We start from the raw sequence: 113,596 nt of genomic DNA, 5'->3' as shown, positions 1-113,596 counted from the left end.
CCGCTACTTGCTGGGCTTGCCGTCCTTGGCCGCCTCCGCCGGCGCGTCGTCGACCTTACCGTTGTTCGCGACGCACTTTTGGAAGTATGCGCGCTGATCCTTGGCCGTTCCCTTGGCACTCCCGGCCGCCGGATTGCCGATTTGCCTGGGCGGAAACGCCTTGGCCACCGCCGCTTCGCATGCGCGCGCCACTTCGGCAGTGATGGCCGACGCCGTCGCCGGCGCAGCCAACGTCAACACGCATGCCAATCCAACCAACCTTCGCATATTCCTGACCGGCACCTTGCTGCTCCCTCGAAGCGTGAATGCTTGCCGGGACCATAGCAAAAAGGATCGACGCGCCAAACGGCAAAGCGGCGCCGAATTGTCACGCGGTCTGCCCTGTGTGTGGCAGGGCTATCGCATAGGACTCTCGGCAACGGCCTGAGCGCACGCCTCGTCCTTCGAGCCGCAGACCGCGCTGTCCTCAATACTAGCTGTTGAGCTGCGGCGGCTTGAAATTCGGAAAACGCGTGAGCATTGCGGTCTTGACGAACTTCAAGTGAGCAATGGTGCTTGCCAGCTCCTTGAGCCGCCGCTGGCCATTGGAGATGTCCGCCGCGAAGAGATCCTGGTGATGGTTGTCGAGCGCCTCTCGCTCGAGATACTCATCGGTGCCATTTCCGAAGGTGACGGATGCACGCGCCAGCGCGTCATCGACACGTCGACTGAGCCCGACCTGCTCCCTCTCCGCATCTCGTAGCGCGGTGTCAATGGCGACCATGACGGCGTCGACCCTCGCGCGGTCCGTCTCCGCATCACGCTCGGCGGAGCGGGCTTTGAAGCCCTTGTCCTCACGGCGGGAGCCGAGGAGGTTGTGTGCGCGTGCTCTCAGGAACAGCTGAAACATGTGGGCCATCCCCATTTTCGAGATCTAAGCCGCTACCATCGGTCAGGCATAGTTAACAAAGCCTAAATCCTGCGTCCGCCCCGCCTGGCTTTGTGCGATCCAGGCCCGCCAGGCTCCTTCGTGCTTGGAATAGAGTTCGAGCCACCGAATGTCGTCAACCGAGGCCGCTCCCGTGCCTGCGCGGGTTTCGGCCACGATTTGCACCGTCTCCTTCGGTGCAAGGTCCAGCGCCTCGAATTCCGCCGTCTCCTCCAGCGAAAGGCCTATCAGAACACGATGCCCTTGCGCGTCAACAAAATATCTGCGCGGGGCATTCTGCCGTTGATCAATCATTTGAATGACCCTCGCTCATGATCCAAGGACCTGGAAGATCTCTCAGATGCCGGCCATAGCTACAAACAAACGCAATCAAAATAAGAGCGCAAGTCGTCGCGCCCAGCAACGCAATCAGCCACGTCATCTACGCCTACCCGCGCGCGCCCTCCGGAAACAGAGGGCCCGAACTCGCAATGAACTGATCCGTCTTAGGTTGCCTTTCCTGGGCCCTCAAGGACGGCGACAGATTAACCTAACCGCACATGGTTATTTCGACTTCGCCACGACCATGGGGCAGCACGCGTGCGGCCCCGCGGTTACGATGGCCGCTGGGTACGACCGGCTTCCATCGAGGCAGGGGTATAGGGTGCATAAAGACGATATCGTGCCGATCGCTTCCGCGAGCGCCACGCTCGTACGGCATAGCCGCAGCCAAAACCCGCTGCGAAAATCGAAATCAAAACCAAAGCAGCTAACATTGGAATATTCCCACGTTTGCCGGAACGTTCCTCCCGCGCTCATTTTCATCTTTTCGTTGTGTCGACTTCAAGATCGTCGCCGCTGAAACTTTTGTCAGACGAAGATGAAGTTTGTGCAACGTGATGCTCGAAGATTGATCGGCACGCGAGGGCACGGAGCGCGGAGAAGAGACTCCAGTTCTTTTTACCAGAACTCGCCACGCCGACACCATGAACCCTCGTTCATCGTGGCGCTTCAGACGTCGACTGGCACGGATGAGACCGCTGTCGGAGGGCGCGCATCGGATTCGCCAGCGAAACACCGTGGTTATACGGAGCGCCGCGCATCGATTTCATCGCGGTAAGGTTGAGCAGTTAGCTTAATCCGCGTTGTTTGTTGCGAAGTCTCACCGATCGCATATCCATCTCGCACCGGGCTCCCCCAAGCCCGGCCCCACCCAAGCAAAGCCGTCGAGCGAACATGGGTCGCTTGGCGGCTTTGTCGTTGTGTCGACAAGAGGATGATTTCGGTTATGGCGCGCAAGCCCTGGTCGTTCAAAGAAGACCGCCGGCTCATGGAGCTGGCCAAGTCTTCGGCTTCGCTGGAAGAGGCGGCGAAAGTTCTCGGACGCTCGCCTGATGCGATCAAGCGCATGGCCTTGCGGCTTGGTCTTTCGCTGAAGCCGAAGACGGGCAAAAAGAGCTAGCCTCGGAAAGGCGACGGTGCTCGCCTTGAGCTCCGCAGCACGACCTCCCGCGCTGCGTGAAGACGACCGACCTCACTGATGGGGCCAGCAGGTCGCTGCAAAAGACTCAGAGGTCACGCCTCCGCAGATGCGGGCGTCAGCCTACAGTCTTTCGAGACAGAGTAATCATGACTTGGTCTCGCCGGGACGGAACCAGACCTACGTTCGGGTGTTAGTTCGAATCTCACAGCGAGGTCTGGCAGTGCTCCACTTTGCCATTTCCGCGGTTTTGGTTTGGCTGGCGATCAACATCGCCTTCGTGGTGCTTCGGCTGCGGGCCGCCGGTGATCCCGCAGCGCCCCGCACCGACAGGTCAGGCAGAGCTTATCCAGAGGCCGTCTCCCCGCGCCCCCGATGAGCGCGACCAAGCCTGACCTAGTTGCGCGTCTTCTTCTGGGACCCCATCCCAGGGCTCGTTCCATAGTTGGGTGTCCCCGTCCCCTTGAAAGCTCCGCCCATGCTGTCCGAACCGGAATTCGTCGCCGTGCCGCTGCGGGAGGTGGGCTGAGTGCCCGATGGCTGGTCTTTGGTTCCCTGCGCCCAGGCCGCGGAACTTCCGACGACGAACGACAGGAGGAGGAGGCTTAACGTCCTGATCATACTGCTCAACTTTCCATGCTCGGGCCGCACGACATCAGTCAGCCAACCCCTCGGTAGCCCTTCCGGACCGTCCGCCCGTTAAACCCTATCTTAGCCCCCGCTGGCTACAATCAATTCCCAAAATCAGTTCCAAGATCAGTCACCAAGCCTCTCCTGAATTTCGCCTGGACCGGATGAGATTGCAGCGGCCGAACCTCTCGTTTGCGGCGCTCGTTGTTGCGAGCACGATGGCGTTCGGGCTGGCGGGCCATTTTGCGGCAGACGGCGTCATTCGCCACCAGCAGGCGCACCAACTGAACGAGCTGACCGAGGTCGTTCTGCGCCGCTCCGAATTTGCGGTCGATTTCGCCGCGGCCAGCCTCGATGAACTCACCAAGCGTGATCTTGCCAGCTGCGCGCCGGCAGCGCTGCAAGCCATCCGGCTCCACGTCTATCAGCGCTCGGCGATCAAGGACGTCCGTCTCGTCAACCCGGACGGATCGGTGATCTGCTCGGCCTATTCCGAGACGCTCGAGTTCGACAAGGGATGGGCGGATCGGCGCGACATGCTGCCCTCACACGACAAGAGGCTCTCGCTGTTCCGCGTGGAGCAGTTCGGCGGCGACGCGTTGGGCGTGCTCAAGGACGTCAATCGCAGCTCCGCGCTGGTCGCCATCGTCGGCATCAACGCTGGCCTGTTCGATCTCATGCCCGCCGAGTTGCGCGCGCACAGCGAGGTGATCCTCGCCTTGAGCAATGGCGAGAAGCTCGGCGAATTCCGGCTCGATGCCGACAGGCCCCTGCCAGGGCCGATCAGCTTCGACAGGCATTCCACGCGCTTCCCGCTTCACGCCACGATACGGCTCGAGCACGCCGTGCTTTCGAGCTGGAACAGCGAGGCGTATTGGCCGGCGCTCGCAGTGGCCCTTGGGCTTGGTGCACTGTTCGGCATCCTGCTGGCACGCAGCCGCCGGATGGAAGGGCCGGTCGCCGATCTCGATCGCGGCCTCGCGGGCGGCGAATTCAAGCCCTACTACCAACCCATCTTCGAGCTCAGGACCGGCCAGATCACGGGCTGCGAGATTCTGGCGCGCTGGGTTCGTCGGGACGGCTCGGTGGTGCCGCCGATGAACTTCATTCCGCTCGCCGAATCCAGCGGACGCATCCAGGTGATGACCTGGCAGATCCTGAAATCGGCGCTCGCCGACTTGCAGGGCGTGCTGAAGGCGGACAAGACCTTCAAGATGTCCGTGAATGTCGTGCCCAAACACCTGCTGAGTGCCGGCTTCGTCGAGACGCTCCGTCGCACGGTCCTGGCGGCGAGAATCTCCGCACGCCAGATCGTGGTCGAGGTCACCGAACGCGACGAACTCGACGATCTCGCGCACGCCGCGACCGTCGTGGCCGAGCTGCGCGACCATGGCTTCCGCGTCGCGATCGACGACGTCGGCGTGGGTCACAGCGGCCTGTCGCGGCTGAAGGGGCTCGGCGCCAACACGATCAAGATCGACAAGTTCTTCGTCGACACCATCACCGTGGATGCATCGACCACGACGATCGTCGAGATGTTGGTCGCGCTGGCCAAGGACTTCCGCATGACGGTCGTCGCGGAAGGAATCGAGACCGAGGAGCAGCGCCGCGCCCTGATCGCCTCCGGCGTCGAGGAAGGACAGGGCTATCTCGTCGCCGCACCGCTGCCCTTTGCGAAATTCAGCGAGCTGGTCGATTCACGCCGCCACTCCGCATCCGCAGCGCCGGCCGGCGGCGTCCTGGTGGCCTGACCATCTTCGCCGGACTGCCTCCGGGCCGGCGATGGCGGGCAGGTTTTGGGCGGCCCGCGCCCTCGGAAGAACGACGAGGCGCTTTAACGATGTTCTCGTCTTTCGAAGCGGAATGGCCCTCGAGCGGCTATGGTAGGCCATGCGTCGAAATCACCTCATCGCAGCCGCGGGAATCTGCCTTGCCCTCATCGCCTATGCCACCTTGGCAAGGCTGGCGGGACGGCCGGCGCTGATGGGTCATCACGAGGCCTACTGGATCGTCGTCATCGAGCGCTTCAGCGCCTATGGCCTGTTGGGCTTCCTGCTCGCCTTCCTGTTGCCCGGCCGGCTCGCTTTGGCCTGCTCGCTCGTCATCGCAGTCGCGATGGGGCTGGAAGTCCTGCAAACGCTGACCCCCGATCGTGATCCGGGTTTCCTGGACGTGCTGCAAAAGGCGGCAGGAGGCACCGTCGGTGTCATCCTCGCCCAGACGATCCTGGCGTTCTTGCCTCGGCCGCCAGCCTGAGGCCCACGGCGCTGACAAATTCTTCAGCGCCACGGCGACATTCCCCTACTTCATCATCTGCCCGCGCAATTCGCCGCCTGGGTTCGCGGCCGTATGAATGTTCGCGTACCATTTGCCGGCCAATAGATCCGCCGCCTGGGCATCCGTGAGCGTGGCGCTGCCCTGGATAGGACTCTGGACCGTCTTGAAGGGCAAAGCGATGCCGGCGTTCTTGCCCGCATCACTGGGGCCATGAAAATGCGCCCCCATCGCCGGACCAGTCAGATTGGCAAACGTAATCGTATAGGTCAGGACTTTGGTCTGGGTGTCGAACGCGGCCTCCGCCTTGCCCGAACCGGACGAGCCGTTCGGAGGCACTTCATTGCTGCCCTTGAGGTCGGCCTGCAGCTTGACGACCTCCGCACGTGACGGCGCGATTGTGACGATCAGCAGCCCACCAAGCATCACCGTTCCCAATAGCGTCACGCCGACCCGATACTTGGCTTTCCTCATGGCATTCTCCTACGGGCTCTACGACCCGATGCGGTTGAAACCCCGGCCCCGGCTTGAAATTCCGGCGACGAGTCTATGCCTGATTCGCGAAAAGCTGGCGGGGATCCACCGGTGGCGCGTGGAACGATCTGCGGGGTCTGACGCCAAGCGAGCTAGGCTGCCCCGCGCTCGCGGAACCCGGTCGGGGCCAGGAGTTCGGCCATCTGCCTGTGCGTGCTCTGGAGCGCCTCGATGGCGCCGTCGAGATCGAAATCCGCTTCGCGGATTGAGGCGAAGAACTTGGCCGTCAGCGCCAGGTCAAGCTTGACGCGCGTTGTGCCGTCGCGGCTCTTGCGACGGTCGAGCGACAGATGGATGGCCCGCATTCTGGCTTCTGTCGGCGTACAGCCGCTGAGTGTCGCCAGTTCGTCGTATGTCATCCAGATCTGAGGCATGGTCTCGTCCGTCCTTTATTGCCGCCTCATCCTAGCTTTCCGCGCCTGAATGCACCGTTGCCGCGGCGCAGTCCAAGCCCGTTTCGCTGCGATAGCGTCAACGCAAGACTAAGATGCGGGAGGCCTGGAAGGCGCAGGAAATTGGCGCGGCCGCGAACGGCTGTCGAGACCCTTGGGCAATTTGTCATTGAGCTTCACGACGGCGCCTCGCGCCTCCACAACCGGCGCATCTTCCTGGCTGTAGATCAGCGTCACCTCGAACATCACGTCGGGCGCTTCCCTGGCCGTTCCGGAGCAGGTCGCCATCGCACCGCTGCACACGCCGGCGAGGCTGACTTCGACCTCGTCCAGACCGAACACGGTCGGCGGCCCCTCGGCATAGCGCCGCGTGGTCAGGACGGCCGTGAAGCGCTGATCGTCATCGAACCGATACGAGCCGCCATAGGTGAAGAAGCTGTCGCTGCCGGAGATCCGTCCGTCCGTCAGATGCACGATACCCGTGCCCTGGCCGCGCGGGGTCCTGAACCAGGCCGCGTATTTGCCGTCTCGCATCATGGAAATGTCCGCCGTAAAATTCACTGGTATTTGCAACTAACTCTGGGGCGCGACAATGACCGACGCGGCGAGTATTCCGCGACGGTTAACGCCCTGCAAAGCCGACCCGTCAAATTGCCGCCGCAGCACGTGGCGACGCAATCAAAACAATTCTATGCCGTCATCCGCAGTCTCGACCGCCTCGACCCGGCGCGTGGCGGCGATCGATGCCAGTCCGAGCGCTTGCAGGAACTCGCGATGAACGTCCCGCTCACGCTCCATCGTGTAGCGCGCGAAGAGATCGTCGAGGATCGCCTGATCCTGCAGCTCCGGCTGTAGCCGCTGCACGCCCGCGCTCGCAGTCTCGAGCCGCGTGGCGACCGCAGGCAAGGCTGCGGAGCTTTCGCCGAGCCTGGTCATCTGACCCTGGGCCGAATTCATCAGCCGCTCGAATTCCGCGCCTTCGTCGACGAGCCGGCTCATCAGCTTGCCGAGCCGTTCGTTGCCCGCCTCGACCTCGCGCAGCGCCTGAAGGATTTGCGGCTCGAGCTTGGCAAGCTGGGTGGGATCACCCTGCACGCGGAGCTCCTTCAGCTCATTGGCCGAGCGCTCGATCCCGTCGAGCACGGGCCTCAGGCGCACGGCCCCCGCGGAGACCTGGTCGGCGGTCGCCTTGAGCTCGTTGGCGATGACGACGAAGGCACTGCCGCGGCTGCCGAGATGGCTCGCCTTGAGGCCGGCATTCATTCCGATCAGCGTGATGTCGACAGTCGCTTCGGCAAGCCCGGCGATCGCCTGGCGAAATTTCGTCAGCGTGTCCTCGACGATCGCGAGCGCCTCGTCGACCGAGCGGCCGGCACTCTCGCAGGTGGCGATCAGGGTCGATGCGTGCGCCAGCGTCTGCTTGATGCGCGTCAGGAACGACGACGAGCCGCCCTCCTCGCCGCCGAACAGCGTGCGGCCGTGGCCGACGACGCTGCCAGCATCGTGCAGGATGGCCGTCAGTGCGCCGACGATCTGGCCGACGTCGCCGCCGAACTCGCGCTGGGCATCCCTGAGCTGGGCCGCCTGCAACCGGCATATTGCACCCACGCCGTCATCGCTTGGCACCGTTTCAGGAACGAGGCTCGGCGCTGATTCCGACACAAGGCCGAGGCCGTGGGACACGTGCTCGAGACGCTGACGCGTGCTGTCGCCCGCCTGCAGCGAGACGATCGCGCTGCCGACCGCCTCGGCGATCTTCCTGGTGCTGGCACTGGCGCGATCGGCCAGATGGCTGCTCTTGCTGCGCTGGTCACGTATTCCGGAATAGGCCGCGCCGAGCTCGGCGCTCTCCGACATCAGTTGGGCCCGGTACCGGCTCTCGAACTCCTTCTGCCGGCCGGAGGCGGTGGCAACCGCCTCGGACAGGCGCTGCTGGTCCCGCGCGCAGCCTTCGATCGAGCGCTGCACGGCCCTGCCGAGATCGTAGGCTTCCTGGGTGAAGGCGAGAAAGCCCTCGCGGTCGCCGTCGAGCGAGGCCGCCTCGATCCGCGCGCTACGCGCGATGATGGTGATCATCTGGATGTGCTTGAACAGCGGCTTGAGTAGCGAGGACGCCTCCGCCGTGCTCTTGCCGATCGTCTCCAGCAGGGCGCTCTCCGCCGGCAGCGCCTGCGCCAGCTCGCTGAGCCTCGCGGCGATCTCCTGCAGCGCCGTTGCCGCACCCTCGATCTCGGCGCCGGAGAGCTCACCCGAGAGCGTAGCTAAGCCCTGGTTCAGCTCCTTGAAGATGAGGTGGCCGCGTCCGAGCTCGTGACCGACGCGCGCGAAGACGTCCTCGATGCGCGAGGAGACGTCCTCGATCGCGGTGGTTGCCTCGGTGAGCGTGTTGGCCGGAACGGGCGACATGGCCATCAACCCGCCACCGCGGCGTGCCCGGCCTGATACCAGAGCATGATCTCGCGCGGGATGTGATGCAGCGAAACGACCTTCTCGACACCGCCATGGGCGATGGCTTCCTTGGGCATGCCGAACACCACGCAGCTCTCTTCGTCCTGCGCCCGCGTCGAGGCGCCGAGCTTGCGCATCTCCAGCATTCCGCGCGCGCCGTCGTCGCCCATGCCGGTCATGATGACGCCGAGCGCGTTGGCGCCGGCGTGCTGGGCCGCCGAGCGGAACAACACGTCGACCGAGGGGCGATGCCGCGACACCGGCGGGCCGTCCTTGATCGCGATCTGGTAGCGCAGGCCGATGCGCTGGAGCAGCATGTGGCGGGCGCCGGGCGCGATATAGGCGCAGCCCGGCAGCACCGGCTCGCCGTCCTCGGCCTCCTTGACCCTGATCTGGCAGACGCCGTCGAGACGCTTGGCAAAGGCCGCGGTGAAGCCTGCCGGCATATGCTGGACGATGACGATCGGCGGACAGTGCGGCGGCAGCATCTCGAGGACGTCGTTGAGCGCCTCGGTCCCGCCGGTCGATGCTCCGATGCAGACGATGCGCTCCGTCGTCGGCCGGACCCTGCCCTGCACCGGCGGCGGGATGATGGCGTCGGCGGTCAGCTTCTTCTCGATGGCCCGGCGTTCCGCACGCGGCCGCACCCGCGCGCGCGCAGCCGACTTCACCGCCTCGCGCAGCCGCGTCGAGCATTCGAGCAACGCCAGGCGCGTGTCGATCTTCGGCTTCGGCACGATATCGACCGCGCCCGCCTCGAACGCCTCGAACATCACGTTCGAGCCCTCTTCGGTCAGCGAGGAGCAGATGATCACCGGGATCGGGCGTTGCGCCATGATCTTGCGCAGGAACGTCATGCCGTCCATGCGCGGCATTTCCAGGTCGAGGATCATGACGTCGGGAATCTCGTCCTGGAGACGCTTCGCCGCCACGAACGGATCGGAGGCCGTTGCCATCACCTCGATATCGGGGTCCTCGTTGAGGATCGTCTGCAGGATTTGGCGCACCGACGCCGAATCGTCCACGATCAGCACGCGAACCTTCTCCCTCGGCATCTTGGTTTCGCTCCGGCTAGACCTGGAAAATGGTTGGCTGAACCTGCTTCAGCCCGGGCACGGCACTGTGAATCATCGATTCCGAATGTCCGACCAGCAAATAGCCGCCCGGACGCAAATGGCTGCACAATTGCTCGACCACCTTGCGCTGGGTCTCGCGTTCGAAATAGATCAGGACGTTGCGGCAGAAGATGATGTCGACGTCACGATCGACCGGATAGGACTTGTCCATGAGGTTCATCCTCATGAAATGTGTCGCGCCCCGCAGCTCGGGTACGACCCGCACCTCACCGCGCGACTTGTCCCGCGACGTCGAAAAATATCGTTTCACGAATTGCTCCGGCACCGGGCCGAGCACGTCGCGGGTGTATATCGCCGTCTTGGCGAGGCGCAGCACCGCGGTCGAGATGTCGGTCCCGAGAATGCGGTACTGGAAGCGCGAGCCGTTCCGCGTCATGTCGTCCAGCACCATCGCGGTGGTGTAGGCCTCCATGCCCGTGGAGCTCGCCGAGCTCCAGATCTTCAGGTTCGCGTTCTTGCGTCCATGCGACTTGAGCAGGCCGGGAATCGCGACGTCGCGCATGAAGGTGAAGTGCTGCGGCTCGCGGAAGAAGTCGGTCTTGTTGGTCGTCACCACATCGATGAGATGGGTGAGCTCGGTATCGAAATGATCGGCCTCAAACAGGGTCTCGACATATTCGTTGAGACCGGTGAAGTTGAGCGCGCGGACGCGCTTGTGCAGCCGCCCCTCCAACATCAGCCGCTTGCCCTGCGGCAGCTTGATGCCGACCTGGCCCTCGATCAGTTCGGCAATGGTGCGGAAGTGGCGGTCCGACAGATGCACGGCCGTATCCTGTACGGCGGGCATCATGGCCACCGGCCCCGGTCCGCGACGGCCACCTGCACTGAATGTCGGGCCGTACGGGCCATCTCGAATCCTACGCGTTTAAACAACCGCTGAAAGAAGACCGGTCCACCGTCCCAGGGCAGACCGGCCCGCAAAAGTCCTAGCGCTGGAAATCGGCGTCCCGATCATCCTCGCCGTCATGCATGTCGAACGCAAAGCCGCCGCCACCGGCAACCTTCACGGCGCGCGCCGGCCGGGCCTGCACGACCTTTTTCGCCGGACGCTCGGCAGCCGCCATGGTGGCCGCCTTGGCGCGCAATTGGCTCACCGCCCGGTCGATCGGCGCCGGCGTCTGGCTCTTGGCGCCATGCTCGATGCGGAAATAGGCGATGGTGGACTGAAGCTGTTCGGCCTGCGAAGCGAGCTCCTCCGAGGTCGAGGACACCTGCTCGGAGGCGCTGGCGTTCTGCTGACCGACCTTGTCGAGCTGCTGGATCGCCTGGTTGATCTGGGCCGAGCCGACGTCCTGCTCGCGGCAGGCCGCGGTGATCTCCTCGACCAGCTCGGCGGTCTTCTTAATGTCAGGGACCAGCTTGGAGAGCATCGCGCCGGCCTCCTGTGCCACCTTGACGGTGTCGGCCGAGAGCGTGCCGATCTCGGCCGCGGCGGCCTGGCTGCGCTCGGCGAGCTTGCGCACCTCGGAGGCGACCACCGCAAAGCCCTTGCCATGCTCGCCGGCGCGCGCGGCCTCGACCGCGGCGTTGAGCGCGAGCAGATCGGTCTGGCGTGCGATCTCCTGCACGATCGTGATCTTCTCGGCGATGGTCTGCATCGCGTTGACGGCGCGGCCGACCGCGGCACCGCTGGCTTCGGCGTCCTTGGCCGACTGCGCGGCGATCTTCTCGGTCTGATTGGCGTTATCGGCATTCTGCTTCACGTTGGAGGCCATCTCCTCCATCGAGGAGGAGGCTTCCTCCGCGGACGAAGCCTGCTCGGTCGCGCCCTGCGAGAGCTGCTCGGCGCTGGCCGAGAGCTCCTGGCTGCCGGCGGAGACGTTCTGCGCCGCGGTCAGAGCTTCAGACACGATCTGGCGAAGCTTCTCCACCATGCGCTCGAGCGCGAGGCCCAGCGTGTCCTTGTCCGACAGCGGCTTGGCTTCGATCGTGAGGTTGCCCTGCGCGATCTCGTTGGCGACGGCCGCGGTGGCGTTCAGATTGGCGGTCATCGCGTTCAGAGATTTCACGAGATCGCCGATCTCGTCGTTGCTGGAAGCATCGATCTTGTGGCTGAGATCGCCGATCGCGACGGCATCCGCCAGCCCGACCGCCTTGGCGAGGGACCGGCTGATATTGATCGAGATCCAGACTGCGCCAATCGCGGCAACGATGAGCGAGACGATGACGAGGACGATCAGAACCAACTGGGCGCGACGGCTGTCTTCGTTGGACTGCACGGCCTGCTCGGCCATCTGCCTCTTCGTATTGGCGACATAGGCTCCCATCGCCTCGGTCGCATCTGCAACTACCTTGCGCCCGTCACCCATCGAGCGCTCGGTTGCCTTGGTCTTATCGGTCTTTGCCAGCCTGATCGTCTCTTCCTGATAGACGTTCATTCTGGCGTAGGCGCTGGCGAAGTTGTCGAGCAGCTTCTTGCCGCCTTCGCTGGCCATCGCATAGACCTCGTCCCTGATCTTCGTGGCCTCGTCGCGGAGCTTGGCCGCGTTCACCGCGAATTCCTCGGCCTCGCTTGCCGTTCCCAGAATTGCGTTCTTTTCCGCCCTGACCTGCTGCCAGATGATCTTTTCGACCTCGGCTGCTTTTTCCATCCGCTTGGCGCGAAGCACCATGGAATCTGCGGTCGCGGCCATGTCGGACAACTTCATGTAGCTCACTGCGCCTGCTATCATGAACAGAAGAATGACGACGCCAAACGCGCTGGCGAGCTTGGCTTTGACGGTGAATCTCATTTTCAGTCTCGTTGGTTCGAATTGGGGGGCTTACGCGTGACCACGCTTCACTCTTGCAAACTCAGGCGGCGCGAGGCGCATCTGTAGCCGTGTCGCGGCCTTCCGGAACTTCGTCATTGGCCATCAGCTTGGCGAGATCGAAGATCACGACGAACTTCTCTCCCTTGCGGCCGATGCCGGCGGCATAGTCCGATTGCCATTTCCCGCCGACCTCTGGCACGGGCTCGATCGCCTGTTCGTCGATGTCGGTGACCTCGAACACGCAGTCGGCGACGAAGCCGACGCCGACGAGGCGGTCCTTCATCGGCACGTCGAGGATGATGATGCGGGTCGCTTCGGTGGCCGCCACGCTGGGCAGGCCGAGCTTGTTCCTGAGATCGACGATCGGATAGCCGCTGCCGCGCACGTCGATCATGCCGAGCAGGAAGTTCGGCGCATGCGGAAGCCGCGAGATCGGCCGCATGTCGAGAATTTCCCGGACGTTGCGGATGCTGATGCCGAACGTCTCGCCGGCGAGCCCGAGCGTCAGATATTGCGAGGTTGCGGCCATGATGCAGTCCAGGATTCCGAAGGTTGGAAATGGGTACGGTCCGGCACAAGGCCGGACCGGTTGATCAGCGTTGGAACTCGGCGTCGCGGTCGTCTTCGCCGTCATTCATGTCGAAGGCGAAGCCACCGCCACCGGCGACCTTCATCGCACGTGCCGGCTTGCGGACAGGCACCGGCTTCTTCATGCCGCGATCGGCGGCCGCCATGTGCGCAGCCTTGGCCCGGAGCTGACCGACGGCGCGGTCGATCGGCTCGGCCGCGGCCTTCTCCTTGCGCGTGGCGTGCTCGATCCGGAAGAACGAGATGGTGGACTGCAGCTGCTCGGCTTGCGAGGCGAGCTCTTCCGAGGTCGAGGACACCTGCTCGGAGGCGCTGGCGTTCTGCTGGCCGACCTTGTCGAGCTGCTGGATCGCCTGGTTGATCTGGGCCGAGCCGACGTCCTGCTCACGGCAGGCCGCGGTGATCTCCTGCACCAGCTCGGCGGTCTTCTTGATGTCGGGCACGAGCTTGGACAGCATCTGGCCAGCTTCCTGGGCGACCTTCACGCTCTCCGTGGACAGCGTCCCGATGTCGGCCGCGGCGGCCTGGCTGCGCTCGGCAAGCTTACGCACTTCGGAGGCGACCACCGCAAAGCCCTTGCCGTGCTCGCCTGCGCGCGCGGCTTCCACGGCCGCGTTGAGCGCAAGCAGGTCGGTCTGGCGTGCGATCTCCTGCACGATCGTGATCTTCTCGGCGATGGTCTGCATCGCCTCGACGGCGCGGCCCACGGCGACACCGCTGGCTTCGGCATCCTTGGCCGACTGCCCCGCAATCTTCTCGGTCTGGTTGGCGTTGTCGGCATTCTGCTTCACGTTCGAGGCCATCTCCTCCATCGAGGAGGAAGCTTCCTCGGCCGACGAAGCCTGCTCGGTCGCGCCTTGCGAGAGCTGCTCGGCGCTGGCGGACAGCTCCTGGCTTCCGGCGGAGACGTTCTGCGCCGCAGTGATCGCCTCGGCGACGATCTGCCGGAGCTTTTCGACCATCCCATTCAGCGACCTGACGAGATCTCCAATCTCGTCGTTGCTCGCCGAGGGAATGGTCTGGCTGAGATCACCCTCCGCGACCGCACCTGCAAGGCCAACGGCCCTTCCGAGCGAACGGCTGATCGAGATGGAAATCCAGAGCGCAGCCCCGATCGCAACCGCCAGCGAGATGCCGATCAGCGTCATCAACAGGAACTGGGCCTGGTGCCCCTCTGCCTTGGACTGGACGGCCTGCTCGGCCATCTGCTTCTTCGTATTGGCAACATAGGCGCCCATGGATTCCATCGCGTCTGCGATGACCTTGCGACCGTCGCCCATCGAGCGCTCCATGGCCTTCGTCTTGTCGGTCTTCGCCAGCCGGATCGTCTCTTCCTGGTAGGTATTCATCTTCGCGTATGTGGCTGCGAAGCTGTCGAGCAGCTTCCTGCCGCCCTCGCTCGCCAGCGCGTAGACCTCATCCCTGGTCTTCATCGCTTCCTCGCGAAGCCTGGCGGCATCGGCGGCAAACTGTTCGGCTTGAGCCTCCGTACCGAGCACCGAGTTCTTCTCGGCGCGCAGCTGAAGCAGGATGTCCTTTTCGATCTGCGTCGCCTTTTCCATGCGGTTTGCGCGCAGAACCATGCTGTCAGCGGTCGCCATCATGTCGCCGAGCTTCATGTAAGCCACGCCGCCCGCGATCCCGGACAGAACGATGATCACGCCGAACGCACTGGCAAGCTTTGCCTTGACGGTAAATCTCATTTCCAGCCCCTACCCCGGTCTCGCCCGAGACCTCATCTCAATTTAGAATGCGTTCCATGTTCGGAACGATGACGAACTCTTCACGCCACTTGGCAATGAAGCGAATGAACTCCGGCTTCCAGTGCATGCCGACGCGCGGCGTTTGCTGCACGTCGGTCTGGGAGATCTCCGTGACCTCGTAGACCTTGTCGGCGGTGACGCCGACCAGAACCGGCTCGCCGTCGAGCTCGAGCTCGATCACCACGATGCGCGTATCGGCCGAATCATCGAGCTGCGGCATGCCGAAGCGGATGCGCAGGTCGGCGAGCGGAATGACGTTGCCGCGCACGTTGATCACGCTGGGAACGAAGGCGCGCGCGCCTGCCACCTTGGTGACGGGGACGGGATCGATGATCTCGCGCACGAGGCCGGCGTCGAGCGCAAACTTCTCCTCGCCAAGGCCGATCATCACGACCTGCATCGCGTCAGCCTGCCGTTCGCCAGCCAAACCCTCGTTCATCACGCCGCCTCGCTGATATGCTGCTTCTCGACCTTCGACTGCGCCAACGCGACGAGCTGCGCGACGTCGAGGATCAATGCCGCCGTACCGTCGCCCAGGATGGTCGCGCCGGAGAACATCGTGACATCCGAATGCAGCTTTGAGAGCGACTTGATCACGGTCTGGTGGTTGCCGATGATCTGGTCAGCGACGAGGCCGACGTGAGTCTCGCCGGTCGAGATGATGATCGTCTTCTGATGACGGTCGGGCGTGCCCGATGCGGTCATGATCTCGCGCAACCGGAGGAAGGGCACGAGATTGCCGCGCACGTTGAGGAAATTGCGGCCGCGCGAGCGTTCGTCCTCGGCGGTCAGCTCGATGCATTCCTCGACCGCAGACAGCGGAATGATGTAGCGGCCTTCGCCGACGCGGATCAGAAGACCTTCGATGATCGCCAGCGTCAGCGGCAGGCGCAGCGTCACCGTGGTGCCCTGGCCCGGTCGGGTCGACAGGTCGATCGAGCCACGCATGTTCTCGATGGTACGCTTGACCACGTCCATGCCGACGCCGCGGCCTGACAGCGCCGAGATGGTCTGCGCAGTCGAGAAGCCGGGATGGAACAGGAACTGATGGATTTCATGGTCGGTGAGCACGGCGCCGGCAGCGATCAGCCCCTGCTCTTCCGCTTTCGCACGGATGCGCGCGGTGTTGAGGCCGCCGCCATTGTCCTTCACGGTGACGAGCACCTGCGCTCCGGAATGGACGGCCGCGAGCTCGATCCGGCCCTGCTCGGTCTTGCCGTTGGCGGCGCGCGTGGCGGTATCTTCGATGCCGTGGTCGACGGCATTGCGGATCAGATGCACCAGCGGATCTGCCAGGCACTCGATCATGGTCTTGTCGAGCTCGGTATCTTCGCCCGAGGTGACGAATTCGACGGGCTTGGACAGATCGCGCGACAGATCATGCACGAGGCGGCGGAAACGGCCGAACAGCGAGCCGATCGGCACCATGCGCGCACCCATCGTGGTATCGCGCAACGAGGAGGCCAGGCGCTCGATCTCCTCGGCGATCATCTTGATCGAGAGGTCAGAGCCGGAAGCGGCGAGCTGGGTCAGCCGCGCCTGGGCGATGACGAGTTCGCCAACGCGGTCCATCAGCTCGTCGAGACGCTCGGCCTGGACGCGAACGGTGGCGATGCCGCGATCGTCGCGTTTGGCCTCGAGCTTCGGTTCAGGCTTTGATTCCGATTTCGGCTCCGCTTTTGCGACGGGCTGCTCGGCGACGGGCGCGGCAGCAGCCTCGACCAGCGGCGCAGGCATTTCGACTACCGGGGCCAGCTCCTCGTCGAGCAGCTGGAACAGCGGTGCCGGCGCAGGCGCTTCGACCTGCTCCAGGGGCGACAGCGTCAGCTTCATCTCGTCCTGGACGAACATGAAGACGTCGTCGATCGCATCCTTGTCGCAGGCCGCGTGCAACTTGACGTCCCACTTCAGATAGCAGTCTTCCGGCTCCATCTCGTCGAGGAACGGGACGCCGTCGGTGACAGGCACGACGAAGCAGGGCCCGAGCTTGCAGAGATCTTCCAGCAGGTCGAGCGGATTCGAGCCGTTGCGCAGGATATGGGTTTCGAATTCCAGATAGAGGTGCCAGCCGGCCTGCTTGCTCCCGGCGGGAGCCAGCGGCGGGGCTTCGGCGATCTCCGCGACCGCTGCAACGGGCTGGTCGGCCGAGACGAAGCGCTTGAGGTCGTCGAGGATGGCCTCGCCGATGATGTCGTCGGTCGACTGGGGATCTTCGATCAACGCGCGGATGTAGTCCTTGGCGGCGAGCGCGACCGAGATCAGCTCCTGGGTCGGCTTGATCTCGCCCTTGCGGACGCGGTCGAAGGCGGTCTCGAATTCGTGGGTGAAGGAGGCGACCTTGTCGAAGCCGAACATGGCGCCCGAGCCCTTGATCGTATGCAGGGCGCGGAAGGCGGAATCGACCAGTTCGCGGTCGTCGGGACGCTGGCCGAGATCGAGCAGGGCCCCTTCAAGAACTTCGAAGAGCTCGCTGGCTTCCTGACGAAAGACCTCGGTCGGGTCCATTGCGCTCATGCGCGCACCAGCTTGCCGACCACGGCGAGCAACTGCTCAGGCTTGAACGGTTTGGTGATCCAGCCGGTGGCGCCGGCGCTCTTGGCTTCCTGCTTCACCGTGTCGTTGGATTCGGTCGTCAGGAACACGATGGGCATGCCGACCGCGCTCGGCAGCTTGCGCAGCGCCCGGATCAGCTCCAGCCCGTTCATGACGGGCATGTTGAGGTCGGTGATCACGAGATCGAGCTTGCCGGCCTGTGCCTTGGCGAGCCCTTGCGCACCGTCGCCGGCCTCGATCACGCTGTGACCGGCCGGCTCGAGCACCACCTTGATCATTTGCCGAATGCTGGGGGAATCGTCGACGGTCAGAATCGTGGCCATTAGGTGCCATCTTTCTTTTGCGGGAAATGCTGATCGATCATCGCCTCGCTGGTGAAGCCGGCGCGGCGAAGGGTGCTGCGAAGAGACTGTGAGAAGGAGGTCAGCACCACCGGGCGGCCCTGGGCCTGGCCCGTCTTGGCTGTCGACAGCAGAAGCTGGATCGAGGTCACATCGGCCTTGTCGACGCTCGAACAGTCGATCTCGAGCCGCTCCTGGCGGCCGAACGCCTCGCGAATGAGCTCATAGACATTGCGAATGGCCGCAATGCTGCAATCGGCGGGCAACCGCAACGACCACTTCGGCTCCGTGGGATTGAGCGCCATCGCTGCCCCGCCTTTGCTAAAATTCCACTACTCGTTTGACGCGAATCCGGTGAGCAAACCCCTAACGCGGGTATCCGTACAACTACGGGTCACATTTTTGCGGAATTCGCGCAGCTGCATGCAGACGTGTACAGCCTGCTGAAATCCTTCATGCACGGCGCGCATATCCGCGGCACGGGTGCTCCCGTACGGCGCATTTGCTTCGCGTTAAATTCGCTCGGGTTATGGCTTGGGTTCGTGTCTTTGCCAGCGAAGAGAGCCCCGGCCGCCGATGCTGACCCAAGCGCTTCTGGTTGACGACAGCCGTTCCGTCCTCAACTTCCTGAAACGTCACATCGAGGCCGAAGGCCTGGTCGAGGCCACCACCTTCCTCGATCCCGTGGAAGCTCTGACTTGCGCGCGCGAACGCGGCTTCGATCTCGTGCTGGTCGACTACGAGATGCCGCACATGGACGGCATCAGCTTCATCCGCACCTTCCGTGCCCTGCCCGGCTGTGCCGACATCCCGATCGCGATGATCACGTCGCGACAGACCGATGACGTCAAGATGGAAGCGCTGCAGGCCGGTGCGACCGATTTCCTGCCCAAGCAGCCGCAGAGCGTCGAGATGACGGTGCGCCTGCGGAATTTGATTCAGCTTGGTGCAGCCGTACGCAAGCTCAACGACCGTGCCGCGCATCTGGCCAGCGAAGTCGCGGCCGCGACACGAAAGCTCGGCGAACGCGAGGAGGAGATCATCCTGCGGCTCGCGCTCGCGGTCGAATACCGTGACAACGACACCGGCGAGCACACACTGCGGGTTGCCAAATACAGCCGCATCATCGCCGAGCAGCTCGGACTGCCGCCCCGACTTTGCCGCGACATTTATCTGGCCGCGCCCCTGCATGACGTCGGCAAGGTCGCCATTCCCGACAACATTCTGCTCAAGCCCGGCAGGCTGACCGACGACGAGATGGCGGTGATCCGCACCCATGCAACCATCGGCGAGCGGATCCTGGCGGACTCCGGTTGCGAGCTGATCCAGCTCGGTGCGCAAATTGCCGCAGGCCATCACGAACGCTGGGACGGTGCGGGCTATCCAAACGGTCTGAAGGCAGACGAGATTCCGGTCGCCGCGCGCGTGGTCGCGGTCGCCGACGTCTTCGACGCGCTGACGACACGACGACCATATAAAGAGCCGATGCCGATCGAGGTGGCCCGCGGCTATTTGGTCGAGAACAAGGGCCGGCAGTTCGATCCAGCCTGCGTCGAGGCCTTCTTGTCGCGCTGGGACGAGGTGGTCGAGATCGCCGGTGAGCGGGCGACGCCGTTTCACAAGGCCGAGGCTCCGTTCACTCCGATCATGGCGTCTCCGGCCGAGGGCCGTTCGCCTGAGGCTGTCGCGGCCACCTGATTTCGCCGTCCGGCCAACAGCTTGGCACCCTCCTTTGTCGGCGATGGCCGGCTTGAACCACTTCCTGCTAGAGTACACCAAAAATCAAAGAGTGATTCTGGTCACACTTGCCTGGGCGCCCCGATGCTAACAATTGCGCCGGGACGGGGACCAGCAAAGTATCGGTCGAATTGAATGAGAATGGTCATGAGAAGCCTGATCGGCGCTGTTGTCGGCGCGTTCTGTACTGCGGCCCCTGCCTTGGCAGAGACGCCGGCTGCGATCGTCGAGGATGTGCAAGGCAAGGTCGATGGCGTCGAGTTCATGGACTATGTCGCCGCGGGCAAGATCATCAAGCTCGGGCCCAAGGCCAGCATTACGCTCAGCTATCTCAAATCCTGCCTGCGCGAGACCATCAGCGAGGGCGTCGTGCTGGTCGGCGCCGAGCAGAGCACCGTGCAGCTCGGCGATGTGCAGCGCGCCAAGGTGCCCTGTGACACCAAGGCGGCGCAGCTCTCCGAACGCGAGGCGAACCAGAGTGCGGCGACCACGTTCCGGACCATGCGGTCCGACGCCAAGAGCGCTCCGTCCAAGCTGCCGACGATCTACGGCGTCGCGCCCCTGATTCAGGCCAAGAGCGGCAGCACGCTGGTGATCGAGCGCACCGACGGCAAGGAACCCACGATCAGCGTGCCACTCAAGAACGACATCATGATCCGCGGCAAATTCTATGACTTTGCCAAGGCCGGGAAATCGCTGACCCCGGGCGGCAGCTATCTCGCGAGCCTCGGGGCCAAGCGTTACACCTTCCAGGTCGATGCCAGCGCTACCTCGGCGCCGACCCCGATCATCGGCCGCCTGCTGCGGCTTGAATAAGCAGCCTGCGACCGGGCGATGCGGCGGATCGGGGGACGGGACATCGTTGCGGCGACCCTGATTGCGCTCCTCACGGGCGCGATCTTCACGTCGCCGCCGCTTCAGACCCTGCAAGGCCTTTCGCTCGACATCCTCACGGCGATGCGCGGGAGGCTTCTCGGCGACAGCCGCAACACCGCGACATCGCCGGTCGTCGTCGTGGCGATCGACAGTGAAACCTACGACACACCACCGTTCAAGGGATCGCCGACGCAGACCTGGACGCGCGAGATCGGCCGGGTGCTCGGCAGCGTCACCGAGGGCGGCGCCAAGGTGATCGGCTTCGACGTCATCTTTCCGAGCTCGATCGAGCAATCGGAGATTCCTTTTGGCGACACCGCCGTTGGCGGCCGCATGAAAGGATTCGACCGGGATTATCTGATCGCGCTGCGGCAAATCTCCGACAGCGGCAAATTGGTGCTCGGCGAAATCCTGAGCAATGACCATCCGGAAGTGCCCTATCGCGCCCAGCAAGTCGCCGTGCGCAACACCGTGCGGGCGCTCAATGTCCACACCGACCACGACGACGTCATCCGACGAATGCCGCTGAGCTTTGCCATCGAGGGGCGGCCGGTCCCCGCGATGGCGGTCGAGCTCACTGCGCGCGCGACGGGCGCAAAGCCCGAGATTGCGTCCTCTGGCGCGACCGAATTGTCCGGCTACGCGATCCCGAGTGCCGTGCCGAACACAATGACGCTCAACTTCCGAGGGCTGGGACGCGATATCCCGACCTTCTCCTTCGTCGATCTGCGCGCCTGCGTCGAAAAGGGTGACCGCGACTTTTTTCGCCGCGCTTTCGACGGCAAGGTCGTTCTGCTTGGTACGGTCCTGAATTTCGAGGACCGCAAGCTCACCTCGATGCGCCTGTCCGGCGGGTATGACGGCACGCCGGCGGCACGATGTGCCCTGCCCGCGCCGGCAAGCACTGTGCAAAAGTCCCGCAGCGACGTCGCCGGTGTGTTCGTGCACGCCACCGCGGTCCGAAATCTGATCGAGCGCGATGCCGTGACCGAGCTCGGCTTCCCGATGCGGACCATTCTCACGATCGCGTTCGCGGCGATCATCGCCTGCGCGGCCTGCCTGCTCGCACCGGGTGGCGCGCTGATGGCCTGGTTCGGCCTCACGGTCGCCTACGCAGCCGTGGCCGTCAGCGCATTCGTCCATGCCTTGGCGCTGCCGCTGACGGAGCCGGCACTCGCCAGCCTTGCCGCGCTCGCGATCATGATCGGCTACCGATTCATGCTGGCCGATCGCGACGAGCGCTTCCTGCGCAAGAGCTTTGCCTTCTACCTCGCGCCCGAGGTCATCGAGACCATGGTCACCTCCGGCAAGATGCCGGCGCTCGGCGGCGAGATGCGCAACGTCACCATGTTCTTCTCCGACCTCAGCGGCTTCTCGTCCATTGCCGAGACCATGACACCCGGCGAGCTGGTGACGCTGATGAACGAATATCTGTCCGCCATGACGGATATCATCGAAGGCCATGGCGGTTACGTCGACAAATATATCGGCGATTCCATCGTCGCGATGTTCGGTGCACCGGCCGACGATCCCGCACACGCCGCCAACGCCGTCCGCGCCGCGCTGAAGTGCCATGAGAAGCTTGCGGAGCTCAATGCCGGCAATCCCGCCTTCGCCGGTCACGGCCTGTCGCATCGCATCGGGCTCAACAGCGGCGAAGCCGTGGTCGGCAATATCGGCTCGCGCCGCCGCTTCAACTACACCGTAATGAGCGACACCGTGAACGTCGCCTCGCGGCTCGAGGGCGCCAACAAATACTACGGCACCGCGATCATGGCCTCGGAGACGACGATGACGCAGAGCGGCGACGCCTTTGCCTGGCGCGAGCTGGATGCGATCAGGGTGCTGGGGCGCGGCGAAGCCATCAAGGTGTTCGAGCCGCTGGCGGAGAAGGGCGCGGAGAGTGCTGAACAGGCGAAGGTGGCCGCAGCTTATGCGGAAGGACTGGCGTGCTGGCGGGCAAGGGAGTTTGCGAAAGCGGCTGATGCGTTCCGAAAGACGGCAGAGACGGATCCGGCGTCGGCGTTGTTCGCCAAGCGCGCAAGAGCGCTTGCGGCAAATCCACCAACGTCGGATTGGGCGCCGGTCAATATCCTGGAAGGGAAATAGCGATGGCTCACCCTTCCCAGGAGGGAGGGTGAGAGTCGCGACTGCCTAAAACGGCAGCCCCACGTAGTTCTCCGCAAGCAGGCGCTGCGCCGTCTCGGACGAGAGCAGATAGTCGAGCTCCGTCTTCTGAAGCCGATCCTCGTATTCGAGCCGGTCGGGGAAGCGATGCAGCAGCATCGTCATCCACCAGGAAAAGCGCTGCGCCTTCCAGATCCGCGCGAGTGCCTTGGCGGAATAGCCTGCAAGGCCGGAATCATCACCGCTCTGATAATGCGCGAGCAAGGCGTGGTAGAGATAATAGATGTCGGACGCGGCGCTGTTGAGCCCGCGCGCGCCCGTGGGCGGCACGATGTGAGCGGCATCGCCGGCGAGGAACAGCCGGCCATAGCTCATCGGCTCGGCGACGAAGCTGCGCAGGGGCGCGATGCTCTTCTCGATCGACGGCCCGGTGATCAGGTTGCCGGCGACCTCGTCTGGCAGGCGGCGCTTCAGCTCGGCCCAGAACGCATCGTCGCTCCAATCCTCGACCTTGTCGGTCAGCGGCACCTGGATGTAGTAGCGGCTCAGCACCTGCGAGCGCAGCGAACAGAGCGCAAAGCCGCGCTCGTGCTTCACATAGATCAGCTCGGGTGACACCGGCTTGGTGCGCGACAGTACCCCCAGCCAGCCGAACGGATAGACCTTCTCATATTCGCGCAGCACGTCCTTCGGGATCGACTTGCGGCTGACGCCGTGAAAACCGTCGGCGCCGACTATGTAGTCGCAATCGACACGGAGGGTCTCGCCGTTCGCTCGATAGGTCACGTAGGGCCGGTCCGACGTCAGATCATGCGGCGTCACGTCCTGCGCATTGTGCACGACCTTGCCGCCGAGGCGGTCCCGCGCCTCATAGAGATCGCGCGTCAGCTCGGTCTGGCCGTAGACCAGCACCGAACTGCCGCCGGAATGCTTGTGCAGATCGATCTTGGACAGCGCGCCGTCATGGGCGATCTCGAAACCGGTGTGGATCTCGCCCTCGCGGTCCATCCGCTCGCCGCACTGCGCCTCGCGCATCAACTCGGCGAAGCCATGCTCGAGCACGCCGGCGCGGATGCGGGCGAGCACATGGTCGCGGCTGTATTTCTCCAGCACGACCGCGTCGATGCCCTTCAGGTGCAGCAGCTGGGACAACAACAGCCCGGACGGCCCGCCGCCGATGATACAGACCTGAACCTTCATTTTCGCGTCCTCCCGTCGGCACTTTTTTGCAGATTTGGCGGCACAGACCGATGGAGGGTTTCGCCATTGTCTTGTACTATTCGAACATGAGAAGCGCGCTCCCTGCCCCGGCAATCCGGGTCTACAATTTGTTCGGCGAGTCCGGCGATCTGCCTGATGTCGTGCATTGCGAGACCATTGCGTCCCGCTCGGTGCTGCACGACTGGACCCTGGCCGTGCACCGCCATGCCCGGTTGCACCAAGTGCTGCTGATCGAGCGCGGCGGCGGCGAGGCAACGCTTGACGGGCGCGCGGTGCAGCTGAAGCCGATGCAGATCGTCAACGTGCCGGTCGGTCACGTCCACGGCTTTCGCTTCGTGCCGGATACGCAAGGGTGGGTGCTGACCATCGCCGCGGAAATTCTGGATGAGGCGCTGCTTGCCGCCGAGGGCCTGCGCGGTGCGCTGGCCCGCTCAGCCGTGGTACGCGGAACGCCGCAGATTCGCACCACCATGAAACAGATCTTCGCCGAACATGCCGCGCGCGATTTCGGCCGCGCGCATGTGCTGCGGGCGTTGTCGTCGGCCATGATCGGGCTGGTGGCCCGCGCGCTCACGAGCGAGAGCGGCGGCAACGGCACGATCGAATCCAGCCTGTTCCGCCGCTTCGAGGCGCTGCTGGAGCAGCATCACCTGGAACGCTGGAGCGTCGCGGACTATGCCGAGGCGCTGGCGGTGACGCCGACACATCTCAACCGGATCACGCGGGCGGCGACCGGGGATACCGCCTCGCACCTCATCCTCAACCGGCTGATCCGCGAAGCGCGGCGCAACCTCGTCTATACCAATTTGCCGATCTCGACGATTGCCTATGCGCTCGGCTTCGAGGATCCCGCCTATTTCAGCCGGGTCTATGCCGCGGCCACGGGAGTGTCACCGCGCGCCTTTCGCACCCAGTTGCATGGCGATGAAGGTTGACGCGTCGGACGAAAGACCGAGCGCACCCATGGTTAAAGGCGACATTGCCGCAATGGCCTTTGTTGCCGGCGCAGCCACTTACCTTCGTATATCGGGCCCTATCCTTTGCATAGAAGCCCCTTACCTCAGTACAATTGAGCAGGGCCTGCTCGCGCCTTAGCGTGGCTGCATTCGGCGCCCTGGCGCTGGTGGCATGGAACCTCCCTTACCTTGGCGCAAGACGGCCACCCCTGTCCGGTCGTCTGCGCCGTTTTTTCAGCAAGCCATCGGCGCCTTCAGTATTTTCCGGCCGACATACCGTACCCTGACAGCTGATCGGCCAGCTTTCGTGTGGAACTGGAGATTTGAGCACAATGTCTTCGATCGAGAAGATCGCACTCTTTATCGATGGCTCCAATCTCCATGCCACCTCCAAGGCGCTCGGCTTCGACATCGATTACAGGCGTCTGCTCGGCGAATTCCAAAGCCGGGGCGTGCTGTTGCGGGCCTTCTACTACACGACCCTCATCGAGAATCAGGAGTATTCGTCGATCCGCCCGTTGATCGATTGGCTCGACTATAACGGATATACCGTCGTCACCAAGCTTACGAAGGAGTTCGTCGACGCCACCACGGGCCGCCGCAAGGTGAAGGGCAGCATGGATGTCGATCTCGCCGTAAGTGCGATGGAGCTCGCCAAGCACGTCGATCAGATCGTGCTGTTCTCGGGCGACGGGGATTTTCGTTCGCTGGTGGAAGCCCTGCAACGCCGCGGCGTCCGCGTGACGGTCGTCTCCACACTCTCCACTCAGCCACCCATGGTCGCCGACGACCTGCGCCGGCAGGCCGATGTATTCATTGACCTGGCAGAACTGAGACAAAAAGTGGGGCGCGATCCGGTCGACCGGCCGGGATCGCGCGAAATGCGTCAGTCGCCGCAATTCCTCGCCCGCGGAGCGATCAATCGCGGCGATCCGGTGGAGTGATCCTGCCGGACGGCGGCCGGATCCTCACACGTCGAAGAACACCGTCTCCTCCGGCCCCTGCAGATTGATCGTGAAGGAATACACGACCTTGCCGGCGCGCTCGCTGCGCCTTGCGATCAGCGTCGAACGTCGGGCCGGCTGTTCGATCAGGTTGAGCACGGGGTCGGCGGCGTTGGCGGCCTCTTCATCCGAGAAATAAAGCCGCGTGTTGAGACCGATGTTGATGCCGCGCGCGACGATCCAGACATTGATGTGCGGCGCACATGTCCGGCCCGCCTTGTCGAGGATCGCGCCCGGCTTGATGGTCTCGAAGGTGACGAGAGCGCTCTCGAAGTCGGAGCCGGCGCGGCCCCAGCCGCGAAACTCCTGCTCCAGCGCGCCGGCCGAACGATCGGCCGGATGGTTGTAGCGGCCGCTCGCATTGGCTTGCCAGATCTCCAGCAGCACGTCGCGCAGCGGCGTGCCGGCGCCGTCGAGTACCTTGCCTTCCAGCGTGATGCGCTCGCCCTCCGTATTCGGCGTTGTCAGGACATTCGAGAAGTTCTTCTCGAAGATATCGAAGCCGGCCATCGCCGGGATCAAGCCGATATGGACGTAGGGCCCGGCCGTCTGCGAGGCGGTTTCCTTGAGATAGTTGAGCGGCTGCGGCATGGCTCAGTTCCCCGCGGTGCGGTTTTCAAAATAGGTGGAGCGCTGTCCGCGCAGGACGATGTCGAAGCGGTAGGCCAGCGAGTCGAACGGCGTCGAAGCGTTGAGGTCGAGCGGCGCCACGAGGCGGTCGAGCGCATCCTTGTCCGGAATCGTCGTCAGGATCGGACAAACCGGGATCAGGGGATCGCCCTCGAAATACATCTGCGTGATCAGCCGCTGCGCAAAGCCCGAACCGAACACCGAGAAATGGATGTGGGCGGGACGCCAGCTGTTGACGTAGTTTCGCCAGGGATAAGGACCCGGCTTCACGGTGCGGAAATAATAGTAACCGGTGTCGTCGGTGAGCGCGCGGCCGCAGCCGCCGAAATTCGGGTCGACCGGCGCCAGATAGGTGTCCTTCTTGTGCCGGTAGCGGCCGCCGGCATTGGCCTGCCAGAACTCGACCAGCGTGTTCGGAACGCCGCGGCCGGTCTCATCCAGCACGCGGCCGTGGACGATGATGCGCTCGCCGACGGGATCGCCGTCCTTGGCGTAGTTGCGGATCAGATCATTGTCGAGCGGACCGAGGTCGTTGTGGCCGAACACCGGCCCGGTAATCTCGGAGACCGAATTCTCCAGCGACAGCAGCGACTGGCGCGGCGAGCGCAGCACCGAGGATTTGTAACCGGGCGCATGCGCGGGCGGATGGATGGAGCGGTCGCGCTGGAAGAAGCCGCCATCGCCGAGCGGCGGCGTGAACGGATCGGGGCGGTTAAGGCGGGGATCCTGCAAGGCTGTCGCCTGGGCATTCATCGGCGTTATCTCTCCCTGTGGCGCCAGTCCGGGCGCGCGGCTTATTGAACGATAATGCGGCCACCCATTCTCAAGATAAATAGATCGATTATAATGAATTCCATGAAGGAAATCGATCATTTGGCCCTCGACGGCCACGCCCTCGAACTGTTCCTCGCCGTGCTGGAGGAAGGCTCGGTCACGGCGGCCGCCACGCGGCTCGGCCTGACGCAATCCGCGGTCAGCCACGCCCTGAACAAGCTGCGGCGGATCGCGGGCGATCCGCTGTTCGCCAAATCCGGCCGTGGCATCGTCGCAACTGCGCATGCGCAAGCGTTGGCCGCAAAGGCGCGCGCACTGATCGACGAGATGCGGAGCTTTGCCGGCGGCGTCAGCTTCGAGCCGCCGCGCGCGCAGCTTTCGCTGACGGTCGCCGCCAATGACTTCCAGCGCGACCTGCTGCTGCCCCGGTTCTTCGATCATGTCGCCGGCCAGGTGAAGAGCCTGAACCTGCGCGTGATCCCCTCGCAGTCGCCCTCGCCCGCGATGCTGCGCGAGAACCGCTGCGATCTCCTGATCACCCCGTTGCCGCCGTCCGGTATCGACATCGTGCAGAAGCGCCTGCTGAGGGATCATTACGTCTGTTACTTCGATGCCAAGGCACGTACCGCGCCGGCCAGCCGCAGCGCCTACCTCGCCGCGCGCCACATCACCGTCGTCTATACTGACAATGAGCGGCTCGATTTCGACCGCCGGCTGGCGGCCAACGGTCTTCACCGCGACATCGCGATCTCGGTGCCGAGCTTTTCCGGCGTGCCGTCTTTCCTGCGCGGCTCGCAGATGCTGGCGAGCATGCCGAGCCTGCTCGCATCCGGCGTGATGCGCGGTTTTGCGCAAACGCGGATTCCGCTGGCGTCCCGCACGCGGACGCTGGCCGAGCTGCCCATGTTCATGGTCTGGCACCAGCGCTATCAGAAAGATCCGGCTCATCGTTGGGTCAGGAGCCAGCTCGAGACGGTCGCAGCGACGGCCGCCAAGGCTTGATAAGACCTGGTCGCCGATACCGCCTTTCGGAAGACCACCCCTCGCCAAACCCACTGGTTGCGCGCGGGCCGCCGCGCTAAAATCCCCCCATGACAGTGACCGATATTGCGAGCCGGACCTACAATCACAGCTGGCGGCTGGACCCCATCATCCGCAGCCTGCTTGATACCGACTTCTACAAGCTATTGATGTTGCAAATGATTCGGGAAGACTACCCGGATCAGCAGGTGACCTTCTCGGTCATCAACCGCTCGCGCCATGTCCGGCTTGCCGAGATCATCGACGAGGGCGAGCTGCGCGCCCAGCTCGACCATGCCCGCACCATCCGCTTCACCAAGAAGGAGCTGATCTGGCTGGCTGGTAACACCTTCTACGGCAAGACCCACATGTTCTCGGCGGACTTCATCCGCTGGCTGGCCGAATTCCGCCTCCCCGAGTATGAGCTGCGCAAGGTCGAGGGCCAGTACGAATTGCATTTCCACGGACCGTGGACCCACACCACGATGTGGGAGATTCCGGCGCTCGCGATCCTCAACGAGCTGCGCTCGCGCGCGGCGACGAAGGGCCGCGGCCGCTTCGAGCTCGACGTGCTCTATGCCCGCGCCAAGGCCAAGCTGTGGACCAAGGTGGAGCGGCTGCGCAAGCTGGAGAATCTGCGCCTGTCCGACTTCGGCACACGTCGCCGTCACGGCTTCCTCTGGCAGCGCTGGTGCGTGGAGGCGGTGAAGGAAGGCCTCGGTCCGTCCTTCATCGGCACCTCCAATGTGCTGCTCGCGATGGATAATGATCTCGAAGCCATCGGCACCAACGCGCATGAGCTGCCGATGGTCGCCGCGGCACTTGCCAGGGACGACGAGGAGTTGCGCTGGGCGCCCTATCGCATTCTCGACCAGTGGCGCCAGACTTATGGCGGCAATTTGCTGATCGCGCTGCCCGACGCCTTCGGCACCAAGGCCTTCCTGCGCGATGCGCCGGAATGGGTCGCGGACTGGACCGGCTTCCGCCCCGACAGCGCGCCGCCGATCCAGGCCGGCGAGGAGATCGTCGCCTGGTGGGAAAAGAAGGGGCGCAATCCCAGGGACAAGCTGCTCGTCTTTTCGGATGCCATGGATGTCGGCTCGATCGAGGAGACCTATCACCACTTCGCCGGCCGGGTGCGGCTCTCCTTCGGCTGGGGCACCAACCTCACCAACGACTTCGTCGGCTGCCCGCCGGACGGCTCGTTCAATCTCGATCCGATCTCGCTGGTCTGCAAGGTGTCGTCGGTCGATGGCCATCCGGCCGTCAAGCTCTCCGACAATCCGGAGAAGGCGACCGGCATGCCCTCGGAGATCGAGCGTTATCTGCGCGTGTTCGGCGACGCCGGCCGCGTCCGCAAGCCGGTGCTGGTCTAACGGCGCCGACGAGACTCTCTCGATCGGGTAAACCGCGCACGACGAATGCGAGGCATTGGTTCGTCGATGCCGCGCCTTGTCCGATTTGCCGGCATTTGAAGCGATCTGCGCATATCAGCTTCACAGCGCTTTCACCCTGCGATGCAGTCTCCTCCGCCTTTCAGGCCGAGTTAAGCAACCATCTCCTCTACTTCGCGTTGTAGGCGCAGCGCTCCGCTGGGGGTCATTGCGCGATTTGGGGAACGCAGGGTGTTTCGCAGAACAGCGACGTCGACGAAGGGACACAGCTTCCTTCATGTCATCAAGCTCGTCTCGCCTTTCGTGACGGTCGTCGTGCTCCAGGCGGCGATCGCGGGATTCAGTCTCGAGGTGATGTCGTCGGTCCGCGCCTATGTCGCGGGCGAAGCGATGTGGTCGCGCTCGCAGAAGAACGCCGTCTATTTCCTCAATCTCTATTTGCATTCGGGCGATGCCGGCCAGTTCACGCAATACCAGGCCTCGCTTGCCGTTCCCATCGGCGACGAGTTCGCGCGCTGGGCGCTCGAGCGCGATCCGGTCGACGTCGAGACCGCTCGCATCGGCTTCCTGCAAGGCGGCAACCATCCCGATGACGTCCCGGGACTGATCTGGCTGTTTCGCTACTTCAACCGCGTCAGCTTCCTCCAGGAAGCGATCCGCGAGTGGGCCGCCACCGACCCGATGCTGCTCGAGCTCAGTGTCTTCGGCGAAGTCATCCGGTCCGAATTGGAGAACGGTCCCATTCAGGACACGAACCGCCTGCAATTCCTGTCGTCGCGGCTCTCCGAACTCAACACCCAGTTCACGGTGCATGCCAACCGGTTCTCCACTGTGCTCGGCGAAGGCTCCCGCGCCATCAAGCTGGCGCTGACCGGCATCAACATCGTCACCGCCGTGACGCTGATCCTGCTCCTGATCTGGCACACCAGGCGATTGGTGCTGCAGCGGCAGGCCTTCGAAGATGCCCTGCATGCCGAGAAGGAACGCCTGGCGTGGCAGGCATCGCACGACTGGCTGACCGGCCTGTCCAACCGCCGCGCCTTCGAGGCGCGCCTGCAAAGCGAACTGGACGTTGCCGCGGCGGGTTCGCTGGGCCTGATCCTGCTCGACCTCGACCAGTTCAAGAACGTCAACGACAGCTGCGGGCACCTTGCCGGCGACAGCCTGCTTTGCCAGGTCTCCCGCCTCCTGCAACAGGACCGGCATCCGCGTGACCTGGTGGCGCGGCTGGGCGGCGACGAATTCGGCCTGATCCTGCCGCAGTGCTCGCCTGCGAACGCGGTCGACATCGCCGAACGGCTGCGGCGATCGCTCGAGCTGTTCAACTTCGCCTGGGACGATCGCTACTTTGCGGTGACCGCCAGCATCGGCGTCACCTGCATCGCCGACGCCAACGCCACGCTCGAAGGCGCGATGCGGCGTGCGGATGCCGCCTGCTATCGCGCCAAGGAAAAGGGACGCAACCGCGTTCAGGTCGACGGCGGAAGACCTGATGTCGTCGTCGTTGCGGCCCGGCCGCGCGAGGCCGCGCGCGCCTGACGCTCTCCGCCGTCACCGCGGCGGCACGATCCCGAGACCCACCAGATGCGCATCGATGAATTGTTCGACCTGCTGACGCAGCATCTGCGGCGGCACGGCCACCATGCGCTCCTCGAGACCGAGCGAGATGATGCCATGCACGGCAGAAAACAAGGTGCGCGACAACAGCGCGATCTTCACGTCATCCGCATCCGGTAGCAGCCGCACCAGGGGCGGATGCATCAGCGCAAAAGCGTCCATCACCATCTGCAGGATGTCGTCGGGATAAGGACGGTCGTCCTCCATCCGATGCTCGAACAGCGAGCGCAGCAGATTGGCGTGCTCCGCGAAGAATTCGAGATAGGTCTCGGCAAGCCCGTAGAGCTGGCGAACGGGATCTTCGGCCGGAACCCCGCGAAGCCGGGCCGTGAGGGCCTGAACGGTCTCCCGATTGACGGTCAGGATCACCCCGTCGAAGTCGCCGAACTCGTTGTAGACGCTGCCAACGGAGCAGCCGGCGGCCTCGGCAACGTCCCGAACCTTCAACGATCTCAATCCCTTAGTCGCGATAATCCCCCGGGCAATCTCCAGGATCTGGAGCCGCCGCCGATTTTTTTTCTGATCCCGCAACGATTCATCTTGAACATTGTTCATTTTCGAGCTACTCATTTGAACATTGTTCAAATTAACCCGGAGACGACCAAAATGCAAACCCTCGCTGTTGATATCGCCGCCACCTTCGTCGACGACGCCACCGCCCTGGTGACCGGCCTTGGCCGCGCCCTGCTGCGGTTCGCCATGACGCCGATCGATCGCATCGCAAATGCCTGCGACATTGCCGGCGTGCTTGCCGAACGCCGCGCGACCTTCCGGATGTGGCAAGCGAGCCGCACGCGCGCCCGTCAAGAGGGCCGCCGATTCAGCCTGCTCCGCCGCCTCTCGCCCTTTCGTCACCTCGCCCATCTCACCTGAGGCGCACGCGACCTGCACAGGCGGGTCGGCTCGAATGCAAGAACTGGTTGCAAGGAAGGACTCACCATGTCCCGATGTTCGCGGCCGATCTCGCCAGACTTCAGTGACGCGGTTCAGCTTTTCCTCATCGCTCGGCGCATACCCGGTAAGGCGCGCCCAGATATTTTGCGAACCTAACGACACCGCTTGGAGACCAACAGGATCAGAGGGATCGAGGGGACAAGGCAGGCCGGCCATCTGCGCCCGCAATCGTTCGTCCCCTCCCCTTCCGGTCGTGACGCTTCAAAGACAACGTAACGAACCTCATTCTGCCTTTCCAAAACAGGACTAGTCATGATCAGGGAATTGATGTCGTCACGCCGCTTTGCCCCACTGTTCTGGGCGCAATTCTTCTCGGCGCTCAATGACAACGTGCTCAAGAACGCGCTCGTCATCATCCTGCTTTACAGTGCCGCAACCGGCCACGGCGATGCGCTGGTGACGGTGGCAGGCGCCGTCTTCATCTTCCCCTATTTCATCCTGTCCGGGCTCGGCGGCCAGCTCGCCGACAAATACGTCAAATCCGTCGTCGCAAGGCGGCTCAAGTTCGCCGAGATCTTCGCTGCTTGCTTTGCCGCGGCCGGCTTCTTCCTGCACTCGGTGCCGCTCCTGTTCGCAGCGCTCGCCCTGTTCGGCACCATCGCCGCGCTGTTCGGGCCCGTGAAATACGCCATGCTTCCGGATCAGCTCGAGCTCGGCGAGCTCGCGACCGGCAACGCGTTGGTCGAAGGCGCGACCTTCATGGCCATCCTGCTCGGCACCGTCGCGGGCGGCCAGTTCGTGGCGGGATCCGCGCATATGGGCTGGGTCGCATCGGCCGTGGTCGTGCTGGCCCTGCTGTCCTGGGCCTTCGCCTCCCGCATTCCGCAGACGACGCCGTCGGCGCCCGATCTGCCTGTCGACGCCAATCCCTGGACCTCGACGGTGAGCCTGCTGAAGACGCTGCACGCCGACCATCGGCTGTGGGACGGCACCGTGATCGTCTCCTGGTTCTGGCTGGTCGGCGCGATCGTGCTGTCGCTGCTGCCGGCGCTGGTCAAGGATGTCGTCGGCGGCACCGAGGGCGTGGTGACGCTGTGCCTTGCGATCTTCGCAATCGGCATCGCCATCGGCTCGCTGTTTGCCGCGAGCCTCAGCCACGTTCGCCCGAATCTCGCGCTGGTGCCGATCGGCGCCATCATCATGGGGTTTGCCGGCCTCGATCTCGCCTGGGCCATCGGCGTGACGGCCAAGGGCCAGAACATCACCGCGGCCGGTTTCGCGACCTCGTTCGCGGGCCTGCATATGCTCGTCGACTTCGTCGCCTTCGCATTCGGCGGCGGCTTGTTCGTCGTTCCCTCCTTTGCCGCGGTCCAGGCCTGGTCGGCACCGTCCGAGCGTGCCCGCATCATCGCCGCCGGCAACGTGCTGCAGGCCGCCTTCATGGTGGCCGGCTCGCTGTTTGTCGCGCTGCTGCAGACGGCCGGCCTTCACATCGGCTGGATCTTCTTCGGCCTCGGCGTCGCCAGCTTCGGCGCAGTGTGGTTCGTGCTGACGAAATGGGGCAAGGAAGGCGTGCGCGATTTCGGCGGACTGCTGTTCCGCGCACTGTTCCGCACCGAGGTTCGCGGCCTCGAGAATCTGCCTCCTCCGGGCACGCGCATGCTGATCGCGCCGAACCATGTCAGCCTGATCGATGGCCCGATGCTGCACGCCGTGCTGCCGATCGACGCGAGCTTCGCGGTCGATACCGGCATCGCCAAGGCCTGGTGGGCCAAGCCGTTCCTGCGCGTCGTCAAGCACTACACCATGGATCCGAGCAAGCCGCTGGCTGCGCGCGACCTGATCAAGCTGGTCGCCGCCGGCGAACCGGTGGTGATCTTTCCGGAAGGACGTATCACCGTCTCGGGCTCGCTGATGAAGGTCTATGACGGCACCGCGATGATCGCGGACAAGGCCGACGCGGTGGTCGTGCCCGTTCGCATCGAAGGCGCGCAGCGCTCGCATCTCAGCTACCTCAACTCCAGCCAGATCAAGCGCTCGTGGTTTCCGCGGGTGACGGTCACCATCCTGCCGCCCGTCAAGCTTCCGGTCGACCCGGCGCTGAAGGGCAAGGCCCGCCGCAATGCCGCCGGCGCCGCACTTCAGGACGTGATGATCGACGCGATGGTGAAAAACGCCATGCTCGATCACTCGCTGTTCGAGGCGCTCGGACACGCCTATCGCGATCGCGACACCGGCAAGGTCATCATCGAGGATGCGCTCGGTACCAAGCTGACCTATCGCAAGCTGATCCTCGGCGCGCAGGTTCTGAGTCGGAAGCTCGAGACCGGCAACGCCGTGGGCGAGAATGTCGGCGTGTTGCTGCCGAATTCGGCGGGCGTCGCCGTCGTCTTCATGGCGCTGCAGAACATCGGCCGGGTCCCGGCGATGCTCAACTTCTCTGCCGGCCCGGTCAACGTCCTCGCCGCCATGAAGGCCGCGCAGGTCAAGACCGTGCTGACATCGAAGGCCTTCATCGAGAAGGGCAAACTCGACAAGCTGATGACTGCGATCTCCGCAGAGGCGCGCGTGGTCTATCTCGAGGACGTCCGCGCCTCGATCGGGACGGCCGACAAGATCAGGGGCTTGCTCGCCGGCACGACGCCCCGCGTCGCCCGCCAGGCAACCGACCCAGCCGTCGTGCTGTTCACGTCAGGTTCGGAAGGCACACCCAAGGGCGTGGTGCTGTCCCATCGCAATATCCTTGCGAACGCGGCGCAGGCGCTGGCGCGAGTCGATGCCAACGCCAATGACAAGGTGTTCAACGTGCTGCCGGTATTCCATTCGTTCGGGCTGACCGGCGGGATGATGATGCCGCTGCTCGGGGGCATTCCGATCTACATGTACCCCTCGCCGCTGCACTACCGGATCGTGCCCGAGCTGATCTACCAGACCGGCGCCACGATCCTGTTCGGCACCGATACGTTCCTCACCGGCTATGCCCGCTCGGCGCATGCCTACGACTTCCGCACCCTGCGCCTCGTGATCGCCGGCGCCGAGGCGGTCAAGGACCGCACGCGGCAGGTGTTCATGGAGCGCTACGGCATCCGCATCCTCGAAGGCTACGGCGTCACCGAGACGGCGCCGGTGCTGGCGATGAACACGCCGATGGCCAACCGTCCCGGCACCGTCGGCCGCCTCTCACCGCTGATGGAAAGCCGCCTCGATCCGGTTCCCGGCATCGAGGAAGGTGGGCGGCTCTCGGTGCGCGGACCGAACGTGATGCTCGGATATTTGCGGGCCGAAAATCCCGGCGTGCTCGAAAAGCTTCCCGACGGCTGGCACGACACCGGCGACATCGTGGCAATCGACGCCGCCGGCTTCATCACCATAAAGGGCCGCGCCAAGCGCTTTGCCAAGATCGCGGGCGAAATGGTGTCGCTGTCCGCGGTCGAAACCATCGCCGCGACGTTGTGGCCGCAGGCCGCATCGGTCGCCGTCTCGATCCCCGATCCGCGCAAGGGCGAGCGCATCGTGCTGCTGACGACGGAGAAGAACGCCGAGCGCAGCGCGATGCAGGGCCAGGCCAAGAAGATCGGCGCGTCCGAGCTGACCGTTCCTGCGGCGATCATCATAGTCGACAAGGTGCCGCTGCTCGGCACCGGCAAGACCGACTACGTCACCGCAACGACGATGGCACGCGAGCAGGCGTCCGCGCCGGAGCGCGAGGTGGCGTAAGGCAGATGCACGAGGCGCCTCATTCAGGCGACGCGCGATGCCCAGGAGTGGTTCTGCTTCACGGCATCGCGCGAACCTCGGCATCCCTGACGAAGCTGGAACGGGCGCTCGGCGCGGCCAGCTTCGCAACGCTCAACATCGACTATCCCAGCCGCAGCAAGCCGATCGCCGCGCTTGCGGACGATATCCACCCGGCGATCATCCGTTTCGCCGAGCGCGACGCACCGCTGCATTTCGTCGCGCACTCGATGGGCGGGCTCGTCGCGCGCGCTTATATCGCGAAACACCGGCCGGCCCGGCTTGGCCGCGTCGTGATGCTGGGCACGCCGAACAGCGGCAGCGAGGTCGCCGATCTCCTGCGTGGATTTTTGCCCTATCGCAAATTCTACGGGCCAGCCGGGCTCGAGCTCACCACCGCGCCTGCGACCGCGCCGAATGCCCTCCCCGCCATCGACTATCCGGTCGGCGTGATCGCCGGAAGCCGCTTCATCGATCCCGTCGCCGGCCTCTTGGTTCTGCCGAAACCGAATGACGGACGGGTCTCGGTGCAAAGCGCGGGGCTGGCCGGCATGGCCGACCATATCGTCGTGAAGTCATCCCATACCGGGCTTCCGCGTCACGCCGCCGCAATCGAACAGACCATCGCCTTCCTGCGCGAGGGCCGCTTTCAACCGAGGTAATGGGTCACGCTGCAGTCCGCCGCTCCTGCGCATAGCGCACCAGCGCGGCGAAGCGATAGATGCCGTGCACGAACTTGCCATAGGGCATGGTGACGAACAGCGCGAACACCGCGCCGAGATGCAGCGCCAGCAGCGGCCCCATCGCGGCGGTCTCACGCAGGACCAGAAGCGCCATGCCGGTGAGGCCGGTCAGGAACAGCATGGCGATGAAGCCGACATCCATGCCGTAGCTGAACTCGTCGAGCAGCGCCGGATCGCGTCGCATCCTGGCCATGAACAGACCGACCGGACCAATGATCAGACCGATGCCGCCGAGCGTGCCCAGCACCACCGGCAGGTCCCACCACGGATACGGCGCCTCGCGGCCGAGCAGATAGTGATACAGCGTGGCAACCGAGGTGGCGGCGAAGCACAGCAGGAAGCCGTAGAACGTCAGGTGGTGATACAGCTTGCGCCGGTCGGTCGGCTTGTCGTCCTCGTTGTAGCAGCCGACACCGCCGCCATGGAGATAGCGCAGCTCGCCGGCATCGCGGATCGCCTGGAAGATCGAGCCCCCATCGGCGCGGCCGCCGATCGGTCCACCGATGTCGCGCCAGAAAGCGCGCACGCTCATCACGAGCGCGAGGATCGCATAGAGGAACGCGACGCTGAACAGCGCCGCCATCGCGTTGTGCGGCATCAGTTTGTAGAACGCGCCGGGGCCGGTGTGCACGCCGAACAGCACGCTGCGGTCGTTCAGGGCAGCGAAGCCGAGGATGAAGGCGGCCATGCTGAGCGCAGCGACGATGCTGATGACGAGGCCGTTGCGGGCAAAAGTGCCGGACAGCGCACCCGGCCAGGCATAGGTCGCATAGGACTCGGCGCGCGCGACCGCGAGCGTCTGGGGAACGTTGACGTTGAACTCGTGCGGCGGCGAGAACTGGCAATCGACGTAGCAGGCGCCGCAGGAATGGCAGAGATTGGCGAGATAGTTGAGGTCGCCGTCGGAGAAGGCGCGGCGCATTTCCATGGCGGGAAATACCGCGCACAGCCCCTCGCAGTAGCGGCAGGAATTGCAGACCGTCATCAGACGGTCGGCCTCGTCCAGGATTCTGGTTCCGTGCATGGCTTTACTTCGTCAGGCCCTTAGTCTCGAGCCATTTCTGGATCAGACCGGCGACCTCGAGGTTGTTCTTGTCCATCATCACCATATGCGAATTGCCCTTGATGCCGGCCTGCGGGAGATCGACGATGTCGACGCTGCCGCCGGCCGCCTTGATGGCGTCGGCAAAGGCGATGCCGTTGGCGCGGATCTTGGGCCAGCGCGAGTCGCGCTCGATATAGTCGCCATAGATGACGAGCGTCGGGATGTTCTTCAGCACATCCGCCTTGGCGGGATCGCCGATGCCGGCTGGCTCGATCGCGATCAGCGCCTTGACCTTGTCGGGCCGGGCTTGCGCCACCTTGAAGCCGAAGCTGCCGGCCTGGCTGTGGAACAGGATCACCGAGGGGCCGACGCGATCAATCTCTGCGATATAGGCAGCGACGATCGCATCATCCGTCGTGGTCCAGCGCGGCACGTTCTGTTTGACGAAATTCTCGTAGCCCTCGACGGGAAACTGGTTGCCCGGCAACAGCTTTCGCTTGGCGGGATCGGCATCGTAGGAGTTTGGCCCTTCGCCGATGCGGAAACGCTCGAAGGCATTGGCGGTGGTGAGGAAGACCGGCTCGCTCTTGAAGATGTCGGGGTATTGCGCCCAGCCAGCGCGCCCGCGCTCTACCGCGTCGGAATTATAGACCGACCATCCCTTGCGCAGAAAATAATTCAACCAGCCTTCGCGCCCGTCGGGCGTGGTCTCGTAGGTGACGCCGGTCAATCCGCCGCCATGCCACATCAGCAGCGGATAGGCGCCCTTCTCGTTGGCGGGAAGGAAATACTGCACGTACATCTGCTCGACCTGATACGTCCCGTTGGGATCGACCTTGGCCGGCACGCCGCCGGGCGTGAACACGACCTCCTTCACCGGCTTGCCGGAGATTTCGACGAGACGCCCGCCGACATGGAACGAACCCATGTCACGCAGGGTGATCGGCTCGGCGGCGTAGGCGTGGCTGACGGTCAACAGCGCCGTGATCGAAGCAATGGCAATGCGCGACATGGTTCCTCCCAGAGTTTCTTCTTTAGTTCTTCGCATGGCATGCCGCTTCCCGTCCCGCGATCCGTCCGAACACGCTGCCGATGGTCATGCCCATGCCGGCGGCATAACCCTTGCCGAGCACGTTGCCGGCCATGATCTCGCCGGCCGCGAACATGTTGCCTGAGGGCCTTCCGTCAGCCATCAGCATGCGCGCCTCCTTGTTCACGCGGGTGCCGAGATAGGTGAAGGTGATGCCGGGCCGCACCGGATAAGCGAGATAAGGCGGCGTCTCGATCTTGCGCGCCCAGTGCGTCTTGGGCGGCGTGATGCCCTCGGTCACACAGTCATCCAAGATCGTGTGGTCGAAAGTCCCGGGCCGCACCGCGGCGTTGAATTCGGTGATGGTCTTTTCCAGCGCGGCCGGGTCGAGCTCCAGCTTGCCGGCGAGTTCGGCGACGGTCTGTCCGGCGATCGGCGGAAACAGCGTCGGCATGAAGCTCGTGACCACGGTGGAGTCGAAGATGATGTAGGCGATCTGGTCGGGCTGCGCCGCGACCAGCCGGCCCCAGATCGCATAGCGCTTCGGCCAGATATCCTCGCCCTCGTCGTAAAAGCGTTGCGCGTGCTTGTTGACGACGATGCCGAACACCACGGAGTCATGACGCGTGATGATGCCGCCGTCGAATTTCGGCGCGCGGGCATCGATCGCGACCGCATGGCACTGGGTGGGATCACCGACCTCCTGCACACCCTTGTCGAGCAGCATCTTCAGGATCGAGCCGCGATTATAGGGCGTGCCGCGGATCAGGAAATTGTCGGCAGCCTCGCCCCAATATTGCTTCAGCCATTCGATGTTGGCCTCGAACCCGCCGGCCGCGGCGACCAGCGAGGTCGCGCGAATCTCGGTCTCGCCCCTGATCGGCCGTTTCAGGCGCGCGGCGAGGAACATGCCGTCCTCGATCACGAGGTCGGTGACCTCGGCGTCGTATTCGACGTCAACGCCGAGCCGCTCGGCAGTGAGATAGAGCGCATTCAGCATCGCGCGGCCGCCGCCGAGGAAGAAGGAATTGGTGCGGCCAAGGCTCAGCGTGCCGCCGAGCGAGGGCTGCCAGCGCACGCCCTGCTCCACGATCCAGTTCAGGATGTCCTTGGACTCGCGGATCATGTGGCGCGCGAGCACTTCATCCGTTTGCCCGCCGGTGACGCGCAACAGGTCTTCCCAGAATTCCTCTTCGGTATAGGGGCCGGTCAGGATTTCGGTTGCGGCATCATGGGCGCAACGCATGTTGCGGGTGTGGCGGGTGTTGCCGCCGCGATAGAATTTCGGCGCGCCTTCGAGCACCAGCACCGAGGCACCGCCGCGCCGTGCCGCGATCGCCGCGCACAGCGCCGCGTTGCCGCCGCCGATCACCAACACGTCGTATTTGCTGCCCATGCCGTCCGTCCGATGCGACGAAGTTGGAGACATTCTATCCGCCGGCGGCCCCGGTCAACCGCACCACCATTGCGTACTTTTGTATACAAAGATATACAAGTTCCGTGCAAGCGTCACCTCTGCATGGGCAGGATGCGCCTTGCTTCGAGGGAACATGGCGAGGCGGCCGGCAAAGACAGGCGGATCAATCGCGCGCGGCGGTGGCGTAGCGCTGGGCGAGGCCGTGTTCCGTTCGCTCTGCGAAGCGCTCCAGGCCGGCAACTACCGCGCCGGCGATCGCCTGCGCGAGGAAGAGGTCGCGCAGCGGCTCAAGGTCAGCCGCACCCCGGTGCGCGAAGCGCTCGGCCGGCTCGCCGCGCGCGGTTTCGTCGAGCCCGCCGGCGGCCGCGGGCTGATCGTACGCAATCTCGACATCTCCGAGGTGCTCGAGCTCTACGCCATGCGCGAGATCATGGAAGGCGCCGCGGCGCGCCTCGCCGCCGAACACGCTTCGGCGCCCGAGGTCGATGCGCTCCGGGATATCGAGCAGGCTTTTGTCGAAACTCCCGCGGCGGACGCGGCCGAGATGGCAAGGCTCAATCGCAGCTTCCACGAGGCCATCTGCCGGGCCGCGCGCAACCGCTATCTCGACAACGCTTCGCGGGAATTGCAGGACTGGATCGCCCTGCTCGGCCCGACCACCTTCACGGTATCGGGCCGCCCCTCAGCCAGCCATGGCGAGCACCAGGCGATGATCGACGCGATCGACGCGCGCGACGGCGACAAGGCCGAGCAGCTTGCGAGGGCGCATATCCGCGAGGCGCTACGCTGCCGGCTCAAGCTGCTGCAGAAGCAATAGACAAGCCGCTCACGCCAGCACGTCAGCCACGACCGCCTTCAAGACATCCCGCACATCGGCCGGCCTCAGCCGCACCTGCAACCCGCGTTGGCCGCCATTGAGATAGACCTGATCATGGGCGAGTGCGCTCTGCTCGATCACGGTGCGCACGGGCTTGCGCTGACCGAACGGGCTGATGCCGCCGACCTTGTAGCCGGTGACGCGCTCGGCCTCGGGAGGCTTCATCATCTGCGCCGACTTGCCGCTCGCGGCCGCTGCAAGCTTCTTCATCGAGACCTCCTGGTCGGACGGCACGATCACGCAGACCGGCTTGCCATCGACCAGCGCCATCAGCGTCTTGAGGACGCGCGCCGGGTCTTCGCCCAGCGCGGCCGCCGCCTGGAGCCCGATGCTCTCGGCATCAGGATCGTACTCGTAGGTGTGAACGGTGAAGGCAACACCGGCGGCTTCAAGCGCACGGGTGGCTGGGGTGGCTTTGGACATGGGCGATGTGTAGCACCGGTGCGGCGGAGAACGAAGTCGAACACCACGCTCTCAGCCGTCGTCCTGGCGAAAGCCAGGACCCATTATCCCAGGGAGGAATTTGGCGAAGATTAGTGGTGCGCGGTACTGCGACCGTCTGCAATCGATGGATCACGCGGTATGGGTCCTGGCTTTCGCCAGGACGACACCGAGGGTTTGGCAGCAACGCGCCGCCAAACGAATACCGAACCCTACTCCGCCGCGTCCCGCATTTCCACGCGTTCGGCTCTGGCCGCGCAGAACTTGAACTCCGGGATCTTGCCGAATGGATCGAGCGCCGGGTTGGTCAACAGGTTGGCCGCTGCTTCTGCGTAGCAGAACGGCATGAACACCATGTTCTCCGGCACGTCGCGGTCCGAGCGCACCTTGACCTCGACCGCGCCGCGGCGGGTCTCCAGGCGAATGAAATCGCCCGGCACCAGCTTCTTCTTGCGCATGTCCTTCGGCGACATGAACGCGACCGCCTCGGGCTCGATCTGGTCGAGCACCTGCGCGCGACGGGTCATCGAACCGGTGTGCCAGTGCTCCAGCACGCGGCCGGTCGACAGCACCATCGGATATTCTGCGTCGGGGATCTCGTCCGGCGGGATGACCTTGGCCGGCACGATCTTGCCGCGGCCGCTCGCGGTCGGGAATCCCGTGGTGAAGATGATCTCGTTGCCGGGCTTGTTGGGATCGTCGACCGGATAGGTCACCGCGCCTTCGCGGACCAGCCGCTCCCAGGTGATGTTCTTCAGCGAGGGCATCAGCTCTGCCATCTCGGTGAACACGTCGCCGGGGCCAGAATAATTCCATGGCAGGCCCATGCGCTTGCCGATCTCCTGGATGATCCAGAGATCCTGCCGTGCATCGCCGGGCGGCTTGATCACCTGGCGCGCGAGCTGCACGCGGCGATCGGTGTTGGTGAAGGAGCCGTCCTTCTCCGCGAACGCCGAAGCCGGCAGGATGACGTCGGCATGGAACGCGGTCTCGGTGACGAAGAGATCCTGCACCACGAGATGATCGAGCATGGCGAGTGCCTGGCGCGCATGCTGCAGATCCGGATCGGACATCGCGGGGTTCTCACCCTCGATATACATGCCCGTGATCTCGCCGGCGTGGATCGCATTCATGATCTCGACCACGGTCAGGCCGCGGACGGGATCGAGATCCTGCTGCCACAGCTTTTCGAAGCTGCCGCGCAGATCGTCGCGACCAACCGGCTGATAGTCCGGCAGGAACATCGGGATCAGGCCGGCGTCGGAGGCGCCCTGCACGTTGTTCTGGCCGCGCAGCGGATGCAGGCCGGTGCCGGGACGGCCGACCTGGCCGGTGATCAGCGCCAGCGCAATCAGGCAGCGCGCATTGTCGGTGCCGTGGACATGCTGGCTGATGCCCATGCCCCAGAAGATGATTGACGATTTTGCGCGGGCATAGGTTCGCGCGACCTCGCGCAAGGTTTGCGCCGGGATGCCGCAGATCGCTTCCATCTTCTCCGGCGTGAATTCCTTGATCTTCTCCTTGAGGTCCTCGAAGCCTTCGGTGTAGCCGGCGATGTACTGGTCGTCGGTCAGGCCTTCGGTGATGATCGTATTGATCATCGCGTTCAGCATGGCGACGTCGGAGCCGGGCTTGAACTGCAGATGCTTGGTCGCGTGGCGCGACAGCGTCTGCCGGCGGGGATCCATCACGAACAGCTTTGCGCCGTTCTGCTTGACCGCGTTCTTGATGAAGGTCGCGGCGACCGGATGGTTCACGGTCGGGTTGGCGCCGATCACGATGATCACCTCGGCATCCATCGCAGCCGAGAAAGGCGCCGACACCGCGCCCGAGCTCAGGCCTTCGAAGAGCGCCGCCACCGACGAGGCGTGGCACAGACGGGTGCAATGGTCGACGTTGTTGGAGCCGAAGCCGGTGCGCACCAGCTTCTGGAACAGATAGGCCTCTTCGTTCGAGCCCTTGGCCGAGCCGAAGCCCGCCAGCGCCTTCACGCCCTTCTCGTCGCGGATCTTGACGAGGCCCTTGGCGGCGATGTCGAGCGCTTCCTCCCAGCTCGCTTCACGGAAATGCGTGAAGGGATTGGCGGGATCGACCTGGTCGTTGGAATCCTTCTTCGCGTTCGGCAGCCGCACCAGCGGTTTGGTCAGGCGATGCGGGTGGTGGATGTAGTCGAAGCCGAAGCGGCCCTTCACACAAAGACGATTGCGATTGGCGGGGCCGTCGCGGCCCTCCGCGTAGATCACCTTCTCGTCCTTGACCTCGTAGGTCACCTGACAGCCGACGCCGCAGAACGGGCAGAGCGAATCCACCTTCTTGTCGGCGTAGGTGACACGGGTCTGCTTCTCGTCGAGCATCACGGCCGGCATCAACGCGCCGGTTGGGCAAGCCTGCACGCATTCGCCGCAGGCGACGCAGGTGGACTCGCCCATGGGATCGTCGAAGTCGAACACGATCTTCGAGCCATGGTTGCGATAGGCCATGCCGATGACGTCGTTGACCTGGACCTCGCGGCAGGCGCGCACGCACAAGCCGCACTGGATGCAGGCGTCGAGGTTGACGCGCATCGCCGGATGGCTGGCGTCGGTTGCCCAGCGCTCGGCGGCGGGGAAGCGGCTCTCTGTGACGCCTGTCGTCTCGGCCCAGTGCCAGAACTTCGAATCCGGATCGTGGCTGGTCTCGCGCGCCGGCTGGTCGGCGACGAGCAGCTCCATCACCATCTTCTGCGCCGACACCGCGCGCGCGGACTCCGACTTCACCTTCATGCCGACCGACGGCGTGCGCTTGCAGGATGCAGCGAGCACGCGCTCGCCCTCGATCTCGACCATACAGGCGCGGCAATTGCCGTCAGGCCGATAGTCGGGCGCGGGCGAGTAGCACAGATGCGGAATCTCGCGGCCCTGGCGTTTTGCGACTTGCCAGATTGTCTCGCCGGGATTGGCTTCGACCTGCTTGCCGTCGAGCTCGAAGGTAATCTTGGTCATTCGGCCGCTTCCTTGAACTCGTCAGGGAAATATTTGATCACGGTGGCCAGCGGATTCGATGCCGCCTGTCCAAGCCCGCAAATCGAGGCATCGCGCATCGCCTGGCTCAATTCTTCCAGAAGAGCGCGGTTCCACACCGGCTTCTGCATCAGCAGCGCCGCCTTCTGGGTTCCGACGCGGCACGGCGTGCACTGGCCGCAGCTCTCGTCCTCGAAGAACTTCATCAGGTTCAATGCCGCCGCACGCACGCTGTCCTTTTGCGACAGGATCACGATCGCGGCCGAGCCGATGAAGCAGCCGTATTTCTCAAGCGTGCCGAAATCGAGCGGGATGTCGTCCATCGACGCCGGCAGGATGCCGCCGGATGCGCCGCCCGGCAGGTAGGCGTAGAATTGATGGCCATCGGCCATGCCGCCGCAATATTCGTCGATCAACTCGCGCACGGTAATGCCCGCGGGCGCGAGCTTCATGCCGGGATTCTTGACGCGGCCCGAGACCGAGAAGCTGCGCAGGCCATGACGCTCGTGGCGGCCATTGCCCTTCCACCAATCAGCACCCTTCTCGACGATGTCGCGCACCCACCACAGCGTCTCGATGTTGTTGATCAGCGTCGGCAGGCCGAACAGGCCGACCTGGAACGGATAAGGCGGCTTGTGCCGGGGCAGGCCACGCTTGCCCTCGATGCTTTCGAGCAGCGACGATTCCTCGCCGCAGATATAGGCGCCGGCGCCGCGGCGCATGTGCAGCGTCGGGCCGCCCGGCGGGAGCTTTGCGATCTCGCGCTCCAGGATCTCGCGCGAGGCCGGATATTCGTCGCGCAGGTAGATGTAGACGTCGGAGGCCTGCACCACATGCGCGCCGATCAGCATGCCCTCGATGAAGCGATGCGGGTCGCTTTCGAGATAGACGCGATCCTTGAACGTGCCGGGCTCGCCCTCGTCGCCGTTGATCGCCATCAGCCGCGGACCGGGCTCGCCAAGCACGGCGCGCCATTTCCGTCCCGTCGGGAAGCCGGCGCCGCCAAGGCCGCGCAGCGAAGCATCGTCGAGCGATTTCAAAAGATTGTCGGTCGACAGTTCGCCCGAGCGCAGGCGGCCCAGCAGCTTGTAGCCGCCGCCCGCGACGTAGGCCTCGTAGCCGATATAGTTGGGCAGATGCGCGTGAGTGTCGCCGGCCTTCGCCGCCGCCATCACATTGGCGACGGTCGCATGATCGACGAAATTGTGCCCGACCTCGGCTGCCGGCGCAGTATCACAACGACCGACGCAGGGCGCGCGCACCACACGGATGCCAGGGCCGCTTGCGCTTTGCAGATCCTCGAGCAGCTTCTCACCGCCGAGCATCGCACAGGTCAGGGAGTCACAGACGCGGATCGTCAGCGGGGCGATATCCGGCTCGCCTTCCTTCACCACGTCGAAATGCGCGTAGAACGTCGCGGTCTCGAACACTTCGGCGAAGGCGAGCTTCATCTCGTCGGCGAGCGCAGCCAGATGCGCGGCCGAGATCTGATGATATCTGTCCTGGATCAGGTGCAGATATTCGATCAGGAGATCACGCCGCCACGGCCTGTCGCCGAGCAGCTGCTCGATCTCGTGCGCGGCGGTGGGATCGACCTGCCGCCCCTTGGGCGTGGCCTTGGCTCGCTTGCGTCCCTCACCGGGATGCTCGAACGGGCGGACCTTGTGCACGTCGTCGTGGCTCATCGATTCGTCTCGATCTCGTCTTTTAGAACGACTCCAGTTCTAGCTCCTGGCATGCCAGATGCCAAGCAAATTATCATGCTCACGGAAGCAGTTAAGCGCAGCCCAAGGGCAACCCTGGATCGCTGCCCGGACACGGCCTTGCGTTCGTCCAACGCGCCAATCGATAGAACGAAGCCTGAATTGGTCGGGAGATCAATAAAGGCTTCCTATGCTGCGATAGCGAAATCGTATCGATCTCCGCTCCGAGGCTGCAGGTGACCTCTCCGTGCCCCGATGCTGACGGGGTCAGCTCTTGCCCATGCACTCCTCGATATAGAACCAGCGATCGTCGCCCGCGAGGCCCTTGGCCTTCACGTCCTTGCGGCACTCCTTAAGCTTCGGCTTGTTGGCGATCCACTTGGCCTTCATGTCCTTGAGCTTCTGCGCGGTCAGCTTGATCTTGCCGGGCTTGGCCCCGGTCGAGGCGGGCGGCGTTGCGGCCGGTGCAGCGGCGGTCTGTGCGGATGCGGATTGCAGGGCGCCGGCAACGAGCAGCATGGCGGCGACACAAACGAGCTTACGAACCATCGAATTCCCCCAGGGGTGATCTTGAACTGTCGAAATGACCGGCGGGAGCGCGCGCATGGCGCGCTCCCGCTCGCGACGAATGGGCGATCAGAATATCTTGACCGCGCTCTCCAGCGTCTTCCAGACACCCCAAGCCAAGGGAACGCCGACGAAGGCCCAGAATAGCGCCGCCTTGGCGTCGAGCCCGCCAAATCCGATGCCGTAGGAGCCGTGCGGCCCCGCGGCAGCGGCGCTGGCGCTCGCCGCCTGCAACTTCGCGACGTCGGCCTCCTTCATGTGCCACTTCGAATCGACCGGCTTGACCAGATAGTTGCAGATCAGGCCCGCGATCAGCATCGCGCACAGGATGTACATGGTCGTGTTGTAGAGCTGGTCGCGCGGCACGCCGGCCGCGAGCTGGAACTCGCGGATGTAGTTCACGACCACCGGGCCGATGATGCCGGCCGTCGACCACGCCGTCAGCAGCCGGCCATGGATGGCGCCGACGAACTGGGTGCCGAACATGTCGGCGAGATAGGCCGGCACCGTGGCGAAGCCACCGCCATACATCGACAGGATGATGCCGAAGCCGAGCACGAACAGCAGCTTCGAGCCCATCGCCGCGAAGGTCGGCGCCAGTGCGTAGAGCACGATGCCGAGGATGAAGAAGGTGTAATAGGTGTTCTTGCGCCCGATCTTGTCAGACAGCGACGCCCAGAAGAAACGGCCGCCGATGTTGAACAGCGACAGCAATCCGGCGAAGCCGGCGGCGATCGCCGCGATCTGCGCCTTCTGCCCGGCATCGAGCGCGTTGAAACCGACGTCCGGCAGGCCGATCAGCTTGCCGCCGAAGATCTCCTGGAGCATCGGCGAGGCCATGCCGATCACGCCGATACCCGCCGACACATTGAGGCAGAGCACCCACCAGATCAGCCAGAACTGCGGGGTCTTGTGCGCGTCGTTGAGATGGACGTTGTTCTTCGAGATCATCGCGTTGGCCTTGACCGGCGGGGTCCAGCCCTCGGGCTGCCAGCCGGGCGGCGGCAGGCGATAGCGGAATGCGCCGATCATCATGAACACGAAGTAGATGACGCCCATCGCGACGAAGGTCTCCCAGACGCCGACCGAACTCGGGGTCTTGAAATAGTTCATCAGCAGGTTCGCCAGCGGCGCGCCGATCATGGCGCCGCCGCCGAAGCCCATGATGGCCATGCCGGTCGCCATGCCGCGGCGGTCCGGGAACCACTTCACCAGCGTCGACACCGGCGAGATGTAGCCAAGGCCGAGGCCGATGCCGCCGATCACGCCCGATCCCAGCCACAACAGCCACAACTGATGGGTGTAGACGCCGATCGCACCGAGGAAGAGTCCGCCGCACCAGCACAGCGCCGAGACGAAGCCGGCCTTGCGCGGACCCACTCGCTCCAGCCAGCCGCCCCACACCGCCGCGGCGATGCCGAGCAGCACGAAGAACAGCGTGTACATCCAGCCCATGCTGGCGACCTTCCAGTCGCAGCTGGTCGTGAACAGCTCCTGCAACAGCGAAATGTCGCCGCAGGTCTTCGGCGCGGTCACGCCGATCGCGCGCGACAGCGGCAGCCAGAACACCGAAAAGCCGTAGGCCATGCCGATGCAGAGATGAATGCACAGCGCCGCCGGCGGCACTAGCCAGCGATTGAAGCCGGCGGTCGCGATCGTGCGTTCACGATCGAGGAAGCCGGAAGCACCAACCGGTGCAAGAACTGTATCGGCAGTCGTCATAAGCATTCCCTCCCAAGCGCGGCCTTGCCGGCACATCGGTTTGAGACCTGTCGTTTGCGTGCTTGGCAGCCGCGCATGACAGGTCGGACTTCATTCATGCCGAAGTGGAATCGTCTGGTGCGCATCCGTCTTGTGCGCCGGGCAAGCAACTGATCGCGGGCGATGTCCCTTCGCCTCGCAAGCAGCGTTGCCGTGACGGCTATCGCGCCCTCGTCCCCCTCAACACCCTGTCTTTGAGAAAAGCAACGCGCGTGCCAGAAGTCGCATCGTGACGATTCAACGACTTCCCGCAGCGCAACGTGCCGCGCCGGACAGAATGTCCTGAATCCCTCGGACAAAATGTCCAATCAGGTCGCTTCGGGCAGCCACATCGTGAAGGTGCTTCCGGAACCGAGGTGGCTTTCGGCCGTGATCTGTCCGCCCTGGCGCTTGATCAGCGTCTGGCTGATGGAGAGGCCCAGTCCGGTGCCTTGCCGCCGTTTCGTGGTGTAGAAGGGGTCGAATATCTTTTCGATCACGTCTGCGCTCATGCCGATGCCGGTATCAGTGACCTCGATGGCGACGCCTTGATGGCCGTCGCGCTCGGCATCGAAGGAGCGGAGCGTCAGGGTTCCGCCGTCCGGCATGGCGTGGATCGCGTTGACGATGAGATTGACCAGGACCTGCTGCAGCTCGTTCCGGTTCATCAGCACGAGCCGGCCGGCGCGGTCGTCCCGGACCACGGCGATCTCGGTCTTGTTCAGAAGATGCTGTACCAGCGGCAGACAATCGGAGATGACGCTTGTCGGCGCATGGCGCTCGACATAGCCGGCATATTCCTCCGGCCTTGCAAACTGCAACAGCTTGGTCACGATCTGGCTGATGCGGTGAATCTGCTCGTCGAGCAGGCGAAACTCGACCTTCGCCTTGTCGGCATCGGCCCCGAACACGCTGCGGATGACGTCGAGATTGCCCTGCATCACCGCGATCGGATTGTTGATTTCGTGCGCAACGCCGGCGGTGATCTCGCCGATCGCAGCCAGCTTCTCGGACATGATGAGCTGCTTGGTGGTTGCCTCGAGCTTGAGATTGGCGTGCTCAAGGTCCCGGGTGCGCTCCAGCACGCGGACGTTCAGTTCCTCATTCCATTCCCGGAGCTGCCGGTCGCGTTCCTGGATCTGGTCGAGCAGGCTGTCGAGATGAACCGCGACGCGGCCGATCTCGTCACCCAACACCGGCATCTTGGTGCGGGCGGAGAGGTTCCCGCGCTCCACCTCGCCGATCGTCGCCGTGACGCGCTCCAGCGGCATGAAGATGGAGGTCGCCCAGCGCAGGAAGATCGGTACGGTCGCGGCGGTGATCGCGATGAACGCTGCGATGATGATCACCAACGTCTGGTATTTGGCTTCGCTGAACGGCTTCTCCAGAAAGCCGACATAGAGCATGCCGACCCGCTTGCCATAGCTGTCGACCAGCGGCTCGTAGGCGGAGATGTACCAGTCATTGACCACGAAAGCACTGTCGAGCCAGGTGTGCCCCTCGCCCAGCACGGCCGAGCGCACCGCCGCCGACACGCGCGTGCCGAGCGCGCGCCGTCCCTCGAACAGACGGACGTTGGTCGATATCCGCACGTCGTCCAGGAACAGCGTCGCGGTGCCCTGGCTGCCCTCCGGCAGGCTCGCTGCGCGGTAGACGAGATCGTTGATCGTGTCGATGAATTCGAGATTCTGGTTGAGCAGCGTGCCGCCGACCAGCGCAGCGGCGCCCCCGTCAGGCAGCATCGCCCGGCTCGCCGCGTGCACGACCATGCCGCGCGTCTCCATGCTGCGGTCGGTCGGCACCGCATTCGGGGTCGGCACGAGGTCCAATCGCGCGCGCTCGGCCAGGGCCGGCGAAATTGCGGCCAGCTCGTCATTGCCGAAAATATCGACGCCGGTCGCAGGGACCTGCCCCGACAGCGCCGACATGATGATCGGCCAGTCGCCTCTCGGTTGATGCTGCAGCGGGGGCGATGAGGCCAGAACGTCGCCGCGATCGTTGGTCAGGTACAGGAAATCGAGACCGATCTCCTTGCGGGTCTCGTCGAGCAGGTCCTGCAGCGAGCCGCGCGCATCCGGCGCCAGCACCTCCTGGAAGCGGGCCGACAGGCCGAGCGCCCGGATCTGGACGCCGGTCTTTTCCAGGATGCGGGCGAGATATTGATGGGCGATGGTGAGATCGCCGTTCACCTTGGAGATCAGGGCCGCGTCGAATTTCGCGTTCCAGCGGTAGATTGCAACGCCGAGCAGGAGCGGCAGGATGACCAGCATCGGCAGCAGAGCGATCGCGAGCAACCGGAAGCGGACGGAGCGTCCCCGCACGAGCTCACCGCTGCGGCGCGCACCATCAGACATCCCATAACGCGCATTTGCGGTCGATGGTCTTGCGCGAGATACCGAGGCGCCGAGCCGCCTCCTCGCGATTGCCATTGACCTCCTTCAGCACGCCGAGGATGTGACGTCGCTCGAGCTCGGCGAGACTGTCAGCGGGCGTCGACTGACCGTCGTTGCGGGGACCGGCGAAATCGTCGGGGAAGGCGCCGAGGATCAGCGTGCGCTCGATCAAATTGCGCAGCTCGCGCACATTGCCCGGCCAGTCATAGCTTGCGAGCGCCGCCCGCACCGAGGCGTCGATCGGCACCGGCGGCATGCCGAGCTGAGTCGACAGCTTGCTCATGAAGATGGCGGCAAGCTCCTGCACGTCATCGCCGCGATCCTTCAGGAGCGGCAGGTGGATCTGCATCACGTTGAGCCGGTAGAACAGATCGGCTCGGAAGCGGCCCTTCTCGACCTCTTTCTGAAGCTCGGCATTGGTTGCGAAGATGAAGCGCAGGTCGACTGGAACTTCACGCTCGGAGCCAACCGGACGGACGCGGCGGTCTTCGAGCACGCGAAGCAGCTTGCTCTGCATCGGCAGCGGCAGCTCCCCGATCTCGTCGAGGAACAGAGTGCCGCCATGCGCATACAGGAACAAGCCCTCACGCCCCGAATCGGCGCCGGTGAAGGCGCCCTTGATGTGCCCGAACAGCTCCGCCTCGATCATCTCGGGCGGAATCGCCGCGCAATTGACGGGCACGAAGGGCTTGTCGGCGCGATCGGACAGCGAGTGGATCGAGCGCGCTGCCACCTCCTTGCCGGTACCGGATGCGCCGGTGAGGAGAACCGAGGTCGGCAGGCGTGCGACGCGCGCGATGGTCTCGCGCACGCGCAGCGTCGCTGCCGATTGTCCGATCAGATTGTCGCGCAGAAAGGTGCGGTCGGACGAGGCACGCAGGGCATAGCGCAGGACATAGTTCTCGCGCTGGAGGCGGACACGGTCGAGGCATCGTGCCACCGCGTTGAGGATCTGGTTGGAGCGGAATGGCTTGAGCACGAAATCGGCCGCACCGGCGCGCAGGGCCTGGATCGCGGTGTCGAGGTCGGCATAAGCGGTGATCAGGATGGCGTCGGCGAAAAAGCCGACGGCGCGCTGCTCGGCGAGCCAATCGACGCCGTTCTTGCCTGGCATGATGTTGTCGAGAATGACGACGTCGTAGCGGTTGGAATCGAGCTTGCGCGAGGCCTGGTCGGTATCGGCCGCTTCGTCCACCAGCTTGCAGCGCGGCGCAAGCGTACGCACCAGGAAATTGCGCATGCCCGGCTCGTCGTCGACGATCAGGATCGAGGCCTGCGCCAGCGCGCCGAACTCCGGCCCTGCAGCCGTCTTGCCGGGCTTGACGGCAGGCTCGCGGCCCGCCGCGGGACCTGCGGCAGCGCTTGCCCTCGATGTTGAGAAAGTCATGCCCGACGTCTTTGAGAGTCTTGGGTTTGAGGGTCTTGGGATTGAGGGTCTTGGGTTTGAGAGACTTGGGTTTGAGAGTCTTGGGTTTGAGCTCATCCACGGCACCAATCGGCGCCTTTCGCATTGCAGCGAAGTTCCGGCCGTGTCCCGCGCAGGCCAACATAGTCAAACGTCGCCGCCGTGAATATTCGCCTTTCTACGGGGCGTCGCTCTTTTCGACCAGGAACACGATGCGCGCCTCGTTGCGCTCGGTGATCTCGACCTTGTCGCCGGTCTCGCGGATCAGGTTCGGAATGTCAATCACCGACAAGGGATCGGTGCAGTGGACCTCGAGCTGATCGCCCGGCTGTAACGGCTTCAACGCCTTGCGCGTCTTCAGGGCGGGCAGCGGACATTTCAGTCCGGTGAGATCGAGCGTCATTCTGGTCATGGGCGCAACATGGCGGGACCGATCGATGGCGTCAACGCAAGGCCGCTAGAGCAGATCGGCGTAGGACAAAAAGCCTACGTCCTGCCCCGGCTCGACGCCCGTGACGCTCTCACGGAGCTCGACGAGACCGTCGGTCTCGACCAGCGAGGACAACAGCCCGGCCCCTTCGCGCGGGAACTTCACCGCCTCCAGCGTGCCGTCCTGCGCCCGCCGCAAGGAGACGCGAACATATTCGCGCCGGCCCGCCTTCTTCTTGTAGGTGAAAGCCGCCCGCAAGGGGATCGGCAGAAGCGGCTCCGGCAGGCCACCGGCGAGCGCCAGCACCGTCGGTCGCACCACATGGACGAAGGTGACGAAGCTCGCGACGGGATTGCCGGGCAATCCGATCAGCGGCGTGCCGTCGATGATACCCATTGCCACGGGACGGCCAGGCTTGATCGCCATCCGCCACAGCACCAGCGAGCCGATGCTCTCGACCGCCGCCTTGACGTGGTCCTCCTCGCCGGTCGAGACGCCGCCGGTGGTGAGGATCAGGTCATGATCACCCGCCACCTGCTTCAAGCCATTACCGAGCGAAGTCCGCTCGTCGCGCAAGATGCCGAGATCGCTGACCTCGCAGCCGAGCCGGCGCAGCATCGCCATCAGCATGAAGCGGTTGGAATCGAACAATTGCGAGGCCGCGCGCGGCTCGCCGGGCGAGGCCAACTCGTCGCCGGTCGAGAACACCGCAACGCGAATGCGCCTGATGACGTCGAGACTGACAAGACCGAACGCGGCGGCGAGCGCGACATGCTGCGGCCGCAAGCGCTGGCCGGTGCGCAGCGCGATGTGCCCCTTCGGGATGTCCTCGCCGGCGGGGCGGACATTGGCGCCGGGCTTCAGCCCCGGCGGCAGCACGATCCTGCCGGAATCGTCGATGCGGACGTCCTCCTGCATGAAGACGGTTTCGGCATCCGGCGGCATCGGCGCGCCCGTGAAAATGCGCGCGGTATGGCCGGGCTTGATCGGCGCCTGTGCGAGGCCGCCGGCCTGGATGCGGCCGTCGAGCGGGAACGCCCGCTCCGCGCCTTCAGGAATGTCGCCGTTGCGCACGGCGTAGCCGTCGACGGCCGAGTTGGTGAAGGGCGGCAGCGGCAGGGGCGCTGCGACATCGCGCGCCAGCACACGCCCGTCTGCGTCGACCAGCGCCACCGTCTCCAGATCGGCGATCGCATTGACGCGCGTCGTGATCAGGCCAACGGCCTCGTCGACCGACATCATCGGGCCGCCGAAGGCAAAGCAATCGTCCGACAGTTGCGCCATGGTGCCTCGTCAGCGCATCGCAGCGCTTCTAGCGACCGCTTCCTCGACCGGCATCGCCGCGCGCAGCATCAATGCTGCGGCTGCCGCGATATCGTCGAGATGGACAGTCGGCAGCTTGGTGTCAATGGCGGTGTCGGCCGCGATCCCGGCAATCCCGGGATCGTCGGGAAACAGCAACGGCTTGCCGTTCGCCGCGCGATGCACCTCGATCTTGCGATGCGGCTCACGCTTGAAGCCCTCGACCACGACGAGATCGACCGCAGAAAGCTTGCCCAAGAGTTCCGGCAACCGCGGCTCCGCCGCTCCGCGCAGTTCGTGCATCAGGGCCCAGCGGTTTGACGACGCAACCAGCACCTCGGCCGCGCCTGCCTCGCGATGGCGCCAGGAATCCTTCCCGGGCACATCGACGTCGAACTGGTGATGCGCATGCTTGATGACCGAGACGCGCAGCCCTTGCGCGTTGAAATGCGGGATCAGCCGCGTCAACAGCGTGGTCTTGCCCGCACCGCTCCAGCCTGCAAGGCCGATGACTTTCATTCCAGCTCCGTCTCCACGAGCGACTTGGCTCCTGATGGAACCACTCTCTCCTCCGTCATTGCGAGCGCAGCGAAGCAATCCAGAAATGTATCCGCGGTGGCACTCTGGATTGCTTCGTCGCTTCGCTCCTCGCAATGACGAACGGAGGCATTTCGTTTTCCGTCAGCATGCTTATATCGGCTTGACCCGAATGTCATGCTAACCTCGCCGCCATGATGAAGATCGACAAAACCCCCGTGCCCCTGATCGTCCCTGACACGGCCGACCCGCGCCTGACCCAGAGCGTGACCGGGACCGACCAGACCGGCGCCAGGGTCGAGATCAAGGTGCCGATGGAGCGGCCGCTGACGCTCTACCTGAATTCCCAGGAGATCGTCACCATGATGACGATCGGCGATTACCCCGAATATCTGGCGCTCGGCTACCTGCTGAACCAGAACATGCTGAAATATAATGACGTGGTCACCGAGGTCGAATACGACGACGACCTCCAGGTGGTCGTGGTGCGCACCACGCACCACACCAATTTCGAGGCCAAGCTGAAGAAGCGCACGCAGACCTCGGGCTGTGCGCAGGGCACCGCCTTCGGCGACCTGCTCGAGGCGGTCGAGAGCGTCGCACTGCCGAAGGCCGAGCTGCGCACCTCCTGGCTTTACCAGATGACGCAGACCATCAACACCATGCCCTCGCTCTATCTCGAGGCCGGCGCGATCCACGGCTGTGTGCTGTGCAAGGAAGGCACCCCGCTCTGCTATACCGAGGACGTCGGCCGCCACAACGCTGTCGACAAGATCGCGGGCTGGATGTACCGGCACGGTGTCGATGCCGGCGACAAGATCCTCTACACCACGGGGCGGCTCACCTCGGAGATGGTGATCAAGACGGTCCGCATGGGCATTCCGATCCTGGTGTCGCGCTCCGGCTTCACCGCCTGGGGCGTCGATCTCGCAAGACAGGTCGGGCTGACGCTGGTCGGACGCACGCGCGGCAAGCGCTTCATCGTCCTCGCGGGCGAGGAACGCATCGTCTACGACCAGGACCTCGCTTACGTCGAGGAAGAGTCGGCGAAGCACAAGCGCAAGGGTGAAGCTGGTGACGACTGACATTCTGCCGACGCAAGGCGTGCTGCTCGCCGGCGGCCTAGCGCGGCGCATGGGCGGTGGCGACAAGCCGATGCGCACCATCGGCGGCCGCACCATCCTGGCGCGCGTGATCGCGCGCCTTTCGCCCCAGTGCAGCGGACTGATCCTCAACGCGAACGGCGATCCCGCGCGTTTCGCCGCGTTCGGCCTGCAAGTCGTCGCCGACGACGTGCCCGGCTTTCCCGGTCCGCTCGCCGGCATCCTCGCCGCGCTCGACTGGACTGCGGCGAACCGGCCGGGCATCGAATGGGTGCTCAGCGCCGCCGGCGACTGCCCGTTCCTGCCGCGCGATCTGGTCGCGCGCCTGCATGAAGCGCGAAAACGGGAGAACGCTCAGCTCGCGGTCGCGGCATCAGGCGAGCAGTCGCATCCCGTGATCGGCCTGTGGCGCGTCGGCTTGCGCGACGAACTCAGGCACGCCCTGGTCGTCGAGGATCTCCGCAAGATCGACCGCTGGACCGCGCGCTATCCGCTCACGACGGTGACGTGGCCAACCGAGCCGCTAGATCCGTTCTTCAACGCCAATACGGTCGAGGATATCGCCGAGGCCGAACGGCTGGCAGCGCTGGATGATGCATCCTGAGGCATTGCCTGTTCATGACCTTGAGCTCCTAGCTATGAACCGGACCTAAGAAGCGAACGACCAATGATCGGGACGTTACCCCGGATGAGCCATGGCCGACTCTCTCTTGGAAGTCATTTTCGATGTTGTCGATATCGCGTTCGATGTTTCGGACGCAATCGATCGCACGAAGCAGCTGAGCAAGGCTGACACCGTCGAAGTCCCGCCGGACCCAAAACCATTGCCGGCCGCCGCCCAGCGTGCGCTCGCCGAGGAACGGGAGCGCAAACGCGGTCGGTCCGATCAAGCCGCCAGCAGCACCGACCAGGCATCGTAGCTGCAGATTCAGCCGATATCAGTCCGCTCCTTCAGCCCGGATATTTGATGCGCGAGGTCTGCTGCGCCGTCGCTACGCAGGCCGGAATCCGGCGCGCTCCAGCGCGGCGCGGGCCTCGTTCGAGCCAAGCGCATCGAGAAACGCCTGCACCGCCGGCCGGTCTTTGCGCGCCGTGACCAGCGCGAAGTCATAGTGCTCTTCCGCGAACGGAATGAAACCGAGGCCGGCCGCTTGGGCGACCGGCGCAATGGTCATGCCCCAGTCGGCACGGTGCTGCGCAACAGCTGCCACGACTGCATTGTGCGACCGTGGCTGGTTCCAGTAGCCTTCCGGCCGCGCGCCACCGAGCAGCCGGTCGATCAGGATGCGCGTGCCGGCGCCCTGGTTACGGTTGACCATGATGCAGGCGGGATCAGCGAGAGCAGCGGCGACGGCCTCCTTCGCATCGAGGCCCTCGAAACGCCCGTCGTCCTTGCGGAAGACGATGCCCTGCATCCGCCGCCAGCCCGGCACGAGCTCGAGGCCCTCGACGAGATAGGGCGAATTGTAAGTCTCGCTCTTGTCATCGAACAGATGGATCGGCGCAAGATCACATTCGCCGCGCTTTGCGGCCGCGAGTCCGCCGAGGCTGCCGACGGCGATCGAGCGCACGGTCAGGCCGGCATGCGCGAGCTGGGCGGTGACGAGATCGAGGCCGGTGCAGTGGCTGCCGACGATGACGAGATCGGGCACGCGCACATGCGGCGTGAACAGCGTCACCTCGGCTTCGGTCCCGGCCGGCATCTGGTCGGCGAGCGCGTCGATGCGCAAAAAGCCGTCGGCCTGCGCAAAGGACGTGATTGCGCCAGACCCCTTGCCGGAGGGATAGGCAATCAGGCCGTCGCTGCCCTCGACCAGCGACACCATGACGAACTCGGTGCGGCCGAGCTCGGACGCAATGCGCACCGGGACGGTCGCATTCACCTTGGCATCCGAGCGCGGCGGCAAGCCGGCCAGCTTGCGCAGCACCGGCACGATCATGTCGTGGAAGGTAAACATCGCCGAGGTCGGAAAGCCCGGCAGGATCACCACCGGCTTGCCGTCGCACACCGCAAGACACAACGGCTTGCCAGGCTTGAGCGCAACGCCATGCGCGATGATGCCGGGCTGGCCGAGCCGGCCGATGATGCGATGGGAAAGGTCGCCTGCGCCTTTCGAGGTGCCGCCGGACAGCACCAGCATATCGGACTCGGCGAGCGCGCGGCGCATGGCGGATTCGAGTTTCGCCTCATCGTCCGGAATGGCGCCGAGGAAGATCGCCTCGCCGCCATTCTCGTCGATCGCGGCGGCGACGATGGCGCCGTTGGTATCGTAGATCGCGGCGGGCGGAAGAGCCCCGCCGGGCTGAACCAGTTCGTCACCGGTGGAGATCACCGCAACCCGCGGCTTGCGCGCGACGGTCACCTCGGCAATGCCGCAAGCCGCGAGCATGCCGATCTCGCGCGAGCCGATGATCGTGCCGGCACGCAGCAGCGCCTCGCCGCGCGCAATGTCGGATCCGGCGTACGACACGAATTGTCCCGGCGAGACGGCACGGCGGACGTCGATTGCATCGGGTCCAACCGGCTGGGTGTGCTCGACCATGACGACCGCGTCGGCGCCACGCGGCAACGGACCGCCGGTGGCGATCGGCGTTGCGGTTCCCGCCGCCACTTGCATCCTTGGCGCGGTGCCGCAGTGGATGGTCTCGCGGTTCAGCGTGAGGCGCCGGGGAGCGCCTTCGCCAGCCGCCGCAAGGTCGGCCGAGCGCACGGCAAAACCGTCGACATTGGAGCGATCGAAAGGGGGAACGTCGATCGGCGCAGTGATGTCTTCAGCGAGCGCCACGCCGAGCGCATCGCCGAGCTTGCGCTTTTCGCTCGGAACGGCGCGCGGGAACAACGCGGCCTGGAAGCGCGCCAAGGCCTCCTCGCGCGAGAGGATCTTGAGGAACTGCTCTTGTTCGAGCGCGCTGCGGATTTGCGATTGCGGGTTCATCGACATGTCAAAATCCATATCATTCCCGCATCAGATAGGCATCGACCGGCACGCCCGCCGCAAATCCCTCGTCCGTGGCGGGAATGAGCAGCCATGCGTCCGCACCGGCAATAGCCTGGAGCGGCCATTCGCCCACGGCAAGCGGCATCCACGCGCGATGTTCCTGGGCCAGCAAAGCGATCTCGGCGATGCCGACGGTGGACGCGATTTTTCGCGCAAGCGGCAGGCTCACCTGCCGGCGCGGCCGGCGCGCCGATAATCGGTCGACGAGCGGAAGCACGAGCGCGAGCCACGCTGCCAACGCATGATCCGGCGAGCCTGGCAAGGCGACGACGGGAACCTTTCCGAGCTTCGCGACCGCGGCCGTACGCCCGGGCTGAAGCGCAAGACCGTGGGCGATCACATGACCACGCTGAGCCAGCGCCGCGACGGCCGCATCGCCGCGGCCAACGCCGCTGCCGCCGAGCGTCAGGATCAGATCGCAGGAGGACGTATCGAGCGCATCGGCAATCGACGCCGCATCGCGCGCGCCGGTCTCATACGTCTTCACATCCAGTCCCGCAGCGCGCGCGATCCCGGCGATCATATGCATCGTTGCCGTTGCACCCGGCACGTTGACGATGCGCAGCCGGGGCCGACGCACGCCGATTTTGTCCAAACCGGCAATGCGTGCGAGCAGGAGATCGGCTGCGACGACCGGTTGGCCCTCGGCGCCGGCCGGCATGCGCTCCGCGATGTCGCTGCCGCCACGCCTGACGCCCTGCCCCGGCACGCCCTCCGCCAGCACCTGCACAAGTGGCCCCGATGCATCGACCGCGTCGGAATCGAGCACACAGTCGCAGCCGGCGGGCATCGGGTCACCAGCCTCGACCCATGCGGGCGCTTGTGTCAAAGGCAGCGGCGAATAAGAGGACGCGCCGACGAGATCGTTGGCGCAGAGCGCCCAGCCGTCCGTGGCGGCGATGTCGTGATGCGGACGGGCCGCAAGCAGCGGCGTGCCCGCCGCGATGCAGCCGGCCGCTTCGCTCAACGGCAACTCCACCGGTGCAAGCGGCTCAAGCCCGCTCAGCAACGCGGCGAGCGCGGTGTCGAGCGGCGTCAGCGATGGCGGCAGGCGCTGGGTCATGCGCCATGGTGGACCATGCATCGCCCGGTTTGGCAACCACCGGCGATGCCGACGTCAACCGCCCGACCGGTCCGCATTGGGGAAGAACAACTGCTGTCCGTCGACCTTGTAGCCTGCGATCGCCGTCTGCCCCTCCGGCGAGGTCAGCCAATCGATGAAGGTCTGCGCGAGATCCTTCTTCACGTTCGGAAACTTCTCGGGGTTCACCAGCATCACGCCATACTGATTGAGCAGCCGCCGGTCGCCTTCGACGACGATATCGAGATCGCCGCGATCCTTGAAGGCAATCCAGCTGCCGCGATCCGACAGCACATAGGCATTGGCGGCGCGCGCGGCGTCGAGCGCCGAGGCCATGCCCTGCCCGGCCTCGCGATACCAGGCGCCCTTGGCCCCGGCGATGTCGATGCCGGCGACGATCCAGAGCGCCAGCTCCGCAGCATGGGTGCCCGACCGATCGCCGCGCGTCACGAACGGCGCGCCCTTGGCCTCGATCGCCTTCAGCGCCGTCGCGATGTCCTTGCCCTTGACGCCGGCGGGATCGTTCTTCGGCCCGATCAGCACATAGTCGTTGTACATCACGTCAAAACGCTTCACGCCAAATCCGTCGGCGACGAATTTCTCCTCCTGCGGCCGCGCATGCATCAGCACGACGTCGGCCTCGCCCCTTCGCGGCCCGTCGAGCACCTCGTCGGCGCGCCGCGCGATCACCGTCACGTCGATGCCGGTCTTGTCGCGGAAGATCGGCAGCAGATAGTCGAGCAGGCCGGAATCCTGTGTCGCGGTCGTCGTGGCAAGGACAAAGCCGCGGTCCTCGGCGGATGACGCCGCACCGCCCGCGGTGAGGCCGCAGAAGAGCGCGAATGCAACGGACAGGCGGCCCATACTCAGGTTCCCATTGGCTATGACCTGATCATGATGGTGATTGATTGCGCCGCGCTCGTGACGCGTTGGCGCCGATGCGCTCTCCCAATCGGGAAATTTTGGCAAAGCTGCGCGCGCTTTAGGATCGTTCACCAAGGCAGAAATCGCGTGCGAGGATGTGTTGCAAAGCAGCGAGATGATCGGGCATGGTTCCTGGCGACACGAATTGAAATGCAGAATTCCACCTGCGTTAGACGTCAAAAAGAAGCAAGAATTTGCATAGGAATGCAGGATGGAATTCCTGACGACCAGCGAAGCCGCCGACTATCTTCGGCTCGGCGAACGCAAGCTCTACGAACTCGTCACCACTGGCGCGATCCCCTGCACCAAGGTGACCGGGAAGTGGCTCTTCCCGCGCCACGAACTCGATCTCTGGGTGCTCTCGGGCCTCGCGCGTCCGGCCGGCATGCTGATCGCGGAGCCGCCGCCGGTCGTGGGCGGCAGCCAGGACGAGCTGCTGGATTGGGCCTTACGCGAATCCGGCTCGGGCCTGGGATCGATGAGCGAGGGCAGCGTGCGCGGGCTCGAGCGCTTGCAGCGCAACGAGGTGATGGCGGCGGCGATACATTTTCACGGCCTGGATGCTTCCGACGATCTCACGGGGGATGCCAGTGTCGAAGCGCTGCGGGCCGCCCCGGATTTGCATGATGCGGTGCTGGTCGCATTCGTGCGCCGCGAACAGGGTCTCGTGCTGCCGCAGGGCAATCCCAAGCACCTGCACGGCCTGACTGACGTGCTCGCGCTCGGCGCCCGGATGGCGATGCGGCAACAGGGCACGGGCGCGCAGATGCTGCTCGACGCGCTGCTGAAGCGCGCGGGCGCCACGACGCGGGATTTGCGCCGGGTCGAGACGCCGGCCCTCACCGGACCGGATCTTGCCGAACTGGTCCGCGCCGGCCAGGCCGATTGCGGCATCGCGACGCGCGCCGCCGCGCGTTCGGCCGGCCTCGATTTCGTGCCGCTGGTCTGGGAGAATTTTGACCTCGCGATGCGGCAGCGCAGCTATTTCCGCCCCGCCATGCAGGCCTTGATCGGATTCCTGAACGAACGGCGGCTGCGCCAGCGCGCCGAGGAGCTGACCGGCTACGATCCCTCACCCGCGGGGCGGATCCGCTTCGCAGCCTGACATTGACGCCCGCCCCAAAATAGTTGCAAAAGAAACCAATTCAGCCGGGCATACCCGGGGCAACACCGGCCAACGTGCCGGATCAGGGGAGGACAAGCATGAATCCAATCAGATTTGGACTGCCGGTCGCGGCCGCCTTGACGGCGGCGCTGCTGTCCGGCGCGGCATCGGCGCAGGTTTCCGACAACCTCGTCAAGATCGGCGTGCTCACCGACATGAACGGCCCGGCCTCCGCGCCGACCGGCCAGGGCTCGGTGACGGCGGCGCAGATGGCGATCGACGATTTCGGCGGCACCGTGCTCGGCAAGCCGATCAGCATCGTGATCGGCGACCACCAGCTCAAGGCCGATATCGGCGGCACCATCGCGCGGCGCTGGTACGACGTCGACCAGGTCGACCTGATCGTCGACGTGCCGGTCTCCGCGGTCGGCCTCGCGGTGCAGAACGTCGCCAATGAGAAGAAGCGGCTGTTCATCACCCACTCCACCGGTACCGCGGATTTCCACGGCAAGTTCTGCTCGCCTTATGCGATCCAGTGGGTGTTCGACACCCGCGCGCTCGCGGTCGGCACCGCGGACGCCGTGGTCAAGCGCGGCGGCGACAGCTGGTTCTTCATCACCGACGATTACGCCTTCGGCCATTCGCTCGAGCGCGATGCGTCCGCGGTCGTCACCGCCAATGGCGGCAAGGTGCTGGGCTCGGTGCGGCCGCCGCTGGCAACACCTGATCTCTCTTCCTTCGTGCTGCAGGCGCAGGCCTCCAAGGCCAAGATCATCGGCATCGCGGCCGGCCCGCCCAACAACATGAACGAGATCAAGACCGGCTCGGAGTTCGGCGTGTTCAAGGGCGGCCAGCAGATGGCGGCGTTGCTGGCGCTGATCACCGACATCCACGGTCTCGGCCTGCAGGCGGCGCAGGGCCTGCTGCTGACGACGTCGTTCTATTGGGACATGGACGACAAGACCCGCGAATGGTCGAAGCGCTATTTCGCCAAGATGAACAAGATGCCGTCGATGTGGCAGGCCGGCGTCTATTCATCCGTGATGCACTATCTCAACGCCATCAAGGAAGCCGGCACCGACGATCCGCTCAAGGTCGCCGCCAAGATGCGCGAGAAGCCGATCGAGGATTTCTTTGCCCGCAACGGCAAGCTGCGGGAGGACAATCTGATGGTGCACGATCTCTGGCTGGTGCAGGTGAAGACGCCGGAGGAGAGCAAATATCCGTGGGACTATTACAAGATCCTCACGACCATCTCGGGCGACAAGGCGTTCGGTCCGCCGGACCAGGCGTGTGCGATGATGAAGAAGTGAGTTTGGCGAGTGGCGAATAGGGAGTGGCGAATGGACCAACTCCATTCGCTACTCACCGCTCGCCATTCGCTATTTCACCACCCCGATCTCGCGAAAATACTTCATCACGCCGGGATGGATCAGCTCCGGCCTCGGCGCCGCTGCAACCGTGTTCGACGCCGTCGTCTCGCAGGCCTGGGCGAGCTTCTTGCAGAAAGTCGCCTCATTGCCGTGCAGCGTCTTTGCCAGGCGATAGGCGACATCGTCAGGCAGATCCTCGCGCGTCAGCACGAAGCTCCAGGACCCCAGCGAGGCGATCGGCGCGTCCTGCTTTGGATAGCTACCCGCCGGCACCGTCAGTGGCTTCAGGAAGGAATGCTTGGCGCGGATGCGCGCGATCTCCTCGGCGTCAGGCGCGATGAAGCGCGCGCCTGACGCGCTCGATGCGACCGCGGCAAAGCCGGGCCAGCCGATGCCGGCACCCCAGAGCGCGGCAACGCGGCCGTCCTCGACCATCGCGGGGCCGTCGCCGGCGCGGTCGAGATAGATGGCCTTGAAGTCCTCGTCCTGCTTCAGGCCGAGCCCATCCAGCACATAGCGCGCCAGGATCGGCAGGCCCGAGCCCTTGGCGCCGAACGCAACGGGCTGGCCGACGAGATCGCGGATCGTCCTGTAGGGACTGTCCGCGCGAACCACGAACATGCCGGGATTGGAATAGATCGCGGTGAGAATCTTCAGGCGCACAGGCGCACGGCCGATGCCGGCGAAGGCCTCGTAGGCCGGCTCGCCCGCGACCAGCGCGAGATCGAGCTCGCCCTTCTCCAAGAGCGGAATGTTCTCGTTGCTGCCCTTGGTGTTGCGGGGCGCGATGGAGATTTGCGGATCGGCCGCGTTCATCACCTCCGCAAAAGCGTTGCCATAGAGCGGAAAGCCGCCGCCGGGCGTCGCGGTGCCCAAGCTGATCGTCGTGGTCGGAATGGCCGTGCCTCCGGTTTGAGCAGCAACGGGGCTTGCGAGCAGCGCCGCGCCGAGAAGGGTGAGGATCGCGAATCTCATGGTCGTCCCTCACGGACCTGCGTCAACACCGACTTGCGGCGATGTAGGCAGGGAGCGGATTTTGTGAAAGCATGTCGCCAACGACAATAGAACAATGGGAGGCGGCATGTTGCGAATTTTGCGGTGCGGTTTTTTCGGGCTCACAGTCCTTTTAGGTCTTTTCAGCGCCACGCCTCCCGCCTCCGCCGCCTATCCCGACCGCCCCGTGCACTGGCTGATTGGATTTGCCGCCGGCGGCCCGGTCGACATCGTGGCGCGGATCATGGCGCAGTGGCTGTCGGACCGTCTCGGCCAGCAATTCATCGTCGAGAACCGCACGGGGTCCGGCGGCAACATCGCTGCCGCCGCCGCGATCAACTCGCCGCCCGACGGCTACACGCTGCTGTTCGTCGCGCCCAACAACGCGATCTCGACCTCGCTCTACAAGAAGCTGCCGTTCGACTTCTTGCGCGACACCGTGCCGGTCGCGAGCATTATGCAGCTCACCAACATGCTGGTCGTCTCCAACGCGTTTCCGGCCAAGACGGTCCAGGAGTTCGTCGACTACTGCAAGGCCAATCCCGGCAAGATCTCCTTTGCCTCGTCCGGCAACGGCACCTCGGTGCACATGTCGGCCGAGCTGTTCAAGGTGATGACGAAGTGCGACATGGTGCACGTGCCCTATCGCGGCTCGGCCATCGCCTTCCCCGACATCATCTCCAACAAGGTGCAGCTGATCTTCGACAATCTGCCCTCCGCGCTGGAGCAGGTGAAGGGGGGCAATGTCCGCGCGCTGGGCGTGACCTCGCCGCAGCGCTGGCCGAGCGTGCCCGACGTTCCCGCGATCGCCGAGACCGTGCCGGGCTTCGAATCGGTCGGCTTCTACGGCATCTCCGCGCCGAAGGGCACGCCGCCCGAAGTGATCGAGATCCTCAACAAGGCCGTCGGCGAAGCGCTGAAGGACCCGAAGCTGGTGGCGCGCCTCACTGAAGTCGGCGGCCTTCCCAAGCCGATGACATCAGCCGAGTTCGGCAAGCTGGTCACTGATGAGACCGAGAAGTGGCGCAAGGTGGTGGAGTTCGCCGGGGTGTCGGTGGACTAACAGTCCGGGCCGACGCGGGACCATCGCTTGCCCGGCAAGACGTTTGAGGGGGGCGCCGTCAGCCCCCTCAACATAAAAATCGCGAAAACAACCCCATGCACAGTAGAAGAAGTCAGGAATCACAATAGGTTAGGAAAGCGCAAAGAGAGCCTCTGGCCGGCTCATCGCAAGACGGGATTTGACTCGTCGGGCAACACACTGGCAGAATACGACTATTCCGAACTCAATGATCCTCCGACGCAAGCACTTGCCGCGCAGGCGCGCGTTCCGTCTCGATGAGGCCGGCATTGCACCCCCGCCGCCATCCCTGTAAACGAACCGCGCACCGTTGCCGGCCGCGTTCCCGCGAACCGTCTCGCGGCGGGGCCTGTAGCTCAATGGTTAGAGCCGGCCGCTCATAACGGTCTGGTTGCAGGTTCGAGTCCTGCCGGGCCCACCAGCGGGATCAATGGTTTCACTTCATAGCTGTTGGCCACAGCAGCAGAATGCTGCGCTTCCTGGCATCGAGTGATGCTTCGACTATCCTCAAGCTACTTTGCTGGCTTCTATATGGCACGATCTTCCTCGCGATCGTAGATTCGGCGGAATTTTCGCAAGAGGAGCTCTGGCGGCAGGTTGCACTTTTGTGGGCGGAACGGTCACTCGATGGTTGCGAACCTGCAAGCGGAACGTGCAGATTGGCGATGTCCAATCCTTTTGGACTCGGCAAACCGGCCAGGACGTACGGCACCTGGACGCCCGTCGATACCGATGCCCCGCAGCCGCAAATTTGCGGATGGCGTAATTCCTACTCCAGCAACAGGCTGCCGAAGTCGTTGGCTTCGGGCATTTCGCCATGCGTTAGCTCTGATGCCATATTCGCGATACGTCAGGCATTCCTACGGCGTCGCCCAGTTGCGAGCAGCACCAGCACGAAGGACGCCGCCGTCATCAGCGTCGAGATCGCGGCGATGGTCGGGTCGATTTCGTCGCGGAGCGCGGTGAACATGCGTTTGGTCAGCGGCTGATACTGGCCGCCGGAGATGAACAGCGCGACGATCGTCTCGTCCATCGCCGAGATGAAGGCGAAGATGCCGCCGGCGACCACGCTGGATTTGATCTGCGGCAGCGTCACCGCGAAGAAGCTGCGCAGGCGGTTCATGCCGAGGCTGCGCGCCACCATCTCCTGGGCGGGATCGAAGCTCTGCAGGCCGGCCAGCACGGAGATCACGACATAGGGCAGGCCCAGCATCACGTTCGCCAGCACGAGGCCGGGCATGGTCGCGACCAGGCCGACCTTGGCATAAACGAAGAAGATGCCGACCGCGGTAATGATGATCGGCACCACCAGCGGCAGCAGCAGCGCCATGTGGATGAGGCGCATGATCCGCAGCTTGGACTGGCTGATGGCGTAGGCGGCGGCCACACCGAACGGCGTCGCGATCACGACGGTGAGGAGCGCGACCGTCAGCGTCACCCGCGTCGCCTGCATCCAGGCGGAGTTCGAGAAATATTGCTCGTACCAGCGCAGCGAGAAGGACGGCGGCGGGAAGGTCAGGAAGCGCGCGCTGGAGAAGGAGATCGGCGCGATGATCAGGACGGGAAGGATCAGATAGACCAGCACCAGCGTGCTGATCACGTAGAGGGCCATTCGTGCGGGCGAGGTGCGCATCATTTCTGCCCCAACACGCGATCGAGCGAGATGAAGCGGCTGACGACGAAGAAGATCGCGAGCACGCTCAGGAGCAGCACCACGGCAACCGCGCTCGCGGCGCCGAACTGATTGTAGAGCTCGACATTGCGGCTCACCAGCATCGACACCATCACGGTGCGGCCGCCGCCGAGCAGCTCCGGCGTGATGTAGAAGCCGAGGCAAAGCACGAACACCATGGTGCAGCCGGCGAGCACACCCGGCAGCGACAACGGCAGGAACACGCGAAAGAAGGTCAACGACGGGCTCGCGCCCAGACTGGCGCCGGCCTGCATCAGATCGTTCGGAATCTTCTGCATGGTGGCATAGAGCGGCAGCACCATGAAGGGCAGAAGGATATGCACGGTCGCAACCACCGTGCCGAAGGTGTTGTGAACCAGCGCCAGCGGTTCGCCGATCACATCGAGATAGCGCAGGAACTGGTTGATCACGCCGGTGCGCTGGAGCAGCGCCAGCCAGGCATAGGCGCGGACCAGCACGCTGGTCCAGAACGGCAGCACCACCAGCGAGAGAATGAGGATGCTCCAGCCCTTCGGCACCGAATTGGCGAGATAGGCTACGGGATAACCGAGCAGCAGCGCGATCACCGTCACCGCAAGGCTGATCTCGAAGGTCAGCGCAAAGCTGCGCCAGTAGATGTCCTCGGTGAAAACGCGGCGATAGTTCTCCAGCGTGAAACCGTCATGGTAGACCGACTGCCAGGCGAGCCAGCCGACCGGCAGCACGATCAGGGCCAGGATCACGAGCAGCGCCGGCGACACCAATGCCAGCATCAGCCCGTTCTCACGGCGCTGATGCTTTTGCGATGGATCTGACATTGATGTCGTCAACGCGGTCTCGCCTCGCTCACTTCTGCATGAAGGACGCCCAGCGCTTCTCGGCGGCTTCGCCCGCAGGCGAGGACCACCAGGCGTAGGACATCAGCGCCTGCTTGGCCGCGTTGGCCGGCTCGCTCGGCAATTGCGCGGCACGCTCGGGCTTGATCACATTCGTTTCGAAAGCCTTTGGATTGCCCGGGCCGTAGTCGATGTGGAGTGGCAGGTTGGCCTGGTGTACGGGATCGACGGCCTCGTTGAGGAATTTCACCGCCGTGGCGAGATTCGGCGCGCCCTTGAGGATGCAGAGCGAGGTGCTCTGCAAAATGCCCTGATTGTAGGTGAAGGAGACTTTGGCGCCTTCCTTGGCGACCGCGCTGACGCGGCCGTTCCAGGCCATCTCCATGTCGATCTCGCCGTCGTTGAGCAACTGCGCCGACTGCGCGCCCGAGGTCCACCACACCGTAATGTGCGGCTTGATCTCCTCCAGCTTCCTGAAGGCGCGGTCGACGTCGAGCGGATAGAGCTTGTCCGGTGCGACGCCGTCGGCCATCAACGCGGCCTCGAGCGTTGCGAAGGGATGGTTGCGCAGCGCGCGGCGGCCGGGGAATTTCTTCACGTCCCAGAAATCGGCCCAGCTATTCGGCGCGTCCTTCGGGAACGTCTTCTGGCTGTAGGCCAGCACGCTGGAATAGAACTCATAGGAGACCGAATAGGGACTGCGATACGCCTCCGGCATCGCCGCGCCGTTCGGGATCTTCGAGAAGTCGAGCTTCTCCATCAGCCCCTGCTCGCCGCCACGCAGGCAGTTGCCGGTCGGGGTGTCGACGACGTCCCAGATCGGCTTGCCGCTGCCGACCTGGGTCTTGATCGCGGGCCAGGCGTCGGGGATGGAATCCTGGTTGATGGTGATGCCGAGCTTCTTGGCGGAGGGATCGAGGATCGCCACCGTCTGCGCCTGCTGATAGGCGCCGCCCTGCGAGACGAAAGTGATCTGCTCGGCGGCATCAGCCGCACTGCTCAATCCGATCGCGCCCAGCAGCGCGCAGCCCAGTCCAAACTTCTGCTTCATCGTCATCCTCACCTCCTCCAAATCAATCTCACTGACCGATCGCATCGAGAAACTGGTACCAGCCGGCGACCATGCGCACGGCGGGCTCGCGCAGCGGATAGAACGGAATGGTCTTCATGCGGCTGACATCGAGCAGGCCGACATCGAGGCTCTCGCCGCGCACGAAGGCGGCGAGATAGCGGCCCATCAGGCTCGACATCGCCACGCCGGCGCCGTTGTAGCCCAGCGAGACCAGCGTGCGGTCGTCGAGCCGGCCGACATGCGGCACCGAGTCCAGCGTCATCGCCACGAGGCCCGACCATGTGTAGGCGAGCGGAACGTCGGCCAGATCAGGGAAGATGCCGACCATCGCCTTGCGCAGCGCGTCGAAGGCGGCTTGGGAGTCCTGCTTGCCGAACGCACCGCGGCCGCCGAAGATGACGCGGTTGTCGACCATGCGGAACCAGCGCATCATGCGCTTGGTCTCGGTATAGGTCCGCCCCGTCGGCATCAGCTTTCCGGCGAGATTGCGCGGCAGCTGCTCGGTCGCGACCATGGCGCTGCGGAACGGGATCAGCGTGCGCTGCAGATGCGCGGTCGCGCCGGTCAAATCCGAATAGCTGTTGGTCGCGATGATCGCCTGTTTCGCGCGCACCGCGCCTTGCGGCGTCTCGGCGACGATGCCGCCGTTCTCGCGTCGCAGCTTGACGACCGGAGATTCCTGGAAGATCGGAACACCGCGGCGCGCCACGCCATCGGCGAGGCCGCGCAGATAGTTCAGCGGATGGATCCCGCCCGAGCCGGGATTGAGCACGCCACCGACGAAAATGTCGGAGCCGGTCTCCTCGCGCACGCCGCTTCTGTCGAGGATGCGGACCTCGGCGGAGCCCATCTCGCGCGTCATCCAGTTGGCTTCGTCGATCGCCGCCTTGAGCGTCGTCTCGTTGTGGGCAGCCTTGACCTGGCCGGTGCGCGTCAGGTTTGCGCTGGTGATACCAAATTCGGACACCAGCTCCTCGACCATGTCGGTCGATTCATGAGCGATCTCGTACATGCGCTTTGCCATCGCGCGGCCGTGCACGGCGTCGATCTCACGGAACGACAGGCGAAATTTTGCGGTGATCACGCCACCGTTGCGCCCGCTCGCGCCCCAGCCGGGGCGGTTGGCCTCGAGCACGATCGGTGCGAGCCCGCTCTTGGCGATATGGTGCGCGGCGGAGAGCCCGGTATAGCCCGCGCCGATGATCACCACATCGGCCTGATGCTCGCCCGACAGCACGGGACAATCGCGCGCCGGCTCCGCCGTGGCTTCCCACAGCGAGTTGACCGTTGGCTGCGCGCTCCAGTCCCGTGTCATGCCCTCGCTCACGGATTTATGCCGCCGGCCCGATCGCTGCGTCGGCCAGTGCCTTCAAGGTCGGATAATGGAAGTCCGGCTTGGTTAGCGTCTCCACCGCGGGCGTGCCACCAAAACCGGCAATGCCCTGGCGGCGCTCGATCCAGCACACCTTGTAGCCCAGCTTCCGCGCGATGCCGATGTCGTGGTACTGGCTCTGAGCGACATGCAGAATGTCGGACTGCTTGTAGCCGAAGGCGGACTGACGCCCCTTGTTGTAAGCGAAGAACTCTGGATTGGGCTTTGCCACCCCGGTGTCGTCGGCGCAGACGGTGTCGTCGAAGGGATTGCCGAGAGCATGCGCGTAACACGAGAGCGCGACGCGGTCCGCATTGGTCATCGCCACCAGCCGGAATTTCGTGCGCAAGCGCTTCAGTGCTTCGACTGAGTCCACGAATGGTCCCCAGCGCAGCACCGAGAGCTGGAAGACATCGCACGACGCGTCGTCAGACGGCAGGCCGAGCTCCTTGGCGAGATGGCGATAGACGTGGAACATCGCCTCGCTCGAGCGCTCGTAGTGCATGTCGCGGCCGCGCTTGTAGGGCTCGAAAATCTGATCGTCGCTGAGCTCGGCCGGCGTTTTGCCCGAGATCTTGCGCACTGCGTTGATCACGCCGGTTTCGAAATCGATCAAGGTGCCGACGACGTCGAAGGTGAGGACCTTGAAATTGCTGAACGCGGCTTGGGTCGACATGTCGTTTTTCTCTCAGGTTAGACAGGCTAGGGTTCAGTCCACTCGGGGCACGATGATGGTGTCCTCGGGGTGAAGGGTGACGGTGAGGCTGCCGCCGAGTGGCGGAATGCGGCTGTAGGCCTGGTGATAGCTCGGCTGTCGCAGGCTGAGCGCGATGCCGCCTTCGAGCGCCAGGAAGATGCGCAGGCTCTCGCCCTGATAGACGATGTCGGTGACCGTGCCGCTCAGCCGGTTGCAGGCGGCATCCTGCGCGCCGTCGTCGATCAACAGTTTTTCGCTGTGCACGGCGAGCATCAGCGCGTCGCCGTTGGGAATGGCGCGGGCGCTGCGTAGCAGCGCGTTGCCGAGCGCGACGCTGGAGGCATCGACACGGCGCACCGGCAGCATCGTCGCTTCGCCTATGAAGCTCGCGACGAAGGAATCCGCGGGATGGTCGTGCAAGCGCGCGGGCTCGTCGATCTGGATCAGCCTGCCGTCCCGCATCACGGCGACACGGTCGCTCATGGTCAGCGCCTCGCGCTGGTCATGGGTGACATAGATGATGGTGGCACCGATGCGCCGATGCAGCGCGCGCAGCTCGATCTGCATGGATTCGCGAAGCTGCTTGTCGAGCGCGGAGAGCGGCTCGTCCATCAGGATCAGGCGCGGCTCGAAGATCATGGCGCGCGCCAGCGCCACGCGCTGGCGCTGGCCGCCGGAGAGCTGCGCGATGCCGCGCTCTTCATAGCCGGCAAGGCCGACCATCGCGAGCGCCGCGCGCACCTTGTCGGGCCAGCTCGCTTTCGGCAAGCGCCGCGCGCGCAGGGGAAAGGCGACGTTCTCGCCGACGCTCATATGCGGGAACAGCGCGTAGTTCTGGAAGACTACGCCGATGTCGCGCTGGTGCGGCGGCATCCAGGTGACGTCGCGGCCGCCGAACAGGATCGTTCCGCTCGAGGGCAGGATGAAGCCGCCCAGGATGCCGAGCAGCGTGGTCTTGCCGGAACCGGACGGGCCGAGCAGCGAGACGAACTCACCGGCGCCGACATTGAGAGACACGTCGTCGAGGGCGCGGACGGGGCCATACGCCTTGCTCGCGGACCTGATCTCGACGCTTTCCGCTCGTTTGTCCAACGATCGACCTCGCCTGTCCCTGCAACGGCGTGCCTCACTGCGCGCCATAAGCCTGCTTTATAGACAGGGATTCTGACCCTTCACGATTGAAGTGGTGCACCGCACCTAATCTTCTCTCGCAAGCCCTGTCTTTAGGCTGTCGTGCCAATGACACCAGACTTGGCAAAATCCGGCAATTGCCAAATTCTCACCGCGATCATAATATGACGTTATGCCAGAGCTTCGCCGTATGCTGCCGTCTAGTAACGCCCTGTTCGTCTTCGACGCAGCCGCGCGCAACGGCAGCTTCACGGCCGCTGCCGCCGAACTGAACGTCACGCAGCCTGCGGTGAGCCGGATGCTCGGACAGTTCGAGGAGCATCTCGGCGTTCGCCTGTTCGACCGCAAGGCGGGACGCGCGGTGCTCACCGAGGAAGGCGAACTGCTCTATCGCCGCGTGCTCGAAGGCTTTCGCAGCATCGAGAGCGGTCTCGTCGAGATCGAGCGGCGGCGCAAGGGCACCGAGACGGTGACGCTGTCGGTCTCCTCCGCCTTCACCACGCATTGGCTGATGCCGCGGATCGACAAGCTCCAGAAGCAATTTCCCAAGGTCGATTTGCGCTTCCAGCTGATCTCCGGCGCGCTGCGCGGGCCGGTGGAGAATGTCGATCTCGGCATGCGCTTCCGCGACCGCGAGGAGCCGTCCTCCGGCGGCACGCTGATCATGAAGGAAGTCATGCTGCCGATGTGCAGCCCCGGCTATCTCGGCGAGACCGATCCCACTGAGGGCAACACCATCATCCGCCTCGCCGAGACGCCGGGCGACTGGGCTGCGGATTATGCATCGCTTCTCACGGGGCGCCGCGGCGCGGCCAAGGCGCTGAGCTTCACCGACTATGCCGTCGTGATGCAGGCCGCGCTGCTCGGTCAGGGCATCGCGCTTGGATGGTTGACGGTCGCCTCGCACTGGCTGCTCACCGGCGCGCTTGTGCCGGCCTCCGACCGTCTGACCACCACGCGCCGCGTCTGCGAATTCCTGCCGCCGCGCAACCGGCCGATGCGCCCGATCGCTGCTGAGATCCGGGATTGGATCATCGTACAGATGCGGGATGAGCTAGTGGCAATCGATCGGCAGTACCCACCACTTGGATTGATGGCTGCGTGCTACTGAACCGAAGGCAGGTTAGTGACGCGAGCTTCGGCTCGGCAAGCCAGCGCCGCACATCAAGAGCCAAGCGAATGAAGGCTGCTGCCGCGCCGAAGCCCTGAGGGCGAAGGCGGGCGCCGCGCTACGCCGCCGTGAACGTTCGAGACACCGCTCGGACAGAAGCTGTCTTGCTGCGATCGGAAGATGCCAGGCTCCTTGGGCCGGTTGATCAGCTCGCCCTACTCGGCAGCCATCGCCGTTCGCAACTCCGGTTTGTCCGTCGCGCTCTCAGGGCTCTCATCCGCCGTCGGCTTGATGCGGAACCAGGCGGCATAAAGCGCGGGGAGGAAGAGCAGGATCAACACCGTGCCGACTGCCGTGCCGCCGATCAAGGTATAGGCCATCGATCCCCAGAAGACGGAATGTGTGAGGGGGATGAACGCTAGCACGGCGGCAAGTGCGGTCAGGATCACGGGCCTCGTGCGTTGCACCGTGGCTTCGATGACGGCGTGGTAATCGTCGAGGCCCGCCGCACGGTTCTCCTTGATCTGTTCGGTCAGGATCAGGGTATTGCGCATCAGGATTCCGGCCAGTCCGATCAGTCCCAGGATCGCGTTGAATCCGAACGGCTGGTTGAAGATCAGCAATGCAGGCACGACGCCGACGAGACCAAGCGGCGCGGTCAGCATGACGAGGGCCATCATCGAGAATGATCTGACCTGAAGCATGATGACGATCAGGGTTGCGGCGATCATGGCGGGAAAGATGGTCGCGAGCGCGTCATTGGCCTTCGTCGCCTCCTCGATCGAGCCGCCGGTCTCGATGCGATAGCCGGCCGGAAGCGATGCGATCAGCGGCTGAAGCGCTTTCACGATGTCCTTGGAGACCTCAGGAGGCTGGGTCGCCTCATTGATGTCAGATCGAATCGTGATGACCGGGGTGCGATCGCGACGCTTCAGGATCGGCTCTTCGAGCTGGACTTCCGAATGGCCGATCTGGTCGAGCGGGATCAGACGGCCGTCCCGGCTCGTCAGTGAGAAGTCGGCCAACCGCGCCGGATCCAGCCGCTCGCCGCCGGCGCTGCGCGCCACGATCGGGACATTGCGAATGTCCTCGCGAACCTGCGTGACGGCGATGCCGGTCAGGAGGAACTGAAGCTGCCGCCCGACTTCCGCCGGCGAGAGGCCGATGAGGTTCAGCCGATCCTGATCTGGAATGAAGCGGAGCACGGGTGTGCGATTGCCCCAATCGCGATTGGCTTGTCGCACGTCGGGAACGCCACGCATGATTTCGACGGCCTTTTCAGAGAGCGCGTACAGTTTCGCGGGATCGGGGCCCATCACCCGAAACTCCACCGGGAACGGCGTGTAGGGTCCGAAGACGAGCTGGGTGACGCGCACACGCGCTTCCCGGGCAAGGCCGTGTGATACCGCCTCCCGGAGCCGCTGCTTCAAAGCCTCGCGCGCCTCGGCGTCAGGCGTCAGCACCACGATCTTGGCAAAGGCCGGATCGGGGAGCTCCGGCGCCATCGCGAAGAAGAAGCGGGGCGCGCCCTGACCGACATAGCTGGTGACGATCTTCGCCTCGGGCTGATCATGCAGCCAGCGTTCGAGCTTCTCGACGGCGGCGGTCGTCGTCTCGATGCTGGTGCCTTCCGGCAGGCGAACCTCGACGAGAACCTCGGGGCGATCCGACGTCGGGAAAAACTGCTGCTTGACCGCGCCCATGCCGAGGCCGGACAGCGCGAAGGCGATCACGACGAAGCTGCAGGTCAAAAACTTGTGGCGCACGGCGAAGGTGATGAGCCGGCGCAAACGCCGGTAGTTCGGCGTGTCGTAGATCGCGTGGTGGCCGCCTTCGACGGGCTTGATCGCGGGCAGCATCTTGACGCCAAGATAAGGCGTGAAGATCACCGCGACGATCCAGGAGACGATGAGAGCGAACCCCACGACCCAGAAGATGTTGCCGGCATATTCGCCGGCCGTCGAGCGCGCGAAGCCCACCGGCAGGAATCCCGCGATCGTCACCAGCGTGCCCGAGAGCATCGGCGCCGCGGTGTGGCTCCATGCGTAGGCCGCCGCACTGAGGCGGTCCATGCCCTCTTCCATTTTCACCACCATCACCTCGATGGCGATGATGGCGTCGTCCACGAGCAGGCCAAGCGCGAGGATGAGAGCACCGAGCGTGATGCGGTCGAAGAACCGGCCCGTCTCGAGCATGATGAGGAACACGACGGCCAGCGTCAGAGGGACTGCGGCGGCCACGACGATTCCCACGCGCCAGCCGAGGCTGAGCAGGCTGACCAGCAGCACCACCGCGAGCGCCATTGCGAATTTGATCATGAACTCGTCGACCGCGGAGGTGATGTTCACGGCCTGGTCGGTCACCTTGTCGAGCGTCATCCCGAGCGGCAGCGTCCGCGCCATGGCCGCGGACCTCTCTTCCAGAGCCTTGCCGAGCGCCAGGCCATTCCAGCCCTCCTGCATCACCGCCGCGAGCATGATCGTGGGCTCGCCCTGGTGCCGGATGATGTAGGTGGGAGGATCCTCGTAGCCGCGACGGACCTCGGCGATGTCCGAGAGCTTCAAGGTTCGTCCCGCCGCAACGATCGGCGTGTCGGCGATCGCCTGCACGCTGTCATAACCGCCGTCGACGCGGATGAAGACCTGCGGCCCGCTTGTGTCGATCGAGCCTGCCGGGGTCACCGTATTCTGCCGCTGCAAGGCGGCAACGATATCCTGTGCCGACACGCCGAGCGTTGCCAGCTTGGGATAGGAGAACTCCACGAAGATCTGCTCGGGACGTTCGCCGAAGATATTGATCTTCTTGACGCCGGGCACATGCAGCAGGTCCTGGCGGATCACCTCCGCCTTCCTGGCGAGCTCACGCATCGGCATGCCCTTCGCCTTGAGGGCATAGAGTGCGAAGCTCACGTCCGAATATTCGTCGTTGACGAAGGGGCCGAGCACGCCAGCCGGCAGCTTGCGCGCTTCATCTCCGAGTTTCTTGCGCGCCTGATAAAACTCTTCCTGCACGCTCGATGGCGGCGTGCTGTCCTTCAGCGTCACCGTCATGTAGGCATAACCCGGCCGCGTGGTCGTCTCCACCCGGTCGTACCAGGTCAGCTCCTGAATCCGCTTCTCCAGGGGTTCGGCGACCTGGTCCTGCATCTCGCGCGCCGTCGCACCCGGCCAGACCGTGGTGACCGTGAGCGTCTTGATGGTGAACGACGGGTCCTCGGCCCGTCCGAGCATGAAGAAGGCGTAGGCGCCTGCGGCCGCCAGCAGGATGATGAAGAACAGGCTCACGGCCCGCTCGCGAACGGCGACCGCAGAGAGATTGAAGCTCATGATTTGCTCCCGCCGTCAGTGACGGTCCTGACGCGGGCGCCCTCGTGCAGGAGGTGAGCGCCGAGGGACACAATCGGATCACTGGAGCTCGATCCAGAGATGATTGCCGCTTCGCTGGTCACACGCAGAAGCTTGATGGGGCGAAAGTGTACGGTCGAGCTGGCGCTGTCGAACACCCAGACGCCGGTGGTCCTGCCATCATCGAGCACGGCGCCCAGCGGCACCTGGACTTCCGACTGACGGTCCTGGCTTGCGAGCCGAATGGTGACTGTCGCGCCAAGCGGTGCTGCTGCCGCCTCGCCGCCGAGCACGTAGCGGGCCTCGTAAGTCCGGGTCTGCGCGTCGGCAGAGTTCGACAATTGGCGCAGATGCGCCGCGTAACGGCGTCCATCGCTGCCATACAGGCTGGCCTCGGCGAGCGAGCCGATCGCCGGCCGGATCGTTTCGGGAAGCGCCACCACGGCTTCGCGAGGCCCGGACTGCGCGAGCCGAACGACGGTCTGGCCGGCCGAGACCACCTGGCCGGGCTCGCCAAGCGTCTGTGTGGCCGTGCCGTCCGCGTCTGCCACCAGGACGGAATAGGTCGCCTGGTTCTCGGCGACCCCTGCCTCGGCTTCGGCCGCGGCGAGCTGCGCCTTGGCCGTATCCGAGGCCGCCTTCGCCTGCTCGTAGCGCTGTTTGGACGTCCAACCGTCGTTGACCAGGTTGGCGTATCGACGCTCATCCGCATCGGTCTGCACGACGGCTGCGCGCGCTGCGGCCACAGCGTTGCGCTTCGCCGCGAGCGCAAGGCGGAGGTCGGTCTCGTCGATCCGCATCAGCGGCTGCCCGGCCTTGACCTGCTCACCGACATTCACCAGCCGCTCGACGATCTTGCCGGCGACGCGAAAGCCGAGATTGCTCTCCACTCGCGCGCCGATGGTGCCCGTGAACCCGCGGTCGGATCCGCTCACCCGCGTGGCCGTCGCCAGGCTGACCATCGGCGGCTCCTGTCTCGGGTCGCTCACGGCAGAGGCTCTTGGGGCGAAAATGCCAAGACTGACGAACGTCGCCACCCCCGCCGGGATCATAATACCGGCCAACACGGCAATTCCCCTCTTCATGACGGTCTCCTCTGGAATTTAGATTTCGTTCGAACTCTATATTAACTTAGCGCTCGGTCGCAATCTAAATTCGCGTCCTGACGGAAACGTGATCTCAGCAAGCCACGGCGCCGTTCAAGGGCAACTTGATAGATGTCGTTCGAAATCTATATTGAACATAGATTTCGACTGAATTCCAAATGGAGGAGCACGATGCGCGTCAGTCGCGTTCAAGCCGCGGAGAACCGCCAAACCGTGATCAATGTGGCAAGTCGCCTCTTCAGGGAGCGCGGCTTTGACGGCATTGGGCTCAAGGATCTGATGGAGGGGGCCGGGCTCACCCAGGGCGCCTTCTACAAGCAGTTCGAGTCCAAGGAGGACTTGGCCGTCGAGGCGTCCAAGCGAGCGTTGGAGAGCGCTTCCGGTCGATGGTCGGACGCGGCCGCGCGCAATCCTGACGATCCGCTCAGCGCGGTGATCGGATTCTATCTCAGTGCAGATCACCGCGAAGAGAGAATGGAGGGCTGTCCGATCGTGGCCCTCGGCTCGGATGCCGCCCGGCAGGGTCCCGACGTCAAGGCCGAGTTCGAAGCGGGGATCCAGGCCCATCTCGACGTGCTCAGCCGCTTCATCGCCAAGGACGGCGGCAAGGGGTCGAGAGACAAGGCCATGGCCATTCTCGCGACGATGGTGGGCGCCGTGACGCTGGCGCGCGCGGTCAACGACACCGACCTCGCACGAGCCCTTCTGGATGCGGCAGCCGCGCTGGTCCGTGAAGCCGCCACCGCTTGAACGACGGCCCCCTCGAAACATGGAGAGACCGGATGCTTGACGTGAGCGAAGCCGGGCCGAGTTTGCTCAGATTATCGGAGAGGCTCAGTGTGCGTTTTCACAAGACCGGCAGCGGGCCTCCGCTGCTCCTCCTGCATACGATCCGGACGCAGCTCGAGTATTTCCGCAGCCTCGCGCCTCTCCTCGCCCGGTCGCACACGGTGTACGCCATCGATCTGCCCGGACACGGACACTCGCCGATCGATCCGGACGCGAGCTTCAACGAGCCCTATTTCAGGCAGGCGGTCATCCGCTTCATCGAGGCGCTGGACCTCTCGGATGTCACGCTCGTCGGCGAGTCGATCGGGGGCGCATTGGCCCTCACGGTGGCGGCCTCTCTCCCACACCGCGTGAAGCGGGTCTATGCAATCAACCCCTACGACTACGAAACCCGCTACGGGGACGGACTTCGACGTGGCAACTGGCTCGCGAACTTCATCATCGGAAGCCTGCAGGTGCCGGTGCTCGGCGCGATCAACGCGGCGCTCGAGAACAAGCTGGTTCTCGGCAAGATCATGGGTGGCGGATATCACGACCCGTGCAAGCTGCCGGCCGATCTGCTCGCCGAGTTCGACAAGGTGGCCCATCGCCCGGGCTACAAGCGGGTCGCACGCAGGGTGTTGGCGGGATGGCGATCCTGGTGCAAGGCCCGCGACTACTATCGGCAGATCCCGGCGCCGGTGACGCTCATCTATGGCGACAGCGATTGGTCCCGGCCCGACGAGCGCGAGCGCACACGGTCTCTCATTCCCAACGCGCAGGTGGTGACGCTCAGCAATACCGGCCACTTCTCGGCTGTCGAGAATCCGTCGGAGCTGGCTCGTGCGATATTGGGCACGGAATGAGCGCATGATCAAACAGAGCACGCTCCTCCAACAGAAGGAGGCGAAGCGCGACCGATATGCTATCCTCCGCGCGGGGCCACCAACGGAGACAACCCATGCCAACCAGCGTCAAGCAAATGCTCGAAGCCGCCAATGCGGCGGTCCCCAAGATCACGTCGGAACAGGCCACTGACATGATCAAGAACGGCAACACGCTGGTCGTCGATGTTCGCGATGCGCCGGAGGTTGCCGCCAGCGGCAAGATCGCGGGGGCCGTGCATGTCTCGCGCGGGATGCTGGAGTTTCGCGCGGATCCGGAGTCGCAATATCACGACAAGGCGTTCGACAAGAGCAAGACCGTCATTCTCTACTGCGCGTCCGGCGGCCGATCGGCGCTGGCGGGCAAGCTGCTGAAGGATATGGGCTACGAGAAGGTCTATAACGTCGGCGGCTTCAAGGACTGGTCGGGGGCGGTGGAGAAATAGAACACGCGGGCTGCCTGCCTGCCGGGCCTGGTTGCCGCCGACCGTCTTCACCGGCGCTCGGCGCGCGATCCTCCTACTCGATCGACGTCATCTGCCGCCGGCGCAGCTCGGACGGGCTGTGGCCGAACTTGCGGCGAAACACCGTGCTGAAATGCGACGAGCTGCTGAAGCCCAGCCGATAGGCGATCTCGGTCACCGACAGCGCACGCAGCTCCGGGCGCATCAGCGCGTCGTGGCAACGTTGCAGGCGGCGGTTCAGGATCCATTCGGACACCGACATCTCGGTCGATCGAAACAGGTAGTGCAGATGGCGGAGCGAGACGCCGTTGCTCCTGGCAATCTTCTCCAGCGACAGGTCCGGATCGGTCAGGTGCTCCTCGATCCAGGCCTTGACCGAGCGCAGGCGCGCATTCCGCGCCGTCGCGTCCTCCGAGAACTCGTCCTTGTCGCCCATGTCCAGCGCGAGCGCCAGCACGTCCATCAGCTCATGACCGAGCCGGGTTCGCGCCGTCTCCTCCAGGCTTGATGCCTCCGAGGCGAGCAGCGCGCAGAATTCGGCGGCGATCCGCCCCAAGCCCCGTCCCGTCGCGATCGTCGCCGCCGACGGCATCTTTCCTTCGGCGAAGCGCGACGAGAATTCCTTGCGCGGGATCTCCAGATACAACGACCGGAATCGGTCCGAGCATTCGAGATCGTAGGCGTCGGAGGCCGAAAAGATCGCGCCGGTGCCCGGGCTGGTCACCAGGGTCTGGCCGGCCTGCAGCACGTCCATGCTGCCCTGTTGCAGAAACTGGACGTAGTAACAATCCTTGTCGAGCTTCGCGATGTGCCGCTCGCGCCGCGATATCCGCTGCTCCGACAGGAAGACGTCGCTCATCGTGACCGGGCCGAATTGCGCCTCGCGGATAAAGCCCTGATAGTCGGCCGGCTTCAACGCGTTCACGTCGACATGAACGTAGTGATCACAGATTGCATCCTGCCAGGCCGCGAAGCGCTTGGCGGGATCTAGCTCCTCGGTCGTAAACACGAGATCCATCGGCGGCCCGTTACGTCGAGATATATCTGTGCAGCGCACAAAAGCTGCCGGCCGATCTTAGGTTCCTGTCAGCTTCGCGCAAGACTCTTTGCGCGCCAACGCAAAAGGTTTGCGCGTTGACGCAAGCCACATTGAGGCCTCTCGCCTATCAAGCGCAAAACGAAATTGGGACGGGGGAGGCAAACGCGGGCGGAGACGGCGATCCCGCACGCGCAATGCCGATCCCAGGGGATGGCAAGCGATGAAGCGCATTCGGATCAGCCAACAGGAGATCGTGTTTGCGGTCTTCGCTGCACTTTTCCTGACCTTCTCGGTATTCCTCAGCGGCTTTCTCTCCGCCGACAACATGCTGACATTGCTGCAGAACGTGGCGGTGCTCGGCATCCTCGGCCTCGCCATGGCGATCGTCGTGATCGGCCGCGGCATCGACCTCTCGCTGATCGCGGCACTCGCGGTCCCCGGCGGCCTCGTGCTGCAGATGGTGCAGAACGGGCATTCGCTGCTCGCCTCGCTGCTCGCGGCCGGCCTGCTGTCGATCGCGATCGGTCTCGTCAACGGCTGGCTCATCGCCTATGCGGAAGTGCCGCCCTTGTTCGCGACGCTGGCGACCGGCCTGTTCGTCGCCGGTCTCGGCCAGGCCGCCCTCTTCCAGCTCGACGTCGTGCAATGGAGCGAGGGCATGGCCGGGTTCGAGCGGCTCGGCCAGGGCAGCATCCTCGGCATCCCCACCTCGATCGTCATGTTCGCGATCGCCTGCGTCGTGGTTTTCATCCTGCTGCGCAAGACGCGCTGGGGCGCCTACATCTACGCGATCGGCGACAACCCGTTCGCCTCGCGCGTGACCGGCATCCCGTCGCGGCCCATCATCGTGCTGCAATATGTCCTCGCGGCGCTGATCGGCTGCTTTGCCGGCCTCGTGCTGGCTGCGTCCGTCAACTCCATGCCGACCCGGATCTTCAATTCGACGCTGATCTACGACGTCATCCTCGTCGTCGTGCTCGGCGGCATCGGCCTGTCGGGCGGGCGCGGCGGGGTCGTCAATGTCATCATCGGCACGCTCCTGATCGGAACGATGCTGAACGGAATGACGATCCTCAACATTCCCTATGCCGGCCAGAACCTCATCAAGGGCCTGGTGCTCCTGATCGCGGTGATCACGGACACGCTGCTCAATCCACGAAACGAAGAAACGGCCCAACAGGGCGACATCTGATCTGCCTGGAAAAAACGCGTATCCAACAAGGAGGAAGACAATGGCCTGCGTTCAAAAGTTTGCGCTTGGAAGTATCGCCGCATTGGCGCTTTCAGCCAGCGCCGCTCCGGCCCTTGCCCAGCAGGGCCTCGACGAGCCGTTCCAGAAGCCGTTCCGCGAAGCGCTTGCCGGCAAGACCGTCGCCTACGTGCCGGTCGCGATGAACTTCGACCTGACCGAAGGCTGGTACGCCGGCCTCAAGAAGGAGCTCGAGCCGTTCGGCGTCAAGTTCGTGATTCGCGATCCCAACTGGAATACGAACGCCGGCGCGCAAGCCGTCACCTCGCTGATCTCGGAGAAGCCGGCGGTGATGGTGATCCACAATCCCGACGTCCAGACCTACGCCAAGCTGCTGCAGCGCGCCGAGAACGAAGGCATCTACGTCATCCAGATCAACATGGGCTCGGCCTACCGCAGCTCGGCCTTCGTCGGCGCCAACTGGATCGAGATCGGCGAGCGCCAGACCGAAGGCGTGGTGAAGGCCTGCCAGGGCAAGTCGAACAAGATAGCCATCATCCAGGGCGCGCTCTCCGCGGCGGCCAGCGCCTATACGCTCAAGGGCGTCGAGAACATCCTCGCCAAACATCCCGAGATCAAGGTCGTCTCCAGCCAGGCCGCCGATTGGGATGCCGCCAAGGCCAAGGCGATCACCCAGACGGTGCTGAAGCAGAATCCCGATCTCTGCGGCATCGTCGGCTTCTGGGACGGCATGGACATCGGAACCGCCGCCGCGATCAAGGAAGCCGGCCTGACCGGCAAGGTGTTCCTGGCGACCTCGGGCGGCGGAGAGCGCAAGGGTGCATGCGAGCTCGTCAAGAACGGCTCGTTCGATCTCAACATGAGCTACGACGTGCCGACGCAGGCCGCGCAGATGGCCGGCACGATCAAATGGCTGTTGTCGTCGGGCGCCAAGCCGGGTTCGATCAAGGGCTCGGAATACACCACGCTGATCCCGATCACGAAAGAAAACGCCGACACCCAGACGGCGTGCTGGAATCTCTCCGATCTCAAGAAGTGATCGCACACTAACGCTGCGCGCTCCGCCCCTTCGGGTGCGGAACGCGCAACCTTGCTCATGGAATCAGCGGAAAGCAGATGCGCGAGACACTGACCAGGCTCCGATATCGCTACTGGCCGGACCATCTCCTCGGCGAGATCCTGTCCAAACGCTGGACCGAAACCGCCATTCCGGTGATCCTGATGCTGATCGTCGGCTTCGCGCTCAGCCGCTCGCTCGAGCACTTCCTGTCCGCATCGAGCCTCGCCGATACCGCGCGGCAGGCCGGCGAGATCGGGTTCATCGGTCTTGGCATGGCGCTGGTCGTCATCGTCGGGGGCATCGATCTGTCGGTCGGCTCGATCTTCGCCCTGACGGATTTCTGCGCGCTCTATCTGCTCGACGTGCTCAACTGGCCGGTCCCCGCCGTGGTGGTGGTCACCATGATCGTCGGCGGGCTGCTTGGCGCCGTCAACGGCGTGCTGATCGGGTATCTCAGGCTGCGCGCCTTCATCACCACGCTGATCACGCTGATCATCTACCGCTCGGCGTACGATTTGTTGATTCAACGGTACTCCAACGCCATCGCGTCGGCCTTCCCGGACATTCCGTCCTGGGATTTCATCGGCGGCGGCGACGTTCTCGGCATTCCCAGCGTCGCCCTGGTCTACATCGTGATTGCGATCTTCGGCCACGTCTTCCTGACGCGGCTGCGGCCGGGCTGGCACATCACCGCGATCGGCGGTTCGCGGCGCTCGGCCTACAATTCCGGCATTCCCGTCCGCCGCACCATCGCGCTCTGCTACGTCGCGAGCGGCGTGCTGACCAGCATCGGCGCGCTGTTCTTCGCGGCACGGCTCGGCACGGTCGGCGGTGACATCGGCGTCGGCTTAGAGGTGATCGTGCTGACGGCGACCGTGCTCGGCGGCATCACGCTCGGCGGCGGCAAGGGGTCGGTCGTCAAATCCATGGTCGGGGTGCTCGTCGTCCTGCTCGTCACCAACGGCCTGACCGCCATGAATGCGCGCGGCGGCGTCAACCGCATGGCGCTGGCGACGATCCTGCTGGCGGCGGCGATGGTCGACATCCGCTGGCAGAAGAACCGCACCCGCATCATCAGCAAGGTCTATGTCGCCCCGACCTATCACGCGCTGCCGCCTCCGCCGCCGACCGAGATCGGCAGCGGCGGGCCGTTCGAGCAGAACGACAGGCTGCGTGACGTCTCACTGATCGGGCTCGGCCGGATCGAGGCGCCAGAGGACGTCATTCTCGACCGCAACGACGTGCTCTATGCCGGATCGCGGCACGGCGACATTATTCGCTTCTTCCCGCCCGATTACGAGCGGATGGAAGTGTTCGCGCATATCGGCGGCCAGCCGCTCGGCATGGCGTTCGACAAAGAGGACAATCTCTATGTCTGCATCGGCGGCATGGGCCTCTATCGCATCAAGCCCGACGGCACGGTCGAAAAGGCCACGGACGAGACCAATCGCAGCATCCACTCCGTGAACGACGACAGCCGCCTGCGGCTCGCCGACGATCTGGACATCACCGACGACGGACTGATCTTCTTCTCCGAGGCGACTGTGCGCTACGAGATGGACGAATGGCCGGTCGACGGGCTGGAAGCCCGCGGCAACGGCCGCATCATCTGCTACGACACCAAGACCGGCACCACCCACACCGCGCTGCGCGGCCTCAAATTCCCGAACGGCGTCGCGGTCGCCAGCGACGGGCAATCCATCCTGTTCGCGGAGACGTTCGGCTGCTCGATCAAGCGCTACTGGTTCGCAGGTCCCAAGAAGGGCGATGTCGAGATCGTCATGGACAATCTGCCGGGCTACCCCGACAACATCAACCTCGCCTCGGACGGCAATTACTGGCTGGCGCTGGTCGGCATGCGCAGTCCGTCACTGGATCTCGCCTGGAAGATGCCGGGCTTCCGCAGGCGCATGGCCAAGCGCGTGCCGGTCGACGAATGGCTGTTTCCGAACATCAACACCGGCTGCGTCGTCAAGTTCAACGAGCAGGGCAAGATCCTGGAATCGTTCTGGGACCTCAAGGGCCTCAATCATCCCATGATCACCTCGATGCGGGAGCATCGCGGCTATCTCTATCTCGGCGGCATCGCCAACAACCGGATCGGCCGCTTCAAGCTCGACAATGCCGATCCCGACTTCGTGCAGTACGACAAGCGCTGGGGAAAGTCGTCGTGATCGCCGCCGTGCGCGAATTCGCCAACCGTTTCCTCGGCCGTGGCGAGGCGGCCATCACCGTGCCGTCGTTCGACGGGGCGTTGAAGCCCAACCAGGCGCTCGAGCAGGCGGAGATCCTGCTCGAATGTGACGCGCCGGAGGATCTCTGCACGGAGGGCACGTCGCTGCTCATTGCCGACGGCGCACGTCTGACGCGTTTGACCGGAAACTCGACAACGGCGGTCCGCACCTTCGAGCGGCCGATCTCGGCGCTGGCATCCCTGCCCGGTGGAGGCCTTGCCGTCGCACTCGGCGGCACGGAGGTCCGGCTCTACGACAACGCCGCGGCCGAGACGCCCAGGGCCGCCTTTGCGCAAGGGCTGCACGCCGTCAATGCGCTGGCGCCCGCGGCCGACGGGACGTTGATCGCAACCGATGGATCATCGTTGCACGGTGTCGGCGACTGGGCGCGCGATCTGATGGAGCTCGGCAAAACCGGCCGGGTCCTTAGGCTCGATCCGAAGACCGGCGCGATCGGAGAGCTTGCGGCCGGATTGGGCTACGCATTCGGCGCCATCGCAAGCAACGGCGCTGTGCTCGTCAGCGAAAGCTGGCGGCATCGCCTGGTCTCGATCTCGCCGGACGGAACCCGCAACGATCTGCTGCGGCACCTGCCCGTCTATCCGTCCCGGCTGTCGCCGGCGAGCGGCGGCGGCTTCTGGCTCACCGCATTCACCGCGCGCACCCAGCTGGTCGAGTTCGTGCTCCGCGAGCCGGCCTATCGCCGCCGCATGATCGCGGAGATCGACCCGGAGTTCTGGGTGGCGCCCCGTCTGCGCTCGGGCCACTCCTTCAAGGAGCCGCTGCAGGGCGCGCACATCAAGACCATGGGCGTGATGAAGCCCTGGGCGCCGCCGCGGTCGTACGGTCTCGTCGTCCGGCTCGGAGCCGACGGCCTTCCGCGCTATTCCCTCCATAGCCGTGCCGACGGCGTCAACCACGGCATCGTCGCGGCCGTGGAAGCCGGCAACGACCTCGTCATGATCGCAAAGGGACCTGGCCGTGTCATCAGGCTACCGCTGGCCTCCCTCGGCGAGGAGGCCCGCGCATGAACGACCTCGTCCTGTCGCTGTCGAAGGCGACCAAGCTCTACGCCGGCGTGCCCGCCATCGAAGGTGTCGATTTCGACCTGCGACGCGGCGAAATCCACGCGCTGGTCGGCGAAAACGGCGCAGGAAAATCGACGCTGACCAAGGTCATGGCCGGCGTCGTGACGCTGACCTCCGGCGGCATGACGGTCGACGGCGTCGATGTCACCCCGAGGACTCCGCTGGAGGCGCGCAACCTCGGCATCGCGATGGTGTTCCAGGAGAACAGCCTGGTGCCGACGATGACGGTGGCGCAGAACCTGTTTCTCGGTCAGGAGAAATTCTACAATCGCCTGCGCGGCATCTACATCGCGGCCCAGCAATTCCTGCAATCTCTCAACTTCGACGTGACGCCCACCGCGACGGTCGGTGGGTTAGGGGCGGCCAAGAAACAGATGGTCGAGATCGCACGCGCGGTCCTGCACAAGGCCAAGGTGATCATCTTCGACGAACCGACGGCAACGCTGACGCCGGAGGAGAAGAAGTACTTCTTCGACCTGGTCAAGGACCTGAAGAAGCGCGGCGTCTCCATCATCTTCATCTCGCATGCCCTCGAAGAGGCGCTGCTGCTCGCCGACCGCATCACGGTGCTGCGCGACGGCAAGCATGTCGTGACCGACGACGCCTCCCGCTTCGATCGGGCGCGCATCGTCCAGGCGATGGTGGGGCGGGACCTCTCCAACACGCTCTACGGCGCGCGCAAGGCGAAGGTGCGGCCTTCGGGCAAGCGGGCGCTGACGGTGCAGAACCTGAAGATGGCGCCGATGGTGAAGAACAACTCGCTGTCGGTGTTTGCCGGTCAAATCACCGGCGTCTTCGGTCTCGTCGGCGCGGGACGCACGGAGACGTTCAAGATCGTCGCAGGCGTCATGAAGCGCGACTTCTTCCACGGCGGCGAGGTGATCCTCGACGATAAGCCGGTCCGCTACCGCGTCCCTGCGCCTGCCGTGCAGGCCGGCATCGCCTACGTGACGGAGGACCGCAAGGTCGAAGGATTCTTCGAGACCGCATCCATTGCGCGCAACATCTATCTCGGCCTGCTCGCCAAGTTTCCCAAAGGACGCACCTGGCTGTCACGCCGCGAAAGCACGGCGACCGGAAAGTCCTGGATCGAGCGACTCAAGGTGCGCGCCATCGGCGACGAGGCCAAGGTCGTCGAATTGTCCGGCGGCAACCAGCAGAAGGTCGTGATCGCCAAATCGCTGATCCAGGATCCGGAGCTGATCATATTCGACGAACCGACGCGGGGCGTCGATGTCGGGGCCATCGTCGAGATTCACGAGCTGATCAATTCGCTGGCCGACAAAGGCAAGGCGGTGGTCGTGATCTCCTCCTACCTGCCGGAGATCATGGCGCTGTCGGACCGAATCCTGGTTTGCAGGCAAGGCAAGGTCGTCGAGGAGTTTTCCGCGCTGGATGCGACCGAGGAAGCCATCATGTACGCGGCGATCCATTGACGGTTGCCCGCCCGCCACATCGCTGCACAATGACGCGGACGGATCAGGCGGAACGCGGCATCGGGACGGGCTGCGCGCTTCGCTCACCCAGCAGCTTGCCGGTGGTGCTGTTGGCGAAGTGCAGCGACATGCAGGCCGGGCACCTCACGGACACATAGCTGTCCGCCGGCTCGAAGCTATCGGGCCGCTCATCATCGATCCGATGCTGGACGTTTATGCCGGTGCGCGGGCACCTGAAGAGGATCTGGCGCTGCATGTCTTTATTCATGCGCCCGAACCGCGGCCGGCGAAATTGCGGATGATTCCTTAGGGGCCCTCCCCGTGTTTGAGATGGGTCAATGGAAAGGGCCTGCTCACGCCTATGCTCTGCATGACATCGGCCGCGCTCCTGCTCCGGTGCCGAACGAAGCGGAGCCCGGACTCCTAGGCACTCCGGGCACCGCTTCGCAAGACGGGGACTGACCGACCGCGACCACGGAGCCGGCTCCGGACGAGCGGCTTCGATGGAACCAGGGCAAGAACCGCGGGTTGAAATGGCGCAGCCCTGAACAAAACACGCAATCGGCTTGGCGCCTTCAAGGAAGCCAGCGCTGATTGACGTCGTCCTTGTTGCCTGACCCGACCGACACGGCCGTACCGGACCGAACCGACACGGCCGAGGGTACGACCCTCCGCCGGAAACAGGCCGCCATCGGGACCGCCTCGATCAGGAGAGCAGCCATGATGTCCGCCAACGTCGACGATCTGACCGCAGTGGTACGCTACGCGCTCGAAACCACCCGTGCGACCACGGTCTGCCCTTTCCACGATGAGGTGATCGTCCGCGTCGGCGACGACGCCGCCGAGAGCCATGCCTACGAACGCGCCAAGCGAATCCTCAGGAGCGACGGCACGGCCTTCGAGGCAGAGGCTCTCAGGGAAGAGATCGGCCACCAACTCGCCGCCGCCGCGGATGGACGATGCCCCAAATGCGACCGGACCGATCCGAGCGGATAGGCCGCAATCCCATCAATCCTCCACCCGAAACAGCCGCCACCGCTCTGGCACGCCCTTGAGCTGATGCACGCCGTGATCCCTGAAGCGGATCTCCGACTGCGCCATCAGGTCCTTGACCGCGCTCGATACCAGGACTTCGCCGGCGCGGGCTTTGGCCGCGACGCGCGTGCCGATGTGAAACGCGAGACCGACCATCTCGCCCCCGCTCACACTGTACTCGCCCGCATGCAGCCCGACCCTGATGTCGAGCCCCAGCGTGCGCACGGCCTTCTGGATCGCGGTCGCGCAGCGGACGCCGGAGGCCGGCGCCTTGAATGTCGCCAGCACGCCGTCGCCGGTCGTCACCACTTCCTTGCCACGCGTGCTTTTCAGCTCCTTGCGCACGGCCGCATAATAATGGCCCATGACCTTGGTCCACCGCGCGTCGCCGAGCTTTGCCGCCTTTTCGGTGGAGCGGACGATATCGACGATCAGGATGGTGGCGAGTGCCTGCTTGAGTTCCGCGCTCCGCTCGGCGGATCGGCGCCGGAGCGCGATCGGTCCGGCCAGCGGCTCGTAGCGGTGGCTGCGGCGCCGGGCGATGGCGGCTTTGGCGTAGTCCTGGGCGCGCTGCGTCGTGCCGCAGCGAACTGTCTTCTCCTGCGGCAGACGCGTCCAGTAGACCCTTCGCCCATCGCCGGCGCCCTGCACCTCAACGGCACCCCACTTCAGGAACACCGCCGAGCCGACGCGCCGAACGCACCACGCCTTCGACGTGTAGCCGGATACGTTGGACTGAAGGACTCCGATGCGAAGGAATTTGGGCATGAACGTGCGGCCGATTTGAAGGACCGTTTGGGTGTCTTCGGGGCGGAAGCCTATTCGTACAATCCTGCATCGGCAATAGGGGCTTCCCAAGGCTGTCGGCGGCACCTGACACCGGGATCATGCTGACAGTGCCCAAACGCGAGCCGCCCGTCCATTCGTCGGTCGAGAGTTTTCACTCGTCCAAGCAACGATCAGCCTTCAGACGTGTTCTTCCGACATCAGACACCGTGAGGCGCGCCATGAGCAAGGATGACGAACTGAAGCCTGACGACTTCCCGATCGAGGCCGACAAGGACAAGCTCAGGACACGCAAGGGCGAGCCCGTCGCCTCGGCGGAGTCGGACAAGATTGCGGACCAGATCGCCGAGCGTCTGAACGAGCACGCGCACCAGGAAGAGCAGGATCGCTGGTCCGCGTAGGCGTTACCGGGGTGCAGGGCCTTGGCCTGCACCGGCTCTCACAGTTCCGGCGAATGGCGGCCTCGGCTCGACCTCCGCCCCCCTGGACCGCGAGCCGGGGCTGTCTGATCCCAGGCAAACCCAGGGCGGCCAGCAGGCGATGCCGAACTCGGGCTCCACCGGAGCGAACCGCAAATAGATGCGCCGCTGGGAATTCGTCCCGGGTGAGGCAGTCGCCTTACCCGTGATATGCGAACAGCTCGATCGGATCGCTGAAGCCGCGCACCTCGTGCCTGCCGACGTGCTCCAGCTCGAACTTCTCCTCCACCAGCTCCGCAAAATCGCGTGACAGCAGCACCGTTCGTCCGAGCTGCTTGGTGAGGGCTTCGAGGCGGGAGGCCATGTTGACGGCGGGGCCGATCACCGTGAAGTCGAGCCTGCTGGTCGAGCCGATATTGCCGTACATGACGTCGCCGACATGGACGCCAATGCCGTAGTTCAGCGGCGCGCGGCTGGTCGCATTGTTCCGCTCGTTCAGCGCGGTCATGGCCTGACGGGCCTCGGTCACGGCGTGGAGCAGGTTCGCGCAGGCATCGGGCTCTTGAAGCGGGAAGATGGCGAGCAGGCCGTCGCCGATGAACTTCAGGATCTCGCCGCCGTGCCGCGCGATCGGCTCGGACATCGCGTCGAAATAATCGTTGAGCAGATCGATGACGTCGTCGCGCGGCCAGTTGTCGGAGATCTTGGTGAAGTCCCTGAGGTCGCAGATCATGATCGCGGCGCGCACGGTCGTGCCGCTGCCGCGCCTGGTGGCGCCGGCGAGGATCAGCTGGCCGGCATGCGAGCCGACATAGGTCTCCAGCAGGGTGCGCGCCAGCCGGTTCTTGATACGGATCTCGCTGACCAGCGCCAGCACCGGCAGGAGCTTCTTGAGCGCGGCGATATGCGAATCCTCGAAGCCGCCCGGACGGTCGGTCGCGAAGGTGATGAGATGCCGCTTGCCGAGCGTGTGGTAGAGCGGCCAAGCCACATAGTCGGTCAGGCCCTTTTCGCGCATCTCGTCGTAGAGGGCGTGCTTGCGGCCGAGCGAGGGATCGCGCTCGAGATTCTCGCGCACCTCGCTGGCGCCGTCCTGCATTTCATTGGCGGGACTGCCGATGAATTCGGACCGCTCGCGGACGTCATAATCCACCCGCGCGATCTCCGCCTCGCGCATGCCGTCGGACCACATGAACCGGGCGCCAAGCCATTGCGGATGGTGGATCAGGACATGGAGCGTCGACCGCTTCAGCGGAATGCCCGCCTGCTGCAGACGGATGCACATGTCGGCGAAGATATTGTCGATGAAGCGCTCGTCGCGCGTGCCATTGGTCAGCCAGTCGACGACACCGTCGACCTGCGTGGCGGGGGCGTTCTTGTCTTGCGCGGTCATATCCTGCCCTTCACGGCGGTCTGCATCAGGGCAGATATCGTGCCCCGACTCCGCCGCGTCAACCTAGCCAGTTGCATGGATTGTGCGCATCGGGCTGTCGGGGCCGTCGCCCCTTAACCGACGATCCGGATCGACCCCAGCACCACCGGACCCGAAACGAGCGCGAGCCACGATGTCTCGGTCAATTCGATCCTGAGCGTGCCGTTGCCGGGGATGGCAAGATCCTCACCATCGAGGCGGATGCGGCAATCGCCGTGCGGTGCGTAAACCAGATGCGTGCCGGCATACAACGGTCTATCGCCGGCTTCCCTGAGCGCTTCGAGCTCGATCTTCACGGCGCCGCGCCGCGCCATCAGGTTGACGACCTCGACCGGCCCGGCGTGAAGCTCCGTCACGATCTCGAGCTCGCCGGTGAAGCGCACCGTCGTAAAAGGTTCACGCTCGTCGAATTCCTGGCCCGGGGCCTTGAGCACCAGCCCGCGCCCACCGACCACCATCTGCAAGCGGTCGATGCCCGGCATATGGGAGAAGGGTCCGGGCGCCACGATCGGCGTGCTCGCAAAACGCCAGAGCAGGCTATCCCAATTCTTCTGCGGCGCATCGGCCCGATGAGCGTCCGCGATATCAGTGAAGATGCCGCCGCCGTTCTTCCAGGGCGAGCGAGTATAGTCTTCAGATCTGAGCAGTGTTGCCTTCATGGCGGTCCTCGATGCGATGGCGGCGCAGGGAAACGCGTTCGCCCGGCGAGCGGCAATGCGTCCGGATTTGCGGTCATCTCGCAGCTTCCGGTCGTCCGGACGCGCTGGCCTTGAGGTGGCGCAGAAGCGCTGCGGCCTCCATCGGAGGCCGACGCTCGATCCGGCGATACGCGCGCCCGTCGGCCGTGCGGGAGACCAGGCCGTGATCGCACAGCGCGCGGCGGAGCAAGGCATCATCGGCGAAAGTGTGCTGACGGCTCAACAACGTCTTCACTTGCGCCTCGGCCAGGCTGCATCGTGGTGGGAAGCCGGCCCACAACACCCAGAGGCTCAACTGCTGCAAATTGTGACGGGCCGGCCAGCGAAGCAGCCTGCCGTGGTCGTCGAAATGGCGCGCGGCGCGTTGCACGCGCTTCAAATCGACAGCATCGACTTGTGGTGTGGGCGTGCCGCGGTCATCCACGGCAGTGCCGACCGCACGCGCGCGAAAATGCTGATAGTTCCTGTGCCCTGTCGCACGTGCAAGAATGTTGAGCAGCTCGACGTGACCGGGCGGCGACGTGCGCTCCAGAAGCTGGGCGCGCAGAGATTTCGCGAGCGCGGAGATGTCGCCCGCAACGAATTCAACGGGGGTTCTGGTCATGACCAATCCTCGATGTGCCGATCCACAGATGGATTGTCGGAGGTCACCGGCTTACGACGCGGCACGAGGTTTGGTGTCGGTACGATTGAGCCTTGCAGGTTTAGCTTCCCTCGCGGGACGGTGACGCCTGGGTGAACTGCAGACCCGGCCAAACCCTTACTATAGACGCCCGGCGAGCTCAAGGGCCTGGCCCGAGGGATGCGCGGACGCCGTGATTGGAGCGCCAGGTGTCCCGGACTCCGACGCCGCTATTTCGAGGTCAGTGCCGCCACGGCATGCCAGGCGACATCGGGCGCAGCTGCAGCGAGCTGCCGGCAGCGCTCGCGCATCAGCTCGGCGGGACGATCGTGGCCGCGGCGTTTCAGCACGGCCTCGAAATCGCCGAGCGCATCGGCGAACCGCCGCGCGCGATAGGAGGCGAGGCCGTGCGCGTAGTCCGCAATCCAGCTGGTCGCCTCGCCGTCTGTGGCGTCCTCGCTGACGATCCCGATCAGTTCGTGGACGGAAAGTCCCTCCTCCCGGCCGTAGACCGCGATACTATCGACCTCGCGCGTGATGACGGCGCCGCGCGCCAGGCGCTCGGTCGCCTCGCCGATCAGGATCTGCGTGCCATAGACTTTGTTGGCGCCTTCGAGCCGGCTGGCGACGTTCACGGCATCGCCGATCACGGTGTAGTTCAGCCGCAGCTCCGAGCCGATATTGCCGACCAGCATGCGACCCGAATTGATGCCGATCCGGATCTGGATCGGCTGGCCTAAATCGTCAGCGAGGCCCGATGCTTCGATCGCCCTGCGGCAGGCGAGCGCGGCACGACAGCATCGTGCGGCGTGATCGCCTTGCGGCTGCGGCGCACCCCAGAACGCCATCACGGCATCGCCGATGAACTTGTCGATGGTGCCGCCATTGGCGACGATAATCTCCGAGGTGACGTCCAGATAGCGCGACAGCAGCGGCACCACGCGATCGCCCAACCGCTCGGACAGCCCGGTGAAGCCGGCAATGTCGATGAACATCACGCTGAGCTCCTGGACGCTGCCGCCGGGCCTCGCCTCGACGCCCTGGCGCAGCAGGCCGCGGACCAGATCGGCCGGGATGAATTTGCGGAAGGCGGACAATCCGGCCGCCATCTCGGCGATCGCTCCCGACAGGCTCGCGATCTCCTTGAGCCGCGAGGGGTGGCGGCGGACCTGCTCCAGCGCGAAAGCCTCGACGTGGCGCAGCTCGCCGACGACGCGCGACAACGGCGCGGCGATGACGGACCGCGCCAGCATCGCCGAGGCCAGCGCCGCGAGCACGGCGCCGATGGCGAGGCCGAGGATCAGGCGGTGCAACGTCGTCTCGACCGGCCCGAGAAATTCGGCCTCCGGAATCACGGTGGCGAGCGACCAGCCGGGAAACGGCAGCGGCGTCAGCGCAACCTCGTAGGCCGCGCCGCCGGAGGTGAGTCGGCTTCGCCAAGCCTCCTTGCGGCCGTCCTCGCCCGCCTTGTCGAGCGCAGCGCGCGCCAGCGACAACAGCGTCGTGTCGCCGCGCGCCGGATGGAGCTCGTCGGCCTCCTTGTCCGGCGCCGCGACGAGCTCGCCGCTTCCATCGACGATGAAGGCGGTGCCCGTGCGCCCGACCTCGAGCTGCGACAGGAAACGCGCAAGCCTCGTATATTCGATGATGACGGCCAGAACGCCTTGCCGCTCCTGATAGACGTCGATCGGCCCCGCGAACGCGATCGACGGCCGCTCGCCGGTCGCATGGTCCATCACCCTGAACCATTGCGGCTCATCCGCGGTCAGCCCGGCCTTGAACCAGGCTTGATCGGCGACATGAAATCCGCTCGGCTCGAACCGGCGATTGGCGAATTCGATGTCGCCGGGCACCACGTCATATTCATCGACGCGACGCTGGCCCGGATGATCCGTCAGCGAGATCTCCATCATCTCCAGGCGGCGATCGCCGAGCTTGTGCGCGGCGAAGAAGGAGCCGTCGGGCCAGCCGAAGGCGACCCAGGAGATTGTCGCCTGCGACTGCAATTGCGACAGAAACACGAACTCCCGCTTGTCGGCCTCGCGGGTGTCGAGCACGTTCTGCAGGAACAGCGTGCGGATCGCGGTATGCGCGGCGCGCGCCTCGTCGACGATGGCCGAGACCTCCTTGCGCACCGCCGCCACGATCTGCTCGTTGATGGTCGCGGCGAGTTGCCGGCTGGTCGCCTCCGCCGTGCGCCACCAGAGCAGGCTGGAGAGCGCGGCCGTCAGCAGGATCGCAGCCAGGACCAGCGCGGACACCGCGAGGCGGATGCTGACCGTCAGCCTTGCGATCGCATGAAGCCGTCGTTCGGGATCAACCTTCATCGCTGTCTTCACCTGCCGGTCCACGCGAGCCACCGACAATGCTCTACGCTGCCGGCGCTCGCCCGTTACGTCTGGCAGAAAATGGACGCGCGCCGCCAATGCCCGGTGGCTACCGTCTCGATAGACCCAAGGCATTGGCCTTGGGCGGACGCTTGCCCGCTAATGCCGGCCCAAGCGCACCGGCGGTGCGCCCGATCCAAACGGTCTCACGGGTTCGTGAGCAGTCTCGCCGTAACGCGGGCTGCGCGCGCAGCGAAGGAGACCAATGCGCGCGTCGCCTGCCAGGCGATGCCATCTCGAACAGGAGAATCTCGATGTCTGCCAAACATGCCGTCACCTCGCTCGTCCTCGCCGGCGCGGTCTCGACCGCGCTCGCGACCCTCGCCGCCGCCGGGCCGCTGACCAAGGCCGAGGGCGAGGCTGCCGTCGCCGCCAAGAAGGAAAAGTGCTTCGGCGTCGCGCTGAAGGGCCAGAACGACTGTGCGGCAGGACCGGGCACGACCTGCCAGGGCACCTCGACCGTCGATTTCCAGGGCAACGCCTGGAAGTTCGTGCAGGGCGGCACCTGCACCAGCATCGAGCTGCCGGGCGGCAAGAAGGGTTCGCTCAAGCCGGTCTGACGGCCGACGCGACGTCGCCAGCGAGCACGAACGGAGCAGCACGATGAGCACGGTGATCCAGCCGACCCGACCAGCAGCCATGCCGCTCCGCTTCGCAACGCCCATCGGCGGCGTTGCCGGGACGAGCTTCAAGCCCGAGCATCTGCCCGCAATCCTCGAGGCCGGACCTCGGCGTGGCTTCTTCGAAGTCCACGCCGAGAACTACATGGGCGACGGCGGTCCGCCGCATCGCGCGCTGGAAGCGATCCGCCGCGACCATCCGCTCTCTCTGCATGGCGTCTGCATGTCGATCGGCGGACCGCGGCCGCTCGACAAGGCGCATCTGGCGCGCTTCCGCGGCCTGGTCGCGCGCTATCAGCCGGCGCTGGTCTCCGAGCACCTGGCCTGGTCGACCCATGAGACCAATTTCTTCAACGATCTGTTGCCACTGCCTTATACCGAAGCGACGCTGGCTTGCGTCTGCGACCATATCGACCAGGTGCAGGAGGCGATCCGCCGTCCGCTGCTGCTGGAGAACCCCTCGACCTATGTCGCCTTCCGCGAATCCTCGATGCGCGAGACCGAGTTCATCCGCGCCATTGCCGAGCGCACCGGCTGCGGGCTTCTGCTCGACGTCAACAACGTGTTCATCTCCGCCACCAATCAGGGCTATTCGGCGCTCGACTACCTCGCGGACTTCCCGCTGTCGCACGTCCAGGAGATTCATCTTGCGGGCCATGCCGAGCAGGCCGACGACGAAGGCGAGCTGCTGTTGATCGACAGCCACGGCGGCCCGGTCGCGGACGCCGTCTGGAAGCTCTATGAGATCGTCATCCGGCGCCGCGGCGCGGTGCCGACGCTGGTCGAATGGGACAGCAAAATTCCGGACTGGCCGGTGCTGCAGGCGGAAGCCCTTGCCGCACAGTCGATCCTCGACCGTCATCAGTGCACAGCAGTGGCGGGAGACCGTCATGCTGCCTGAACCCGGCCTGTGCTTCGCCGCTTCGTTCGCGCCGGCGCTGCTGGATCCGGCACGCAGCACGCCTGCGATCGTGACCGGCCCGAACGGCAAGGCGGCCGGCCGACGCTACGATGTCTACCGCAACAACGTCACCGTCAGCCTGATCGACGCGCTGGCGGCGGTCTACCCGGCGGTGCAACGCATCACCGGCGCCGAGTTCTTCCGCGCCATGGCGCGCTTCCATGTTCGCAGCAATCCGCCGACCTCGCCGCTGCTGTTCGAGTATGGCCGCGGCTTTCCGCAGTTCATCGAAGCCTATGAGCATGCGCAAGATATGCCCTTTCTCGCCGACGTCGCGCGCATCGAGCGGGCCTGGCTCGACTGCTACCATGCGCGCGATGCCGCCGCGCTGCCGGCGGACCGGCTGTCGGCGGTCACGCCCGACCGATTGGCCAATTTGACGTTCGTTCCGCATCCGGCGACGCGATGCCTGCGCTCGCAATACGCGGCCGTGACGATCTTTGCCGCCAATCGCGACGGTGCACCGCTTCTGCGCATCGATGCTTCGACGCCGGAGGACGCCCTGATCACGCGGCCCGCATTCGACGTCACCGTGCGCCGCCTCCCGCCCGGCGGAGCGGTCTTCGCGGACGGCCTGATCTCGGGGCGGCCACTCGGCGAGGCCGCGGCGTCGGCCCTGGACGCTGCGCCCGAATTCGACATCGCCGCGAACATCGTCGGACTGATCGAAGCCGGCGCCTTCATCTCGCTCGCTTGCGGAGACCCATCATGATCACGGACCAGCACATGACCACCGAAAGCGGACTGCCGTCGCCCTGGCTGCTCGTCGACAGGGCCAATCGTCTGATCCAGACGCTTGCGACGCCGTCGCTCGTCCAGCTCGTGCTGCGCGTCGCGCTGGCGGTGCCGTTCTGGCGCTCGGGCATGCTCAAATGGGGCGGCCTTTTCAAGCTGAATGACACCGCGGTGACGCTGTTCAGCGACGAGTTCATGCTGCATCTGCCCGGCGGGCCCTATCACTTTCCGGCACCGACCGTGATGGCGTTCCTGTCAGGCTCCGGCGAGATCATGTTCCCGATCCTGCTGGTGCTCGGGCTCGGCACCCGGTTGGCCGCGCTCGGGCTGTTGTTCATGACTGTCATCGTCGAGCTCACGGTGCCCGACGGCTGGCCGATCCACCTCACCTGGGTAGCGATGGCGCTCGGCATCATGGCTCACGGGCCAGGCAACATCTCGCTCGATCATCTCGTCTGTCGCGTGCGATCGCGCGCGCGATAGACGGCCGCTCACATCCCGCTCAGGCCACTATCGACCGCCAGCGTCTGCGCGGTGATGTAGACACTCTCGTCCGACAGGAAGAACAGCACGGCATAGGCGATCTCCCACGCCGTGGCTTGGCGGCCGAACGGGACGTGGCCCTTGCCGCGGTTGGGACGGCCGGCGCCGGCTTCGCGGCCGTTCGGGGTATCGACGAGGCCGGGATAGACCAGGTTGGCGCGGATGCCACGGCGCGAGCCGAGATGAGCGATGTTGCGCATCAGGCCACCGAGCGCAGCTTTCGAGGAATCATACACCGCCATCTGCGATCCCGCTTTCAGCGCGGCGATCGAGGAGATGAAGACGATGGCGCCGCCGTCGTCGAATCTCGGCAGCGCGGCGCGGCAGCACAGCATGGGACCGCGGACATTGACGTCGTAGATCCTGTTCCACTCCTCGGGGCTGACGTTATCGAGGCCGGTCTTGCCGAAGGTGCCGATGTTCAGCACCATGCCGTCGAGGCCGCCCATGGCGCGATGGGCTTCCTCGATCATGCGCCGGACGTCGGCCTCGGATGTCACGTCGGCCTCGATCGCAAACCCTTCGCCGCCCTCATCGGTGATCTGCTTGACGGTCTGCTGAGCGGAGGTGCGGTTGAGATCAGCCACCGCGACCTTCGCGCCCTCGCGTGCGCACAAAATGCTCATGGCGCGGCCGTTGCCGATCGGATCGGTGGCGGCATCGAACACGCGCTGGCCGCCGCCGACGATCAGGATACGGCGGCCTTTCAGTCGCCCCCTGCGCGGCGCCTCACCGAGCGATTCCGCGCTCGGCGGACGAACATAGCGCTCCGGCTTGTTGTCGGTTTCCGTCATCGCGACCGCCTATTTCTTGCCGCCGTCATAGACCGTCATGCCGGCTGCGGGATCGAGATCGGTTTCGGTCGCCTCGGTCAGGCGCGCCATCATCATGTAGAAGCCGAGCGCAACGATGGATTCCACGATCTCCTGGTCGCTGAAATGCTTGCGGGCAGCAGCGAAGGTCGCCTCGGGCACGCGGACGTTCTCGATCACCTCGCGCCCGAAGTTCAGCAGCGCGCGTTCGGCCTCGCTCAAGGCAGCCGCGCCGTAGTCGGAACGTTCGACCGCATCGACCTGCGCTTGCGTGCAGCCGACGCCGAGCGCGATCGGAACATGCTGACGCCACTCATAGGCGCCGCCCTCCAGCTGGGCGGCTTGAAGGATCAGGAGCTCGCGGTTGACGGCCGAGAGCTGCTGCTTGTGCAGGATCGAATTGCCGAGCCGCATCGCCGGGATCATGTTGGCCTCGGCATGGGCCATCATGCGAAAGATGTTGAGCTTAACCGGCATACGGTCGAACGAGGCGCGGATATCGCCGCTCGTCGTCTCCGGATCAATCAGGGGCAGCCTTGCCACGGTTCTCTCCCTTGGGTTTCCGTTTCTTGTTGTCGGTGTCCTCGCCTGCCGCGATCAGCGACAGGAAGAAGGCGAGATAGCGGTCGATCGCTTCGATCACCTTGGGCCGCGGCGAAGGTGATGCGCCCATCACGTAATGCTCGAGGCGGATGTAGATCAGGCCGGCCGCGAACAGCCGCGCGGTCTCGCGCGGGTCCGGCGTCTTGACCAGGCCGGCGAGCGCAAAGCCGCGGAAATAATCCGTCATCATGCTCTGCTCGCGCGCATAGAAATGATCGGCGAATTTGGCGCGGATGCCGGGCACGCGGTTACGCTCGGCGGTGATCACCTTCTGGAACTGGTGCTCGCGCGGATCAGACCATTGCTCGACGAGGTCGAGCGCAAACTGCCGGCAGAACGCTGCAGGCTGCCGCGCGAGCTGCTTGTAGCGCGGCTCCTCCAGCCGGCTCGCCGAGCTTGCCGGGCCATGCTCGCTGACAATCGCCTCCAGGATCGCGGCCTTGCCGGGGAAATGATTGTAGAGGCTGCTCTCGCGGATGCCGACACGGCGCGCGAGCTCGCGCATCGAGGCGCCGCCATAGCCGCTCTGCGCGAACAGGTCGAGCGCTTCGGTGAGGATTCGCTCGCGCGTCGTTGGCGCAGCCGCTTCCGCCGCGCTGGAGGTGTGGACAGCCATGTCGGCTTGACTAACGAACGATCGTTCGTTAGTCAAGCGTACGAACGATCGTTCGTTTGCCAGTCTGGTGACAATGATCTCGGCCCGCAAGCCCGCTTGCGGGCACTGTTCTCGCGTTTCAACTCCGCTCCTCGAGAGGCGGAGAGCAATTTGGGGAGACGACGTCATGGCGCGCTTTGCCCGCCTTCGTGCGGCCTGCATCCTGTTGCCGCTGCTCGCAAGCAGCGTCGCCTCTGCCCAAAGCAAATACGATCCCGGCGCCGACGACAGGACCATCAGGATCGGCACCACCGCACCACTGAGCGGCCCGGTCTCGGCGTTTGCGCAGATCGCGAAATCGGCTGAGGCCTATTTCCGCAAGGTGAACGACGACGGCGGCGTCAACGGCCGACGCGTCCAGATGATTATCGCCGACGATGCCTATAGCCCGCCCAAGACGGTGGAGCAGACCCGGCGGCTGGTCGAGAGCGAGGAGGTGCTGCTGATCTTCGGCGGCGTCGGCACGCCGACCAACAGCGCCGTGCACAGATATCTCAACGACCGCAAGGTGCCGCAGCTCTTTTTGGGCTCGGGCGCCGCGAAGTGGGACGATCCCAAGAATTTCCCGTGGACCGTCGGCTGGCAGCCGACCTATCGCGACGAGGCGATCGCCTACGCGAAGTTCATCAAGGCAAGCCACGCCAATGCGAAGATCGGCGTGCTCTACCAGAACGACGATCTCGGCAAGGATTACCTGAAGGCGCTGGAGGAAGGCCTCGGCAGCGGCGAGGCGATCGTCGCGCGCGCGGCCTATGAGACCTCGGCGCCGACCGTCGATACACAAATCCTGCAACTGAAGACCGCCGGCGCTGACGTCGTGCTGGTGGCGGCAACGCCGAAATTTGCAGCCCAAGCGATCCGCAAGATCGGTGAGATCGGTTGGAAGCCCACGACCATCATATCCAACGTCTCGGCTTCGATCAGCGGGGTGCTGGAGCCGGCCGGCAAGGACAATTCCGCCGGCGTCATCTCCAGCCAGTATCTGAAGGACGCAACCGATCCCGCCAACAAGGATGACCCCGGCTACCGGGAATGGCTGGCGTTCATGGACAAGTACATGCCGGACGCCAACAAGAGCGATTGGCTCAACGTGTACGGCTACACCATCGCACAGACGCTGGTGACGGTGCTGAATGCCTCCGGCAACGACCTCACCCGCGCCAACGTGATGAAGCAGGCGACCACCATGAAGGACGTGAAGCTGCCGATGCTGATCAACGGCACCGCGGTGAGCAACTCGCCCGAGCGCTTTACGCCGATGACGAGCCTGCAGCTGATCCGTTTCGACGGCACGCGCTGGGTGCCGTTCGGCGATCTGCTGAAGAACTGATCGATGCGACAGGTGACGATCGGCAGCATGCGGGTCGATCTCGTCAGCGAGATCCCTTCGCTTGCCTTCGACAAGAGCTGGCTGTTCGCCAACGTCACCGACGAGGTGATCGCGGAGAACCGGAGATGGCTCGATCACCGCTATATCGAGCCGGAGACCGGCCGTTTCATCCTCAGTCATCACTCCTATCTGGTGCGAACATCGCGCTGGACCGCCATCGTCGACACCTGCTGCGGCAACCACAAGCATCGACCGCGCGTGCCGGCGTGGAACAAGCTCGACCAGCCTTATCTGCAGAATATGCAGGCGCTGGGCGTTGCGCCTGAAGAGGTCGACTTCGTGATGTGCACGCATCTGCATGTCGATCATGTCGGCTGGAACACGCGGCTGATCGACGGCCGCTGGGTGCCGACCTTCCCCAATGCGCGCTATCTGATGGGCCGCGCCGAATATCGCCAGTTCGAAGCCGCGCACAATGCGGCGCCGAGGAGCCCGGTGAACCACGGCTCGTTTGAGGATTCCGTGCTGCCGGTCGTCGCCGCAGGCCTCGCCGAATTCGTCGAGACAGATCATCGCCTGTTCGACGACCGCGACGCGGCCTTGCGCTTTGCGCCGGCACCTGGGCACACCGCCGGCAACATGCAGATCCACCTCAACGGCGGCCACGACCATGCGGTGATGTCCGGCGACGTCATCCATCATCCGATCCAGTGCGCCGCGCCGTGGCTCTCCAACGCCGCCGATGTCGATCCGGCTGCGGCGCTGGCAACGCGCATGGCGTTGCTGGAAGAGCTCGCGGACACGCCGAGCTATCTGCTCACCGGCCATTTTCCGGCACCGACCGCGGGACGCGTGGTCAGGCACGGCGATGCCTACAGATTTCGTTTCGAAGATTAGGGGGAAACATCATGAAGCTGCGCACCGTCACGCTCTCATTGTTCGCATTGTGGTTCACGGCCCTGCCGGCACGGGCAGAGGATCCGGCCGCCTACCCCAGCCACAAGATCAGGATGTTGCTGCCCTATGCAGCGGGCGGCGGCGGTGACGTGGTCGGCCGGCTGCTCGCCGACAGGATGGGCAAGACGCTCGGACAGAGCATCTATATCGAGAACCACACCGGTGCGGCCGGCACGCTCGGCACGCAGATGGTCGCGACGTCCGCGAATGACGGCTACACCATCACCGTGGGCGGCATGACCACGCATGTGCTGGCCCCCGCGATCTATCCAAAACTGCCCTACGATCCGATCAAGGATTTCACGACCATCGGCCGCGTCGGCACCTCCTCGATCATGCTGGTTGCGACCAAGAATTTTGCCGCCAACGACATCAAGGGCCTGGTCGCTCTGGCCAAGAAGGGCGAGCCGATCCAGTACGGCAGTTGGGGCGTCGGCTCGACCGGCCAATTCTGCGCGGAGATCCTGATGCAGCAGACCGGCATCAAGATGGACCACGTGCCGTTCAACGGCATCGCAAAACTCGCCGGCGACCTGCTCGGCGGCCACATCTCCCTTGCAACGCTCGACGTGGCCACCGCAACGCCGCTGGTGAAGGACGGTTCGATCAAGGCGCTGGCCGCCTGCGGCGAGCGCTCGCCGAGCCTGCCCGATGTCGCCAGCTACGGGGAGCAGGGCGTGCCGTTCGACCGCAGTCTGTCCTGGGCGATGTATGCGCCGGCGGGCCTCGCTCCGCCGATCGCACAGAAGCTCTCGGCGGCCCTGAAGGACGCCCTCGGTGACGAGGTGGTGAAGCAGAAGCTCCTGGCACTCGGCATCACCCCGCAATTCGTCCCCGGCGACGAGCAGCGCGATCTCAACGCGCGCGACATCGCGGCCTGGAAGCAGGTTGCCAAGGACGCCGGCATTGAGGTCAAGTGAATAGGCAGAGAACAGGAGCGCGGGCATGAGCCGCATCTTCGGCGCGGTGCGCCAGAACGGATATGTGGTGCGGGACATCCACGCCGCGATGAAGCATTGGATCGAGGTGATGGGTGTCGGCCCCTGGTACTACATGGACCGCGTCAAGACCGACTGGTTTCGTCACCGCGGCGAGGACTCCGCCGTGGAGATGAGCATCGCGCTGGCCAATTCCGGCGACCTCCAGATCGAGCTGATCCAGCAGCGCAACGACGCGCCCTCGCTGTACAAGGAATTCCTCGACGCCGGGCACGAAGGCCTCCAGCATATGTCGTACTGGAGCCACGACTACCAGGCGCTCTACGACAAGGCGATCGGGCTCGGCTACAGGATCGGCCATGAGGGCCAGATCGGCGGCGACAAGGGGCGCTTTGCTTATTTCGACACGCAGGACCATCCGGGCACGGTGATCGAGATCTCGGACATCAGCGGCACCAAGGGGCCGTTCTTCGAGAAGGTCCGGCAGGCCGCGATGAGCTGGGACGGTACGCGGCCGATCCGCGAGGTCGGCGGCGGGAAATCGTAGGATCGGTCGCCGGCTGGTCAGGCGCATTGGCGGGCAAACCATGGTACATAAACCCCGTGTCCGAACCTTCAGCGAGGCAATCATGTCCGACACTGACAAGGTTTTCACCGGCTCGATTCCGAAAATCTACGACGAGTATCTCGTCCCGATGATCTTCTCTGTCTATGCGGAGGACATCGCAAGACGCATCGCCGCCCGCTCGCCCTCCGCGCTGCTCGAGATCGCCGCAGGCACCGGCGCAGTGACGCGCGCCGTGGCGGCGGCGCTGCCGCGCGGCATCCGTTACGTAGCAACCGATCTCAACGAGCCGATGCTCGCAGTCGCCGCGAAGCGCCAGGCAAATGACGACCGCATCAGCTGGCGCCAGGCGGATGCATCGGCCCTGCCCTTCGGTGATGCCGAGTTCGACGTGGTCTGCTGCCAGTTCGGCGCGATGTTCTTTCCGGACCGCATCAAGGCTTACGCGGAAGTGAAGCGCGTCCTGAAGCCGGAAGGCACGTTCGTGTTCAACGTCTGGGATCGGATCGAGGACAATGTGCTGACGCATGAAGCGACGGTAGCGCTCGGCAAACTGTTTCCCGACGACCCACCGCGCTTCATGGTCCGCACGCCCCACGGCTATCACGACAAGGCCATCATCAGAGCCGACCTCGAACGTGCCGGCTTCCGCGACATCTCGATCGAGACGCGATCTGAAACAAGCCGCGCGCCATCGCCCGAATATGTCGCGCTCGCCCTCTGCCAGGGCACGCCGCTGCGCAGCGAGATCGAGGCAAGGGACCCGAGCAAGCTTCAGGCCGCGGCCGACATCGTCGCCGAGACGATCCGGACGCGTCATGGCGCCGGCCCGGTCGAGGGCAAGATTCAGGCTGTGGTGATCGAAGCGCGTCCGTAACTGCAGGCCGCCCGGGCGGCTATCCTGCGTTCTACCACCAGCTTCCCTGCATCGGCTGTGTCGACTGATAATATTGGTACTGGCCGCGCTGCCGGCGCGGATTGGCCGGCTGTACGTAGGGGTCACGCTGGTAGAAGAAGCCGAAGCCGTTCCCGCCATTGTCCCAGCCGTCATCGCTGGCGATCATGGCAGGTGCGGTCGGCTTGCGCGTGATGAAGCCGCCTTGCGGCTGGTCGCTCAGGACCGCGACGAATTCAGTCCGGTAATTGGTCTCGGCGCTCAGCGGCTCGTCCGAGATGATGATCGAGGAGCGCGGCAACGCGGTCGGCCCGATGCGATCCCAGACGTCCTGCGGGATGGTGATGCGGTCGAGCGCATTCCTCGCCTCGTCGCCGTTCTCGATCGTGACCACGCTCCAGCGTAGGCCCGTAGCGGACTTCGCCATCGCCGTGAAGATATGCGTGCCGAGCGGCTGCTCGGGATTTCGGATCGTGACGGGAACCTCGATGCTGGTGTCGAACACCTCACCGCCACCGTCGGGGGCCGGCTTGTGCGTGTTTCGCCGCACGTAGAGCTTCTGCGTCGAGCGGCTGATGTAGACCGAGACCGGTTCACCCGCGAGCTTTGCGTCGGTCGCAGCCTTCACGGCGTCGGCCTTCCTGGCCGCGGTGGCCTTCGCGGCGTCCTTCGTCGCGGCCACGGCATCGCGCTTCGGCTGCGCCGCGGCCCTGGCGGCGTCGAGCTGCGTCGCCGCGTCGGCGGCCTTGGTCGCCGCCTTCTGCTTCAACTCCTCGGCCTTGGCGCGGGCCTGATCGTTCTTGGCGTTCGCGAGCGTCTTGTCGGCGAAGGCGAGCTCGGCGTCAGCGCGGGCCTTCTGCTGTTCCAGCTTGCGCAGCGCGGCAGGAAGCGAAGCAGCTTCCTTCGCGGCGGCGGAAGCAGCCTTCTTGGCCTCGTCGGCAGCCCTTGTGGCCTCGTCGGCTTCGGCGGAGAGCTTGTCGGCCTGCCTGGGCGCTGCAGCGATCGCTTCCGGCTTCGGTACGAACAGCGAGGGGTGAGAGATATCGGTCGGGACCGTATCGTGGGGCGAGATGATCACCCGCATCCCGATATACGTCTTGTCGAACAGGTTCTCGGCAAAGCCGAAGGGCATGCGCACGCAGCCGTGCGAGGCGGCATAGCCGGGCAGCGGTCCGCCATGCAGCGCGATGCCGTTCCAGGTGATGCGCTGCATGTTCGGCATCCAGGCATCGTCATACATGGTCGAGCGGTGGTCCTTGTCCTTCTCGACGACGGCGAAGACGCCGGCCGGCGTCTCGCGTCCCGTGGTGCCGGTCGACACCGGCGCGCGCAGGATCCAGCCCTCTGAATCGTAGAACGTGACCTGCTGGCTCTTGATCGACACGATCGCCATGATGGGATCGCCGGCCTGGCGCTGCGCCACCGCCTCGGCGGGCTGGCGCGCCTGCTTGGCCGCGCTCGCCGGCGCGACCGCCGCCAGGACCGCCATTGCCGCCAATGTCACGATTCCGGGAGGCACCCGACGCCGCATCGCCTTGGTGGGTTGCGCCGTCGTCAGTCGGTTTTTCATGCCATCCTCGGTCGAAATGCCGGCCCGCTCGTGCCGATCATGTATCAGATTGCGGTCATTCAATTAAGAAATCGCAGCCGCCATACGTTCCGTCTGTGGCGATATTCGGCCCGGTCCGGCGACAAATCCCTGATATATGACGGCCCGAGCCGGCGGAAGGTCGGTTGCAGCCGGGGGTGGTCCGAACCGGGTGGCAGTCACTGCGGCAGAATGTCCGGCTGTGCCGGCGAGGACACGCCCGTCAGACGCCCAGAGCCTTACGGTTGAAGCCTCGCAGGAAACGCAGCGACAGCGTCCGGACATTGGCGACGTTGAGCAGCCAGGCCGCTCCGACATAGGCAGGGCCGCCGGCGAGGCTGACGATGAGGAGCGAGACGAAGCCGGTGCCGCCCGCTTGCGACCGCGCCGCCAGGATTGCAGCCGCCATCGCCGCTGCGGAGGCCGCAATACCGGCGAGGCGGCCGAGGTCGAACGGGACCGGGTGGGCGCGATGCATCAGGACGACGGCGACGAGGAAACCGAGCGCCTCGGTCGCGAGCGTCGCCAGTGCCGCCCCAAAGATCCCGTAGCCGGCGACCAGCGCGAACATCAGGACCACGCTGACCACCAGCGTGAGAAAGGACTGGGCCGCCAGCATGAAGGGCCGCTCGGCGAGCTGGAAGCTGATCTGCACGTAGAACTGGTTGGCGATACCGAAGAAGCGGGCAAGCACCAGGGTCGGCAGCAGCGCCGACACGCCGGCGCGGAAGTCGACGCCGACGAGTGTGCCGGCGACCTGATCCGCCGCAAGCGCGAGCCAGATCGCAACGGGGGTGACGACGACGAGCAGCAGCTCGAGGCTCTCGGTCAGCCGCTCCCGCGTCGTCTCCTTGTTATTCTCGGACAACGACCGGAACACCAGTGGCACGGTGGCCGCGGCGACGCTGGACGCGATCATGACCATGAACTGGCGCGGCAAGTCTGCGGCAACGCCGAAGATGCCGGCGGCGTCCTTGCCGAGCAGATAGGCGACAATCAGCCGGTCGCAAGCCGAATAAACTGCAACGGAGAGTCCGGCCAGCGTCAGCGGCAGGCCGTAGCGCGCGAGCTGCATGAACTGGCTGCGCTGGAAGCGGGCGATCTTGGTGCGGTCGCCGACCAGGTTCAGGATGATGCCGGTGAGCGACCCCAGACCGAACGCGGCAAGCAGCCCCAATCCACCCCAGCCGAGCCAGATGCCGAGGAGGCCGAAGCCGACGCTCGACACGCTGCGCACGATCGAGATCGCGGCAAACCGGTAGGGCCGCAATTTGGCGCGTTCGAACTCCTGGCCGACATCGACCGCATTGGCCATGATCGCGACGAACATGCTGGCAAGCAGCAGCTCGACACTGAGGTCGCTGCGGAACAGGAAGACCAGCGGGGTCGTGGCGCAGAGCACCGCGACGGTGAGCCCGAAAGCCACCATCGCCGTGCCGCGAAAATCCACCTCCGCCGACATCGCCTGATAGCGCGACACCGACAGCTTGATCCAGGCGAAGAAGATCGCACCCAGAATACCGGCGAGGCTGATGCCGACGACATAGACGCCGTACTCCGCCGGCGTCAGCAGCCGCGTATAGGCCGTGACCGCAAAGAAACCCACCGCCGCAGGCAGGATGTAGGCGACGAGATAAATCGAAAAATGGCGGTTCAGCATGCGAGCACGGGACCGGCAACGGTCTTGCGAGTGTGGCGGCCGTTCATCAATGGGGCCTTGAATGGGGGCCTTAAATGGGGCTTTTGGCGGGGCAAACGAATGCGCCGCAGCATCGCTCAAGAGTGTCACATAAGTCTGCAGATCGGGCGGCGAATGAAGCCTTGGAGCCGCTTTCGCGCGTTAGCGTTAAATTTGCCCTTCCCTGAACGGCAAGGCGCGATCACGAAAAGGAACCATGACTTCCAGGCGGCAGAGGTTAACCCAACAAGGCGAAACCCCGGCGTCGCGAGGCGCCGCTTGGTACGATGGTGCGTTGGTTCGAAAAGGACGGCCGTGACCAGGCTCGACAGACGCGAATTTCTCCTCGGCAGCGCCGCAGCCCTCGCGGCGGGCGCATCCGCGTCGGCCGCACCGGCGTCGAAACTGGCGCAGCGCCGTCCGGGGTTCGGCGCAGCGGCCACGCTCTGGGACCTGCAGGCCGATCCCAGGCTCGGCGAAGCCATCAGCACCTATTGCACCCAGGTCGTCCCGGTGCTCGAGCTGAAATGGCCGATGCTGCGGCCGAATGCGCACACGTTCAATTTCGAGCGCGCCGATGCGATCCTGGATTTCGCGCGCGACAACGACCTGACGATGCGCGGCCACGCGCTGGCCTGGTATCACGACATTCCGGACTGGGCCAAGCAGATCAAGGACACCCGCAGCGTCGAGCGCGCCTATGTCGACCACATCGGCACCGTCGTCTCCTACTACAAGGACAAACTGACGTCGTGGGACGTCGTCAACGAGCCGATCCCGGACAATCCCCGCAGCCCGAAGGACCGGCGCGATACGTTCTGGACGCAGCATCTGGGTCAAAGCTGGATTCCACTGGCGTTCCGCACGGCGGCTGCGGCCGATCCTTTCGTCAAGCTCGCGATCAACGAATATGACATCGAGTCGGCCAAGGACTCCTTCATTGCGAAGCGCGCGGCTTATCGCAATCTGATCATGGACCTGCTCGACCAGGGCGTTCCGCTGCACGCCGTCGGACTGCAATCGCATCTGCATGCCGAGCTCGAGATCGACACCCATGGGCTCGCCGAATTCGTCACCGAGCTGCGCTCGTGGGGACTTGAGGTGTACGTCACCGAGCTCGACGTCGACGACCAGAAGCTGACGGGCAATCCGGCCGAGCGCGACGCCATCGTCGCCAAGCGCGTCAACGACCTGCTGACGGCCATTTCAACCAGCGGGCCGGTGCGGTCGATCCTGACCTGGGGCCTTTCGGATCGCTACAGCTGGATCAACGGCACCTTCGCCCGCGCGGACAAGCAGCCGAACCGCCCGCTGCCGCTCGACGGTGAGTTCAAGCCAAAGCCGTTCATGGACGTAATCAGCAAGTTCACGAAGGACGCCTGAACGCGCGAGCTTAGCTGCGCGTCTTCACCTCGAACTCGGCCGCGTCTCCCATACCTTCGGGAGACAGGCTCGGAGCGCGACGGTCGCGCGAGCTGAGGCGGAACACGTCGCGGATGTCCTCGACCGAGGTCGACGAATAGGACTGGATGCAGAGCGCGACCTGCTCGGGCGAAGCGGCACGCATCAGCGCTTCGATAGCCGGGCGGTCGAGCGGCGTGTCGTCCCAATGCGAGACCGCGATGCTGTCTTCGGTGACCCGATGGGCGGCCAGATGCGCGGGCGAGTTCGCGACGAAGTGGCCGTACATCAGATATTCCGAGAACTTCTTCTTCCGGCACAGCGCCAGAACCCAGTTCAAACCGGTCGCCGACTTGATGGCGGCGGTCATCGCGCGCGCGGTGTCCTTGTCCCAGACCAGCGCATTGCCGACATAATCGTCAGCCGGGAAGGAGCGGTCCTTGATACCGAGGAGCTGATCGACGGTGCGCAACCATAGCCCATGCAGCGGGTGGTCAGCGCCGATGTCCTTCGGCGTGACGAACAGAGGCGTCTTCTCCGCGCCGGCATATTGGCCGACGTCGAATTCGCGGAAGAACAGATTGTCCGAATCCAGGATGCAGACGCGCTGCTCGGGCGCGTTGAGGACGCCGGCGATCTTCAGGATCTGCTGGATGTGCCAGCCGTGCACCGGCGAGGACAGCAGCGATAGCCAGACGCGGCGCTTGCTGATGAACTGAAGCGCCGGCGGCAGCGCAAACAGCCATTTCGGCAAATAGCGCGAGGCCGGAACGATGACGCGCTTGTCGGAGGCGAACCGTGCGAACAGCGGCACATCCTCATCGTTAACGAGAACATAATGCCGCGTGTATCCCGAGAGCCAGGTGTCGATGCTCTCGCTGAGCAGCGAAAAGCGTTCGATATCCTTGGCGTAGCTGGCGGTCAGCAGGGCAACGGAATGCATGGAGCGCGCTCAAATGGCCATCAGGCCGTACTCATAGCGGCGTCGGGTTGCGTTGGATACTTCCATTCGCAATCAAGGTAAAATGAAACGAAGCGTTAGCCATCCGACGGCAGTCCCTGCTCGATCCCGCGAAAGCGCAGCGGCGCCAGAGCTGAGGCTCGCTGCCACCAGTCGGCGACGCGGTCGTCGAGCGCGGTCACACCGCGGCCCTGGCCGGGGAAGATCCGGATCTGCTGCACCGCCTCGGCTTCGAAGCCCCTGCCCCTGCGCGTGATCTTGAGCGCGGCGCCTTCACGGTCCCGCTGGGTCAACGGCACCAACAGGCGGCCGCGCCGCCGAAGCGCTTGGAGCCAGAGCGGGTGCGGATGCGGGAAGCCGGCATGCACGATGATCACGTCGACGGGCTCGCGGATCTCCTCACATCCATCGCCATGGACCACCTCGACGTTATAATAGGTCTGAAGGAAACTTGCGGCGCGGCGCGCCAGACGCTCGTCGCATTCGAGGGCAATCACCCTGCCCTTGGGGCCGACCATCTTCGACAGGATCGCACTGAAATAGCCGAGCCCGCAGCCGATCTGGACCACGCGGTCCTTCTCCCTGATGTCGAGCACATCGATGAAATGCGCCCACAGGCTCGGCAGCCCGGTGTCCAGCTTGCGGCGCGAGTCGATCGCGACCAGCACGTTGTCATAGAGATGGACGGGATCGCCATCTGGCGTTAGCCGATAGCTGCGCGCCGCTTCACTCTTGATCCGCCAGGGCCCTCTCGGCAGAAAGTTTTCGCGCGGGACGGAGGCGAGCGCTTCGAGCAGGCGCTTTGAGGCAATCCGCTCGCGCTTTGCAATCCTCTCCACATAGCGCGCACGCGCAGCGGCAAGATCACTCATGTCAGGGATCGGCGCGTTCGCGGACCGGCGCGTCCGCAGCGAGCTCGTTGACGAGCTGCACCGCCTGCTTGAGGTCCGGCGTGTAAAAACCCTCGCTGAACTTGCCGACAACGGGCACGAGCAGCAGACTCGCCTGCTCGCGCCTGCCGGCCTGATACGACAGGCGCGCGAGGCTGACGGCGGAGCGAAGCTCCCAGGACAATGCGCCCTGCTTGCGCGCGGTCTCCAGCGCCAGCGCGAACAGATCGCCGGCCTCCTGCGCCGAGGCCAGGTCGCCGTCCGACAGCGTGATCTCGCCTTGCAGGCGATAGACTTCGGCGAGATAGGAGTGATCGCCGGTCCGCCGCGCGGTAGCGAGCGCACCGTCAAGCGCGCGCAAGGCGGCCTCGCGCATCCCGACCTTGGCGTAGGCTTCCGCAAGCAGGCAGCGGAACCAGCAGCCGGCGAGCCAGGAATCCATCGCCTCGTACTCGTCGAGGCCGAAGCGCATCTGGCTGAGGCCTTCATCGGCCTCGCCGAGCTGCGCCAGCGCCCAGCCGCGCAGGATCGCCGCCTGCTGCTTCCAGTGCAGGAAATTATGTTCGGTGGCGATGATCATGGCGCGGTTGGCATGGTCGCGCGTGCCCTCGACGTCGCGCAAATGCTGGCAGAGATACGCACCGAACACGAGCGCGAAGGCGAGCGTGAAGGGATGGCGGATCTTCTCGGCATTCGCGATCGCCTGCTCGCTATGCTGGCGCGCCGCGTCGGGCCGGCCGAGGAACCACAGGAGGTAGCCGAGATAGGACAACGAGACGACGCCGGGATCGGTGCCGTGCCGCTCCATCAGATCGGAGTGGAGATCGGGGCTGTAGAGGTTGATGCAGCGATGCAGATGATGCTGGGAAGCGGCAAAGCGGCCGCGATAGAGCATGGTCATCGCGATCGAGCGGTGCGCCTCGATCAGATAGCCGGTCTGCTGCGCAGGCTGCGTCCGCTCGTTGAGCCGCTCGCGCTTGGCAAACTTCAACAGCTCGACGCTGAGATCGTGCGCGCGGGTGAGATCGGCGCGGATGAAGTGGCAGACCCACAGGCCGCGGGTGGCGGCAAAGATCTTTTCGTCGTCGTCGAGCTGCTGGCCGAGCTCGAGCGCGCGGATGTAGTTCTCCTCGACCTCCTGGACCGCGTAGCCCTTGGCGGCGATCAGCGCGTTGCCGAGCGCGATGCGCAGCTCGAGCTCCATCTCGTCCGCGCCCTGCATCCGCGCATTGGCCTGCACGACGCTGAGGCCGCGGCGCAGATGGCCGATCGCCTCCAGATTGGCACCGCTCTTGGCCGCCTGCTTGCCGGCCTTGAGCCAGAAGCTCGCGGCGCCCTCGCTCTGGCCGGATTCGGTCATGTGATGGGCGAGCAGCTCCGGTTCGCGCTCGGTCTTCTCCGGATACATCTCGGCAAGCACCTGGGCGATCCGCGAATGCAGCTTGCGCCGCTCGCTGTGCAACAGGCTCGCATGCGCGGCGTTCTGGATCATGACGTGCTTGAAGGAATAGAGCGCATCGGGCGGCAGACCGCGGCGCATGATCAGCCCGGCCTGCTCCAGATGATTGAGCGCGGCCTCGATCTGTTCGGCCGGCGTGTTGGCGACCGCGTGCAGCGTCTCGTAGGAAAACTCGCGGCCGATGGTGGCGCCGATCTGCGCGATGCGCTTGAACGGGCCCATCCGGTCCAGCCGCGCCATCAGCGAGTCGGTCAGGGTTGCCGGGATCGCGAGCTGCCGCCACGGGCCCGACAGAACGTAGCGCCCATGCCGCTCGGTCAGCAGGTTGGATTCGAGGACCGTCTTGGTCAGCTCCTCCAGGAACAGCGGCACGCCGTCGGTCTTGACGATGATCTCCTCGACGACCTCCTTGGGCAGCTCTCTGCCGGCGACGCGCTCCACCAGCGTCGTGCGCAACTGCCGGCTCAGGCGGTTCAGCACCAGCGTCGTGATGTGCGAATGCGCGTTCCAGCTCGGCTGGAATTCGGACCGCGCGGTGATGATGGCCAGGATTGGCCGGTTCTGCACCCGGTCGACCAGGAGGTCGATCACCTCGCGGGAGGTCGGGTCGATCCAGTGCAGATCCTCGAACGCGATCACCAGCGGCATCTCGCGCGCAAGGCCGAGGAAATGATTGACCAGCGCCTGGACGGTCGCATCCTTCTGCTGCTGCGGCGACAGCTCGAGCCGCGGATAGCGGTCGCCGGTCGGTATCGACAACAGCGCGGCAAACAGCGGCGTGACCTGCTCGATGTCGCCATGAGCGGCGGCGATCGCGCTCTCCAGGCTCGCCAGCGACAGCGCGGACGCATCCTCGCGGTCGAGGCCAAGGGAGAATTTGAGCTGCTCGGCGAACGGATAGAACGCAGTGGACGTGTAATAGGGCGAGCACTGGAACGAGACCTGTCCATGCCGGTCGCCCGATATCCGCTCGAAGATCTCCTGGATGATGCGCGACTTGCCGATGCCGGGCTCGCCGAACTTGACCACG

101 protein-coding genes and 1 tRNA gene (1 of these 102 cut by a window edge) are annotated in these 113,596 nt (G+C 64.7%); 42 read left to right on the top strand and 60 right to left on the bottom strand.

Translation table 11 applies throughout. The features are described from left to right. Positions 1-3: 3 nt before the first annotated feature. The 3 genes from RAD04_RS11000 to RAD04_RS10990 form a co-directional block, all read right to left on the bottom strand. Positions 4-240 (bottom strand): hypothetical protein, encoded by a 237-nt coding sequence (locus tag RAD04_RS11000; protein WP_245323214.1) that lies wholly within the window; start codon positions 238-240, stop codon positions 4-6. A gap of 232 nt (positions 241-472) precedes the next feature. Beyond that, positions 473-889 (bottom strand): hypothetical protein, encoded by a 417-nt coding sequence (locus RAD04_RS10995; protein WP_028142314.1) that lies wholly within the window; start codon positions 887-889, stop codon positions 473-475. A 42-nt stretch (positions 890-931) separates the two neighbouring features. Then, positions 932-1,222, bottom strand: coding sequence for a hypothetical protein (locus RAD04_RS10990; RefSeq protein WP_461623800.1), 291 nt, complete (start codon positions 1,220-1,222; stop codon positions 932-934). A 973-nt stretch (positions 1,223-2,195) separates the two neighbouring features. Here RAD04_RS10990 and RAD04_RS10985 point away from each other — a divergent pair. The 3 genes from RAD04_RS10985 to RAD04_RS10975 all read left to right on the top strand — a co-directional run bounded on the left by RAD04_RS10985 (position 2,196) and on the right by RAD04_RS10975 (position 5,273). Then, a complete protein-coding gene (locus tag RAD04_RS10985; protein WP_018317058.1) occupies positions 2,196-2,369 on the top strand; it encodes a hypothetical protein in 174 nt (57 codons plus the stop codon). Positions 2,370-3,181: 812 nt separating this feature from the next. Next, the gene (locus RAD04_RS10980) at positions 3,182-4,768 is read left to right on the top strand and encodes an EAL domain-containing protein (protein ID WP_461623799.1); all 1,587 of its coding nucleotides are present in this window, start codon (positions 3,182-3,184) and stop codon (positions 4,766-4,768) included. 139 nt (positions 4,769-4,907) lie between these two features. Beyond that, positions 4,908-5,273 (top strand): VanZ family protein, encoded by a 366-nt coding sequence (locus tag RAD04_RS10975; RefSeq protein WP_018317055.1) that lies wholly within the window; start codon positions 4,908-4,910, stop codon positions 5,271-5,273. Positions 5,274-5,318: 45 nt separating this feature from the next. On the opposite strand, the gene RAD04_RS10970 is transcribed toward RAD04_RS10975, so the two are convergent. The 13 genes from RAD04_RS10970 to RAD04_RS10910 all read right to left on the bottom strand — a co-directional run bounded on the left by RAD04_RS10970 (position 5,319) and on the right by RAD04_RS10910 (position 18,104). Then, positions 5,319-5,765, bottom strand: a complete 447-nt coding sequence (locus RAD04_RS10970; RefSeq protein WP_461623798.1) for a CHRD domain-containing protein — start codon at positions 5,763-5,765, stop codon at positions 5,319-5,321. Positions 5,766-5,917: 152 nt separating this feature from the next. After that, complete coding sequence (locus RAD04_RS10965) at positions 5,918-6,199, bottom strand: hypothetical protein (protein WP_461623797.1); 282 nt, start codon at positions 6,197-6,199, stop codon at positions 5,918-5,920. A gap of 108 nt (positions 6,200-6,307) precedes the next feature. Further along, entirely contained in the window at positions 6,308-6,754 is a 447-nt protein-coding gene (locus RAD04_RS10960) for a hypothetical protein (protein WP_461623796.1), read from the bottom strand. Between the two features lie 141 nt (positions 6,755-6,895). Continuing rightward, positions 6,896-8,623: a chemotaxis protein gene (locus tag RAD04_RS10955; RefSeq protein ID WP_461624074.1), complete on the bottom strand. Its 1,728-nt coding sequence runs from the start codon at positions 8,621-8,623 to the stop codon at positions 6,896-6,898. Between the two features lie 5 nt (positions 8,624-8,628). After that, on the bottom strand, positions 8,629-9,720 hold the full coding sequence (locus tag RAD04_RS10950) for a protein-glutamate methylesterase/protein-glutamine glutaminase (protein WP_461619385.1): 1,092 nt from the start codon (positions 9,718-9,720) through the stop codon (positions 8,629-8,631). A gap of 16 nt (positions 9,721-9,736) precedes the next feature. Next, positions 9,737-10,591: a CheR family methyltransferase gene (locus tag RAD04_RS10945; RefSeq protein WP_461623795.1), complete on the bottom strand. Its 855-nt coding sequence runs from the start codon at positions 10,589-10,591 to the stop codon at positions 9,737-9,739. Positions 10,592-10,727: 136 nt separating this feature from the next. Then, on the bottom strand, positions 10,728-12,533 hold the full coding sequence (locus RAD04_RS10940; RefSeq protein WP_461623794.1) for a methyl-accepting chemotaxis protein: 1,806 nt from the start codon (positions 12,531-12,533) through the stop codon (positions 10,728-10,730). Positions 12,534-12,594: 61 nt separating this feature from the next. Beyond that, positions 12,595-13,083, bottom strand: coding sequence for a chemotaxis protein CheW (locus RAD04_RS10935; RefSeq protein ID WP_038949575.1), 489 nt, complete (start codon positions 13,081-13,083; stop codon positions 12,595-12,597). 64 nt (positions 13,084-13,147) lie between these two features. Next, entirely contained in the window at positions 13,148-14,845 is a 1,698-nt protein-coding gene (locus RAD04_RS10930; RefSeq protein WP_461623793.1) for a methyl-accepting chemotaxis protein, read from the bottom strand. 37 nt (positions 14,846-14,882) lie between these two features. After that, entirely contained in the window at positions 14,883-15,344 is a 462-nt protein-coding gene (locus RAD04_RS10925; RefSeq protein WP_212251171.1) for a chemotaxis protein CheW, read from the bottom strand. Next, positions 15,344-17,419, bottom strand: a complete 2,076-nt coding sequence (locus tag RAD04_RS10920) for a chemotaxis protein CheA (RefSeq protein ID WP_461623792.1) — start codon at positions 17,417-17,419, stop codon at positions 15,344-15,346. The genes RAD04_RS10925 and RAD04_RS10920 overlap by 1 nt, the downstream gene beginning before the upstream one ends. Next, positions 17,416-17,781 carry a response regulator gene (locus RAD04_RS10915; protein WP_018317043.1) on the bottom strand — a complete coding sequence of 122 codons (366 nt, stop codon included), beginning with the start codon at positions 17,779-17,781 and terminating at the stop codon, positions 17,416-17,418. The genes RAD04_RS10920 and RAD04_RS10915 overlap by 4 nt, the downstream gene beginning before the upstream one ends. Next, positions 17,781-18,104: an STAS domain-containing protein gene (locus tag RAD04_RS10910; protein ID WP_461623791.1), complete on the bottom strand. Its 324-nt coding sequence runs from the start codon at positions 18,102-18,104 to the stop codon at positions 17,781-17,783. Before RAD04_RS10910 ends, RAD04_RS10915 begins: the two co-directional genes overlap by 1 nt. Positions 18,105-18,375: 271 nt before the next feature. Between RAD04_RS10910 and RAD04_RS10905 the strand changes: the two genes are divergently transcribed. From RAD04_RS10905 to RAD04_RS10895, 3 genes are all read left to right on the top strand, one after another. Next, the gene (locus RAD04_RS10905) at positions 18,376-19,497 is read left to right on the top strand and encodes an HD domain-containing phosphohydrolase (protein WP_461623790.1); all 1,122 of its coding nucleotides are present in this window, start codon (positions 18,376-18,378) and stop codon (positions 19,495-19,497) included. A gap of 186 nt (positions 19,498-19,683) precedes the next feature. Beyond that, entirely contained in the window at positions 19,684-20,352 is a 669-nt protein-coding gene (locus RAD04_RS10900; protein WP_038972013.1) for a hypothetical protein, read from the top strand. An 18-nt stretch (positions 20,353-20,370) separates the two neighbouring features. Continuing rightward, a complete protein-coding gene (locus tag RAD04_RS10895; protein WP_461623789.1) occupies positions 20,371-22,521 on the top strand; it encodes a CHASE2 domain-containing protein in 2,151 nt (716 codons plus the stop codon). 45 nt (positions 22,522-22,566) lie between these two features. Here RAD04_RS10895 and pobA read toward each other — a convergent pair whose 3' ends face one another. Further along, positions 22,567-23,739: a 4-hydroxybenzoate 3-monooxygenase gene (gene pobA / locus RAD04_RS10890; RefSeq protein ID WP_461623788.1), complete on the bottom strand. Its 1,173-nt coding sequence runs from the start codon at positions 23,737-23,739 to the stop codon at positions 22,567-22,569. Between the two features lie 50 nt (positions 23,740-23,789). Here pobA and RAD04_RS10885 point away from each other — a divergent pair, with 50 nt between their 5' ends. Both RAD04_RS10885 and RAD04_RS10880 read left to right on the top strand, forming a co-directional pair. Next, complete coding sequence (locus RAD04_RS10885) at positions 23,790-24,695, top strand: helix-turn-helix domain-containing protein (protein ID WP_461623787.1); 906 nt, start codon at positions 23,790-23,792, stop codon at positions 24,693-24,695. 353 nt (positions 24,696-25,048) lie between these two features. Continuing rightward, positions 25,049-25,660 carry a LabA-like NYN domain-containing protein gene (locus tag RAD04_RS10880; protein ID WP_018317036.1) on the top strand — a complete coding sequence of 204 codons (612 nt, stop codon included), beginning with the start codon at positions 25,049-25,051 and terminating at the stop codon, positions 25,658-25,660. A gap of 24 nt (positions 25,661-25,684) precedes the next feature. Here the strand turns inward: RAD04_RS10880 and pcaG are convergent, their stop codons facing one another. Further along, on the bottom strand, positions 25,685-26,311 hold the full coding sequence (gene pcaG / locus RAD04_RS10875; RefSeq protein ID WP_461623786.1) for a protocatechuate 3,4-dioxygenase subunit alpha: 627 nt from the start codon (positions 26,309-26,311) through the stop codon (positions 25,685-25,687). Between the two features lie 3 nt (positions 26,312-26,314). Next, the gene (pcaH, locus tag RAD04_RS10870; RefSeq protein WP_461623785.1) at positions 26,315-27,103 is read right to left on the bottom strand and encodes a protocatechuate 3,4-dioxygenase subunit beta; all 789 of its coding nucleotides are present in this window, start codon (positions 27,101-27,103) and stop codon (positions 26,315-26,317) included. Positions 27,104-27,196: 93 nt separating this feature from the next. Here pcaH and RAD04_RS10865 point away from each other — a divergent pair, with 93 nt between their 5' ends. From RAD04_RS10865 to RAD04_RS10855, 3 genes are all read left to right on the top strand, one after another. Next, positions 27,197-28,126 carry a LysR family transcriptional regulator gene (locus RAD04_RS10865; RefSeq protein ID WP_461623784.1) on the top strand — a complete coding sequence of 310 codons (930 nt, stop codon included), beginning with the start codon at positions 27,197-27,199 and terminating at the stop codon, positions 28,124-28,126. Between the two features lie 89 nt (positions 28,127-28,215). Further along, positions 28,216-29,520, top strand: coding sequence for a nicotinate phosphoribosyltransferase (gene pncB / locus RAD04_RS10860; RefSeq protein WP_091956243.1), 1,305 nt, complete (start codon positions 28,216-28,218; stop codon positions 29,518-29,520). A 249-nt stretch (positions 29,521-29,769) separates the two neighbouring features. Further along, a complete protein-coding gene (locus RAD04_RS10855; RefSeq protein WP_461623783.1) occupies positions 29,770-31,077 on the top strand; it encodes a GGDEF domain-containing protein in 1,308 nt (435 codons plus the stop codon). Positions 31,078-31,089: 12 nt separating this feature from the next. Here the strand turns inward: RAD04_RS10855 and RAD04_RS10850 are convergent, their stop codons facing one another. Further along, on the bottom strand, positions 31,090-31,710 hold the full coding sequence (locus RAD04_RS10850; protein WP_461624073.1) for a TetR/AcrR family transcriptional regulator: 621 nt from the start codon (positions 31,708-31,710) through the stop codon (positions 31,090-31,092). Between the two features lie 651 nt (positions 31,711-32,361). On the opposite strand from RAD04_RS10850, the gene RAD04_RS10845 reads away from it, so the two are divergent. After that, positions 32,362-35,766: an acyl-[ACP]--phospholipid O-acyltransferase gene (locus tag RAD04_RS10845; RefSeq protein ID WP_461623782.1), complete on the top strand. Its 3,405-nt coding sequence runs from the start codon at positions 32,362-32,364 to the stop codon at positions 35,764-35,766. 5 nt (positions 35,767-35,771) lie between these two features. Then, positions 35,772-36,446: an esterase/lipase family protein gene (locus RAD04_RS10840; RefSeq protein ID WP_461623781.1), complete on the top strand. Its 675-nt coding sequence runs from the start codon at positions 35,772-35,774 to the stop codon at positions 36,444-36,446. Positions 36,447-36,450: 4 nt separating this feature from the next. Here RAD04_RS10840 and tcuB read toward each other — a convergent pair whose 3' ends face one another. The 3 genes from tcuB to tcuA are packed head-to-tail and all read right to left on the bottom strand — an operon-like array spanning position 36,451 to position 39,998. Beyond that, positions 36,451-37,551, bottom strand: a complete 1,101-nt coding sequence (gene tcuB / locus RAD04_RS10835; protein WP_461623780.1) for a tricarballylate utilization 4Fe-4S protein TcuB — start codon at positions 37,549-37,551, stop codon at positions 36,451-36,453. Between the two features lie 4 nt (positions 37,552-37,555). Then, the gene (locus RAD04_RS10830) at positions 37,556-38,584 is read right to left on the bottom strand and encodes an alpha/beta hydrolase (protein WP_461623779.1); all 1,029 of its coding nucleotides are present in this window, start codon (positions 38,582-38,584) and stop codon (positions 37,556-37,558) included. Between the two features lie 22 nt (positions 38,585-38,606). Continuing rightward, positions 38,607-39,998: an FAD-dependent tricarballylate dehydrogenase TcuA gene (gene tcuA, locus RAD04_RS10825; RefSeq protein ID WP_461623778.1), complete on the bottom strand. Its 1,392-nt coding sequence runs from the start codon at positions 39,996-39,998 to the stop codon at positions 38,607-38,609. A gap of 154 nt (positions 39,999-40,152) precedes the next feature. Between tcuA and RAD04_RS10820 the strand changes: the two genes are divergently transcribed. After that, positions 40,153-40,836: a GntR family transcriptional regulator gene (locus tag RAD04_RS10820; protein ID WP_461623777.1), complete on the top strand. Its 684-nt coding sequence runs from the start codon at positions 40,153-40,155 to the stop codon at positions 40,834-40,836. Between the two features lie 9 nt (positions 40,837-40,845). On the opposite strand, the gene ybaK is transcribed toward RAD04_RS10820, so the two are convergent. The 10 genes from ybaK to mobB all read right to left on the bottom strand — a co-directional run bounded on the left by ybaK (position 40,846) and on the right by mobB (position 54,395). Further along, complete coding sequence (ybaK, locus tag RAD04_RS10815) at positions 40,846-41,319, bottom strand: Cys-tRNA(Pro) deacylase (RefSeq protein WP_461623776.1); 474 nt, start codon at positions 41,317-41,319, stop codon at positions 40,846-40,848. Between the two features lie 230 nt (positions 41,320-41,549). After that, complete coding sequence (fdhF, locus tag RAD04_RS10810) at positions 41,550-44,318, bottom strand: formate dehydrogenase subunit alpha (protein ID WP_461623775.1); 2,769 nt, start codon at positions 44,316-44,318, stop codon at positions 41,550-41,552. Continuing rightward, a complete protein-coding gene (locus RAD04_RS10805) occupies positions 44,315-46,021 on the bottom strand; it encodes an NADH-ubiquinone oxidoreductase-F iron-sulfur binding region domain-containing protein (RefSeq protein ID WP_461623774.1) in 1,707 nt (568 codons plus the stop codon). The genes fdhF and RAD04_RS10805 overlap by 4 nt, the downstream gene beginning before the upstream one ends. Positions 46,022-46,306: 285 nt before the next feature. Continuing rightward, complete coding sequence (locus RAD04_RS10800) at positions 46,307-46,588, bottom strand: hypothetical protein (protein WP_461623773.1); 282 nt, start codon at positions 46,586-46,588, stop codon at positions 46,307-46,309. A gap of 87 nt (positions 46,589-46,675) precedes the next feature. After that, positions 46,676-48,328, bottom strand: coding sequence for an OFA family MFS transporter (locus tag RAD04_RS10795; protein ID WP_461623772.1), 1,653 nt, complete (start codon positions 48,326-48,328; stop codon positions 46,676-46,678). A gap of 347 nt (positions 48,329-48,675) precedes the next feature. Next, a complete protein-coding gene (locus RAD04_RS10790; RefSeq protein ID WP_461623771.1) occupies positions 48,676-50,700 on the bottom strand; it encodes a sensor histidine kinase in 2,025 nt (674 codons plus the stop codon). After that, a complete protein-coding gene (locus tag RAD04_RS10785) occupies positions 50,693-52,126 on the bottom strand; it encodes a sigma-54-dependent transcriptional regulator (RefSeq protein ID WP_461623770.1) in 1,434 nt (477 codons plus the stop codon). Before RAD04_RS10785 ends, RAD04_RS10790 begins: the two co-directional genes overlap by 8 nt. Before the next feature lie 196 nt (positions 52,127-52,322). Continuing rightward, a complete protein-coding gene (locus RAD04_RS10780; RefSeq protein WP_091956259.1) occupies positions 52,323-52,556 on the bottom strand; it encodes a sulfurtransferase TusA family protein in 234 nt (77 codons plus the stop codon). A gap of 45 nt (positions 52,557-52,601) precedes the next feature. Then, positions 52,602-53,858, bottom strand: a complete 1,257-nt coding sequence (locus RAD04_RS10775; RefSeq protein ID WP_461623769.1) for a molybdopterin molybdotransferase MoeA — start codon at positions 53,856-53,858, stop codon at positions 52,602-52,604. Between the two features lie 9 nt (positions 53,859-53,867). After that, the gene (gene mobB, locus RAD04_RS10770) at positions 53,868-54,395 is read right to left on the bottom strand and encodes a molybdopterin-guanine dinucleotide biosynthesis protein B (RefSeq protein ID WP_461623768.1); all 528 of its coding nucleotides are present in this window, start codon (positions 54,393-54,395) and stop codon (positions 53,868-53,870) included. Between the two features lie 212 nt (positions 54,396-54,607). Between mobB and fdhD the strand changes: the two genes are divergently transcribed. The 3 genes from fdhD to RAD04_RS10755 all read left to right on the top strand — a co-directional run bounded on the left by fdhD (position 54,608) and on the right by RAD04_RS10755 (position 56,436). Then, positions 54,608-55,498, top strand: coding sequence for a formate dehydrogenase accessory sulfurtransferase FdhD (gene fdhD / locus RAD04_RS10765; protein WP_461623767.1), 891 nt, complete (start codon positions 54,608-54,610; stop codon positions 55,496-55,498). Beyond that, positions 55,479-56,120: a molybdenum cofactor guanylyltransferase MobA gene (gene mobA / locus RAD04_RS10760; RefSeq protein ID WP_461623766.1), complete on the top strand. Its 642-nt coding sequence runs from the start codon at positions 55,479-55,481 to the stop codon at positions 56,118-56,120. The genes fdhD and mobA overlap by 20 nt, the downstream gene beginning before the upstream one ends. Before the next feature lie 91 nt (positions 56,121-56,211). Then, positions 56,212-56,436, top strand: a complete 225-nt coding sequence (locus RAD04_RS10755; RefSeq protein ID WP_461623765.1) for a hypothetical protein — start codon at positions 56,212-56,214, stop codon at positions 56,434-56,436. Between the two features lie 72 nt (positions 56,437-56,508). Here RAD04_RS10755 and RAD04_RS10750 read toward each other — a convergent pair whose 3' ends face one another. Genes RAD04_RS10750 through RAD04_RS10740 form a run of 3 tightly spaced genes read right to left on the bottom strand, consistent with a single transcriptional unit; the run spans position 56,509 to position 60,460 of the window. Continuing rightward, positions 56,509-58,458 carry a molybdopterin biosynthesis protein gene (locus RAD04_RS10750; protein ID WP_461623764.1) on the bottom strand — a complete coding sequence of 650 codons (1,950 nt, stop codon included), beginning with the start codon at positions 58,456-58,458 and terminating at the stop codon, positions 56,509-56,511. 13 nt (positions 58,459-58,471) lie between these two features. Continuing rightward, a complete protein-coding gene (locus tag RAD04_RS10745) occupies positions 58,472-59,578 on the bottom strand; it encodes a molybdopterin-binding protein (protein ID WP_461623763.1) in 1,107 nt (368 codons plus the stop codon). Between the two features lie 54 nt (positions 59,579-59,632). Continuing rightward, positions 59,633-60,460 (bottom strand): ABC transporter substrate-binding protein, encoded by an 828-nt coding sequence (locus tag RAD04_RS10740; RefSeq protein WP_461623762.1) that lies wholly within the window; start codon positions 60,458-60,460, stop codon positions 59,633-59,635. A 271-nt stretch (positions 60,461-60,731) separates the two neighbouring features. On the opposite strand from RAD04_RS10740, the gene RAD04_RS10735 reads away from it, so the two are divergent. Further along, positions 60,732-61,625, top strand: a complete 894-nt coding sequence (locus RAD04_RS10735) for a substrate-binding domain-containing protein (RefSeq protein WP_461623761.1) — start codon at positions 60,732-60,734, stop codon at positions 61,623-61,625. A 98-nt stretch (positions 61,626-61,723) separates the two neighbouring features. Beyond that, positions 61,724-62,938 carry an ABC transporter substrate-binding protein gene (locus RAD04_RS10730; protein ID WP_461623760.1) on the top strand — a complete coding sequence of 405 codons (1,215 nt, stop codon included), beginning with the start codon at positions 61,724-61,726 and terminating at the stop codon, positions 62,936-62,938. Positions 62,939-63,007: 69 nt separating this feature from the next. Here the strand turns inward: RAD04_RS10730 and RAD04_RS10725 are convergent, their stop codons facing one another. Continuing rightward, positions 63,008-63,973, bottom strand: coding sequence for a TAXI family TRAP transporter solute-binding subunit (locus tag RAD04_RS10725; protein WP_461623759.1), 966 nt, complete (start codon positions 63,971-63,973; stop codon positions 63,008-63,010). Positions 63,974-64,079: 106 nt separating this feature from the next. Here RAD04_RS10725 and RAD04_RS10720 point away from each other — a divergent pair, with 106 nt between their 5' ends. Both RAD04_RS10720 and RAD04_RS10715 read left to right on the top strand, forming a co-directional pair. Beyond that, the gene (locus tag RAD04_RS10720; RefSeq protein WP_461623758.1) at positions 64,080-65,054 is read left to right on the top strand and encodes a Bug family tripartite tricarboxylate transporter substrate binding protein; all 975 of its coding nucleotides are present in this window, start codon (positions 64,080-64,082) and stop codon (positions 65,052-65,054) included. A gap of 363 nt (positions 65,055-65,417) precedes the next feature. Then, positions 65,418-65,493, top strand: a tRNA-Ile gene (locus RAD04_RS10715). 429 nt (positions 65,494-65,922) lie between these two features. Here the strand turns inward: RAD04_RS10715 and RAD04_RS10710 are convergent. Genes RAD04_RS10710 through RAD04_RS10685 form a run of 6 tightly spaced genes read right to left on the bottom strand, consistent with a single transcriptional unit; the run spans position 65,923 to position 71,813 of the window. Beyond that, positions 65,923-66,708: an ABC transporter permease gene (locus RAD04_RS10710; RefSeq protein WP_461623757.1), complete on the bottom strand. Its 786-nt coding sequence runs from the start codon at positions 66,706-66,708 to the stop codon at positions 65,923-65,925. Further along, positions 66,705-67,562 carry an ABC transporter permease gene (locus RAD04_RS10705; RefSeq protein WP_461623756.1) on the bottom strand — a complete coding sequence of 286 codons (858 nt, stop codon included), beginning with the start codon at positions 67,560-67,562 and terminating at the stop codon, positions 66,705-66,707. Before RAD04_RS10705 ends, RAD04_RS10710 begins: the two co-directional genes overlap by 4 nt. Before the next feature lie 28 nt (positions 67,563-67,590). After that, positions 67,591-68,637: an ABC transporter substrate-binding protein gene (locus RAD04_RS10700; protein ID WP_461623755.1), complete on the bottom strand. Its 1,047-nt coding sequence runs from the start codon at positions 68,635-68,637 to the stop codon at positions 67,591-67,593. Positions 68,638-68,659: 22 nt separating this feature from the next. Beyond that, positions 68,660-69,967, bottom strand: a complete 1,308-nt coding sequence (locus tag RAD04_RS10695; protein WP_461623754.1) for an NAD(P)/FAD-dependent oxidoreductase — start codon at positions 69,965-69,967, stop codon at positions 68,660-68,662. Positions 69,968-69,983: 16 nt separating this feature from the next. Next, on the bottom strand, positions 69,984-70,700 hold the full coding sequence (locus RAD04_RS10690) for an HAD family hydrolase (protein ID WP_018316998.1): 717 nt from the start codon (positions 70,698-70,700) through the stop codon (positions 69,984-69,986). 33 nt (positions 70,701-70,733) lie between these two features. After that, on the bottom strand, positions 70,734-71,813 hold the full coding sequence (locus tag RAD04_RS10685; RefSeq protein WP_461623753.1) for an ABC transporter ATP-binding protein: 1,080 nt from the start codon (positions 71,811-71,813) through the stop codon (positions 70,734-70,736). Between the two features lie 211 nt (positions 71,814-72,024). Between RAD04_RS10685 and RAD04_RS10680 the strand changes: the two genes are divergently transcribed. Continuing rightward, positions 72,025-72,963: a LysR family transcriptional regulator gene (locus tag RAD04_RS10680; protein ID WP_461623752.1), complete on the top strand. Its 939-nt coding sequence runs from the start codon at positions 72,025-72,027 to the stop codon at positions 72,961-72,963. Between the two features lie 215 nt (positions 72,964-73,178). Here RAD04_RS10680 and RAD04_RS10675 read toward each other — a convergent pair whose 3' ends face one another. After that, entirely contained in the window at positions 73,179-76,289 is a 3,111-nt protein-coding gene (locus RAD04_RS10675) for an efflux RND transporter permease subunit (RefSeq protein WP_461623751.1), read from the bottom strand. After that, positions 76,286-77,392 (bottom strand): efflux RND transporter periplasmic adaptor subunit, encoded by a 1,107-nt coding sequence (locus tag RAD04_RS10670; RefSeq protein WP_461623750.1) that lies wholly within the window; start codon positions 77,390-77,392, stop codon positions 76,286-76,288. The genes RAD04_RS10675 and RAD04_RS10670 overlap by 4 nt, the downstream gene beginning before the upstream one ends. A gap of 192 nt (positions 77,393-77,584) precedes the next feature. Here RAD04_RS10670 and RAD04_RS10665 point away from each other — a divergent pair, with 192 nt between their 5' ends. From RAD04_RS10665 to RAD04_RS10655, 3 genes are all read left to right on the top strand, one after another. Further along, positions 77,585-78,163 (top strand): TetR/AcrR family transcriptional regulator, encoded by a 579-nt coding sequence (locus RAD04_RS10665; RefSeq protein WP_461624072.1) that lies wholly within the window; start codon positions 77,585-77,587, stop codon positions 78,161-78,163. Between the two features lie 32 nt (positions 78,164-78,195). Continuing rightward, entirely contained in the window at positions 78,196-79,047 is an 852-nt protein-coding gene (locus RAD04_RS10660) for an alpha/beta fold hydrolase (RefSeq protein ID WP_461623749.1), read from the top strand. A gap of 95 nt (positions 79,048-79,142) precedes the next feature. Further along, positions 79,143-79,511, top strand: a complete 369-nt coding sequence (locus tag RAD04_RS10655) for a rhodanese-like domain-containing protein (protein ID WP_461623748.1) — start codon at positions 79,143-79,145, stop codon at positions 79,509-79,511. A gap of 73 nt (positions 79,512-79,584) precedes the next feature. On the opposite strand, the gene RAD04_RS10650 is transcribed toward RAD04_RS10655, so the two are convergent. Further along, positions 79,585-80,547: a helix-turn-helix domain-containing protein gene (locus tag RAD04_RS10650; RefSeq protein WP_461623747.1), complete on the bottom strand. Its 963-nt coding sequence runs from the start codon at positions 80,545-80,547 to the stop codon at positions 79,585-79,587. 241 nt (positions 80,548-80,788) lie between these two features. On the opposite strand from RAD04_RS10650, the gene RAD04_RS10645 reads away from it, so the two are divergent. From RAD04_RS10645 to RAD04_RS10625, 5 genes are all read left to right on the top strand, one after another. After that, positions 80,789-81,760 (top strand): ABC transporter permease, encoded by a 972-nt coding sequence (locus tag RAD04_RS10645; RefSeq protein WP_461623746.1) that lies wholly within the window; start codon positions 80,789-80,791, stop codon positions 81,758-81,760. 40 nt (positions 81,761-81,800) lie between these two features. After that, positions 81,801-82,817, top strand: coding sequence for a sugar ABC transporter substrate-binding protein (locus RAD04_RS10640; RefSeq protein WP_461623745.1), 1,017 nt, complete (start codon positions 81,801-81,803; stop codon positions 82,815-82,817). Positions 82,818-82,894: 77 nt separating this feature from the next. Beyond that, entirely contained in the window at positions 82,895-85,012 is a 2,118-nt protein-coding gene (locus tag RAD04_RS10635) for an ABC transporter permease (RefSeq protein ID WP_461623744.1), read from the top strand. Next, positions 85,009-86,103, top strand: coding sequence for a hypothetical protein (locus tag RAD04_RS10630; protein ID WP_461623743.1), 1,095 nt, complete (start codon positions 85,009-85,011; stop codon positions 86,101-86,103). Before RAD04_RS10635 ends, RAD04_RS10630 begins: the two co-directional genes overlap by 4 nt. Then, positions 86,100-87,596: a sugar ABC transporter ATP-binding protein gene (locus RAD04_RS10625; protein ID WP_461623742.1), complete on the top strand. Its 1,497-nt coding sequence runs from the start codon at positions 86,100-86,102 to the stop codon at positions 87,594-87,596. Before RAD04_RS10630 ends, RAD04_RS10625 begins: the two co-directional genes overlap by 4 nt. Positions 87,597-87,639: 43 nt before the next feature. Here the strand turns inward: RAD04_RS10625 and RAD04_RS10620 are convergent, their stop codons facing one another. Further along, on the bottom strand, positions 87,640-87,852 hold the full coding sequence (locus tag RAD04_RS10620) for a hypothetical protein (protein WP_461623741.1): 213 nt from the start codon (positions 87,850-87,852) through the stop codon (positions 87,640-87,642). 464 nt (positions 87,853-88,316) lie between these two features. Here RAD04_RS10620 and RAD04_RS10615 point away from each other — a divergent pair, with 464 nt between their 5' ends. Beyond that, the gene (locus RAD04_RS10615) at positions 88,317-88,592 is read left to right on the top strand and encodes a hypothetical protein (protein WP_461623740.1); all 276 of its coding nucleotides are present in this window, start codon (positions 88,317-88,319) and stop codon (positions 88,590-88,592) included. 12 nt (positions 88,593-88,604) lie between these two features. Here the strand turns inward: RAD04_RS10615 and RAD04_RS10610 are convergent, their stop codons facing one another. Then, positions 88,605-89,399, bottom strand: a complete 795-nt coding sequence (locus tag RAD04_RS10610; protein WP_028142246.1) for an adenylate/guanylate cyclase domain-containing protein — start codon at positions 89,397-89,399, stop codon at positions 88,605-88,607. A gap of 239 nt (positions 89,400-89,638) precedes the next feature. Here RAD04_RS10610 and RAD04_RS10605 point away from each other — a divergent pair, with 239 nt between their 5' ends. Next, positions 89,639-89,818 (top strand): hypothetical protein, encoded by a 180-nt coding sequence (locus RAD04_RS10605; RefSeq protein WP_461623739.1) that lies wholly within the window; start codon positions 89,639-89,641, stop codon positions 89,816-89,818. Positions 89,819-90,035: 217 nt separating this feature from the next. On the opposite strand, the gene RAD04_RS10600 is transcribed toward RAD04_RS10605, so the two are convergent. From RAD04_RS10600 to RAD04_RS10585, 4 genes are all read right to left on the bottom strand, one after another. Further along, positions 90,036-91,229 carry an adenylate/guanylate cyclase domain-containing protein gene (locus RAD04_RS10600; protein ID WP_461623738.1) on the bottom strand — a complete coding sequence of 398 codons (1,194 nt, stop codon included), beginning with the start codon at positions 91,227-91,229 and terminating at the stop codon, positions 90,036-90,038. A gap of 113 nt (positions 91,230-91,342) precedes the next feature. Continuing rightward, entirely contained in the window at positions 91,343-91,927 is a 585-nt protein-coding gene (locus RAD04_RS10595; RefSeq protein ID WP_461623737.1) for a HutD/Ves family protein, read from the bottom strand. Between the two features lie 73 nt (positions 91,928-92,000). Then, the gene (locus RAD04_RS10590; RefSeq protein ID WP_461624071.1) at positions 92,001-92,570 is read right to left on the bottom strand and encodes a DUF2087 domain-containing protein; all 570 of its coding nucleotides are present in this window, start codon (positions 92,568-92,570) and stop codon (positions 92,001-92,003) included. A 248-nt stretch (positions 92,571-92,818) separates the two neighbouring features. Beyond that, entirely contained in the window at positions 92,819-94,915 is a 2,097-nt protein-coding gene (locus RAD04_RS10585; RefSeq protein ID WP_461623736.1) for an adenylate/guanylate cyclase domain-containing protein, read from the bottom strand. Positions 94,916-95,229: 314 nt separating this feature from the next. Between RAD04_RS10585 and RAD04_RS10580 the strand changes: the two genes are divergently transcribed. From RAD04_RS10580 to RAD04_RS10565, 4 genes are read left to right on the top strand one after another with little or no spacing between them, the layout of a single operon-like run. Further along, positions 95,230-95,535: a BufA1 family periplasmic bufferin-type metallophore gene (locus RAD04_RS10580; RefSeq protein ID WP_091956294.1), complete on the top strand. Its 306-nt coding sequence runs from the start codon at positions 95,230-95,232 to the stop codon at positions 95,533-95,535. Positions 95,536-95,578: 43 nt separating this feature from the next. After that, positions 95,579-96,496 (top strand): MNIO family bufferin maturase, encoded by a 918-nt coding sequence (gene bufB / locus RAD04_RS10575; RefSeq protein WP_461623735.1) that lies wholly within the window; start codon positions 95,579-95,581, stop codon positions 96,494-96,496. Next, a complete protein-coding gene (locus tag RAD04_RS10570) occupies positions 96,486-97,268 on the top strand; it encodes an HvfC/BufC N-terminal domain-containing protein (protein ID WP_461623734.1) in 783 nt (260 codons plus the stop codon). Before bufB ends, RAD04_RS10570 begins: the two co-directional genes overlap by 11 nt. Beyond that, the gene (locus RAD04_RS10565) at positions 97,265-97,774 is read left to right on the top strand and encodes a DoxX family protein (protein WP_461623733.1); all 510 of its coding nucleotides are present in this window, start codon (positions 97,265-97,267) and stop codon (positions 97,772-97,774) included. The genes RAD04_RS10570 and RAD04_RS10565 overlap by 4 nt, the downstream gene beginning before the upstream one ends. Positions 97,775-97,782: 8 nt before the next feature. Here RAD04_RS10565 and RAD04_RS10560 read toward each other — a convergent pair whose 3' ends face one another. From RAD04_RS10560 to RAD04_RS10550, 3 genes are read right to left on the bottom strand one after another with little or no spacing between them, the layout of a single operon-like run. After that, positions 97,783-98,628 carry an SDR family NAD(P)-dependent oxidoreductase gene (locus RAD04_RS10560; RefSeq protein ID WP_461623732.1) on the bottom strand — a complete coding sequence of 282 codons (846 nt, stop codon included), beginning with the start codon at positions 98,626-98,628 and terminating at the stop codon, positions 97,783-97,785. A gap of 9 nt (positions 98,629-98,637) precedes the next feature. After that, positions 98,638-99,189 (bottom strand): carboxymuconolactone decarboxylase family protein, encoded by a 552-nt coding sequence (locus RAD04_RS10555; RefSeq protein ID WP_461623731.1) that lies wholly within the window; start codon positions 99,187-99,189, stop codon positions 98,638-98,640. After that, positions 99,167-99,865: a TetR/AcrR family transcriptional regulator gene (locus RAD04_RS10550; protein WP_461623730.1), complete on the bottom strand. Its 699-nt coding sequence runs from the start codon at positions 99,863-99,865 to the stop codon at positions 99,167-99,169. The genes RAD04_RS10555 and RAD04_RS10550 overlap by 23 nt, the downstream gene beginning before the upstream one ends. A gap of 166 nt (positions 99,866-100,031) precedes the next feature. Between RAD04_RS10550 and RAD04_RS10545 the strand changes: the two genes are divergently transcribed. From RAD04_RS10545 to RAD04_RS10525, 5 genes are all read left to right on the top strand, one after another. Further along, positions 100,032-101,234 (top strand): ABC transporter substrate-binding protein, encoded by a 1,203-nt coding sequence (locus RAD04_RS10545; protein WP_461623729.1) that lies wholly within the window; start codon positions 100,032-100,034, stop codon positions 101,232-101,234. A 3-nt stretch (positions 101,235-101,237) separates the two neighbouring features. Then, the gene (locus RAD04_RS10540; RefSeq protein WP_461623728.1) at positions 101,238-102,131 is read left to right on the top strand and encodes an MBL fold metallo-hydrolase; all 894 of its coding nucleotides are present in this window, start codon (positions 101,238-101,240) and stop codon (positions 102,129-102,131) included. An 11-nt stretch (positions 102,132-102,142) separates the two neighbouring features. Continuing rightward, positions 102,143-103,111, top strand: a complete 969-nt coding sequence (locus tag RAD04_RS10535; RefSeq protein WP_461623727.1) for a Bug family tripartite tricarboxylate transporter substrate binding protein — start codon at positions 102,143-102,145, stop codon at positions 103,109-103,111. A gap of 25 nt (positions 103,112-103,136) precedes the next feature. Then, the gene (locus RAD04_RS10530) at positions 103,137-103,676 is read left to right on the top strand and encodes a VOC family protein (RefSeq protein ID WP_461623726.1); all 540 of its coding nucleotides are present in this window, start codon (positions 103,137-103,139) and stop codon (positions 103,674-103,676) included. Between the two features lie 82 nt (positions 103,677-103,758). Continuing rightward, positions 103,759-104,571: a class I SAM-dependent methyltransferase gene (locus RAD04_RS10525; RefSeq protein WP_461623725.1), complete on the top strand. Its 813-nt coding sequence runs from the start codon at positions 103,759-103,761 to the stop codon at positions 104,569-104,571. A gap of 31 nt (positions 104,572-104,602) precedes the next feature. Here RAD04_RS10525 and RAD04_RS10520 read toward each other — a convergent pair whose 3' ends face one another. Both RAD04_RS10520 and RAD04_RS10515 read right to left on the bottom strand, forming a co-directional pair. After that, positions 104,603-106,159 (bottom strand): L,D-transpeptidase family protein, encoded by a 1,557-nt coding sequence (locus RAD04_RS10520; RefSeq protein WP_461623724.1) that lies wholly within the window; start codon positions 106,157-106,159, stop codon positions 104,603-104,605. Positions 106,160-106,400: 241 nt separating this feature from the next. Next, positions 106,401-107,837 (bottom strand): lipopolysaccharide biosynthesis protein, encoded by a 1,437-nt coding sequence (locus RAD04_RS10515; RefSeq protein WP_461623723.1) that lies wholly within the window; start codon positions 107,835-107,837, stop codon positions 106,401-106,403. A gap of 333 nt (positions 107,838-108,170) precedes the next feature. Here RAD04_RS10515 and RAD04_RS10510 point away from each other — a divergent pair, with 333 nt between their 5' ends. After that, positions 108,171-109,238 (top strand): endo-1,4-beta-xylanase, encoded by a 1,068-nt coding sequence (locus tag RAD04_RS10510; protein ID WP_461623722.1) that lies wholly within the window; start codon positions 108,171-108,173, stop codon positions 109,236-109,238. A gap of 10 nt (positions 109,239-109,248) precedes the next feature. Here RAD04_RS10510 and RAD04_RS10505 read toward each other — a convergent pair whose 3' ends face one another. The 3 genes from RAD04_RS10505 to RAD04_RS10495 all read right to left on the bottom strand — a co-directional run. Continuing rightward, positions 109,249-110,199: a DUF6492 family protein gene (locus tag RAD04_RS10505; RefSeq protein ID WP_461623721.1), complete on the bottom strand. Its 951-nt coding sequence runs from the start codon at positions 110,197-110,199 to the stop codon at positions 109,249-109,251. 95 nt (positions 110,200-110,294) lie between these two features. Beyond that, a complete protein-coding gene (locus RAD04_RS10500; protein WP_461623720.1) occupies positions 110,295-111,089 on the bottom strand; it encodes a protein-L-isoaspartate O-methyltransferase family protein in 795 nt (264 codons plus the stop codon). A 1-nt stretch (position 111,090) separates the two neighbouring features. After that, positions 111,091-113,596, bottom strand: partial view of an AAA family ATPase gene (locus RAD04_RS10495; RefSeq protein ID WP_461623719.1) — the 3' portion only. 956 nt of this gene lie beyond the right edge of the window; 2,506 of the gene's 3,462 nt are visible here — the last part of the coding sequence; its start codon lies beyond the right edge, outside the window — the gene reads right to left on this strand; its stop codon occupies positions 111,091-111,093.

Source organism: Bradyrhizobium sp. 25ACV (genome assembly GCF_054863005.1).
The sequence above is the reverse complement of the archived record's forward strand: the minus strand, read 5'-3'. Positions and strand labels throughout refer to the sequence as shown.

What these genes read in the sequence shown, in the direction of transcription:
- RAD04_RS10995 (WP_028142314.1), bottom strand. Translation starts at nt 889, where the DNA reads ATGTTTCAGCTGTTCCTGAGAGCACGCGCACACAACCTCCTCGGCTCC.
- ybaK (WP_461623776.1), bottom strand. Translation starts at nt 41,319, where the DNA reads ATGTCCAAAGCCACCCCAGCCACCCGTGCGCTTGAAGCCGCCGGTGTT.
- RAD04_RS10905 (WP_461623790.1), top strand. Translation starts at nt 18,376, where the DNA reads ATGCTGACCCAAGCGCTTCTGGTTGACGACAGCCGTTCCGTCCTCAAC.
- RAD04_RS10590 (WP_461624071.1), bottom strand. Translation starts at nt 92,570, where the DNA reads ATGACCAGAACCCCCGTTGAATTCGTTGCGGGCGACATCTCCGCGCTC.
- RAD04_RS10600 (WP_461623738.1), bottom strand. Translation starts at nt 91,229, where the DNA reads ATGACCGCGCAAGACAAGAACGCCCCCGCCACGCAGGTCGACGGTGTC.
- RAD04_RS10975 (WP_018317055.1), top strand. Translation starts at nt 4,908, where the DNA reads ATGCGTCGAAATCACCTCATCGCAGCCGCGGGAATCTGCCTTGCCCTC.
- RAD04_RS10930 (WP_461623793.1), bottom strand. Translation starts at nt 14,845, where the DNA reads ATGAGATTTACCGTCAAGGCAAAGCTTGCCAGTGCGTTCGGCGTGATC.
- RAD04_RS10615 (WP_461623740.1), top strand. Translation starts at nt 88,317, where the DNA reads ATGATGTCCGCCAACGTCGACGATCTGACCGCAGTGGTACGCTACGCG.
- RAD04_RS10805 (WP_461623774.1), bottom strand. Translation starts at nt 46,021, where the DNA reads ATGAGCCACGACGACGTGCACAAGGTCCGCCCGTTCGAGCATCCCGGT.
- RAD04_RS10920 (WP_461623792.1), bottom strand. Translation starts at nt 17,419, where the DNA reads ATGAGCGCAATGGACCCGACCGAGGTCTTTCGTCAGGAAGCCAGCGAG.
- RAD04_RS10990 (WP_461623800.1), bottom strand. Translation starts at nt 1,222, where the DNA reads ATGATTGATCAACGGCAGAATGCCCCGCGCAGATATTTTGTTGACGCG.
- RAD04_RS10560 (WP_461623732.1), bottom strand. Translation starts at nt 98,628, where the DNA reads ATGACGGAAACCGACAACAAGCCGGAGCGCTATGTTCGTCCGCCGAGC.
- RAD04_RS10945 (WP_461623795.1), bottom strand. Translation starts at nt 10,591, where the DNA reads ATGATGCCCGCCGTACAGGATACGGCCGTGCATCTGTCGGACCGCCAC.
- RAD04_RS10795 (WP_461623772.1), bottom strand. Translation starts at nt 48,328, where the DNA reads ATGACGACTGCCGATACAGTTCTTGCACCGGTTGGTGCTTCCGGCTTC.
- RAD04_RS10880 (WP_018317036.1), top strand. Translation starts at nt 25,049, where the DNA reads ATGTCTTCGATCGAGAAGATCGCACTCTTTATCGATGGCTCCAATCTC.
- bufB (WP_461623735.1), top strand. Translation starts at nt 95,579, where the DNA reads ATGAGCACGGTGATCCAGCCGACCCGACCAGCAGCCATGCCGCTCCGC.
- RAD04_RS10540 (WP_461623728.1), top strand. Translation starts at nt 101,238, where the DNA reads ATGCGACAGGTGACGATCGGCAGCATGCGGGTCGATCTCGTCAGCGAG.
- RAD04_RS10740 (WP_461623762.1), bottom strand. Translation starts at nt 60,460, where the DNA reads ATGGGCCGCCTGTCCGTTGCATTCGCGCTCTTCTGCGGCCTCACCGCG.
- RAD04_RS10730 (WP_461623760.1), top strand. Translation starts at nt 61,724, where the DNA reads ATGAATCCAATCAGATTTGGACTGCCGGTCGCGGCCGCCTTGACGGCG.
- fdhF (WP_461623775.1), bottom strand. Translation starts at nt 44,318, where the DNA reads ATGACCAAGATTACCTTCGAGCTCGACGGCAAGCAGGTCGAAGCCAAT.
- RAD04_RS10820 (WP_461623777.1), top strand. Translation starts at nt 40,153, where the DNA reads ATGGCGAGGCGGCCGGCAAAGACAGGCGGATCAATCGCGCGCGGCGGT.
- RAD04_RS10725 (WP_461623759.1), bottom strand. Translation starts at nt 63,973, where the DNA reads ATGAGATTCGCGATCCTCACCCTTCTCGGCGCGGCGCTGCTCGCAAGC.
- RAD04_RS10895 (WP_461623789.1), top strand. Translation starts at nt 20,371, where the DNA reads ATGCGGCGGATCGGGGGACGGGACATCGTTGCGGCGACCCTGATTGCG.
- RAD04_RS10570 (WP_461623734.1), top strand. Translation starts at nt 96,486, where the DNA reads ATGCTGCCTGAACCCGGCCTGTGCTTCGCCGCTTCGTTCGCGCCGGCG.
- RAD04_RS10915 (WP_018317043.1), bottom strand. Translation starts at nt 17,781, where the DNA reads ATGGCCACGATTCTGACCGTCGACGATTCCCCCAGCATTCGGCAAATG.
- RAD04_RS10985 (WP_018317058.1), top strand. Translation starts at nt 2,196, where the DNA reads ATGGCGCGCAAGCCCTGGTCGTTCAAAGAAGACCGCCGGCTCATGGAG.
- RAD04_RS10925 (WP_212251171.1), bottom strand. Translation starts at nt 15,344, where the DNA reads ATGAACGAGGGTTTGGCTGGCGAACGGCAGGCTGACGCGATGCAGGTC.
- RAD04_RS10710 (WP_461623757.1), bottom strand. Translation starts at nt 66,708, where the DNA reads ATGATGCGCACCTCGCCCGCACGAATGGCCCTCTACGTGATCAGCACG.
- RAD04_RS10505 (WP_461623721.1), bottom strand. Translation starts at nt 110,199, where the DNA reads ATGCATTCCGTTGCCCTGCTGACCGCCAGCTACGCCAAGGATATCGAA.
- RAD04_RS10655 (WP_461623748.1), top strand. Translation starts at nt 79,143, where the DNA reads ATGCCAACCAGCGTCAAGCAAATGCTCGAAGCCGCCAATGCGGCGGTC.
- RAD04_RS10785 (WP_461623770.1), bottom strand. Translation starts at nt 52,126, where the DNA reads ATGACTTTCTCAACATCGAGGGCAAGCGCTGCCGCAGGTCCCGCGGCG.
- RAD04_RS10700 (WP_461623755.1), bottom strand. Translation starts at nt 68,637, where the DNA reads ATGACGATGAAGCAGAAGTTTGGACTGGGCTGCGCGCTGCTGGGCGCG.
- tcuA (WP_461623778.1), bottom strand. Translation starts at nt 39,998, where the DNA reads ATGGGCAGCAAATACGACGTGTTGGTGATCGGCGGCGGCAACGCGGCG.
- RAD04_RS10720 (WP_461623758.1), top strand. Translation starts at nt 64,080, where the DNA reads ATGTTGCGAATTTTGCGGTGCGGTTTTTTCGGGCTCACAGTCCTTTTA.
- RAD04_RS10780 (WP_091956259.1), bottom strand. Translation starts at nt 52,556, where the DNA reads ATGACCAGAATGACGCTCGATCTCACCGGACTGAAATGTCCGCTGCCC.
- RAD04_RS10690 (WP_018316998.1), bottom strand. Translation starts at nt 70,700, where the DNA reads ATGTCGACCCAAGCCGCGTTCAGCAATTTCAAGGTCCTCACCTTCGAC.
- RAD04_RS10565 (WP_461623733.1), top strand. Translation starts at nt 97,265, where the DNA reads ATGATCACGGACCAGCACATGACCACCGAAAGCGGACTGCCGTCGCCC.
- RAD04_RS10605 (WP_461623739.1), top strand. Translation starts at nt 89,639, where the DNA reads ATGAGCAAGGATGACGAACTGAAGCCTGACGACTTCCCGATCGAGGCC.
- RAD04_RS10665 (WP_461624072.1), top strand. Translation starts at nt 77,585, where the DNA reads ATGCGCGTCAGTCGCGTTCAAGCCGCGGAGAACCGCCAAACCGTGATC.
- fdhD (WP_461623767.1), top strand. Translation starts at nt 54,608, where the DNA reads ATGATGAAGATCGACAAAACCCCCGTGCCCCTGATCGTCCCTGACACG.
- RAD04_RS10885 (WP_461623787.1), top strand. Translation starts at nt 23,790, where the DNA reads ATGGAGGGTTTCGCCATTGTCTTGTACTATTCGAACATGAGAAGCGCG.
- RAD04_RS10980 (WP_461623799.1), top strand. Translation starts at nt 3,182, where the DNA reads ATGAGATTGCAGCGGCCGAACCTCTCGTTTGCGGCGCTCGTTGTTGCG.
- pobA (WP_461623788.1), bottom strand. Translation starts at nt 23,739, where the DNA reads ATGAAGGTTCAGGTCTGTATCATCGGCGGCGGGCCGTCCGGGCTGTTG.
- RAD04_RS10635 (WP_461623744.1), top strand. Translation starts at nt 82,895, where the DNA reads ATGCGCGAGACACTGACCAGGCTCCGATATCGCTACTGGCCGGACCAT.
- RAD04_RS10520 (WP_461623724.1), bottom strand. Translation starts at nt 106,159, where the DNA reads ATGAAAAACCGACTGACGACGGCGCAACCCACCAAGGCGATGCGGCGT.
- RAD04_RS10620 (WP_461623741.1), bottom strand. Translation starts at nt 87,852, where the DNA reads ATGCAGCGCCAGATCCTCTTCAGGTGCCCGCGCACCGGCATAAACGTC.
- RAD04_RS10580 (WP_091956294.1), top strand. Translation starts at nt 95,230, where the DNA reads ATGTCTGCCAAACATGCCGTCACCTCGCTCGTCCTCGCCGGCGCGGTC.
- RAD04_RS10550 (WP_461623730.1), bottom strand. Translation starts at nt 99,865, where the DNA reads ATGGCTGTCCACACCTCCAGCGCGGCGGAAGCGGCTGCGCCAACGACG.
- RAD04_RS10840 (WP_461623781.1), top strand. Translation starts at nt 35,772, where the DNA reads ATGCACGAGGCGCCTCATTCAGGCGACGCGCGATGCCCAGGAGTGGTT.
- RAD04_RS10745 (WP_461623763.1), bottom strand. Translation starts at nt 59,578, where the DNA reads ATGACCCAGCGCCTGCCGCCATCGCTGACGCCGCTCGACACCGCGCTC.
- RAD04_RS10695 (WP_461623754.1), bottom strand. Translation starts at nt 69,967, where the DNA reads ATGACACGGGACTGGAGCGCGCAGCCAACGGTCAACTCGCTGTGGGAA.
- RAD04_RS10750 (WP_461623764.1), bottom strand. Translation starts at nt 58,458, where the DNA reads ATGTCGATGAACCCGCAATCGCAAATCCGCAGCGCGCTCGAACAAGAG.
- mobB (WP_461623768.1), bottom strand. Translation starts at nt 54,395, where the DNA reads ATGAAAGTCATCGGCCTTGCAGGCTGGAGCGGTGCGGGCAAGACCACG.
- RAD04_RS10850 (WP_461624073.1), bottom strand. Translation starts at nt 31,710, where the DNA reads ATGAACAATGTTCAAGATGAATCGTTGCGGGATCAGAAAAAAAATCGG.
- RAD04_RS10935 (WP_038949575.1), bottom strand. Translation starts at nt 13,083, where the DNA reads ATGGCCGCAACCTCGCAATATCTGACGCTCGGGCTCGCCGGCGAGACG.
- RAD04_RS10660 (WP_461623749.1), top strand. Translation starts at nt 78,196, where the DNA reads ATGCTTGACGTGAGCGAAGCCGGGCCGAGTTTGCTCAGATTATCGGAG.
- RAD04_RS10735 (WP_461623761.1), top strand. Translation starts at nt 60,732, where the DNA reads ATGGAATTCCTGACGACCAGCGAAGCCGCCGACTATCTTCGGCTCGGC.
- RAD04_RS10910 (WP_461623791.1), bottom strand. Translation starts at nt 18,104, where the DNA reads ATGGCGCTCAATCCCACGGAGCCGAAGTGGTCGTTGCGGTTGCCCGCC.
- RAD04_RS10800 (WP_461623773.1), bottom strand. Translation starts at nt 46,588, where the DNA reads ATGGTTCGTAAGCTCGTTTGTGTCGCCGCCATGCTGCTCGTTGCCGGC.
- RAD04_RS10515 (WP_461623723.1), bottom strand. Translation starts at nt 107,837, where the DNA reads ATGCTGAACCGCCATTTTTCGATTTATCTCGTCGCCTACATCCTGCCT.
- RAD04_RS10830 (WP_461623779.1), bottom strand. Translation starts at nt 38,584, where the DNA reads ATGTCGCGCATTGCCATTGCTTCGATCACGGCGCTGTTGACCGTCAGC.
- RAD04_RS10960 (WP_461623796.1), bottom strand. Translation starts at nt 6,754, where the DNA reads ATGATGCGAGACGGCAAATACGCGGCCTGGTTCAGGACCCCGCGCGGC.
- RAD04_RS10675 (WP_461623751.1), bottom strand. Translation starts at nt 76,289, where the DNA reads ATGAGCTTCAATCTCTCTGCGGTCGCCGTTCGCGAGCGGGCCGTGAGC.
- RAD04_RS10525 (WP_461623725.1), top strand. Translation starts at nt 103,759, where the DNA reads ATGTCCGACACTGACAAGGTTTTCACCGGCTCGATTCCGAAAATCTAC.
- RAD04_RS10950 (WP_461619385.1), bottom strand. Translation starts at nt 9,720, where the DNA reads ATGCCGAGGGAGAAGGTTCGCGTGCTGATCGTGGACGATTCGGCGTCG.
- RAD04_RS10500 (WP_461623720.1), bottom strand. Translation starts at nt 111,089, where the DNA reads ATGAGTGATCTTGCCGCTGCGCGTGCGCGCTATGTGGAGAGGATTGCA.
- RAD04_RS10955 (WP_461624074.1), bottom strand. Translation starts at nt 8,623, where the DNA reads ATGTCGCCCGTTCCGGCCAACACGCTCACCGAGGCAACCACCGCGATC.
- RAD04_RS10670 (WP_461623750.1), bottom strand. Translation starts at nt 77,392, where the DNA reads ATGAAGAGGGGAATTGCCGTGTTGGCCGGTATTATGATCCCGGCGGGG.
- RAD04_RS10530 (WP_461623726.1), top strand. Translation starts at nt 103,137, where the DNA reads ATGAGCCGCATCTTCGGCGCGGTGCGCCAGAACGGATATGTGGTGCGG.
- RAD04_RS10680 (WP_461623752.1), top strand. Translation starts at nt 72,025, where the DNA reads ATGCCAGAGCTTCGCCGTATGCTGCCGTCTAGTAACGCCCTGTTCGTC.
- RAD04_RS10965 (WP_461623797.1), bottom strand. Translation starts at nt 6,199, where the DNA reads ATGCCTCAGATCTGGATGACATACGACGAACTGGCGACACTCAGCGGC.
- RAD04_RS10755 (WP_461623765.1), top strand. Translation starts at nt 56,212, where the DNA reads ATGGCCGACTCTCTCTTGGAAGTCATTTTCGATGTTGTCGATATCGCG.
- RAD04_RS10865 (WP_461623784.1), top strand. Translation starts at nt 27,197, where the DNA reads ATGAATTCCATGAAGGAAATCGATCATTTGGCCCTCGACGGCCACGCC.
- RAD04_RS10790 (WP_461623771.1), bottom strand. Translation starts at nt 50,700, where the DNA reads ATGTCTGATGGTGCGCGCCGCAGCGGTGAGCTCGTGCGGGGACGCTCC.
- RAD04_RS10940 (WP_461623794.1), bottom strand. Translation starts at nt 12,533, where the DNA reads ATGAGATTCACCGTCAAAGCCAAGCTCGCCAGCGCGTTTGGCGTCGTC.
- RAD04_RS10705 (WP_461623756.1), bottom strand. Translation starts at nt 67,562, where the DNA reads ATGTCAGATCCATCGCAAAAGCATCAGCGCCGTGAGAACGGGCTGATG.
- RAD04_RS10845 (WP_461623782.1), top strand. Translation starts at nt 32,362, where the DNA reads ATGATCAGGGAATTGATGTCGTCACGCCGCTTTGCCCCACTGTTCTGG.
- RAD04_RS10625 (WP_461623742.1), top strand. Translation starts at nt 86,100, where the DNA reads ATGAACGACCTCGTCCTGTCGCTGTCGAAGGCGACCAAGCTCTACGCC.
- RAD04_RS10650 (WP_461623747.1), bottom strand. Translation starts at nt 80,547, where the DNA reads ATGGATCTCGTGTTTACGACCGAGGAGCTAGATCCCGCCAAGCGCTTC.
- pcaG (WP_461623786.1), bottom strand. Translation starts at nt 26,311, where the DNA reads ATGCCGCAGCCGCTCAACTATCTCAAGGAAACCGCCTCGCAGACGGCC.
- RAD04_RS10645 (WP_461623746.1), top strand. Translation starts at nt 80,789, where the DNA reads ATGAAGCGCATTCGGATCAGCCAACAGGAGATCGTGTTTGCGGTCTTC.
- RAD04_RS10640 (WP_461623745.1), top strand. Translation starts at nt 81,801, where the DNA reads ATGGCCTGCGTTCAAAAGTTTGCGCTTGGAAGTATCGCCGCATTGGCG.
- RAD04_RS10545 (WP_461623729.1), top strand. Translation starts at nt 100,032, where the DNA reads ATGGCGCGCTTTGCCCGCCTTCGTGCGGCCTGCATCCTGTTGCCGCTG.
- RAD04_RS10585 (WP_461623736.1), bottom strand. Translation starts at nt 94,915, where the DNA reads ATGAAGGTTGATCCCGAACGACGGCTTCATGCGATCGCAAGGCTGACG.
- pcaH (WP_461623785.1), bottom strand. Translation starts at nt 27,103, where the DNA reads ATGAATGCCCAGGCGACAGCCTTGCAGGATCCCCGCCTTAACCGCCCC.
- RAD04_RS10900 (WP_038972013.1), top strand. Translation starts at nt 19,684, where the DNA reads ATGAGAAGCCTGATCGGCGCTGTTGTCGGCGCGTTCTGTACTGCGGCC.
- RAD04_RS10595 (WP_461623737.1), bottom strand. Translation starts at nt 91,927, where the DNA reads ATGAAGGCAACACTGCTCAGATCTGAAGACTATACTCGCTCGCCCTGG.
- RAD04_RS10610 (WP_028142246.1), bottom strand. Translation starts at nt 89,399, where the DNA reads ATGCCCAAATTCCTTCGCATCGGAGTCCTTCAGTCCAACGTATCCGGC.
- tcuB (WP_461623780.1), bottom strand. Translation starts at nt 37,551, where the DNA reads ATGCACGGAACCAGAATCCTGGACGAGGCCGACCGTCTGATGACGGTC.
- RAD04_RS10535 (WP_461623727.1), top strand. Translation starts at nt 102,143, where the DNA reads ATGAAGCTGCGCACCGTCACGCTCTCATTGTTCGCATTGTGGTTCACG.
- RAD04_RS10775 (WP_461623769.1), bottom strand. Translation starts at nt 53,858, where the DNA reads ATGGCGCAACTGTCGGACGATTGCTTTGCCTTCGGCGGCCCGATGATG.
- RAD04_RS10970 (WP_461623798.1), bottom strand. Translation starts at nt 5,765, where the DNA reads ATGAGGAAAGCCAAGTATCGGGTCGGCGTGACGCTATTGGGAACGGTG.
- pncB (WP_091956243.1), top strand. Translation starts at nt 28,216, where the DNA reads ATGACAGTGACCGATATTGCGAGCCGGACCTACAATCACAGCTGGCGG.